The following is a 115,343-nucleotide window of genomic DNA, read 5'->3' on the forward strand; positions in this document are numbered from 1 at the left end:
AAAGATTTCAAAGTTACAAAGTTTTAAAACGAAATTGCACTAATAATTGGCAGTTTGACTAAAACTTTGCGTAATTTGTAATAAAATTTTAAAATGAAAATTAATTTATCCGCAGATTGGCAAGCAGTTTTAAAAGACGAAATTCAAAAACCGTACTTCATTGAATTAATGGAGGCTTTGGATATTGAATACGAAACGCACACTTGCTATCCGCCAGCTGAATTGATTTTTTCTGCTTTTAATAATTGCAGTTTTAAGGATTTAAAAGTTGTGATTATTGGACAAGATCCTTATCATGGAGAAGGAGAAGCCAATGGTTTGAGTTTTTCTGTAAATGATAATGTCAAAATCCCGCCTTCACTTCGTAATATTTTCAGAGAAATAAACACCGATTTTGATTCGATTTTTATGCCAACATCTGGAAATCTTGAAAAATGGGCTAAGCAAGGTGTTTTACTTTTGAATGCGTCATTAACCGTTAGAAAAGACAGTCCAAATAGTCATAAACATTTAAAATGGAATCTTTTTACAGATGCTGTTATTCAAGCTATTTCTGGCCAAAAAGAAAATGTTGTTTTTCTATTGTGGGGAAGCTTTGCTCAGAAAAAAGGTTTGAAAATTGATCGTTCAAAACATCATGTTTTAGAATCTGGACATCCGTCTCCAATGAGTGCTAATCAAGGAAAATGGTTTGGAAACAAACATTTCAGTCAGACAAATGCATTTTTGAAATCGAAGAAAATTAAAGAAATTGATTGGTTGTAAAACACTAATTACACCGATTTACACGAATTTTTCACAATTTTGTCATTTCGACGGAGGAGAAATCTTCGCAAGTAACTCCGTAACTAAAACGCAATCTTTGTCGAGCTTCTCGTGAGGATTTCTCCTCCGTCGAAATGACAAAATGGTTGGTTTTACAGACTATTTATCTGCAGGTTTTTTTATAATTTCTTCTAAAACAGCTTTATTTTCAAAATTAACTACTTTCAAAATTATGTCTTGATTTTTAGCTGTTTTCCCTTCAATGATATATAATTTTCCTTTTTTGAATGGAACATTACTTTGGTCAAAATCAACATCTCCGTAAGTTAAAGTGTTTTTAATATCGGCAGTGTCAACCCATTTTTCGTTTAAAGTCTGAATTGCTTTATCTGAATATTGAAAAGGTTTTGTTCTCAGATTGTTTAAAACTCTGGCATTCGGAAAGTAATTGCATCTTGTGTCTTTTCCACTAAAAACAAGAGCTACAAAAAAGCATCCCATAACCAAACCAATCAAATAATATGCAAAACGGTGTACGAACTTCATGAAATAAAATTTTTGCAAAGGTACATTAAAGTTCCTTTAAAATACAAGTAAATTAATATCGTTGTCTGGCAAATCAAACCAGTCTCCAATTGCTTTATTTGTCAAGATTCCATGATACAAATAAATTCCGTTTTTTAATCCTTTGTTGCATCTAATTGCACTTTCTAAACCACCATCTTCAGCTATCTGATGCAGGTAAGGTGTTAAGATGTTACTTATTGATAATGAGGCAGTTTTAGAATAACGAGAAGGGATATTTGGAACACAATAGTGTAAAACATTGTTTTTAATGAAGGTAGGTTTTTCATGCGTTGTTACTTCTGAGCTTTCAAAACATCCGCCAGTGTCAATGCTGACGTCAACAATAACGGCACCTTTTTTCATGTGTTCCACCATAGTTTCAGTAACAACAATTGGGCAACGTTCTTTACCACGCATCGCACCAATAGCGACATCACAGCGTCTTAAAGCTTTTAAAAGACCTTTTTGCTGAATAGTTGAAGTGAAAATTCTTTGATTTAAATTATTTTGTAAACGACGTAATTTCGTGATTGAATTATCAAAAACTTTTACGTTTGCACCAAGCCCAATGGCTGTTTTTGCTGCAAATTCGCCAACCGTTCCTGCGCCTAAAATCACAACTTCAGTAGGGGGGACACCAGTAATATTTCCAAATAAAAGTCCTTTCCCAAATTCGTCTGTAATCATTAATTCGGCTGCAATTAGGATAGAAGCAGTTCCGGCAATTTCGCTTAGAGATTTTACTGCTGGATACGATCCGTCTTCATCTTTAATATATTCAAAAGCAAGAGCGGTAATTTTCTTTTGTGCCAAAGCTTCAAAATACTCTTTCTTTTTGGTTTTCAATTGAATAGCAGAGATGATAACTGTTTCTGGATTTATCATTTTTATTTCAGCCAAAGTCGGCGGTTCTACTTTTAGTAAAAACGGACAGCCGAAAACTCTTTTAGTATCTTTTGTGATTTCTGCACCAGCATCAGCATATTCTTTATCGGTGTAACTCGAACTTTCGCCCGCGCCAGATTCAATCATAACGCGATGTCCTTCATAAGTTAGTGAATTTACAGCATCTGGAGTAAGACAAATACGGCGTTCTTGATAACTTGTTTCCTTGGGAATTCCTATAAAAAGTTCTCTTTTAAAACGACCAACCTCAAGTTTTTCTTCCTGTGGCAGTAATTGTTGTTTTGTAAATGGAGTTAACGTGATTGACATGGGTTCTGCAAAAAATTAAAGGTACAAATTACGTAAAAAGATTTAAAATTAGTGCAAAAATTCTGCTAATACTGTAATGACAATGTTAAGATATTTTTTTCTCCATTTTTATATCTGCTCTTTCGTAAATGCCCGATTCTAAAGGGATTTCTATGAAACCGAATTTTCTATAGAGATGAATCGCCGGAAGTAAAATAGTATTTGAATATAAAATGAGTGTTTTTATATTATTTTCCTTAGCCACATTAAAGCAATGTTCAAGAAGTTTTGTTCCAATTCCTAAACCTTGAGCATTATCTGAAACCGCCATTTTACTTAGTTCAAATGTCGAATCGTCAACTTTTAATAAAGTAGCAGTTCCTAAGATTTCATTATTATAACGAGCGTAGAAAATCATGCCACCTTTATCTATAATTTCCTCCTGCGGATTTGAGAGCGTGAGTTTGTCTTTTTCTTCGACTTTGAAATATTTTTCGAGCCAGGCAACATTTAAAGTTTTAATGTGGTCTTTTAAATCTGATGAAAAGGGAATTATTTCTACGGTATTTTGAGAATGCATTTGTAACTTTTTAAACTAAATTAAGCTCTCTTTTTCCGTCTGGCAATAACTCAATATTTATTGTAGAATATTCTTCAGGAAGCAAATTAGCGATTTTTTCAGACCATTCAATAAAACACCAATTTCCAGAATACAAATAATCATCAACGCCCATGTCAAGCGCTTCGGTTTCTTTATTTAATCTGTAAAAATCAAAATGATAAACGATTTGATTGTTAGTGGTATAATATTCATTAACTAAAGAAAAGGTTGGGCTGCTGGTTGCGTCCTGAACGCCTAAACTTTTACAAAGTTGTTTGATTAAAGTTGTTTTTCCAACTCCCATTTCTCCGTTAAAAAGAATAATCTTTTTAGGATTCGAGCCTAATATTTGCTGTGCAACTTCTTGAATTTGATCTAATGAAAAAACAATGTTCATTTTTATGTCTGTTTATTTAGTCTCAGTCTCGGTCACAGTTTTCAGTTTTAACTGTGACTTAAAACCGAGAATGAAAACTTTTAATCTATTTCAATTGTCTTCCGCGAAAGCGAAATTATTTTTTATGCCACAGATTAAAAAGGTTTTAAAGGATTTTTTAATCTGTGTTAATCTTTTTAATCTGTGGCAAAATCTATTTTCATTTTAATTTGAAGTTCTCGCTGAAAACTGAAAACTGAAAACTGCGACTGAAAACTTTTTTACTTAGGATTAAAAACCAAAAACGGAATAATCATTTCTTCTAAGGAAATCCCTCCATGCTGATACGTGTTTTTGTAATAACTCACATAATGATTGTAGTTGTTTACATAAGCCAAGAAAAAATCATTTTTGGCAAAAATAAACGAACTGCTCATATTTATTGCCGGCAAACCAATAATTTTCGGCTCTTTCACCACATACACATCCTTTTGCTCGTAGGTTAAACTACGTCCAGTTTTATAGCGCAAATTTAAACTTGTATTTTTATCTCCCACAACTTTCGACGGATTTTTTACATTAATTGTTCCGTGGTCTGTAGTTAAGATTAATTTGAAACCTAATAATTGTGCTTGCTGAATAATCTCTAATAATGGAGAATTTTTAAACCAACTTAAAGTTAGAGAGCGATACGCTTTATCATCAGAAGCTAATTCTTTTACAACTTCCATTTCGGTTTTAGCGTGCGAAAGCATGTCGACAAAGTTGTAAACAACTGTAACTAGGTCATTTTCTTTTAAAGCTCTAAAGTTTTCTGCCAATTTTTTACCACCGGCATAATTGGTGATTTTAAAATAATCTTCTTTCAGATTTAATCCTAATCGTTTTAATTGAGCCGAAAGAAACTCGGCTTCGTAAAGGTTTTTTCCTCCATCTTCAACATCATTTTTCCAGTATTGCGGAAACTGTTTTTCCATATCAATTGGTAATAAACCAGAGAAAATGGCATTTCGGGCATATTGAGTCGCTGTTGGAAGAATTGAGAAATAAGGAACTTCTTTTTCTAATTTGTAATAGTTAGAAACAACCGTTTCAAATGATTTCCATTGGTCGTAACGCAAATTATCAATTACAACAAATAAAACAGGTTTATCTTTCTTTTTAAGTTCTGGAACGACTAATTCTTTGAATAAATTATGAGACTGAATTGGTTTATCAGCTTTTGGAGCAAACCAATCTTCGTAATTTCTTTCAATATATTTCCCGAATTGCGAATTGGCTTCAACTTTTTGAGATTCAAGAATTTCGATCATCGCCGTGTCGTTGATGTCTTCCAATTTTAATTCCCAAAAAAGCAGTTTTTTGTACAGCTCAACCCAGTCTTCATAAGAATTAACCATCGCTAATTCCATTGAAATTTTCCTGAATTCCTTCTGATAATCTAAAGTCGTTTTTTCCGTAATCAATCTTGAGTCATCCAAATTCTTTTTTAAGCTTAATAAAATTTGGTTTGGATTTACTGGTTTTATCAAGTAATCAGCGATTTTAGAGCCAATTGCTTCTTCCATAATATATTCTTCCTCACTTTTGGTGATCATAATCATCGGAATGGCTGATTTTTTCTCTTTCATTTCCGAAAGCGTTTCCAAACCGCTCATTCCAGGCATATTTTCATCCAAAAAAACAATGTCAAAATTGTCTTCTTCGAATAAAGCAATTGCATCAAGACCGTTGTTGCAAGTCGTTACCGAGTAGTTTTTTTTCTCCAGAAATAATATATGTGGTTTCAAAAGATCGATTTCATCATCGACCCAAAGTATTTTTATCTTATCCATAAACAGAATTAATTTTAATGCAATTTAGAGTTATAGAACTTAAAAAGTATTAAAAATAGTATAAATTTCAGAAAAACGAAACCTAATTTTTAGATAAAATCTTTTTGAATATTAAGTATTTGTCTCAAAATCAGTTTAATTTAATGTCAACTTTTAAATGAAAAACTATAGTTATTTACTTATATTTGTTGACCTAAAAATAACCAAATAGTGACTCATATTAATAAGTTAAAAATATTCAATGATCCCATTTACGGGTTTATTACAATCCCGAACGAACTTATTTACGACCTAATTCAGCACCCATATTTTCAGCGTTTACGCCGTATTTCGCAAATGGGACTGTCGTATTTGGTTTATCCAGGAGCTAATCATACACGTTTTCATCACGCCTTGGGGTGCATGCATTTGATGAAAAAGGCAATTGATACTCTTCGTTTTAAAGATGTTGCAATTTCTGATGAGGAAGAAAATGCGTTGTTAATAGCGATTTTACTTCATGATATAGGACACGGACCGTTTTCTCATGCAATGGAAAAAAGTATTGTTGAAGATGTGCATCACGAAGCGATTTCTTTATTATTTATGAATCAGTTGAATGAAGAATTTGATGGAAGGCTGAGTTTGGCAATTAAGGTTTTTAAAGGTGAATATCACAGAAAATTCATGTTGCAATTGATTTCAAGTCAATTAGATATGGATCGAATGGATTATTTGAAACGTGATAGTTTTTATACCGGAGTCGCAGAAGGAAATGTGAATTCTGAACGACTGATTCAGATGATGAATGTAGTCGATGATGTTTTGGTTATTGAAGAAAAAGGGATTTATTCAGTTGAAAAATTTCTGCTTTCTAGACGTTTAATGTATTGGCAAGCGTATTTGCACAAAACAAGTTTAGTAGCCGAATTAATTTTGATGAAAGTCTTAAAAAGAGCAAAAGAGCTTACACTTAAAGGAATTAAACTTCCTTGCAGTGAACCACTTTTGTATTTTATGCAAAACAAAATCGCACTTGAAGATTTTGATGCCGAAAAATTAGACCTTTTTTCTCAATTAGATGATTTTGATATCATAAGTGCCTTAAAAGCATGGCAAAGACAAGATGATTTTATACTTTCAACTTTAAGTAAAATGATCATTAACAGGGATTTACTTAAGATAAAAATGAGTGCAGAGAAAATTCCGTTGGAAGAATCTCAAGCTTTGAAAGAAGAATTTGCAGAAGATCATCATATTTCAGCAGTAGACGCTGGTTATTTTATTTTTAGAGGAAAAATTAAAAACCAAGCCTATAGTAAAGCAGCTGAACCGATACGAATTTTGAAAAAAGATAAAACAATTGAGGATGTTGTTGAAGCCTCTGATCAGCTGAATTTGAAATCGTTATCTAAATTGGTAACAAAATATTACATCTGTTTCCCAAAACAACTTATCTAAAATTAACATTTAAAATCTATTTTTTATATTTTTGTCGCAATGAAATTTACAGCAGAACAAATAGCAGGAATTTTAGAAGGAGAAGTTGTTGGGAATCCCAATGCAGAAGTTTCTCGGCTATCTAAAATTGAAGAAGGCGAAGAAGGATCGCTTACTTTTTTGGCTAACCCTAAGTATGTTAACTACATATATACTACAAAAGCGACAGTAACAATTGTTAACGACAGCTTTATACCAGAGCAAGAAATCAGTACAACTTTAATAAAAGTTGATGATGCATACGCAGCTTTTTCTAAGCTTTTACATTTTTACAATCAGGTAAAACTAAATAAAAACGGAATCGAACCTCAGTCATTTATGTCTGAAGGAACTAAATATGGAGAAAATTTATATTTAGGTAGTTTTAGTTATGTAGGTCAAAATGTTGTTTTAGGAAATAATGTTAAAATTTATCCAAACAGCTTTATTGGAGACAATGTAACTATTGGAGACAACGTTTTTGTTTTTGCTGGTGCAAAAATTTATTCGGAAACCGTAATTGGAAATAATTGTACTATTCATTCTGGCGTTATCATTGGCGCAGATGGTTTTGGTTTTGCTCCAAATGAAGACGGTGAATATAGCAAAGTACCACAAATTGGTAATGTTATTATTGAAGATAATGTAGATATTGGTGCAAATACTACAGTAGATAGAGCAACTCTTGGTTCTACAATTATTAGAAAAGGAGTAAAATTAGACAATCAAATTCAGATCGCTCATAACGTTGAAATTGGTAAAAACACGGTAATAGCTGCGCAGAGCGGTGTTGCTGGTTCTACTAAAATAGGAGAGAACTGCATGATTGGCGGGCAAGTTGGTATCGCAGGCCATTTAATTATAGGAAATAATGTGAGGCTTCAGGCACAGTCTGGAGTTGCAAGAAACATTAAAGATGATGAAGTTTTACAAGGTTCGCCATCACTTGGATATAGTGATTTTAATAAATCATATGTTCATTTTAAAAACTTCCCTAAAATTGTAGCCGAAGTTGAAGAATTAAAAAAACAAATAATAAACCCAAAAAATGGAAATAATGGTTAAACAGAAGACCATCAAAAATGAAATTTCACTAACAGGCGTAGGATTACACACTGGAAAAGAAGTTACAATGACTTTCAAACCAGCTCCTATTAATAATGGTTTCACTTTTGTTAGAGTAGATTTGCAAGGTCAGCCAATTATTGAGGCTGATGCTAATTATGTTGTTAACACGCAAAGAGGTACTAATTTAGAAAAATTAGGTGTAAAAATACAAACTCCAGAACACGTTTTAGCGGCAGTAGTTGGTTGCGATTTGGATAATATTATTATTGAATTAGATGCCTCTGAACTTCCTATTATGGATGGTTCATCAAAATATTTTGTTGAAGCAATTGAAAAAGCTGGAATCGAAGAGCAAGACGCGAGCCGTAATGTTTATGTGGTAAAAGAAGTTATTTCATTTACTGATGAAGCAACAGGAAGTGAAATCCTTGTTATGCCTAGCGACGATTATCAAGTGACAACAATGGTAGATTTTGGTACAAAAGTTTTAGGTACACAAAATGCTACACTTAAAAGTATTGCCGATTTTAAAACTGAAATCGCAAGTTCAAGAACTTTCAGTTTCTTGCATGAATTAGAATCTTTATTAGAGCACGGTTTAATTAAAGGCGGTGACTTAAATAATGCAATTGTTTATGTAGATAAAGAAATCTCTGAATCTACAATGGAGAATTTGAAAAAAGCTTTTGGTAAAGATGAAATTTCTGTAAAACCAAACGGAGTTTTAGACAATCTTACTTTACATTATCCAAACGAAGCTGCAAGACACAAATTGCTTGATGTTATTGGAGATTTATCTCTTATTGGAGTTCGTATTCAAGGAAAAATCATTGCAAATAAACCAGGCCATTTTGTAAATACACAGTTTGCAAAAAAAATGGCAAAAATTATAAAAATAGAGCAGCGTAATCATGTTCCAGTTTATGATTTAAATCAAGAACCTTTGATGGATATTCATAAAATTATGGCAATGTTGCCTCACAGACCTCCATTTTTATTGATTGACAGAATTATCGAAATGTCTGATCGTCATGTCGTTGGTTTAAAAAATGTTACTATGAACGAGAATTTCTTCGTAGGACATTTCCCTGAAGCACCAGTTATGCCGGGGGTTTTAATTGTTGAAGCAATGGCTCAAACAGGAGGAATTTTAGTTTTAAGCACAGTTCCAGATCCTGAAAATTATTTGACCTATTTCATGAAAATAGACAATGTTAAATTCAAACATAAAGTATTGCCTGGTGATACGTTAATTTTCAAGTGTGAACTGATTTCTCCTATTAGAAGAGGAATTTGCCACATGCAGGCAAATGCTTATGCTAACGGAAAGTTAGTTACTGAGGCAGAATTAATGGCACAAATTGCAAGAAAACAATAATTAATCAAATTTATTGTTTAGGTTTGTTGCCCTCAAATTAGACTATTTTAATTTAAAATATAAAACTTACAGATGAATCAACCATTAGCATATGTTCATCCTGGCGCTAAAATCGCTAAAAACGTTGTAATTGAGCCTTTTACAACAATTCACAATAATGTTGTTATTGGTGATGGTACTTGGATTGGTTCAAATGTGACCATCATGGAAGGTGCGCGAATTGGAAAAAATTGTAATATTTTTCCAGGAGCTGTCATTTCTGCGGTGCCACAAGATTTAAAATTTGGCGGAGAAGATTCTCTTGCTATTATTGGTGATAATTGTACTATTAGAGAGTGTGTTACAATCAATAGAGGTACAGTTGCATCTGGACAAACTATTTTAGGAAACAACTGTTTAGTAATGGCTTATGCTCACATTGCGCACGACTGCGAAATTGGAAATAATGCTATTATTGTAAATGGTGTTGCTTTAGCAGGTCACGTAGTTGTTGGAAATCACGCTGTTATAGGTGGTTTAGCTGCTATTCACCAATTTATTCATATTGGAGATCATGCTATGATTTCTGGTGGATCTTTGGTTAGAAAAGATGTTCCTCCTTATACAAAAGCGGCTAAAGAGCCTTTGTCATATGTTGGAATCAATTCAGTTGGTTTAAGAAGAAGAGGTTTCAGTACTGAGAAAATCAGAGAAATTCAAGAAATCTATAGAATTTTATATCAAAAAAATTACAATACAACTCAAGCTTTAAGTATTATTGAAGCCGAAATGGAAGCTACTCCTGAGAGAGATGAAATTCTAGATTTTATTAGAAATTCATCACGAGGAATTATGAAAGGTTATTCAGGGAACTATTAAAAATAAAGTTTAATTGTTTCTTTGTTTAATCGTTCAACCGAATAAACAGTTAAACGATTCGACGATTCAACAATAAAATAAAACAAAAACAAAATGGCATCTACATCAGATATTAGAAACGGATTATGTATTAAATTTAATCACGATATCTATAAAATTATCGAATTTCTTCACGTTAAACCTGGAAAAGGCCCAGCTTTCGTAAGAACAAAGTTGAAAAGTTTGACTTCAGGTAAAGTATTAGATAATACTTTTTCTGCAGGTCATAAAATTGACGTTATTCGTGTTGAGACACATACATTTCAATATTTATATCCAGAAGGAGATGAGTTTCACTTTATGAATGCTGAAACATTTGAGCAGATTTCTTTAAACAAAAACATCTTAGATGCTCCAGATTTGTTAAAAGAAGGAACAAATGTAATGGTTCAGATCAATACTGAGACTGATTTGCCTTTATCTGTAGATATGCCAGCATCTGTAATTCTTGAAGTTACTTACGCAGAGCCAGGAGTAAAAGGAAATACAGCAACAAATGCTACAAAATCTGCTACGGTAGAAACTGGAGCATCTGTAAACGTACCTTTATTCATCAACGAAGGTGATAAAATTAAAATTGATACAGCTTCAGGTTCTTACATGGAGCGTGTAAAAGAGTAATTTTTAATTAGATAATTTGTCAATGAGTCAATTAGAAAATTAATGCATACGCAGAAATTGAATAATTTTATTTTCTAATTGACTCATTTTCTAATTGACACATTTTCTAATTGACAAATTTTCTAATTTAAATATATGAAATTTCCAAAGATTCATTCTTTACAAGAAATTGCGAATTTGCTTAATTGCGAATTTATTGGCGACAAAGACTTTCAGGTTTTGGGCATGAACGAAATTCATGTAGTAGAACCTGGCGATATTGTTTTTGTTGACCATCCTAAATATTATGACAAAGCTTTACAATCTGCAGCTACAATTGTTTTAATCAATAAAAAAGTTGACTGTCCAGAAGGTAAAGCACTTTTAATTTCTGATGATCCTTTCAGAGATTTTAATACTTTAACAAAGCATTTTAAACCTTTTCAATTTGCAAATGTGTCAATTTCACCATCTGCAGAAATTGGTGAAGGTACTTTAATACAGCCAAACAGCTTTATTGGCAACAATGTAAAAATTGGTAAAAACTGTTTGATACACTCAAATGTTTCTATTTACGATTATACTGTAATTGGAGATAATGTTATCATTCATGCCGGAACCATTTTAGGAGCCGATGCATTTTACTATAAAAAACGTCCTGAAGGCTTTGATCAGTTGATTTCTGGTGGAAGAGTTGTTATTGAAGACAACGTTGGAATTGGCGCTCTTTGTACAATAGACAAAGGTGTTACCGGTGACACTACCATTGGTGAAGGAACAAAATTGGACAATCAGGTTCATGTTGGGCATGATACTGTTATCGGAAAAAAATGTTTAATTGCATCACAGACTGGAATTGCTGGCTGTGTGGTTATTGAAGATGAAGTTACAATCTGGGGACAAGTTGGAACCACAAGTGGTATCACAATAGGAGCGAAGGCTGTTATTATGGGACAAACAGGTGTTACTAAGTCGGTTGAGGGCGGAAAATCATATTTTGGAACGCCAATCGAAGAATCAAGAGAAAAGTTAAAACAATTGGCCAATATCAAAAAGATTCCTGAAATTCTAAATAAATTGAAGTAATATGTCTATAAAAGAATTTGTTCAAAAATTTTATAAGTCGGATGCCTTGATTGATAGTGAAATCATGAAAACTTACTTACATCCAGAAGTAAAGTTGGAATGGCACAGCACGAAAGGATTAATCGAAATGGATTATAATTCGATGTTGGATATGGCAAATGAGTTAAGTCGTGCTTATGTGCGTTCTAAAGTTAGAATCAGTCATATTATTGCTGAAGATGACTTAGTTTCAATACGTTATTCTCATTATGTGAAAACGATTGAGAACCCAAGAGAAGAGATGTTGCTAGCACATTTTACAGCGATTTGGCAAATAAAAGACGATAAGCTTTATCGAGGTTATCAAATGAGTCAATTTTCTTGATTTTTTTTGAGAATAAAAAGGTAAAATACGTTACAAAACCTTACTTTTGCATCACAATTTTAAAAACTACATAAAATATATATCATGAGTGTTTTAGTTAATAAAGATTCCAAAATAATTGTTCAAGGATTTACAGGAAGTGAAGGAACTTTCCACGCTTCTCAAATGATTGAGTACGGTACTAATGTTGTTGGTGGTGTTACTCCAGGAAAAGGAGGAACTAGCCATTTAGATCGTCCAGTTTTTAATACAGTAAAAGACGCTGTTGATCAAGCTGGAGCTGATACATCTATTATTTTTGTACCACCAGCTTTTGCTGCTGATGCAATTATGGAAGCTGCTGATGCTGGAATTAAAGTAATTATTGCTATTACAGAAGGAATTCCTGTAGCAGATATGATTAAAGCAAATAATTATGTTAAAGAAAGAAGTTCAAGATTAATTGGACCAAACTGTCCAGGAGTTATCACTCCAGGTGAAGCTAAAGTTGGTATTATGCCAGGTTTCGTTTTCAAAAAAGGTACAGTTGGTATCGTTTCTAAATCAGGAACTTTAACTTATGAAGCTGCTGACCAAGTTGTAAAACAAGGTTTAGGAATCACTACAGCTATTGGAATTGGTGGAGATCCAATCATTGGAACTACAACTAAAGAAGCTGTTGAATTATTAATGAATGATCCAGAAACTGAAGTAATCATTATGATTGGTGAAATTGGTGGTCAATTAGAAGCTGATGCTGCTAAATGGGTAAAAGCTGATGGTAACCGTAAACCAGTTATTGGTTTTATCGCTGGAGAAACTGCTCCTGCTGGTAGAACAATGGGTCACGCTGGTGCTATTGTTGGTGGTTCTGACGATACTGCAGCTGCTAAAAAACAAATCATGAGAGACAACGGAATTCACGTTGTTGATTCACCAGCTGAAATTGGTAAAAAAGTTAAAGAAGTACTTGGATAATCTCCAATCCCGAGGCTTCGGGAGAAAATAATAAATTCCCAAAAAAGTCTCAATATTTTGTTGAGACTTTTTTACATTTTAAAGACTGAGACGTAAAAAGAAAAAATCTTAGAACCTTAGTACCTCAGTATCTTAGAAACTAAAAAAAGAAATATGAGTAAAGAATTAGAGAAGTTTAAAGCAAGCAGCAGTTTTGCTTTTACTATTGAAGATAGTTTAGAAGAAGTTTGCAATGCACCGGAAGGAAGCGCTGGAATTTTTGTAGTATATGCTGTTGAAGGAGCAGAGAAAGAACTTATTATGGTTGGTTCTACTGGAACTGTTCAAAATGACGGAACTTTAAAAAGCAAAAATGGCGGTTTGTATGATAAAATTGTAAACGGACACCAATTTGCTAAAACTGGGAGAAAATATTCTTGGCCAGCACAAATGAAATTGGAAAATATTTCGGCTCTTGAAGTAGTTTGGTACGAAACTTTCAATGCTGATGTAAAAGCTATTCCAACTGCGGTTGAAGGACAGGTTTTACAGAATTTCTTAGATGTAAATGCTAAATTACCAAGATGGAATGTAGCTTTCTAAAAGCCCTTTTCAAATAAATTATTAAAAAAGCCTTACTTTAATTAGTAAGGCTTTTTTTATGAAATTTTAGGTTTTGAATTTTTGATTTTATATATTTAAAAACCAAAAACAATCTAAATTTATGACCAAGAACTACTTGCTATTGCTGGCTTTGTTTATTTTTTCTACAGTAAATTCTCAAACAATTAATATTCCTGATACTAATTTTAAAGCGAAACTATTAAGTATCGATCGTTTTAGCAATAAAGCGAAAAATAAGTTTGGGGATTATACGGCAGTAGATTTAAATGGTAATAATGAAATTGAAGTAAGTGAAGCTGAAAATTTGATTTATTTGGATGTTTCTCCCGGAGGTAGTCTCAATTATATAGTGAATCTGGAAGGAATAGCATATTTTAAAAATCTCGTTACATTAAATTGTAGTTATAATAATATTTCAACTTTAGATGTAAGAGACTTAACGGGTTTAATGAATTTATACTGCTCGAACAATAAACTTACTTCTATTAATTTGTCAGGTTTGCTTCAATTGCAAGATCTTGATGTTGCGTTTAACAATTTTCAAAATTTAGATCTTAGTAATTTAAAGGGGTTAAAAGTGGTAAGTTGTTACAAGAACAAACTGGCTTCAATAAATTTAATGGGTTGCACTGAACTTTTTAAAATAAATGTTGAACTTAATGAGCTTGCTTCTCTAGATTTAAGCACTATACCGAAATTGGACAGGTTAGAGTGTGCCTCGAATAAACTTGCTTCTTTAAATTTTAATAATTCTCCAATTATTACTTATCTAAGTTGTGAAAATAATATGCTTTCAACTTTAAGCTTAGGTGATTTAAAAAAGTTGCAAAGTTTAAAATGCGATAATAATGCTCCATTAAAAACTATTTTTATGAAAAATGGAAATATGGGAGGCAGCCTCACTTTTAATTCTTGTCCAAATTTAGAATACATCTGTGTTGATCAAAAAAACATTTTAAGAATTCAAAATTTATTGAAGCAGTATAATTATACAAAATGCAATGTAAATTCATATTGCTCATTCGTGCCAGGCGAAGTGTTTTATACCGTTCAAGGAAAGAATAAGATTGATGTTTTTAATGATGGTTGTGATGTTTTAGATCCGTTTGTATCAAATTTAAAATATAGTATTTCAAATGGGACTCTGACTGACTATTTGTTTTCTGATAATTCAGGTAATTATAATATAACCGTTCAGGCTGGAACTTATACAATAACACCATTGCTTGAAAATAGTGAGTATTTTACGGTTTCTCCAACATCATTAAAACTAACTATTCCATCAGCTACTAATATTGATTCGATGGATTTTTGTATTAGTATAAAAAATCCAAAACCAGATTTAGAAATCACAATGTTACCGCTAGATGTAGCGAGGCCAGGCTTTTATACCAAATATAAAATTATTTATAAAAACAAAGGGAATATTCCGCAATCGGGCGAGATTAGTTTGAGTTATGATGATGCTATTTTAGATGTAGTTAGCGTTGTTCCTCAGATTTCTAGTGAAAAAACAAATACTTTATCATGGAAATTTGAGAATTTAAAACCATTGGAAGTGAAAGAAATTTTAGTTGACATGAATTTAAATTCACCAACAGAAACGCCTCCGGTTAATAATAATGACATAGTGAAACTTAAAGTAGTAATTAGTTCTGCGCAAATTGACATAACTCCGGATGATAATTATTTTGCTTTAAATCAAACAGTTGTAGGTGCTGTCGATCCCAATGATAAAACTTGTTTAGAAGGGAATATTATAAAACCTGAATTAATTGGAGAATATGTTCATTATTTGATTCGCTTTGAAAATATAGGAACTTATTATGCTGAAAATATAGTAGTGAAAGATATGATTGATTTAGCAAAATTTGATATTTCGACTTTGGTTCCTACAAGTTCAAGTCATTCTTATATAACAAAAATTTCAGAGGGCAATAAAGTAGAATTTATTTTCGAAAAGATAAAACTTCCTTTTGATGATGCTCATAATGATGGGTATATCGCTTTTAAAATCAAAACATTGCCAACTTTAAAAGTTGGGGATACTTTCACAAATGAAGCCAATATTTATTTTGATTATAACTTTCCTATTTTAACCAATAAAGCAACTTCAACATTTAAGGCGCTATTAGGAACGCAGGATTTTGAATTTTCTCAATATTTTTCTGTTTATCCAAATCCAGCTCAAGATATTTTGAATATTGATTCTAAAAATACAATTCAAAAAAAGTCAATGCAAATATTTGATGTTTTAGGACAAACGATTATTTCGGTTTTAAATGCAGAAAATGTTTCAAAAGTTGACGTTTCAAAACTTCAGACAGGAAATTATATTTTAAAAGTCACTTCAGATAAGGGAAGTTCGAGTTTTAAGTTTATCAAAAAATAAGGAAGGGTCGAAAATAGTTGAATCTTATATTTTACTGCAGAAAATTTTCTGAAAGCTTTTTAATTCGCCATTGGTTTGCTGATACTTCTATCTGTAATCGATTGCGTTGAATTTATTATTAAAAAAATATCTCTTTTATGTAAAAAAATTGTTTTTACAAGATCACTTTTATATATTTATCGCACAAAATTTAAGGATATTGTTAAAAAATTATAATCCTTGTATTAAATAATTTCTTGCTTTATAATATAGTGCCCCAAAATACCATGAAGACTCCGGCTTTGCTATTTAATGTTGTTGATGATAATGCGCTTTGGAATAAATTGAAAGATGGTGATGAAAAATCATTTTCAATGTTATTTGAAAGGTATTATGCCGATTTAGTACGATATGGAAATTCACTTTCTCCATTTGAAGAAAAAGTCCAAGATTGCATTCAGGATGTTTTTACCGATGTTTGGATTTATCGAAACACACTACAAAATTCTGTTGTTGTAAAAGCGTATTTATTATCAAGTGTTCGAAAAAGAATTGCGCGTTTACATGAGCGTGATCATATATTTCGAAAAACTGCTAGTACAGATTCGATTGCATTTCTTCTTGAATTTTCAGTTGATCACGAACTTTTAGATGAAGCTGATGATGATGCCAAAGAAAAAATAATTCACTTAAATAAATTGTTAAATGATTTACCTGCAAGGCAAAAAGAAGCTTTGTACCTTCGTTATCATCAAGGCCTTAGTGTAGAGCAGATTGCAGAAATGCTTGACGTGAATTATCAGTCGGCCAGCAATTTGTTGCATCGTGGTTTAATGACGCTTCGCAGAGAATGGAAGGGTAGTTTTTCCTTATTTCTTCTGCTATCCGCAAGCGGTTTTTAATTTTCTTTCAAAAAAAATAAAAAAAATCACAATTTAGTGAGTATATAATAAGAGTGCTGTCCTCTATGTTTTTGTAACCTTATTTTTAGATGCAAAAACGTAACACATATACTCAAATTGAAGACTTCTTGTCTGACGAATCTTTCCAGTCATGGGTTTTGCTAAAAACAGATCAAGACGGCTGGGAAGAATGGACTTTAGAAAGCCGTCATCGTGCAAAACTTGTTCAAGATGCCAGACATTTGCTTTTGGCAATGAAAGTTTCAGAATCAGATTTATCGAAATCTGATGTTCACAAAGCGCTTCAAAATACTTGGCGTAAAATTGAAGAAAAAGAAAATCAAATTCTTTTCAGCAAAAATGCCGATACCAAGTTTTTCAAAAACTATTTTTTAACTGGAGTTGCAGCAAGTTTGTTCTTTTGTCTGCTTTCTTTCTGGTATTATAAAAACTATTATCCCGCTGATAATATTGTTACTTATAAAGAACTGATAGCTGAGAATAGTGAAGGATTGGTCGAACAGACAAATAATTCTAGCAATCCTCAAATTATCACATTGTCTGACGGCAGTTCTGTATTATTACAGCCAAATAGTAAATTGAGTTACCCTAAAATCTTTACCGGCAACGAAAGAAAGGTGTATTTATCCGGCGAAGGTTTCTTTGAAATTAGTAAAAATCCTAAAAAGCCTTTTTTCGTTTACGCTAATGAGATTGTTACAAAGGTAGTTGGAACTAGCTTTAGAGTTAAAGCTTATTCTGATCAGCCTGATGTTGAAGTTCTTGTTCGCACCGGTAAAGTTAAGGTAAAATCTAATGATTTGGTGGCAAAATCAGACCAACAAGAAGTAGTGCTTCTTCCTAATCAGGCACTTCGTTTTTTTAGAAGCGATTTAAAATTCAATAAAATCACAAACATAACTCATGATAAGGCTTTGGTTCAGAGCGTGGGGAATATAGAGCAGTTAAGTTTTGAATTTAGTGATATTCCGGTTTCTCAAATTTTTGAAACTATAGAGCAGGCGTATCAGGTTAAGATCGATTATCCAAAAAATAAATTGAAAGACTGTCATTTGACAACTTCTTTGAGTGATCAGCCTTTGCCTGAAAAATTAAAAATTGTCTGTAAAAGTATTAGTGCCGAAACCAATTTTGAAATGAATGGAAATCAGATTATTATAACTTCTGAAGGCTGTAATTAATCTTCGCTTTGTAACTGTAATTATAAAGCATTTTAATTTCATTCTTAAAAATAAAAACCAAAAAATTAACCAAAAAACAAAACTAATAGTATAAGCCTATGTAAAACAATATGCATAAAAAAAGTGCCGAAATGCTGTAACATTATCGACACTTATTAGATTGAATTTCTCTCTGTAAAGAGCAATTCAGTTCGTTTCTTAAAATACACGCGAATCAGTATTAATCAAAACAAACCAAAATTATGAAAAAACCAGTTGGTAAACAACGATTACTCCATCGAATCATGAAAATAACACTATTTCAGTTTGTCTTAGCACTTATATTTTCAAGTGTTACAATGGCAAACAGTGTAAATGGGCAAAAAAAATTAGATACTAAAGTTACAATTACAGTTGAAAATTTAACTCTAGACAATGCATTATCTAAAATTGAAAAGTCAGCACAAGTAAAATTTTCTTATAATTCAAGATTACCTCAATTAAACCAAAAGGTAAGTATTGAGGCAAATCAAGAAACTTTGGCTAGTATTCTTAATAGAATTCTAGCGCCTTTTAATATCACTTTTTCTGAAGTAAGCAATCAGATTGTTTTGCAAAAAAATGCAGTAGCAGATCCATTTTCTGCGACAGCAAATCATGATGCTTTATCGAATATTTTTACGGCAGGTCCTATTATTAAAGGAAAAGTAACAGACGTAACGGGGAGCCCGCTTCCTGGCGCAACCGTAATGGCAAAAGGAACTAAAATTGCTGTTTTGACTGATTTTGATGGAAATTTTTCTATCGAAATGCCTGCAAACAGTACCACTTTAGTAATTTCTTATGTTGGGATGGAAACTAAAGAAATTGACGCTTCAAATACTTCTCCAACAATTGTTTTGACAGAATTAGGCCAAAACTTAAAAGAAGTTGTGGTAACAACAGGTTATGAAAAAACGTCTAAAAGAACATTTACTGGTGCCATAAGCAAAATTTCTGGTGCCGAATTAAAAGTTGACGGTGTAGTTGACGTAAGCCGAATGATCGAAGGAAAAGCGGCCGGAGTTACAGTGCAGAATGTTACCGGAACTTTTGGTACAGCTCCTAAAATTACAGTTCGTGGTTCGTCTTCAATTTTTGGAGACACAAAACCACTTTGGGTAATTGACGGTGTTGTTCAAGAGGATATTATCAATCTAACATTTGCCGATTTGGCTTCTGGTAATTCTGAAACCTTACTGAGTTCATCTGTTGCAGGTTTAAATGCAAATGATATTCAAAGCATTGAAATTCTTAAAGATGCATCGGCTACGTCAATTTATGGTTCAAGATCGTTAAACGGAGTTGTGGTTGTAAATACAAAACAAGGACGCAGAGATTCTCCTTTAAAAATAAGTTATGCTATAGAACAAACTGCGAGAACGGTGCCAAATTACAGCCAATACGACATTTTGAATTCGCAGGAATCAATGAGTATTTTTAAAGAAATGGAAGCAAAAGGATATCTTGACCTTCCGTCGACTGTAAATGGAAGATATGGTGGAGCATATAATTTGTTAGGTCGCGCAATTAATACTTATATTCCAGAAACTAATAGTTATTTGGTTAACAATGATCCAGTTAGTAGAAATAATTTCTTGAAAAAATACGAATTAGCAAATACAGATTGGTTTGGTACTTTATTTCGACCTTCATTGACTCAAAACCACTCTTTAAGTTTTTCTGGAGGAGGAAAAAACAACACGTTTTATGCCTCTTTAGGATATTATACAGATCCAGGATGGACTATTGCTGATGATGTAAAACAGTTGTCATCAAACATTAAAGGAACATTTTTCATCAATGATAAATTAAATATTACGTTGTCTACACTAGCTTCTATTCGTGATCAGGGCGCTCCTGGAAGTTATGAAAGTGAAAAAGATGTTGTGTTCGGAAAAGTAACTCGTGATTTTGATATCAATCCGTTTAACTACGTTTTAAATACCAGCAGAACTTTAAGACCTTATGATGAAAATGGAAATCTGGAATATTACCGAAATAACTGGGCTCCAATGAATATCATTAACGAGTTGGCGAACAACTTTATGGAAATCAACGTAAAAGATATTCGTTTTCAAATGGATTTAGATTATAAAATAAATCCGCATTGGAATTATAATTTAACGGCTTCTGCGCGTTACGCAAATACGACTCGTGAACATAAAATTTTAGAAGGTTCAAATGTTGTAGGTGCTTACAATGCAATGGAAAATACACTTGTAAGAGATGCAAATATCTTTTTGTACCAAGATCCAAATGATTTGACAGCACCAAAAGTTTCGGTATTGCCAAATGGAGGATTCTTAAGAAAGTTTACAAACGATATGACTTCTTATAATATCAGAAACAGTGTGAGTTACAGAAACACATTTAATGAAAAACATGAACTTGAAGGTTTCTTTGGAACAGAGATGAGAGTTGTTGATAGAAGCAGTGATAATTTTGTTGCGGCAGGAATTCAGTATGACAGAGGACTTACAGCTTTTACAGATCCAAGATTATTGGAAAAAATCATAAACTCTGGTGATTCATACTACGGTTTTAATGAAGAAAAAGAAAGAACAGTTGGTTTCTTCGGAAAGGTTGGATATACTTACGATCGTCGTTATACAGCTTCAGTTACAGGACGTTATGATGGGTCTAATAGACAAGGAGACAGCGGTTCTTCAAGATGGCTTCCAACGTATACTTTTAGTGGAAAATGGAATCTTTCTGAAGAAAATTTCATGAAAAACGTTGAATCTGTAAACAGTTTAAGTTTAAGAGGATCTTACGGTTTAACAGCAACTGCTGGACCTGCAACAAACTCTTTGGCTATTTACAAAAGTTTTATCACAGATCGTTTGAATCTTGACGACAGAGAAACTGGAATCAGAATTGATGAATTGCAAAACGGTGATTTGACTTGGGAAAAACAATACGAAACCAATTTAGGTGTTGATCTTGGAATGTTCCGTAACCGAATTGCTTTAACAACAGATATTTACCGTCGTAAAGCGTTTGACTTGGTTGATTATGTTGTGACTTCAGGTATTGGAGGACAAAGAATTAAACAAGGAAATAATGCCAACATGGAAACAAAAGGTCTTGAAGTAGGTTTCACGACAAGAAATATAGCTGCTGATAATTTCAAATGGTCAACAACGTTAAATTTCTCTGTTTATTCTCAAAAAATCACAAAGTTGGAGAACAAACCAACTGCATTTGATTTGATCGATGGAAATGGTGGAAACACGATTGGACACCCTAGAAATTCATTGTATTCGTACCAATTTACAGGTTTAAATCAACAAGGTCTTCCAACTTTTATTATGGCCGAAGGCGAGGCTGATAATATCACAGGAGCAGATTTCCAAGATAATAAAGATGTTACAAAATACTTGAAATATGAAGGTTCGATTGAGCCAAATAAATCGATTGGTTTGGCTAATACATTTACATACAAAGACTGGTCATTATACATCTTTTTTGTTGGGTCAGGTGGAAATAAAGTTCGTTTGAATCCAGTTTATGACAGTACTTATGATGATTTGACTGTGTTTACTAAAGATTTTACAAATCGTTGGATTAATCCTGGTGACGAAAACTTTACAAATGTTCCGGTAATTGCAGATCAGCGACTTAATGCAAATTACGGAGGTGAGCGTACACTTGCGAGAGCTTACAATACGTATAATTATTCTGATGTTCGAATTGCAAGCGGTGATTTCGTGAGATTGAAGAACATTTCATTAAGCTGGGAGTTTCCTAAAGATTTCAAAAAGAAAATTGGCGTAAGCACATTTAATTTAAAAGGATCTGCAGTGAATCCGTGGCTGGTTTATTCGGATAAAAAACTAAACGGACAAGATCCTGAATTTAGAAATTCTGGTGGTGTTGCCTTGCCAGTTACGTCTCAATACACTTTTACTCTAAACATTTCATTATAATATTTAAATTATGAAAAAGATAAAAATAACTTTATTTCTATTAGTACTTCTAAGTATTACTAGTTGTGATGATTTTCTTTCTGAAAAACCAGATAATAGAACCGAAATAGATACGCCTGAAAAAATCTCTGAATTATTAGTAAATGCTTATCCGCAGGATAGTTATTTTGATTTTGCAGAAACAATGACCGACAATGTTTTTGACAGCGGTTTAGCAAATACATTGAGAAAAAACGAGCAAAACTACAATTGGGAAATTCAGAGCGAGACTGATACTGACAGTCAGGCGGCGTATTGGGATGCTTGTTACAGAGCTATCGCGCACGCTAATAAAGCCTTAGAAGCAATTGAACAATTAGGAAGTCCAAAGAGTTTGAATCCGCAAAAAGGAGAAGCATTGCTTGCAAGAGCATATTCGCATTTTATGTTAGTTTCTTTCTGGTCACAGCGTTATAATCCAGCAACAGCTGAAAAAGATTTGGGAATTCCGTATGTAACAAAACCAGAAACGGCTTTGATTACAAAATACACTCGTAACACTGTAAAAGAGGTTTTTGATTTTATTCAAAAAGATGTTGAAGAAGGTTTGCCTCTTTTAACAAACGATTATTCTGAACCTAAATTCCATTTTAATAAAGAGGCAGGAAAAGCTTTTGCAAGTCGTTTTTATTTGATAAAAGGAAACTGGGACAAAGTAATTGAATTGTCTAATGATTTAGGCTCGTTGCCTGTTGGAAAAATTAGAGATTATGCTTCTTATAAATTAAATGATTTTCAAACGCAAAATATGCGTTATGCAAGCAGTAATGAGCCAACAAACTTATTAGTTGCTTCTCCAGAATCCTATTATGCAAGAGCTTCATATAATGGTTCAAGCGGAAGTCGTTTTTTCCTTTCAGGAACAAGATATAACGAAATTTTTGGTACGCCAACTAATATTTTTGGAAAAGCGTGGCAATATTCTATTTACTCACGCAACAGTTTCATTACAGCTTTTGTTCCAAAATTTTACGAGTATTTCAAATACACGAATGTAACAGCAAATGTTGGAAATGGTTATTTAGCCGAAGTTCTATTGAGCAACGATGAGTTTTTCTTAAACAGAATTGAAGCGCATGTTATGAAAGGCCAAATTGCTGAGGCAAATGCTGAATTAGAATATTTTCTTTCAACAAGAACAGTTGGTTACAACGCCACAACGGATAAACTTACTGAAGCTAAAGTGGTAGCAAAATATCCAGTAATCGATAATGAATACACGCCATTTTATACAATGACACCGGTTCAGACTTCTTACATTAAAGCCATTGCCGAAACCAAAAGAAGAGATTTTATGCACGAAGGGATAAGATATTTTGATGTTAAGCGATTTAATATCGTGGTAAAACATGAAATTTTCAATAAACCAACAAATACGCTTGTGAAGGATGATAAACGTAGAGCAATCCAAATTCCGCTTCACGCTTCAAGCAACGGTATTGAGCCAAATCCTAGATAAAAACTTTAATTCAAAAGATATGAAAGTATTAAAATATAATAGAATAGCAGGTTTGTTTTTATTAATCCTAACACTGGTTTCCTGCGCCAGTGAAGAACAGCCAGGAGAAAGCCAGTTAGATTTTACACAGCCAACAAAAACGGCTTTGGACAATTGGATTACAACAAATTATCTTACTCCGTATAACATTAATGTTCAATATAAATGGAATCAAAACACGGTTGATAACAACCGATATTTATTTCCTCCACTTATTGAAAAAGTGCAACCTGCTCTAGAAATCGTTCAGAAAATCTGGTTGGAAAGTTATAAAACAATCGGAGGAGCTGATTTTGTAAAGAAAGTAGCTCCACGAGAATTTGTTTTAGTTGGAGGTGTGAACTTAAATACTGTTGGAACAAAAACTTTAGGTTTAGCAGAGGGAGGACAGCGTGTTACGCTTTTTGAAACCGATTATGTGGATAAAAAGAATAGAGAGAATATCGCGCAATTTCTTCACACAATTCAGCACGAATATGTTCATATTTTGAATCAGAACAAACCTTTTGATGAAAAATCTTGGGCAGCAATTACACCTTCTGGATACACGGCAAGCTGGCATTTGTACACAGACGAAGAATCAAGAGAAATTGGTTTTATAACAAATTATGCACGAAGCAATATCAATGAAGATTTTGCAGAAATGGCTTCAATGATGTTGATCAACTCTAAAGCAGAATATGCTGCAATTTTGGCTTCAATAGCAAACCCAACCGCTGTTGCTCAGATAAAAGCAAAAGAAGCTTTAGTCGTGAAGTATTATAAAGAGGCTTATAATATGGATTTCTACGCTTTGCGCAACGAGGCTGAAAAAAATACTAACGCTGTAATAAACAACTAATAAATGAAGATTATGAAAGCAAAAAATATATTGAATTATCTGGTTTTGATAATAATTTCATTGCCTTTTTTTGGATGTAGCAGTACTGATGCTGAACAGAAATTTGACCAGACACCAACAGAAAGACTAAACGCTCAGAAAAAAGAATTAAGCGATCTTTTGCTTACTTCAGAATATGGTTGGAAAGCCGTTTATTTTACAGATAATACCATTTTAGGTGGGTATACGCACTTATTTAAATTTGCTGCAGACGGAACAGTTCAAATGGCATCAGATTTTGATAGTGATACAAAAACATATAAAAGTGAATATGCTGTACAGACTGGAAGTACAGTAAGTTTGACGTTTACAACAAAAAACAGAATTCATCTTTTGTCAGATTCAGATAGTTATCCTATTGATTTATTGCGTGGAAAAGGATATTTAGGTGATTTTCAGTTTTTGTACTACGGACAGGAAAATGGCGAAATCATTTTTAAAACAAACAGAACGGTTCAGGAACTTCGTTTTGTAAAAGCAACCGCTGCTGACTGGGCAAATCTTCCAAAACATACAGCAATGGAGCAAAATGTTATTGGTTCTGATGCGCGTCCGTTATTTAGATTGTTAGAAACGAATGACGGAACAACAAAACATCAATTTGATTTTAGTTTTACTGAAGTTACTCGTTTTGCAGAAGCAAATTCTATTGAAGCTGGTTACTCGCAAAGTTATAATATGGGAATTGCATATACGCCAACAGGTATTATCGTAAGTCCTGCAGTTGTTGTAAAAGATCAAAAATTAACTTCATTTGTTTATGATGACACAAACGGAAGTTTTACAGCAACAGGTACAAATGGAGTAAGTGCTGTTATAAAATATACAGACAAACCATTAGTGTTAACTGATGATTATAAATTGCTTCTTCCAGGAAAACCGTATTCAAGATTTGGATATTATCCAGACGATTATACAGCTGATGCGCCAACAAACTCAAAATTGTTTTTGGCTGAAATAGATAAAATTAATGCATCATTGCCAGCAGGTCAAAGTCTTGCTTATGTGCAATTGTATATGAATCATTCAGTTGGAACTTTTATATACTATTATTTTGTTGGCAGACCCGCTTTACAGCACTTTGTTGATGTTGTAGAAGATCCAGTTGGCAAAAAAATCATTTTGAAACATAAATCTTGGAACGGAAATACTACTGTTGCAACACCAGCATTTTTAGCAAGTTTCGATAAAAACTTAATGGATCCGAATGGTCTTTATGTGAAAAAAGAGAGTTTTAAATTATATTATAACAATACCGTTTACACCTTTACAAGTTCGTCAAGCCCTTTTAGAATGACGACTTGGCAACTTAATTAGTTTTTAGTTTTGTTTTAATTTTGGAGGAAAAGCAGCTCAAGCTTTGAGCTGCTTTTTTTTACTAAACAGAAGAATTTGTATCATTTGAAAAAAGAGTTTGACAAAAAACTTGCGTGTAAAATTGTAATTAAAATATTCAGATAATATGATAAGAAAAATTATAACACCCGTAAACACTATATTCTTTTTCTGGGGTTTAGTTTTACTGACATTCTCAGAATCATACCCGCAGTACACCAGATATTATTTATATGCCTCTATACTTGTAATTATTCCAGTAATGGTTGCCGATTTGAGAAAACAGAGAAAAGAAGACAAACAAAACGGAACCATAAAATTTCAATCTGCTATTTTTAGAATGCTTGTTATGGCTGTATTGCTTGGCATCGCTTATTTTATAATGAAACAAAATCACATCTAAATTTTTACTTTTGTTTTTATTTTTTTGAGCAAAAAGCAACTCCTGTTTTGGAGTTGCTTTTTTTGCTTATAAAAGAAGATTATCTGCCATTTTTTGCAATCCAAATTTTATTAAACGCCCAAATAATCTATATTTGTAGTTCAAAAAATAAAAACGAATACCTTAATATGAAATTACTAGAAGGAAAAGTAGCAATCATTACGGGCGCTAGCCGCGGAATTGGAAAAGGAATTGCAGAAGTTTTTGCTAAACATGGTGCAAACGTAGCATTTACATATAGTTCATCTGCTGCATCTGCAGAAGCTCTTGAAGCTGAATTGAATAGTTTAGGAGTTAAAGCAAAAGGATATCAATCTAATGCTGCCGATTTTAATGAAGCACAAGCTTTTGTTGATGCTGTTTTAGCTGATTTTGGAACTGTTGATATTTTAATCAACAACGCTGGAATTACAAAAGATAATTTATTGATGCGTATGTCTGAAGCTGATTTTGACCAAGTTATTGATGTTAACTTGAAATCTGTTTTCAATATGACAAAAGCAATTCAAAAAACATTTTTGAAACAACGCGCTGGTTCTATCATCAATATCAGTTCTGTAGTTGGTGTTTCTGGAAACGCTGGACAAACAAATTATGCTGCTTCTAAAGCGGGTGCAATTGGTTTTACAAAATCTGTAGCGCTTGAATTAGGTTCTCGTAATATTCGTTGCAACGCAATCGCGCCAGGTTTCATCGAAACTGAAATGACTGCAAAATTACCTGAAGATGTAGTAAAAGGATGGAGAGACGGAATTCCGTTGAAACGTGGCGGAACTACTGAGGATGTTGCAAATGCTTGTCTTTTCTTAGCTTCAGATATGAGTGCATACGTTACAGGACAAGTTCTTAACGTTTGCGGAGGAATGCTTACTTAATAGTTTGCAGTGTTCAGTTTTTGAGTATTCAGTAAATTCAATCTGAAAAATAATAAAAAGAACACGTTTGTTATAATTCGATTTTTAAATTCTGATCACTAAAAACTGATTACTGAACACTAAATATATATGACTACAAACTCGATTTTATTATTATTGCTTTCTTTAGTAATAGCTGGTGGTTTGTCGTATTTTCAATATTTTTTTAAAGCCAAAAACAAATCAAATCTGATTTGGTTTTTGGCTTTTTTACGTTTTTTGGCCATTTTTGGTTTATTGGTTTTATTGATAAATCCGGTAATTTCTAAGAGTTCTCTTGAAATCACCAAAACACCATTAGCAATTGCTGTAGATAATTCGAGCTCTATTGAAGCTTTGAAATCAGATAAAAAAGCAGTTGAATTATATCAAAAACTAATTTCAAATCCTGCTCTTAAAGAGAAATTTGAAATTCAGTCCTATCAATTTGATGCTGATTTCAAATCTTCAGATAAATTTGATTTTAAAGGAAAGCAAACCAATCTTGATGAAGTTGCCAAAAATCTAAAAAGCATCAACAAAAACCTGACTTTCCCAACTGTTATCATTACTGACGGAAACCAGACTACAGGAAACGATTATGTTTATCGATTCGATCCTGTCAATAAAGTTTATCCTTTGGTTGTGGGAGATACAACTACTTTTTTTGATTTAAAAATCAATCAACTGAACGTAAACAAATACGCTTTTCATAAAAATAAATTTCCTGTCGAAGTTTTTCTGCAATATTCTGGTGAAAAAGCCACAACTGCCGATTTTACTATTTCGCAAGGAAATTCTATAGTTGCAAAAGAGAAAGTTTCATTTTCTTCGTCTAAAAAAACAGCTTCTATAAATTTGCTTTTGCCAGCAGATAAAGTAGGATTGCAGATTTTTAGAGCTTCAATTTCTTCAAATGTAAAAGAGAAAAACAGCTATAATAATATCAAAAATTTTGCTGTCGAAATAATCGATCAAAAATCTACAATTGCAATTGTTTCGGCTATAAATCACCCTGATATTGCGGCTTTAAAACGTTCAATCGAGGTTAATGCACAACGTAAAGTGATTTTGGTTAAACCAAATGATATCAATCAATTGCAAGAAGTTTCTGTTTTGGTTTTATATCAACCAAATGCATCTTTCAAAGCCGTTTTCGACAACAATAAAAATGCAGGAAGAAATACTTTTATTATAACAGGAAACAACACCGATTTCAATTTTTTAAATCAGCAACAAAACAATCTGATTTTCAAAATGAGCGGACAAACGGAAGATTATTTATCTGAATTCCAATCTCAGTTTAATTTGTTCGCGATTGATGATATTGGTTTTGAAAATTTTCCTCCGTTGCAAAATGCATTCGGAACTATTACAACAAACGGAAATGTTTCTGTTCTGCTTTCTTCAAGAATTAGAAATGTTTCTACAAATGCACCTTTATTGGCTTTCGCCGAAAATCAAGGAAAAAGAACTGCTTTTCTTTTAGGAGAAAACAGTTGGAAATGGCGCTTGCAAAGCCATATTGACAATCAGTCGTTTGAAAAATATGATGTTTTTGTAGATAAGATAATTCAGTTTTTAGCGACTTCTGCTTCAAAAAAATCTTTGGTAGTTACACATGAAAGTTTTTATAATTCAGGAGACGAGCTTGTAATCAATGCGCAGTATTTCAATAAAAATTACGAATTTGACGAAAAGGCAAGATTAACAATTTCAGTTACAAATGCAGAAACGAAGCAAAACAAAAACTACGATTTACTGAAAGGAAACAATTCATATTCCGTAAATCTTGACGGATTAACGGCCGGGAAATATAATTTTACAGTAAAAGAATTAAATTCAAATACTTCGTATTCAAGTCATTTTGAGATTTTAGATTTTGATATTGAAAAACAATTCGTAAATCCAGACGTTTTAAAACTAAAACAATTAGCGTTACAGACAAACGGAAAAGCATTCTTTGAAAATCAAGCAGACGATTTGATTAATATGCTTTTAGAAAACAAAGAATATAAATCAATTGAAAAGAATGTTTCAACTAAAACTCCAATTATTGACTGGGTTTGGTTGTTGATTTTAATTGCTGCTTTATTGACTACGGAATGGTTTGTTAGAAAATATAATGGACTTTTGTAGGTTCGTAATAATTACAATATAAAGTCCCTACGGGACAAAATGAACTTATAAATCTATTCTACCAACATTTAATCTCTACGAGATTCCTTAAAATGTTTTTTATCTCTGAACTCCTTTAGGAGTTTAATATTGGTAGAAAAAAAAGAACAACCAAATAAATTTGTCCCTTTGGGACTGTATATTGGATATATTTGGTTTCAATTAGTAGAAGTTTTAATCATTTTTTGAGAATAAAAACATGGATTTCAGGCTAAAAGTATTTTACACTGTTGCGCTCCGCCTTAATTTTACTAAAGCGGCAACTGAATTATATATCACACAGCCCGCAGTTTCTAAACACATTCAAGAACTCGAAGAAACCTATAAAACCAAACTTTTTGAAAGAAACGGTTCTAAAATAGCTTTAACTCCTGCAGGAAATATTCTGCTGAAACATACTAAAGAAATTTTTGAAATTTATCGCGAAATTGATTTTGAAATGAGTTCTTTTATTAGTGAACGACAAGGTTTATTAAGGTTAGGAGCAAGCACAACTATTTCGCAATATATAATTTCTCCAATTTTGGCCCGTTTTCATCAAAAGCAAAAAGACATAAAAGTCAATTTGCTGAACGGAAATACAGAGCAAATCGAAAATGCTTTAATCAATAAAGAAATAGAAATTGGTATTGTTGAAGGGCAATCAAAAAATCAATCCATAAAATACATTCCATTTTTAAAAGACGAATTGGTTTTAGTCTGCAGCAATAATAATCCATTCGCAAAGCAGAATGAGATTTCTTTAAACGATTTAAAATCAATGAAATTCATAACTCGTGAACGTGGCTCTGGAACACTTGAAGTTATTGAATTTGAATTGAAAAAAGTAGGTTTGAAATTTTCTGATTTGCAGATTGAAATGCAACTTGGAAGTACAGAAAGTATAAAATCCTATTTGCTAAACTCAGATTGTTTTGCTTTTATGTCTATTCATGCAGTAGGAAAAGAGTTGAAAAACAAAGAATTGATTGTTTTAGATGTTGAAAATCTAGCAATTGAAAGATATTTTTATATTATCACGCTATTAGGGAAATCAGATGCTCTATCTGAACTGTTTATTCAAAATATAGCTTCTCATTATAACTTGAAGTTATAGTGTATTGTTATTTGCGATTGGCATTTTCCGTTTAATCAACGGAACTTTGCAAAGTAAATATCAATTGCCTTATTTTGAAAACAAAGCAACATTCCGCATCACAATTATTTGAAATCAATCTTTATGTGCAGCAGGCATTTTTTGTAGCTGTAATATTCTTATGTTTATTTTCGATCATTTCTCCGCCAATAGCTCTATTATTAGGAGTTGTAATGGTAAATGTATTTGGGAATCCGTTTGTTGCGTTTAATGCCAAAGCCATTACGTTTCTATTACAATTTTCTGTTATTGGTTTGGGTTTCGGAATGAACGCAGAAAGCGCATTTTCAGCAGGAAAAGAAGGTTTTGTTTTAACCGTATTTTCAATCTTTAGCACATTGCTTTTCGGATTTCTACTTGGAAAATGGCTAAAAACAGAGAAAAAAACCTCGCATTTAATTTCATGTGGCACCGCAATTTGTGGAGGAAGCGCAATTGCAGCAATTTCGCCTGTAATTAAATCAAATGAAAATCAGACATCTATTGCTTTGGGAGTGATTTTTATTCTGAATTCAGTTGCGTTATTTGTTTTCCCATTTATTGGGCATCAGCTTGATTTGTCTCAAAAAGATTTTGGGTTATGGTGTGCGATTGCGATTCATGATACAAGTTCTGTTGTTGGCGCGGCTAACAAATATGGCGCCGAAGCTTTGCAAATTGCGACAACTGTAAAACTGGCAAGAGCTTTATGGATTATCCCAATTTCACTTTTAACTGCAATGATTTTCAAGAACAAAAACAGCAAAATCAAAATACCATACTTTATTGGATTGTTTATTATAGCGATGCTTTTGAATTCTTATTTTCCAAATGTTTCTGTTTTGGCACCTCATATTGTAAATCTGGCCAAAATTGGTTTAACCATTACTTTGTTTTTAATTGGTGCAACTTTAAATGTAAATACTTTAAAATCAGTAGGAGTGAAGCCTTTGCTTCAAGGTGTTTTTCTTTGGGTTTTTATTGCTAGTTTGAGTTTGGTGGCAATTATTTATTTAAGCTAAATTATTTTACATTGGAGAATTTTACAATTGGTTCACCGATCATTTTGTAGAATTTTCCTTTAAATGAAAAACGTCTTTCAATCTCAAAATCAAATTGTTTTTTAGTTTTTGCCATTCCAGCTATTTCTTTGGGGAAATCAACTTCGAATTCATCTTCAGCTTTCGCGGTTTTGTTAAAAGAACCTTTTGTTTTAATGATAATATCTCTAAAATGCTTTTTAGTAGTATCGTTTACAACAGAATATGAGCTTGACCAATTAGTGCTTGCAACATTTGTAAGCTGGTAATAAGGGACTTCTAATATTGGCTGATATTTCCCTTCAAACCCTGCAACTAAGTAAAGCCAGCCTTCAAAAGGTCCGCCGGCGCCACCGTTAACATGGAGTAAAGTAAAAGCATATTGATCTTCACCAATTTCTACGAGTTTAGGTTTTGGAGCTTGAGAAAAAGCGCCAAACGCAGCAACAGCAGGCTGAAACGATCGCATTTCCCAAATCGCTCCGTTTTTGGCAAATTTGGCGACACCTAAAAGACCTCCAAAAAATCGGCCGGTTTGCAAACCATCTTCATCACCTTCTGAATGGTTGAAGAATAAAAGCTTAAACTTATTTTCTTTTGAATCTGAATAATCAATATTGGCAAGAAGTCTCGTTGCAACACCTTCTTTATAAGGAAATAGTTGATCGCCTTCGACTCCGTTTACATCAATAAAAGGTGCAGGTTTGCAAGTTTTGCAACCCCAGTTTATAAAAGTATTGTGATCTGGCAGATTAAATAATTTACCTGGAAAAAGCATCTGCATTGTTTTGATTCCGTCAAAGGGTTCAGAAATTTTAAGAACTCTTTTGGAATTTAAAATAGTGTCGCTTACGTTTTTTAGCTGTAAATCAGATTGTTGTGCAAAGCAAAAACTAGAAATTAAAAGAAATAAATTCAATAAAACAGTGCGCATATTTGTAAGATTTAGCTTTAGATCAAACATACAAATAAAAAAAGTTTCAACATGAACATATGTCACTTATATGGTGTAAAAACTGTAAAAAATCAAATTAGCATAATCTTAATTAGTAAATTTTTAAATTATCTTTAAATAAGGTAACTTTGCCTTCCAAATACAAAAACAAAATGAAAAACTTCAAAATGAGACCAAAATTAATTGCTCTTTTCGCATTAGTTATTGGTTTTTTCACCCTTTCTTGGGGAATTGTCGGTCACGAACGAATCAACAAAGCAGCCGTAATGGCTTTGCCGAAACAGGTTCAAGTATTTTTTTACAATCACATTGATTTTATTACACAAGAAGCTTCGGTTCCAGACATTCGTAAATATGCTTTAAATTATAAAGATGAAAATCCTAGGCATTATTTTGATATGGAAAACTTTGGTTCTGCTGATAGTATTCCGCAGACTATGGAAGAAGCAAAGAAAAAATATAATGCTAAATTCTTGAATGATAACGGGATTTTGCCTTGGTATATTGAAGATATGATGGCAAAATTAACGAAGGCATTTAAAGACAAAAACAGAGCTGAAATCTTATTCTTAGCAGCTGATTTAGGTCATTATATTGGTGATGCACACATGCCGTTGCATACTTCTGCAAATCATGACGGACAATTAAGCGACCAAAAAGGAATTCATTCGCTTTGGGAAAGCAGATTGCCTGAATTGTTTGCAAAAAACTACAAATTAAATGTTCCTGAAGCGCAGTATTATCCAGATGTGCATAAAGCGACTTGGGATATGATTAATGATACACACAGTCTAGTAAAACCTTTATTAGATATCGATAAAAAATTGCGTACTTCAACTCCAGAAAATAAAGTTTTCCAATTAGATGCTGAAGGAAAAGTGATGAAAAGCAAATACAATACAGCTCTTTTTGCTGATGAATATGCTGCAAAACTTCATACTGATTTGAACGGAATGGTTGAAAAACAAATGAGAAAAGCTATTGCTGCTACAGCAAGTTTTTGGTATACAGCATGGGTAAATGCTGGAAAACCAGATTTAAGTGATTTAGACGCACCTTCAGTTACACAAAGAAATTATCAATCTTTACAAGACGATTTGAAATTATATCAAAAAGGAGATTTATTCGGAATGAGAAATCAGAATGATTAAGTTTTTGTTTCATGTTTCAAGTTTCATGTTTCAATTTTCATGTTGAAGATTAATTTGAAATATAGAAAAGCCTCAAATTCAAATGAATTTGAGGCTTTTTTTTAAACTATTTTCTTGCTTCTTTCGTCTTGTTTCTATTTTCTCTAGCGAAGATTTGCGTATAACTTCTTATTCTTAGCTTTTAAATCTTCAAACTGATATTGTTTTTCCTTTAATAAATACGATGCCGATTGATAAAAAGAAATGGCATCATTTACCAAATCAGTTCTTTGGGTTTTTACTGGGATTTCGTCGTAAAGAATTTGGAATTCCGGAGCAATTCCTGCTGTTGGCTTAACTTTTAAGTCGTATTGTTTTACAACTTGTTTTGGCGATAAAATCGTTAATACGTTATCTTTTATCAAACCTAAATCTTGATAAGTAGCAATAAACGCTCTCGGTTTATAATCGGCTTTAAAAACATCTTGTCCGAAAAATTTGCTTTCGTAATCAAAATGCAATAATCCGAAAAGTGTTGGCATTAAATCAATTTGCGACATTAATTGATTGTATTGAGCTGGCTTTTTATTTGGTGTATAAATAAAAGCAGGGATTCTATATTTGTCTAGCGGAAGCTGTGTTTTTCCTGCGCTAGAAGCACAGTGATCAGCCACAATAACAAAAACTGTGTTTTGAAACCAAGGTTGTTTGCTAGCCATTTCGAAGAATCTTCGAAGCGCAAAATCAGTGTATTTTACACCGCCTTCGCGAGATTTAATGTCTTCTGGAATATCAATTTTATTATTAGGATAAGTAAACGGCCTGTGATTGCTCACCGTCATAATATGATTGAAGAAAGGCTTGTTTTGTTTGGCCTCAGCATTCATCACTTTTATGGCCTTATTATACATGTCTTCATCACAAACACCCCAAACATTCGAAAAGGTGATTTCTTCTGGAGAAAAACTTGATTTGTCAACAATATCACAACCGTTTCCAGAATAAAAATCCTGCATGTTATCAAAGAAAGCGTCGCCACCATACATGAATTTCACATTATAGCCTTTTTGTTTGAAAACAGCACCGGTTGAAAATTTATTTTTATTGTCTTCACGTTTTACAACGCTTTCTCCGGCAGTTGGAGGCAAGCATAAAGTTACTGCTTCAAGACCACGTACAGTACGGTTTCCTGCTGCATATAAGTTGGTAAACTGCAGACTTTTTTGTGCTAAACTATCAAGAAATGGCGTTATATTTTGTTTGTTTCCATATGCTTTCATGAAATCTGCACTGTAGCTTTCAATTGTAATTAAAACTACATTTTTATGATTTTCAAGAGAATCTTCGGTAATAGTTCGGATTGTATTTTCTCCAGAAATAGATGGAAATTGCTCTCTTAAATTTGCAAATGCTTGATGATTTGGAAGTGTTTTATAAAACTTCAAATAATCCAATTTGTTGTTTTGAAATGCCAAATAAAACTTATACAATCCGTTGGATTGCAATTCATTTACAAAAACATTTTTCGAATTTTCTGTTTTTGCCAACATCGGAATTGCAAATATGGAAACAGCAAATAATACAATGTATACTGCTGAAAATTTGATTTTATCATTTAGGTTCGGAATTTCTTTAATGAAATTAGCCGAGCCTTTCAATATAAAATAAGTAACTATTCCGGAAACTAAAAACAAAGCAGAAAATAGGGGTATTACGGGATACGACTGCATTATATTTCCAATTACTTCATTCGTATAAATCAAATAATTAACTGCAATAAAGTTGTATTTTACACCAAATTCATTCCAAAAGAAATATTCGCTTAAACCATTTTGAAGAATCAGTACAACATAAAGAAATACCACAAATGAAAACATCAAGAATCGTATTCTATCTCTCCATTTTGGTAAAAAAAGTAAGAGTGCAAAAAGAGCTGTTTTTATTCCAATGAAAATCAAAACTATTCTAGGTAAAGCGCCTCCGTATTCGTCAAAAATGCTTTTTCCAGACGCTATGTACAGAAATAAAGCAATAAAAGAACTTAGAATTATGTATCCGTAAGGCTTGTCGTATTTTGCATTAGATATAAAAATAAGGTATAACCACAGAAATATGCTCGCCAAAACAAAAACAAAAAAATCAGAGATTAATCCTAAAGAAAAAATCTTCAGACTATCAAGAACTGTAAAACTACTTTGTGTTATTGGGTGAAAAAAAAGGACAATTCGCAAAAGAAAACTAATAGCAAAATAGAAAATTGCGAGATTGTAAAATGGAGAAAGTCTTTTGTAAAAAATCATTGTATTATATTTTATGCAAAATTAATTTGCATTAATGAGTGCCAGATGAAGTTATGCTTTTACCTTGCTTAGTGTTAACTTAATGTTTTCTTAAGATGACGAGAATGTATTTGTTTTACTGATTTTTAAGTAATTATTAAGCAATTTCTATGAGTGAAAATGGGTATCTTTGACAAATCATTAAGGCAGATTAATCTTAATTTAAATCAAAATACATGCATATTTTAATAGTAGAAGATGAATTAGGAATTGTACAGTTTTTACAACAAGGACTGCAAGAAGAAGGTTATTTGGTTACAACAGCAAATGACGGTTCTAAAGGTTTTGAGTTAATTCAAAATCACCAATACGACTTGATTTTATTAGATTGGATGCTTCCTAAAATTAACGGACTGGATTTGTGCAAAGCCATAAGAATTAAAGATCAACATACACCCATAATTTTCTTGACGGCAAAAGATACAGTTCAGGAAACTATTGCTGGTTTAAAAGCCGGGGCAAATGATTATATTAAAAAACCTTTTAGTTTTGAGGAGCTTGTAGAGCGTATTAAAGTTCATTTTAGACATAAAAAAGAAGATAAAGAACTTACGCTTGGAACAATTAGAATTGATCTTTCAAAACATATTGTTCTTAAAAATGAAGAAGAAGTTACGCTCACGCAAAGAGAATTTGAATTGCTGACATATTTAATTCAGCATAAAGGAAAAGTTTGCACCCGAAATCAGATTTTAAAAGATGTTTGGGATATTAATTTTGAGTATGATACCGGTGTTATCGATGTTTTTATGAATGCAATTAGAAAAAAGCTAAATTTGAAAATCGAGGAAGATTATATAAAAACCATTCGCGGAATTGGTTACATTGCTAACGACTTATAAATGATACGGCTTTCATTCAAAAACAGAATTGCCTTAAACTATATAATCACAACTGGTTTGTTGATTTTAGTTGTTTTTTCAGCAACTTATTTTACAGTAAAATTCACTGTTTATAAGCATATTGATGAAAATTTAATGATCGAAATTCAAGATCATTTAAAAGAAATCAGAGCTGAAAACAAGAAAGTGATTTTCATGGATGCGGAGGAATGGGAGGAAAGAGAGCACAATTCTGTCGATGTGAATCCAGTTTTTGTTCAGTTTTTAGATTTGAATAAGAAGATTATTGAGAAATCTCCAAATTTAAAAAAGGAAGTGCTTGTTTATCATGGAAGTAAAGATCATTATGAATTGTTTGATACTAAGTTATTAAATAATAAAATCAGGCAAATTCAGGTTCCGCTTCATCTAAAATCTAAGAAAATAGGTTATTTGATTATTGCAATGTCGCTGGCAGATTCGGCCAAAGTTTTAAAAAACCTTCTTGATACTTTGCTAATTGCGTTTCCAATTATTTTGGTTTTATTGTTTTTAATTGCCCGTTTTTTTGCTGGACGAAGTATAAAACCAATAAATGCAATTATAAATACGTCCAAGATAATTACAAAAGATAATTTAACTACGAGGATTCCGTTGCCGAAAACGCGCGACGAATTGTTTACGCTTTCAAAAACAATCAATAATTTATTGAACAGAATTGAAGATGCAATTGAGCGTGAAAAACAGTTTACTTCTGATGCATCACATGAACTGAGAACGCCGCTAACTGTTATTAAAGGAACACTTGAAGTGCTTATTCGTAAACCTCGAGATAACAAGGAATACGAAGAGAAAATTAATTATTGCATTAATGAAGTTGACCACTTAAATACACTTGTTGATCAATTGCTTTTGATGGCTCGCTTTGAGAATCAGAAACAAAATATTAATGCCGAATCTGTTTATTTGAACGCCTTAATTCTGGATGTTTTGACCTTGAATTCAGAGAAAATAAACACTAAAATGATCGATGTAAAATTTGATGCAGAAACAGATTGTTATATTCAGTCGGATAATTTTTTAGTGATTACTATTTTAAGAAACATTATTTCGAATGCAATTAAATATACAAACAGCGGTGGTCATATTTTAATTTTACTTTTGAAGCAAAACGGTAAAATAATACTAAAAATCAAAGACAACGGAATTGGAATTGCTAAAGCCGATTTAGATTCGATTTTGAACCCGTTTTTCAGATCAAATTCGACAGATCATCCAGAAATTAAAGGAACTGGCTTAGGTTTATCAATTGTAAAAAGAACTACGGAATTATTGAATATCAAGTTTAAAATTGAAAGCGAATTAGAGGTAGGAACAACAGTGATTTTGACTTTTACAGATAAATAAGAAAACGTTGTAGTAAATTGGAAATATGTAGTAAAAAAGGCACTTGAGCTTTTTTTTAACAATAAACTTTAGTTAAGTTAAATTAAAAATTGCTTTTTTATGAAATTAACTAGTATATTTGCAACCGAATCAAAGAATTATAAAACAAACCAAACAATGATTTCAAATCAATTACATCATCATCATTTTCATTATTGCTCTCAAGCGATGTGTTAATGGTATGCATGTAAATCATCATATTTTAAAACCCGTTTGAGTACATCAAACGGGTTTTTTTATACCAATTCTTTGTACTCAAACTATTAATTCAACAAACAACTAAAAAATGAGTACTTTAAAAATTGCAATTCAAAAATCGGGTCGTTTAAACGAAGACAGCATTCAAATTCTTAAAGATTGCGGTATTTCAATCAACAACGGAATCGACCAGTTAAAAGCCGAAGCTTCAAACTTTCCTCTTGAGGTTTTATATCTAAGAAATTCTGATATTCCTCAATATCTTATAGATGGAGTAGTTGATCTAGCTATCGTAGGTGATAATCTTTTGGTAGAAAAGGGAAAAGGAATTGAAGTGGTTCAGAAATTAGGTTTTTCAAAATGTAAAGTTTCTGTAGCGGTTCCTAAAACATTCGAATACAATTCGGTACAAGATTTAGCAGGATTACGTATCGCAACTTCTTATCCAAATACAGTTAATGAATATTTTAGCCAATTCGGCTTATCGGTTGATATTCACCAAATTTCAGGATCTGTTGAAATTGCGCCAAATATTGGCCTTGCCGATGCGATTGTAGATATCGTTTCAAGCGGAAGCACTTTATTCAAAAACAATTTAAAAGAAGTTGAAGTTATTTTGAAAAGTGAAGCAGTTCTAGCAGTTTCTCCAAAAGTTTCTCCAGAAATTCAAAAACACATTGATACTTTAAAATTTAGAATTCAAGCTGTTTTAAGAGCTAGAAATTCAAAATATATTTTGATGAACGTTCCAAATGATAAAATTGATGCAGTTGGAAAAATTCTTCCAGTTTTGAGAAGTTTAACTGTTTTGCCATTGGCTCAGGAAGGCTGGAGTAGTGTTCACTCTGTAATCGATAAAGATACTTTTTGGGACGTAATCGACCAATTAAAAGAAGTAGGAGCAGAAGGGATTTTAGTTTGCCCAATTGAGAAAATGGTTCTTTAGGGCTTCGCCCGCTTTAGGCTTTAAGCAGTAAGCTTTAAGCCAAAATCATAAAGTTAAGAAAGCTTAAAGCTTAAAGCTTATAGCATAAAGCAAAAAAAAACATGAATATAATAGACAATCCAAAACCAGAAAGTTGGTCAGATATATTAAAAAGACCAACTCAAACTATTGATGATATTGAGGTTACGGTAAAAGAAATCTTTAAAGAAATACAAAGAAAAGGAGATGAAGCTGTAGCGAAATACACTTCGATTTTTGACGGAATTTCATTAGATAATTATGAAGTTTCTGAAAAAGAAATTGAAGAAGCAATTAAGTCGATTCCGAATGAATTGAAAGAAGCAATTCAGTTAGCAAAAGACAATATTTACAAATTCCACAGCGCTCAAAAAACAGACAGAATCGAAATTGAAACTGTTGAAGGCGTAAACTGTTGGCAGGAAAAAAGACCGATTCAAAAAATAGGTTTGTACATTCCAGGCGGAACAGCGCCATTGTTTTCTACTGTTTTAATGTTGGCTGTTCCTGCTGAAATTGCTGGCTGTAAAGAAATTGTATTGTGTTCTCCTCCAGATAAAACAGGAAAAATAAATCCAGCAATTTTGTATGCAGCTAATTTATGCGGTGTAACTAAAATTTTAAAAGTTGGAGGAATTCAGGCGATTGCGGGAATGACTTTTGGGACACAATCGATTCCGAAAGTGTATAAAATTTTCGGACCTGGAAATCAGTTTGTAACGGTTGCAAAACAATTGGCAACGCAATTTGGAGTTGCGATTGATATGCCGGCTGGTCCATCAGAATTGTTGATTGTTGCCGATGATACAGCGGTTGCTGAATTTGTAGCGTCAGATTTATTGTCTCAGGCAGAACACGGAACCGATAGTCAAGTGATTTTAGTTTCTACTTCAAGAAAATTAATAAGTGAGGTTGAAGAAGAAATTCAGTCGCAGCTTGAAGTACTTCCAAGAAAAGCAATTGCAAAAAAAGCGATTGAAAATTCGAAATTAATTTATGTCGAAAATGATCAAATCGCACTTGATTTAATCAATGAATACGGACCAGAGCACTTTATTATTTGTTCGGAATATGATGATTTTTACTGCAATGGAATTATAAATGCAGGTTCGGTTTTCATTGGAAATTACACGCCAGAAAGTGCTGGAGATTATGCTTCAGGAACCAATCACACGCTTCCAACGAATGGTTATGCTAAAAATTACAGCGGTGTAAATCTGGATAGTTTTATGAAATCAATGACATTTCAAAAGATATCTAAAATCGGAATTCAAAATATTGGAAAGGCGATTGAAGTTATGGCTGAAGCCGAAGGTTTACAAGCGCATAAAAATGCGGTGACATTGAGATTGAAGAGTTTAGATTAAGAAAGAAGCAAGAAGCAAGAAGCAAGATGAAAGAGCCAAGAATACAGGAAGATGAGAAATCTTTTGTCTTTCATCTTGATTCTTTCTTCTCAAAAAAAAAACAAAAAAATGAAATTCGATATAAATACAATAACACGAGAAAACGTAAAAACTTTAAAGCCGTATTCGTCTGCAAGAGATGAATTTGAGGATTTTGATACGGCTGAAATGATTTTTTTGGATGCCAATGAAAATCCGTATCAAAATGGTGTGAATCGTTATCCAGATCCGCAGCAGAATTCGGTTAAAGCGATTTTGGCTAAAAACAATAACACCAAACAAAGTCAGATTTTGCTAGGAAACGGAAGTGATGAAGTTTTAGATTTGCTTTTTAGAGCTTTTTGTGAGCCAAAAAAAGACAATATTATTTCGTTGCCACCAACTTACGGGATGTATGGTGTTTTGGCAAATATAAATGCGGTAGAAAACAGAGAAATTTTGCTTACAAATGACTTTCAGCCACAAGTTGAAAAGATTTTAGAAGCGGTTGATGAAAACACAAAAATCATTTTTTTATGTTCGCCAAACAATCCAACAGGAAATTCTTTTTCAGATGAAAGTGTGGTGAAATTACTTCAAAATTTTAAAGGATTGGTAGTAATTGATGAAGCCTATATTGATTTTTCAGAGAAGGAAAGTTGGTTAACGGAAATCGATGAATATCCAAATTTGGTCATTACACAAACACTTTCAAAAGCGTATGGTTTGGCTGGAATTCGTTTAGGAATCTGTTATGCTTCTGAAGCTGTAATTTCGGTTTTGAATAAAATAAAACCACCTTATAACGTCAATGAATTGACGCAACAAAGAGCTAAAGAACGTTTAAAGGATTCTGATAAAATAAAACAGGAAATTACTTCTATTATTAAGCAAAGAGAAGAATTACTTAAAGTTTTGCTTGAAGTTGATTTTGTAGAAAAAGTTTACCCGACAGAAGCCAATTTTGTCCTTGTAAAAGTAGATGATGCAAACAAAAGATACGATCAATTAATTCAAAAAGGAATTGTAATTCGTAACAGAACCACACAGCCTTTATGCGAAAATTGTCTTCGTTTTACAATTGGAACAGAAGAAGAAAATGCTGTTGTAATTAAGGAATTAAAGTTGTTGAATTAAAAAATATTTAGCCACAGATTAATTTCTTAATAGTGTAGTCCCTATGGGGCAATTGTAACTTTTGAAATGTTTCCTTCTACCGATATTTAACTCCTAACGGAGTATCTCGTAGAGACTAAATATTGGTAGAAAAAAATAGGATTTACAAAGATTGTCCCGTAGGGACTGCATTAAATAAAAATTATTCAGATTCTAAAATTTATAAAAATTAGCAAATCTGTGGCAGAAAAAATAAATTATGAAAAAAGTACTTTTTATCGATCGTGACGGAACGATCGTTTTGGAACCTGAAAATTTACAATTGGATAGTTTAGATAAGCTAGAATTTTATCCTAAAGCGTTTCAATACTTGGCTAAAATTGCCAATGAATTAGATTACGAATTAGCAATGGTAACTAATCAGGACGGATTAGGAACGGATAGTTTTCCGGAAGAAACGTTTTGGCCAACGCAAAATTTCATTTTAAGAGCTTTTGAAAATGAAGGTGTTTTATTTGATGAAATTTTTGTTGATCGCTCTTTTCCAGAAGAAAATGCACCAACAAGAAAACCGAGAACCGGAATGCTGACAAAATATTTGAATAATCCAGAATATGATTTGGCAAATTCGTTTGTTTTAGGAGATCGTTTAACAGACGTTGAATTAGCAAAAAACCTTGGTGCAAAAGCGATTTTCATGAATAATACTGATGGAGCTGGAAGCAATGAAATTTCATCAAAACGTGAAGAATTAGACGAAACAATTGTTTTGCAATCAATGGATTGGAAGAAAATCTATGAGTTTTTGAAATTAGAAGCGCGTTCGGCTTCAATTACGCGTAAAACCAATGAAACGGATATTTACATTAACTTAAATCTTGACGGAACAGGAAAAAGCAAAATCGACACCGGAATTGCATTTTTCGATCATATGTTAGATCAAATTTCACGTCACGGTCAAATGGACTTAGAGATTCTTGTAAAAGGCGATTTAGAAGTTGATGAACACCACACAATCGAAGATACAGCAATTGCTTTAGGGGAAGTTTTTGCAAAAGCGTTAGGAAACAAATTAGGAATTGAGCGTTACGGTTTCTGTCTTCCAATGGATGATTGCTTAGCTCAAGCAGCAATTGATTTCGGAGGAAGAAACTGGTTGATCTGGGAAACCGAATTTAAACGAGAAATGGTTGGTAAAATGCCAACTGAAATGTTTTATCATTTCTTTAAATCATTTACAGACGGCGCAAAAGCCAACTTAAACATCAAAGCAGAAGGAATCAACGAACATCATAAAATTGAGGCGATTTTTAAAGCTTTCGCGAAAGCAATAAAAGTAGCCGTTAAAAGAGATACCGAAAAAATGATTTTGCCTTCGACGAAGGGAATGCTTTAAAATTTTGTTTCAAGTTTAAAGTTTCAGGTTTCACGTTTTGCTGAGTAACTTGAAACTTGAAACCTGAAACAAAACAAACAAAAAAACAAAATGAAAATAGTAATTATAAATTACGGAGCAGGAAATATTCAGAGCATTATGTTTGCTATTGAAAGATTGGGTTTTAAGGCCGTTTTGAGCAATAATCCAGAAGAAATTAAAGTTGCAGATAAAGTGATTTTTCCTGGCGTGGGTGAGGCGAGCTCGGCGATGGCTAAACTTCGTGAAAGCGGTTTGGATAATTTGATTCCGCAATTAAAACAGCCTGTTTTAGGAATTTGTCTTGGAATGCAGTTGATGTGTAATCAAACTGAAGAAGGAAATACAAAGGGTTTAGGGATTTTTGATGTTGATGTTGTGAAATTTTCAAACACTGTAAAAGTGCCGCAAATGGGGTGGAATCAGATTTACGATTTAAAAACTGATTTGTTCAAAGATATTTCTGAAAATGAATTTATGTATTTGGTTCATAGTTTTTATGCTCCAAATTGCGCAGAATCTATTGCAACGACGAATTATGACGTTGAATATGCATCGGCTTTGCAAAAAGAAAATTTTTACGGAACTCAGTTTCATCCAGAAAAAAGTGGTGATGTTGGAGAGAAAATTCTAGGAAACTTTTTGAAATTAAATTCCAATATTTAAATTCCAAAATTAAAAATCAATAAAAATATTTAATCGGTTTTGGACAATCAAAAATCTAAAATCGTTAATCTAAAATCTAAAATTAAATGCGAATAATACCAGCCATAGATATCATTGACGGAAAATGCGTTCGTTTGTCCAAAGGTGATTATGATACCAAAATAATTTACAATGAGAATCCGCTTGAAGTGGCGAAATCATTTGAAGCACACGGAATTGAATATCTGCATTTAGTGGATTTAGATGGTGCAAAATCAAGCAAGATTGTCAATTATAAAATTTTGGAACAAATTGCCACGCAAACAGGCTTAAAAATTGATTTTGGAGGCGGATTAAAATCGGATGATGATTTGAGAATTGCTTTCGAAAGCGGTGCAAACCAAATTACTGGCGGAAGTATTGCCGTAAAAAACAGAGCAATTTTTGAAAAATGGATTTCAGAATATGGAACGGATAAAATCATTTTGGGCGCAGATGCTAAAGATGAAAAAATAGCCGTTTCTGGCTGGTTGGAAGAATCTAATGAAGATTTAGTTCCGTTTATTCAAGATTATCAATCAAAAGGAATTCAGTACGTTATTTGTACAGATATTGCAAAAGATGGAATGCTTCAAGGGCCAAGTTTTGATTTATATGCCAAAATTTTAGCGGAAGCAAAAGGAATAAAACTAATCGCTTCTGGTGGAATTTCAACTTTCGACGAATTGCCAAAATTAGCCGAATTAGGTTGCGAAGGAACGATTATCGGAAAAGCAATTTACGAAGGAAGAATTAGTTTGAAACAACTGGAGAATTTTATAATTAGAAAATGAGAAAATTTGAGAATTAGATAATTATTTTGCTTACTGTAAATCAATTATCTAATTGACTAATTTTCTAATTAACACATTAGGTAAATGTTAGCAAAAAGAATCATACCTTGTTTAGATATAAAAAACGGAAGGACGGTAAAAGGCGTTAATTTCGTTGACTTGCGCGATGCTGGAGATCCAGTTGAATTGGCTGAAATTTACTCGGCTGAAGGCGCTGATGAATTGGTTTTTCTTGATATTTCGGCGACAGAAGAAAGACGAAAAACGCTTGTAAATATGGTGCGAAGTGTTGCTGAAAAAATCAATATTCCGTTTACTGTTGGTGGAGGAATTTCATCTGTAGAAGATGTTGACATACTTCTAAATAACGGAGCTGATAAAGTTTCGATCAATTCATCGGCAGTAAAAAATCCGCAGTTGATTAATGATTTAGCACAAAAATTCGGAAGCCAATGCGTTGTCGTAGCAATCGATGCCAAACAAATTGACGGACAATGGATTGTACATTTGGTTGGAGGAAAAGTACCTACTGAATTAAACTTATTCGATTGGGCAGTTGAAGTTGCGGAGCGTGGTGCAGGAGAAATTTTATTCACTTCGATGGATAATGACGGAACCAAAAACGGTTTTGCAAATGAAGCTTTGGCAAAACTTTCAGAGTTGGTAAATATTCCAATTATTGCTTCAGGAGGTGCAGGAAATATGCAGCATTTTGTTGATTCGTTTAAAGAAGGAAAAGCAGATGCGGCTTTAGCAGCAAGTGTTTTTCATTTTAAAGAAATCGAGATAAAAGCTTTAAAACAAGAGCTTAGAAGTAACGGTATTGAAGTGAGACTTTAGTCAAAAGAGTCAAGAAGAAAGAAGCAAGATTAATCTAAAATAAAAGGGTTCAGCAAACTAAAATCTTCCCGATAGCTATAGGGACTAAAATCTAAAATAATTATGGAAATCGATATAAAAAGTGCACACGGATTGATTCCGGCAATAATTCAAGATTCAGAAACTAAAAATGTTTTGATGCTGGGTTATATGAATGAAGAATCGCTTCAAAAAACAATTGAAACTCAGAAAGTAACTTTTTTCAGCCGTTCAAAACAAAGACTTTGGACAAAAGGCGAGGAGAGTGGCAACTTTTTGAATTTGGTTAGTATTAAAAACGACTGCGACGGCGATACACTATTAATTCAGGCGAAACCTGTTGGGCCAACTTGTCACACAGGTGCAGATACTTGTTGGCAGGAACCAAATGATGCCAATTACGGTTTTATTTCGCAATTAGAAAACACAATCAAAACTAGAAGAGAAAATGCCGATTCTGAGAAAAGTTATGTAGCTTCTTTATTTGAAAAAGGAATTAACAAAATAGCTCAGAAAGTTGGTGAAGAAGCGGTAGAAGTGGTTATTGAAGCAAAAGATGATAACGACGATTTATTTTTGAGTGAAAGTGCCGATTTGCTTTTTCATTATTTGATTTTATTACAGGCAAAAGGTTTTCAATTGAATGACGTTATTGAGGTTTTAAAGAAACGCCAGAAGTAATCATAAATTGTGAAAAAATATTCACTAAATTATGTTAAAATAAAAATTATTTTTTGATATTTACGTAAATATTTAAGCCATGGATATAGAAACATTCAGAAAACGTTTTGTAGATCATTCCGATGAAGATTTAATTTTAATGCTCACTAAAAACGCCAGTAAATACAATCCTGATGCACTTATTGTTGCAAAGGAAATTTTAATTGCCAGAAATATCGACATCGAAACCATTCTTAAAGAAGAGAATGAAAAGCGTTCTAATTTGGAGGAGGAAGAAAATAAAAGAAGACATATCGAAGATCTTTCTCCTTTAGAGCAAATCGAATATTTATCTGAAAAAAGACTTGAATTTGAAGAAAATATCGAGGATATAATTGAGGATAAAAACAAAGATTTGACTGACGCTGAACTGCTTTTAAGCTTTGAAGGAATTCTGGATAAAATTCTAGAAACAGGAAACTTTGGCGAGCTGACAGACAGCCATTCCAAAGAAAATTACTTCATTGTAAGCAATATTATTGAGCAAAGAAGTGTTGAAATTCCTGTTTCAATTCTGAAAAAAATAGACAGAATAAATGATATTGCCCGAAAAGATTTTTCAAGAAAATTTACTAGAAATATTATAATTGGGATTGTTCTTTTAGCTCTTGGTTTAGTATTTACAATAGGAACTGGAGGCGGACTTGTTTTTTACGGTGCTGTTTTGTCTGGTTTAGGATTAGTAATTAACGGAATTGCCGGTAAAAGAAATTTAAAAAGAGGAGCACAGATTGCACTTGAATCTTACGGATAAATTTAAATTGTAAAATATTTAATTATGAAGATTTTCGTTTATTTATTTCTGCTTTTAATTCCATCTGCCAATTTTGCTTTCAAAAAGAATGAGATGGCTTATAGTATAGTAATTTCAAAAGCAGATTTAATTGTTGATGGAACAATTTCAAAAGTTTTCGAAAACAAATATGAATTTGCAATAACCCAATTCATTAAAGGAAAATCGCCATTGAGAATTAATGTTGTAATTTGGAAAGAATGGATGTGTGACAGTCGAGTTCATGAACTACAAAAAGGACAAAGGTTACTGTTGTTTTTAGAAAATAAGCCAAACAATGAATACTACCCTATAAATGAAAGTACTGGAGAATTATTTATTGAGAAGGATAGTTCAGTTTCTCCATCAATGTATATGATAGAGAAATTCCCAAATGCAAGTGTAATAAAAGAAGGGATTTCTATGTTTCTCAAAACCTACACTTTTCATTCCCGCTTAGATAACAGATATTATTTGGACGCTTATTTTCAATCAAATAAGTCAACATTTGAGATTTATGAAATGAAACAAAAAAATAAGTTTTTTAAGTTTTTAATTGATAGTGAACTTCAATATTACAAAGTGAAGGAAACATCATTTATTAACATAAGACTCGAATAAACAAATTAACAATTCAATAGTTAAACTAATCTACAAATTCAAAAACAGCAAACTCAGCTGGCTGATGAAAACCAAATTTTAAGCTTTTATATGGTTGTAATGCTTGATATTCAACAGTATTTCCATAATCAATTCTGAATAGATTTCCTCTCCATTTTGTTCCGCTTTTTGGTTTTAGGAAATTGCCATTTTTTATTTTTTCCAAACTTGAAAATGGAATTTTAATTTCGGTACAAAAACCTTCAGGCGTAATTTTACTGGCTGTTTCAAGTTCGGAAAGATTAAATGCCATTGACATTTTCCATCCGCCACAATCTGGAGAAATGCATTTTAAAAGCATATCATAGTAGGAAGAATAAGCATTTACGCCAATTTCAATGTAGTTTCTCCCGTCTCCGTCCGCATCAATAAAAATTTCGACTAAATCATCAGTGTCAAAAATCTGAGAATCTTGTTTTTGTGATTTACCAATTATTTTTGAATCAGAGGAACGGTAGGCGATATAAAGGTTTTCGTCATTCCACGAAAGTGAAACAAAAGTATTTTGAGTTGCTTTTTCTCCTGAATTATGAATTACAAAAGGACCTGAAAAAGTGTTTTTCCATTCTGATAAATCTCCGTCAACCGTCATTTTATCATTTGTTTTATGAACAATAATATTTTGAGAATTTGCAGTAATTGAAAACGTCAATAAAAAAAATGAAAAAACAGTAACAAATTTCATATTTAAAGTCTAATAATTTAAAAACACTAAAATAGAGAACAATAATCAATTTGAGTGCAATTATTTTCTATGAGAAATCATAAAATTTTAAAATAATTAATCTGAATGTTTACATTTGTTACAGATTAAACAGGTTCAATGACCTTATTTATTACAAATTTATAAATAATGAGAAAATACTTTGGTGGCGCCTTTATCGCCTTTTTAGTTGGTTTCGGCGCAAATGCTCAAGGACTTTTAAACAAGTCAGAAACTCTTTTTACGCATCAAGACACTTTACGCGGCAGTATAACAAAAGAGAGAGCTTGGTGGGATTTAAAATACTATCATTTAAATGTAAAAGTTAATCCTTCTGAGAAATCAATTTCAGGTTCAAATACAGTTCGTTATACTGTTTTGACAGAAAACAACAGAATGCAAATCGATTTACAGCAACCAATGAATATCACTAAAGTGACTCAGAATGGCTTGCCTTTAAAATTTGAAAGAGACGGAAATGCGTTCTTTATTACTTTAGCAGAAAAACAGAAAGTTGGAGATTCGAAAGAAATCATAATCTCGTTTGAAGGAAAACCTAAAGAAGCAATTAGAGCACCGTGGGACGGAGGATTTTCTTGGAAAAAAGATAAAAACGCAAAAGATTTTATTGCTACATCTTGTCAAGGTTTGGGTGCGAGCGTTTGGTGGCCGAACAAAGATCATATGTACGATGAAGTTGAAAATATGATGATTAGCGTGAATGTTCCTGGAGATTTAACTGAAGTTTCTAACGGAAGACTGAAAAGCGTTAAAAAAGAAAAAGACGGAACTAAAACTTTTAATTGGTATGTTTCAAACCCAATTAATAATTATGGTGTAAACATCAACATTGGTGATTATGTGAATTTTTCTGAGAAATATAAAGGAGAAAAAGGCGATTTAGATTGCAATTATTATGTTTTGAGAGATAATTTGGCTAAAGCCAAAGAACAATTTAAAGATGCTCCAAAAATGCTTAAAGCGTTTGAAAACTGGTTTGGACCTTATCCGTTTTACGAAGACAGTTATAAATTAGTTGAAGTTCCATATTTGGGAATGGAGCACCAAAGTTCTGTAACTTACGGAAACGAATATAAAAACGGTTATTTAGGTCGTGATTTGAGCGGTACTGGCTGGGGATTAAAGTTTGATTTCATTATTATTCACGAGTCTGGACATGAGTGGTTTGCTAACAATATCACTTATAAAGATATTGCTGATATGTGGGTTCACGAAAGTTTTACAAACTATTCTGAAAGCCTTTTTCTTGAATATTATTATGGAAAAGATGCAGCCTCTGAATACATAATCGGTTGCAGAAAGAATATTCATAATGACACGCCAATTATTGGTCATTATGATGTAAACAACGAAGGATCAGGAGATATGTATCCAAAAGGCGCATCAATGCTTCATATGATTCGTCAGGTTATTAATGATGACGCAAAATGGAAATCGATTTTGAGAGGCATGAATAAGACTTTTTATCATCAAACGGTTACAGGCAAACAGATTCAAGATTATATCAATGAACAATCTGGAATTAATTTCAACAGAGTTTTTGCTCAATATTTGACTACGACTCAAATTCCGGTTTTTGAATATATGTTTAAAAATGGAACTTTTGGATATCATTGGACAAACTGTGTTGCTAAATTTGATATGCCAGTTCGAGTAAAATTAAATGGTGTTGAGATGTGGTTAAAACCGACAACCGAGTGGCAATCGGAGAAAACAACTAATGAAGATAGAAAGGTAGAAGTTGATAAAGATTTTTATGTAACGACTTCTAATATTATTGAATAAAGTTTTTAAAATTTCAATATTTAAAATCCCAAATTCCATTTTTTTTTGGAGTTTGGGATTTTTTATTAAGATTTGAATTGTATGCGTTTAGTAAATCCGACAGGTTTTAAAAACCTGTCGGATTTGTATTGAGTATGTTTTAGATAAAGTATGTCATTTCGACGAAGGAGAAATCTCCGCAAGTAGCTCGACAAAGTTTGTCACTTTTAGGAGCGGAGTTACTTGCGAAGATTTCTCCCTTCGATCGAAATGACAAAAAAAGCGTAAAAGATTTAATCTTCTACGCTTTTTTTATTGGAATTTGGAATTTTTAAAATTGAAAATTAACGGCTATTCAACTTCGCTTTTTCCTTAATAATATCAGCAATCTTACGATTTTCAATTTTACTTTCAAGCCAAGAAATAATATCTAAATAAAGGAAAGCTCTTTTTTCGTAAGTGTTCTTTTCAAGTTCTACGAAACGAGCGTGCATTTTTTTGAATTCCTTTTTAATATCAGCAGGATAAAAGTTATTCAAGTTTCTTAGGAATTTAATGATTTCTTTTTGAACTTCATGCAAGTCGTTCATTTTTAGCAAGAACTTATACGTGCTTTTAAGATGATTTTCTAGGTAATAATCTTTTCCAAGTTCATAATGCGCAATTAAAGACAAAAGTCGGGCGAAACACATTAAATCTTCGCGCATACTTAAGTTCTTGTTGTTGATGATTTTATCTAAGTAGAAAATGCATTCGTTGTACTTTTCATTTCCGAAATAAATAGAAGCTATTTTATAGAAAAACAACATTTCGTGATGTTCATCAAGATGTTCACTGTGAATTTTCAGCTTCTCTAAAATCTCCGGAATCAAATATTCACTTTCTTCAAAAGTTCCCTCCAAAATATGAAGATTCAGCTTATTGTTATAAACATATAGAAATGATAGTGATGCAATGTTATCATTTACAGGGAATTTTGGATCTTCGATAGTTTCTTCTAAAAGCGTCAAATATTTTTTGAAGTTCGAAGTATATTTGAGCATGTAAAGCGATTCGAGAAAATAGTGATTCCCTTTTAGGAAAAATACCGGGTTCAGATAAATCATATTTGGGTTATCATAAAAGAGCTGTACCCATTTATATGCAAATTTATAACTTGCCAAGAAATCCTGAACTAAGAAACTGCGCCATAAATTGGCATTATAAAACCAATATTTCTCTCTAAAGCCAAACTTGCTTTCGTCTAGTTTTGCAATATGTCTGTTAAAATAATCGTCAATATATTTATACTCTTCATCACTTTTTACGTAACCCGTTTTCAACATGATTCCGTATAACTGAAGCGATAAATTCGATAATTTGCTTGAAATGGTATTTCGGTAATTCAATTCTTTTGCCTGAATTACTAATTCGTCAGCGCGACCTTGAATACTGCGGGTAATGTATTGCGATTCGATCAGTTTTTCGAATTCTACAATCTCATACGCCATATATTTTTCATCATTTTCTAAAGCTTGCTGTTTTGTCTTGTCAAGAATTTTTAAACTCTGTTTGTACAAACCTTTATTATAAAGAATAACAGCAAAATCAATTTGTTCGCGCAACTGATAACGAATATTCTGACTCGGAATATTTAATCGAATGCTGACTAAAATCTGTTTGTATAAGTATGATTTTAAGTTAGATAACTGAACTTTTTTGATGCTTCCGCTTTTTAAAATAAGCTTTTCATCATACGTTTCAGATTTGTCTAAAATATTAAAAAGTTCGATAAATTTTGTATTCGAACTGGTTTCTAATCGGCTCGCAAAAATTTTAAATTGTCTTTTTTCAGATTTGGAAAGCGATTTAATCAGAACAAATAAGAAATCTTTTTGATGGTTAGCCATTGTAAAAAATAATAATGTAACTTATTGATTATTAAGTTGTTAATCGAGTATAAATTGTGTTATGAACAGTATAATTTCATTAAAATGAATTTCGTACTGCATAAGTACAATATATATTTGTTATCACAATGTGAAATTACATTAAATTAATGAATATGAATAGAGAGAAAGTTCAAATTTTTGACACCACTTTGCGCGATGGTGAACAAGTTCCAGGATGTAAGTTAGATACTAACCAAAAATTAGTTATCGCAGAACGACTAGACAAAATGGGAGTTGATATTATCGAAGCAGGATTTCCTGTGTCAAGTCCGGGCGATTTTTTATCGGTCTCTGAGATTTGTAAAATTGTAGAAAATGCAACCGTCTGCGGATTGACAAGAGCCGTGAAAAACGACATTGATGTTGCTGCAGCTGCCTTAAAGCATGCTAAAAGACCTAGAATCCACACCGGAATCGGAACCTCAGAATCTCATATCCTCCACAAATTACAAACTACGCCTGAAGATATTATTGCCAGAGCAAAATTTGCAGTAGCTCACGCAAAATCATATGTAGAAGATGTTGAATTCTACGCTGAAGATGCTGGAAGAACTGATAATGCATTCTTGGCAAAAGTTTGCGAAGAAGTTATTAAATCTGGTGCAACGGTATTAAATATTCCTGATACAACAGGATATTGCCTTCCAGAAGAATACGGAGCAAAAATAAAATACTTAAAAGAAAACGTAAAAGGAATCGAAAACGTAATCCTTTCATGTCACTGTCATAATGATTTAGGAATGGCAACTGCAAACTCAATTGCAGGCGCTATAAATGGTGCAAGACAAATTGAATGTACTATTAACGGTATTGGAGAAAGAGCTGGAAATACAGCACTTGAAGAAGTGGTAATGATTTTCAAACAGCATCCGTACTTAAATTTAGATACCAATATCAACACTAGAGAATTGAACGAAATGAGCCGTTTAGTTTCTGAAAGTATGGGAATGATCGTGCAGCCTAACAAAGCAATCGTAGGAGCAAATGCTTTTGCACACAGTTCTGGAATTCACCAAGATGGTGTTATCAAAAACAGAGCCACTTACGAAATCATGGACCCACTGGATGTTGGTGTAAACGAATCGTCAATTATTTTGACTGCAAGAAGCGGAAGAGCTGCTTTAGCTTACCGAGCTAAAAAAGTTGGTTACGAGCTTACAAAAGTACAATTAGACATTGTATATATCGAGTTTTTGAAATTCGCTGATATTAAAAAAGAAGTTGTCGATGCTGATATTCATCAAATTATCGAAGCTTCAAAAATTCAGGGAGAATTGATCAGAAGCTAGTTCATTAGAAGAAAGAAAATAGAACAAAGAGGAAAGAAAAAAATAAAGATTTAAATCATAAAGAACGAGACGTTATGAATTTGAAAATAGCAGTTTTACCAGGAGACGGAATTGGACCAGAAGTAATTTTACAAGCCAAAAAAGCATTATATGCAATTGGCGAGGTGTACAATCATGAATTTGTTTTTGAAGAAGCACTTATGGGTGCAGTTGCAATTGATAAAACAGGAAATCCGCTCCCGGAACAAACGCTTAATCTTTGTTTGAATACAGATGCAGTTTTGCTTGGTGCGATTGGTGATCCAAAATATGATAACAACCCGAATGCGAAAGTTCGTCCTGAGCAAGGTTTGTTGAAACTTCGTAAAGAACTTGGTTTGTTTGCGAATGTTCGTCCAATTAAACCTTATAAAGCGTTAATCGAATCATCTCCTTTAAAAAGAGAAATTATTGAAGGTGCTGATTTTACAATTTTTAGAGAATTAACTGGTGGAGCTTATTTTGGAGCAAAAACACTTAACGATGAAGGAACGCACGCTTCAGATTTATGTGAATATTCAGAAGAAGAAATTACTAGAATTACGCATTTGGCTTTTAAATCGGCACAAAAAAGACGCAAAAAGCTAACATTGGTAGATAAAGCAAATGTTTTAGAAACCTCAAGATTATGGAGAAAAGTTGTTCAGAAAGTGGGCGAAAGTTATCCAGATGTTGCTTTAGACTTTTTGTTTGTTGATAATGCAGCCATGCAAATCATCTTAAATCCAAAACAATTTGATGTGATTTTGACAGAGAATTTGTTTGGAGATATTTTATCTGATGAAGCAAGTGTAATAACAGGATCAATTGGTTTGTTGCCATCAATATCTTTAGGAGAAAAAAATGCTTTGTTTGAGCCAATTCACGGATCATATCCGCAGGCAAAAGGAAAAAACATTGCTAATCCGATTGCATCGATTTTGGCAGCAGCACTTTTGTTAGAACATTTTGGATTAACTAAAGAAGCTAATGTAATTTATAAAGCGGTAGAAAAAGCAATAGAATTTAAAGTAGTGACGGTTGATTTAAAACCAGATTCAAAATTCGGTACAAATGAAGTAGGGGAGTTTGTTTCTAATTTTATTTTCAGCAAAGATGATCTGCTTTATTTTAATAATGACAATGTAAGTATTGGACAATCGACAATTGTTTAATATTTTTTGTTAAAACGTAGAAGAAATAACAAGAAGTCTTTAAAATGTTGAGATTTTATTTTTTTAGTCATTAAAGTTTTTATACTTTTGTGTCACTAAAAAATAGAAAAGATGCAAATCTCAATTATTATTATTTCTTCTGTCGTTGTTGTCAATGTGATTAGCACATCTGCGTCAGGAATGGTATAAATATAATTGAAAGACTATATTATAAACCTTCCAAATACTGGAAGGTTTTTTTTTGAACAAAAATTAAAATAAAATAATACATAATGGAATTAAATAAGTACAGCAAGACCATCACTCAAGATCAGACACAGCCTGCGGCGCAAGCTATGTTATACGGTATTGGTTTAACTGAAGAAGATCTGAAAAAAGCACAAGTTGGAATTGTGAGCATGGGTTACGATGGTAACACTTGCAACATGCACTTGAATGATTTAGCAAAAGATGTTAAAAAAGGTGTTTGGGATGCAGATCTTGTCGGACTTATTTTTAATACTATTGGTGTTAGTGACGGAATTTCAAACGGAACTGAAGGAATGCGTTATTCATTAGTTTCTCGTGATGTAATTGCAGATTCTATTGAAACAGTTGCAGGAGCACAATGGTACGATAGTATTATTGCAATTCCTGGCTGTGATAAAAATATGCCTGGAGCGTTAATCGCAATGGGAAGATTAAATCGTCCGTCGATGATGGTTTACGGAGGTTCAATTCATTCTGGAAAATGGAAAGGTGAATCTTTGAATATCGTTTCTGCTTTTGAAGCTTTAGGAAAAAAAGTAAAAGGAGAAATCACTCCGGAAGATTTTAAAGGAGTTATTAAAAATGCTTGTCCAGGTGCTGGAGCTTGTGGTGGTATGTATACTGCAAACACTATGTCTTCTGCAATCGAAGCATTAGGAATGAGTTTGCCATACAGCTCTTCAAATCCTGCTTTGAGTCAGGAAAAAAGAGACGAATGTCTTGCTGCTGGAGCTGCGATTAAAATTTTATTAGAAAAAGATATTAAGCCAAGAGATATCATGACTCGCAAGGCTTTTGAAAATGCTATTACAATTGTAGCAGTTTTAGGAGGTTCTACAAATGCAGTTATGCACTTAATTGCAATGGCTCACTCAGTTGGAATAACAATCACTTTGGATGATTTTCAGGCAATCAATGACAGAACACCTGTTCTTGCTGACATGAAACCAAGTGGTAAATATATGATGGAAGATATTCATGAAGTTGGAGGTATTCCATCAGTAATGAAATATTTATTAAAAGTTGGACTTATTCACGGAGATTGTTTGACTGTAACAGGAAAAACGGTTGCTGAAAACTTAGCTTCTACTCCAGATTTACAAGATGGACAAGAAGTAATTCACGAAATTCAAAAAGCGTTAAAACCAACTGGAAATATTCAGGTTTTATACGGAAATCTTGCTTCTGAAGGAGCTGTAGCAAAAATCAGCGGAAAAGAAGGAGAATATTTTGAAGGTCCAGCAGTAGTATTTGAAGGAGAATTTGAAGTAATTCCAGGTCTTGAAGCCGGAAAAATTAAACCAGGCAATGTAGTCGTCATTAGAGGTTGTGGACCAAAAGGTGGTCCGGGAATGCCTGAAATGCTAAAACCTACATCTGCAATTATTGGAGCCGGATTAGGAAGCACCTGTGCACTAATCACAGACGGTAGATTCTCCGGAGGTTCACACGGTTTCGTGGTAGGTCACGTTACACCAGAAGCATATGACGGAGGTGGTATTGCGCTAGTAAAAGATGGAGATATAATTGCTATCGATGCTAAGAAAAATACAATCGACCTGAAGATATCTGATGAAGAATTCGCTGCTCGTAAAGCGGCTTGGGTTCAGCCTCCTTTAAAAGTTGACAGAGGAGTTTTGTTTAAGTACGCTAGATCGGTGTCAAGCGCTTCTACAGGTTGCGTTACCGATAATTAATTAAAAAACAATAATATCAAGGGTCAATTGAAAATTGAAATTGATTTTTGAAAAACAATATACTATGAAAATATCAGGGGCAGAAGCCGTTATAAGATGTTTGTTAGAAGAAGGTGTAGACTTGGTTTATGGTTATCCAGGAGGAGCGATCATGCCGGTTTACGATGAATTATATAAATTCCAGGATCAGTTGCACCATGTTTTAGTTCGTCACGAACAAGGAGCAACGCATGCAGCTCAAGGTTATGCGAGAGCTACTGGAAAAGTGGGTGTTGCAATTGCAACTTCTGGGCCGGGGGCTACAAATTTAGTTACTGGAATTGCAGATGCACAAATCGATTCAACGCCAATGGTCTGTATTACAGGCCAAGTTGGAAGACATTTATTAGGTTCTGATGCATTTCAGGAAACTGATATTATCGGAATTTCAACTCCGGTTACAAAATGGAACTTTCAGATTACTGAAGCTTCTCAAATTCCAGAAATAATTGCAAAAGCTTTTTATATCGCTCGTTCTGGTCGTCCAGGTCCAGTTTTGATTGATATAACTAAAAATGCGCAATTTGACGAATTTGATTACAGTTATGAAAAATGTACTGGCATCAGAAGTTATGTTCCAGTTCCGAAATTAAAACTAGATAAAGTTGCCGAGGCTGCAGCTTTAATCAATAGCGCTAAAAAACCGTTCATTGTTTTTGGACAAGGAATCATTTTAGGGCAGGCAGAAGCAGAATTTAAAGCTTTAGTAGAAAAATCAGGAATTCCTGCAGCTTGGACAATTTTAGGATTATCGGCTTTGCCAACAGATCATCCTTTAAATGTTGGAATGCTTGGAATGCACGGAAACTATGGTCCAAATTTATTGACCAATGAATGTGATGTTTTAATTGCTTTCGGAATGCGTTTTGATGACCGTGTTACTGGAAAATTAGCTACTTATGCGAAACAAGCAAAAGTAATTCACTTCGAAATTGATCCAGCTGAAATTGACAAAAACGTTAAAACTGAAATTGCGGTTTTAGGTGATGTAAAAGAATCTTTAGCAGCTTTATTGCCTTTAATTGATGCTAAATCTCATGATTTATGGCACAATGAATTTAAGGCATTGCAAGAAGTTGAGTTTAATACAGTCATTAAAGAAGAATTAAACCCAACAAATGGCAAAGGAATTTCAATGGGAGAAACTATTGAAATGATCAATAAACATTCAAAAGGTGACGCAATTATCGTTTCAGATGTTGGTCAGCACCAAATGTTTGCGTGTCGATATGCTAAATTCAATTCTTCAAAAAGTAATATTACTTCTGGCGGATTAGGAACAATGGGATTTGCGCTTCCAGCTGCAATTGGAGCTAAAATGGGTAAACCAGAGCGTGAAGTTGTAGCGATTATTGGTGATGGTGGATTTCAGATGACGATTCAGGAATTAGGGACAATTTTCCAAACTCAGGTTCCAGTAAAGATTGTGATTCTGAATAATGAATTTTTAGGAATGGTACGTCAATGGCAGGAATTGTTTTTTGACAATCGATATGCATCAACAAAAATGATTAATCCAAATTTTGTTGCAATTGCTGAAGGGTATCATATTAAATCTAAAAAAGTAACGCAACGTGAAGATTTAGATGAAGCTGTTGCAGAAATGCTGGCTTCGAAAGAATCGTACTTCCTAGAAGTCATGGTGGAAAAGGAAAACAACGTTTTCCCAATGATTCCAACAGGAGCATGTGTTTCAGAAATTAGATTAAGCTAAGAAAAAGGTTTCAAGTTTCAAGTTTCAGGTTTCACGTTCTCAGCAGAACGTGAAACCTGAAACTTGAAACAAAAAAAAACTAAAAAAAATGGAAGATAAAACATTTACCATATCGGTATACTCAGAAAATAATGTTGGATTGTTGAATAGAATATCGGGAATATTCTTAAAGCGTCACATTAATATATTAAGTCTAAATGTTTCTGAATCAGAAATAGAGAATGTTTCAAGATTTATTATTGTAGTAAATACTACAGAAAAATGGGTTCAGAATATTGTTGGACAAATTGAAAAACAAATTGAGGTTATAAAAGCATTTTATCATACAGATGAAGAGACAATTTATCTTGAAAATGCCTTGTTTAAAATTGCTTCAAATTTATTGTTTGACGAAAAACAAATTCAAAATATCATCAAAGAAAGCCAGTCTACAATTGTAACGGTTTCTCGTGATTTTTTTGTGATTTCAAAATCTGGAAGACGTTCTGAAATTGAAGAATTGTACGCAAAATTCAAACCTTACGGTATTATGCAGTTTGTACGTTCGGGAAGAATTTCAGTTTCTAAAGAAAAAATGGAGATTTCAACGTTGTTAGAGACTTTCAAATAATATCATTCACAGTTATATATTAAATCAATTATTAAATTACACAATTCATTAAATAAAAAAAAATGGCAAATTATTTCAACACATTACCACTTAGATTACAATTAGAGCAACTAGGAGTTTGCGAATTTATGGAGCAATCAGAATTTGCAGATGGAATCGCAGCTTTAGCAGGGAAAAAAGTTGTTATCGTAGGTTGTGGTGCACAAGGTTTGAATCAAGGTTTAAACATGAGAGATTCAGGTTTAGATATTTCTTATGCATTGCGTGCAGATGCAATTGCTGAAAAAAGAGCTTCATATAAAAATGCAACTGAAAATGGATTTAAAGTAGGAACGTATGAAGAATTGATTCCAACTGCTGATTTAGTGTGTAATTTAACTCCAGACAAACAACATACTGCTGTAGTTACTGCAATTATGCCATTAATGAAACAAGGATCGACGCTAGCATATTCTCACGGATTCAACATTGTTGAAGAAGGAATGCAGATTCGCAAAGATATTACAGTAATTATGTGTGCTCCAAAATGTCCTGGTTCTGAGGTTCGTGAGGAATATAAAAGAGGATTTGGTGTACCAACTCTTATCGCTGTTCACCCAGAAAATGATCCAAACGGATTTGGTTTAGATCAAGCAAAAGCTTATGCTGTAGCAACTGGAGGTCACAAAGCAGGGGTTTTAAAATCATCTTTCGTAGCTGAAGTAAAATCAGATTTAATGGGTGAGCAAACAATCCTTTGCGGATTATTGCAAACTGGATCTATTTTATGTTTTGATAAAATGGTTGAAAAAGGAATCGACGCTGCATATGCTTCAAAATTAATTCAGTACGGATGGGAAACTATCACTGAAGCTTTGAAACATGGTGGTATCACAAATATGATGGATCGTTTATCAAATCCTGCAAAAATTGAAGCTTATGAATTAGCTGAAGAATTGAAAGACATTATGCGTCCGTTATTCCAAAAACACCAAGACGATATTATTTCTGGAGAATTCTCAAGAACGATGATGATCGACTGGGCTAATGATGATGTTAATTTATTGAAATGGAGAGCTGCAACAGGAGAAACTAACTTCGAAAAAACAGCTCCGCAAGAAGCTCCAATTTCTGAGCAAGAATATTTTGACAATGGAGTATTGATGATTGCAATGGTAAAAGCTGGTGTTGAATTAGCTTTTGAAACAATGACAGAAGCTGGAATTATTGAAGAATCAGCATATTATGAGTCATTACACGAATTGCCATTAATTGCAAATACTATTGCAAGAAAGAAATTGTTTGAAATGAACCGTGTAATTTCTGATACTGCTGAGTACGGATGTTACTTATTTGATCATGCTTGTAAGCCATTATTGACTGAATTCATGAAAACTGTTGAAACTAACATTATTGGAAAACCATTCTCTACTTCAAACGGAGTTGATAATGCGGTATTAATTGCTGTAAATAAAGAAATTCGTCAACATCCTATTGAGGAAGTAGGGGCTTGGTTGAGAGAGTCTATGACTGCAATGAAAAAGATTGGATAATTAAAAATTGGGAATTCCCGCAAAATCGGATTTTGCGGGATTTGCACTGTATCAATGATTTGTAATATTTTGAATTAGTAAGCACTTATTAAGATAATAGATATAGATGCATATTGCATTCACTTAACTTCTGTGAGAATGAGTTAAGTGATGCTGGTCCCTTATAATGGGGTATATTTTAAAAGATATACTTGTTGAAATTTCTGTTCTAATTAATAAAGATGCTTCTATTTTCAAAATAGAAAAAAGACATTGTAATTCTATTAATTACAAAATTAATTGTTATTGAAATTGTTAAAAATAAAAAGGCGCAGTATTTATTTGCTGCGCCTTTTTTGTAATATGCTTTTTGATGTAAAAAAGTGTTTTTTTGTATTAAACACAATAAAAAGAGATATTTTTTTTAATATGTGTTTTTATTTGCCAAAATTTATGAATTAAATAATTTTAAGAATACACTGAGATTTAATACATTTATAAAAAAAATTCCAAGAAACATATGAGTTATTATAAAATTGAAAATTTAGAACAATATTTTAAACATTACAATAAGTCAATAAGGGAACCTAGAAAATTTTGGGGTAAAATTGCTGAGGAGAATTTTACTTGGTACCAACAATGGGAAAAAGTAGTTGATTTTAATATGGCCGATGCTGAAGTAAAATGGTTTACAGATGCTAAAGTTAATATTACAAAGAACTGTATCGATAGACATTTAAGCAAAAGAGGCGAGAAAACAGCGATTATTTTTGAACCGAATGATCCGTCTGAAGAAGCTTTACATATTACATATAATGAATTATATGAACGCGTTTCAAAAATGGCGAATGTTTTGCGTGAGCAAGGCGTGCGCAAAGGAGACAGAGTTTGTATTTATTTGCCAATGATTCCAGAATTGGCTGTTTCAGTTTTGGCTTGTGCTAGAATTGGAGCAATACATTCAGTTGTTTTTGCTGGATTTTCTGCTTCAGCAGTTTCTGCAAGAATTAACGACTGCGAATGTAAAATGGTGATTACTTCTGATGGAGGTTATAGAGGAAACAAAACAATTGATCTTAAAGGAATTGTTGATGAAGCCTTAGAAACTTGTCCTTCAGTAACAAAAGTTTTGGTTGCTAAAAGAACTAAAACAGAAGTGAAAATGAAAGAAGGCCGTGATATCTGGTTACAGCCATTATTAGACGCTGCTCTTGATAACAGTGTTGCTGAAATTATGGATGCTGAAGATCCTTTGTTTATCTTATATACTTCAGGATCAACAGGTAAGCCAAAAGGTATGGTTCACACTACAGCCGGTTACATGGTTTACAGTGCTTATACCTTTAAAAATGTTTTCAGTCACGAAGAAAATGATATTTTCTGGTGTACCGCTGATATTGGTTGGATTACAGGACATTCATACATTTTATACGGACCGTTATTAAACGGAGGAACAACTGTAATTTTTGAAGGAGTTCCATCTTATCCTGATTTCAGCCGTTTTTGGGATATTATCGAAAAACATAAAATCACTCAATTTTATACTGCACCAACAGCAATTCGTTCATTAGCGAAAGAAAGTTTAGATTATATTCAAAAATATCCTCTAAAATCACTTAAAGTTATTGGATCTGTTGGAGAACCAATCAACGAAGAAGCTTGGCACTGGTTTAATGACCACGTTGGAGATAAGAGATGTCCGGTTGTAGATACTTGGTGGCAAACTGAAACTGGTGGAATCATGATTTCTCCAATTGCTTTTGTTACACCAACAAAACCAACATACGCTACTTTGCCATTACCAGGCATTCAGCCTGTTTTGATGGATGAAAAACGTAATGAAATTGAAGGAAATCAGGTTGTTGGAAGTTTGTGTATTAAATTCCCTTGGCCGGGAATTGCAAGAACAATTTGGGGTAATCACGATCGTTATAAAGAAACTTATTTCTCAGCTTTCCCTGGAAAATATTTTACAGGAGATGGCGCATTAAGAGATGAAGTTGGATATTACAGAATTACAGGTAGAGTAGATGATGTTGTGATTGTTTCTGGTCACAATTTAGGAACTGCTCCTATCGAAGATGCAATCAACGAACACCCTGCAGTTGCTGAATCTGCTATTGTTGGATTCCCACACGATATTAAAGGAAATGCACTATATGGTTATGTAATTCTGAAAGAAACTGGAGAAGTTAGAAATAAAGAAAACTTGTCTAAAGAGATCAATCAATATATTTCTGACCACATTGGGCCAATTGCAAAATTGGATAAAATTCAGTTTGTATCAGGTTTGCCAAAAACTCGTTCTGGAAAAATCATGCGTAGAATATTGCGTAAAATAGCTGAAGGTGATTTCTCTAATTTTGGAGATACATCTACATTATTAAATCCAGAAATTGTGGACGAAATTACACAAGGAAAAATCTAATGATTTTATTCTGATAAAAAAAAAGCCTCTTAAAAATTTAAGAGGCTTTTTTTTTATGTCTTGCAAAAGTATTCATGATATTTGTCAGACTGAGCGGAGTCGAAGTCTCTCATGCTGAATCACTTTGCGGGACTTCGACTCCGCTCAGTCTGACAATTGATAATATCTTGTATTTTACTTAATTCCCAACCTAGATTTTAATTTCAAAAACAAAAGCGCAATTCTATAAGCATCTTCTGCAGATGAATTTCTGTCGCTTTTCGGGATTTTATAAATTTCACATAAATCATCCAGCGAGAATTGCTTGTCATTAATATCCATTAATTTTCGGTACATTACATCAACATCGAGAGCTTCGTTTTTTAATCGGCCACAGTCAAGACGTTCTAATGATGAATTAAGCATTTCAATGTCAAAATTAATATGATGACCAACCAAAATAGCATTTCCCAGAAAATTTATAAAACCTTCTAATGCTTCTGGTTCCTGCATTTTACTCATTTTGCTTTCAATAATGAACTCATTTGAAAGTCCGTTATCCTGCAAAAATTTATATTGCAGTAATACCGATTCAAAATTATCCTTAATTACAATGCTGTCATCAACTACTGAAAAAGCACCCAAAGATAAAATAACATCCTTATTCGGATTCAAACCTGAAGTTTCTGTTGATAAAACAACGAATCTATTAGGTTTTGTTTCGAATTTATTTAGGTAATCTTTCCAAAAATCTGGATATTCTTTATTAATATTTTTTAGCCAGTCTAGCATATTTTACGAGAATTGTGTAAGTTGAAATTTACTCTTAATTAATTCCTCAAGATCTTTCATTGGGGTCAAGGCATTTTTTAACTTTTCTTTGTCTGTTTTAGACATTTCTCTTAAATTAATATATTGTCCAGAATCATCATTTTTTAATCCTTCAACAGTTCTAAATTTTGAGAGCGTTAAAAAAGCTTCGGCACAACTTAAATATATCTCAGCATTTTTAGAATCTGTTATTGCCAGCTGTTTGAATCTTAAATACGTATTCTTGATTCCTTTAATGTTAGCATTTAAAATCAATAAACGTGCAGCATCAATTAATGGCATTAAAGCACGTGTTTTAATATCAAATTTTGTTTTATGCGGTCCTTCTTCTTCAACAATGAATTTTTTGAAAAAACTCAGTGGAGAATTCTTTTTCAAAGCATCATTTCCTAAAAAGTCAAAGAATAGAGTATTATTGACAGCATTTTTAAAAATCACATTTTCGATTACTTCTTCAATTTTTGGTTCACCAAAAACGATTTCATAATCAAAGAAAATACTGCTCAAATCATTACTGTTTTCACCTGGAGTATTCATCCAGCTGTTGTATTGTTTTGTCCAGTCAGTCAATGACTTACACCAAAGCATATTGCTTCCCATATGACCATTTGGACAAAATTCATAGCCTACTTTTTCTAGAATAGTGGTCGCTCTTTTTGCCAGTCTTAAAAAGTAATCTTTTACTTCTCTGTATTTTTCCGGAGCAACATCTTCAAAAATCAAAATACTATCCTGATCGGTTAGCAATAATTGTTCTTTACGCCCTTGACTTCCAATACTTAACCATGCAAAACGAGCAGGAGGTGAGCCTAAATCTAAAATAGACAATTCGACAGAACGTTTGATAATTGCTAAATTTATTTCGCTTGCAATATTACTGACATGCGAAATAGGAATATTTTTTTGAATCGAATTTTGAATCAAGTCAGAAAGGCGATCACGAATTTGTTTTAAGTCTTTTGGCAACTGTGAACGCTTAATTTCTTTAATTAAAACGCCAGGGTTACTAGCTTGAGCCACAATTAAATCGTGCTCAGAAATAATTCCTTTTACTGCAGATTTGCTTGTGCCATCTTTGGTAACACACAAATGAGTTACATTATGTTTAAGCATAAGTAACTGCGCTTCGGCCAATGATACATTTTCAATTACCGTTACTACAGGCGACGACATGATCTTGTCAATAGATTCTGTAATAGGATAGCGGCCAGTAGCAATTTTGGAAGCCAAATCTGTAGCGGTAACAATACCAATTGGGCGGTTTTTTTCGCCACAAACAATAATATTGTCAACCATAGCCTCAGTCATTAAAATCGCCACATCTTTAACAATATGAGTCGCTTCAGTTGTTAAAGGTGAATTGTTATAGTTAAGTGACTGAATATATTGCATTTCTGATTGCTGATCAACATAAAAAGAAGTATCAGAAATCATTTTTCCGTTAGAATTAACGCTGTCTTTTGTGTGTCTTGAATTTGTAGCAAAACTTTCCAGCAAGAAGTTTAGTACATCAGAATTATTAGCCACAAAAGGTCTAAAAACAGCGATAGGAATTGCATATATAATGCTTTCTTCACGTGCTTTTGCCGTCATCATATAATTATTCTTGGCGAAGAAAGGTCTTAATCCAAAAATATCGCCCTCATGACATTTATTGATAATGGTTTCTTCAGCATCAGCAATTGTGGTTAAATTGATAACGCCAGAAGCTACTACATAAAAACTATCATGAAGTGTATCGTTATTTTGAAACAATACTGTATGTTTTTCTAAATTAAGTACACGGATATTGCTTGCAATATCAGATAATTCCTGAAAAGTCAAATTATTAAATGGCGGGTATTCTTTTAAAAAATCTGCAATATGCTCAGCAATTGTATTCATACGTTTGATAATTTTTTTAAAGTATCGAATGTAAAAATAATAAAATAAAGTCTTACAATGAAAGCATCTTGGCTAGAATCTGAATATTTTAAAGAAATGTTAAGATTTAGCAGATTCAAGGCTTTAAAATACTTTTTTAATCTTTTTTATTTCACAATTATTTGGTTTTAAACATTGTAAAAAAAAATATCTGTAAGATTTTACAGAAGTGGAAGTCCAATAATTCCAAATATGATGTTATAGGTGTTTGTAATTTAAGAACGTTCGGTAGAATTCTATAAGCAATCTTGGAGTATAGTACTTTTTAATAATTTCTATTTTACATAATATAAATTATAGTTAAAAAGCATTATCTATGAAAGCACAAGACGTAACATACAATTTGGTATATTTTTCATTTCATCTAAATCTTCTAATTGACATATTGTGTACTGTCATTCTCCTATTTGAAAACTTATTTTGTTTTTTTTAAAATATTCAAATTTTGATTCAATACAGTACATTCATACCAGATTTAATTTTGAACTAAAAATCGCGTATTTGAAAAAATAAAATCTTTTTTGCCAAATATGCGATTTATGAGCGTTTGAAAAATACTAAATAAAAAAGCATCACAATATATATGATGCTTCAAATTTCTTGTATTTGAAAATTTAATTTAATTTTTTCAAATAAACGGATTTTCCGTTAAGTGAGATTTCGATTTGATTCGTTTTATCTGTAAATGTCGTTCTTAAAACATTTCCTTTGAAAAGCTGTACATCGCCAAAAACTTTTCCCGTTTCATCTGAAACGTATTCAAATAATAATTTTTTATTTCCTGGTTCAATACCTAATTTATAACTTGAAAATTTTGTTCCTTTTAAATCAAATTGCTGTTGTGTATCAATAATATTTCCATCAGCATAAAAATTTGTAACCGTTTTGTTTAATGTAATGTCTGGATAATATTCATTTACTTTTTTTAGAAGTTCGTATTGTTCTACATTTGCATCTTCTTGTTTTGATGTAATAGTTTGAGCAAATGAAATTGTTGTAAAAATAAGCGCTAATAATAAAATGATTTTTTTCATAATTTAAATTTTGTGGTTAAAGTTTCAAAACATTTCTGAAAACTTACATAATTTTCATTTTTTATGTAAAAATGTTATTATATCTAACAAGATACTAAATATTAATTGATAATTTGAATTAAAAGCAGTTTTTTAAGAAAATGACAACAAAAAAATACATCAAACTTATCCTGATTTTAGGTTCTTTAACTGCGCTTGGCCCGTTTTCAATCGATATGTATTTACCTGGTTTCTCTGATATTGCCAAAGATTTGAACACAACTGTTGCTAAAGTTTCAATGAGTTTGTCGAGTTATTTTATTGGAATTTCTGCCGGACAATTACTTTATGGACCATTATTAGACCGTTTTGGACGAAAAAAGCCTTTATTTATGGGTTTGATGGTTTATATATTAGCGTCTTTAGGCTGTGCTTATGTGACTGATATTGATTCGTTTATTTTGTTGCGATTTATTCAAGCAATTGGAAGTTGTGCAGCAACCGTAGCTTCTGTAGCTATGGTACGTGATCTTTTTCCTGTAAAAGATATTCCGAAAGTATTTTCTCTTTTAATGCTTGTTCTTGGGCTTTCGCCAATGCTTGCGCCAACGATTGGTGGTTATGTTACACAAGATTACGGCTGGCATACCGTGTTCGTTATCTTAATGTTTATGGGGATTTCTATTTTACTCGCGTCTCAAATTGGCTTGCCAAATAGTTATAAACCAGACGCTTCGATATCGTTAAAACCAAAACCTATTATTTCGAACTTTTTAAAAGTCCTAAAAGAGCCTCAATTTTTCACTTATGCATTTACGGGAGCAATTGCTTTTTCGGGATTATTTACATATGTAGCGGCCTCACCTATCATTTTTATGGATATTTACCATGTTGATGCTAAAACTTACGGTTGGATTTTCGCTTTTATGTCGGTTAGTTTTATAGGTTCCAGTCAGTTAAATTCAGTTTTATTGAAGAAATTTTCAAGTGAGCAAATGATTTTTGGTGCATTAATTTTACAATCAATTGTTAGTATCATTTTTCTTGTACTTTCCTTAAATAATCTACTAGGATTATATGAAACTATAGCAATGCTTTTTGTGTTTTTAGGCTGTTTGGGAATTTCAAATCCAAATACGGCAGGACTTACGATGGCTCCATTTGCTAAAAATGCCGGTAGCGCCTCAGCTTTAATGGGAGCAATTCAATTGGGTTTAGGATCTATTGCATCGTTTGCCGTTGGAATCTTTGTTAAAGATTCTGTAGCGCCTATGGTGCTTATTATGACTATCACAACTTTTGTTGCTTTTATAGTTTTGAATATCGGGAAAAAATTCATCAAAAAGAAAGTAGAAATCAGCTCTGAAGATGATGTGGTAGTTGTTCATTAGTTGCTTCGGAATCAAATTCCAATCCTGGGATCAGTAATAAAAAAAGCAGAATCTAAAAAAATAGATTCTGCTTTTTTTGTTGGAATTTGGAATTTTATTATTCGCTTTGTTGTCTTTTATCAGGTCGAATAATCATTCTAAGAGATTGATCACTTGCAAAATAAGCCACCATCCAGTTCCAGAAAGTTTGCAATCTGTTTCTGTAAGTTATCAAAGAAATTAAGTGAATAAACAGCCAGATTACCCAAGCAAAAAAACCTTTGAAATGCCATTTTGGACTTGGTAAATCAACCACAGCTTTGTTTTTTCCAATGATTGCCATCGAACCTTTATCTTTATAATTAAATGGTTTCAAAGCCTTGTTATGAACCATTGCTTTAAAATTTTGTGCCAAATTTAATCCTTGCTGAATCGCAACTTGCGCCACTTGCGGATGCCCGTCTGGAAAATTTTTATCGCCGGCTAAAATGGCAGTATCACCAATTGCGTATATATTTTCTAATCCGTTGACTTTATTGAATTGATCTGTGGCCATACGTTTACCACGGCCGTAGCTTTCTTTCGGAATTCCGTCAAATATTTTTGCAGAAACTCCAGCTGCCCAGATTAAGTTTTTTGTTTTAATGGTTTCTCCATTTTCAAAAAATACAGTATCATTTACATAATCTGTAACGCGTGTATGCAATTTAACAACAACACCCAATTTTGTAAGCGCTTCTAAAGTATCTTTTTGAGAAGCTTCGCTCATTGGCGAAAGCAGTGCATCTCCTCCATCAACTAAATAAACATTACTTGCTGATGTTTCTAATTCTGGATATTCTTTCAGCAGAATGTTTTTTCGCATTTCGGCAAACATTCCAGAAACTTCTACTCCTGTTGGTCCACCTCCGGCAACAACAATCGTTAAAAGTTTACGACGTTTGCGCATATCTTTGCAAATGGCAGCCTTTTCTAGGTTTTTAAGCAATGCATTACGCATTTCGATGGCGTCATTTAAGGTTTTCATCGGAATGGCGTTTTTCATCACGTTTTCCATACCAAAATAACTGGTTTCAGCTCCAGTAGCAAAAACAAGTTTATCATATGATAACTCGCCATTGCTTAAAATGATTTTGTTTTCAGCTGGAACTACAGAAAGTAATTCGCCCAAACGAAATTGCAGATTCTTCTTTCCTGCAAAAAATTTTCTGAAAGGATAACTTATACTTGAAGGTTCCAAAAAAGCCGTTGCAACCTGATAAATTAGTGGTGGAAAAAAGTTGTAATTATTCTTGTCAACGAGGATTACTTCAATTTGAGGCTGGTTTACAAGCTCTTTAGCAAGGTTGATACCTGCAAAACCGCCTCCTATTATGACTATCTTCATATATGTGTTTATTTAATAGGATTATAAAATAATTCCTTATAAATATACGACTTTAATATGCAATGACAATTGTCAGATTTACTACTTTTTGAATTTTTTAACAGGTTTTTCAACTACATCGATTTTGTTCTGCAGGACATAATTAGCAAGTAATTTTTCGATTAATTCGTCTTTTGTCAAATGATGAAAAACCGTTTTGACATTAGTTTTTAAATCTGCTGAAATATCGTGATTTGGCTTTGTTTTAAAGATTTGTTTTGCCCATAAAAGCGTATTATTTTCTTCAATACTTAAAGCCGAAGGTTTCTCAAATTTGGTAAATTTAATTCCAAGTTCTCTTTCAAAATCAGGAATTTCAATTACTTCTTCTTCCTGCAAAACAGTTAACGAAAGGCCCTTTGCTCCTGCTCTTGCTGTTCTTCCGCTGCGGTGAACATAATTTTCGTAAGTATCTGGCAAATGGTAATTTACAACATAGGAAATCTCTTTTACATCAATTCCTCTTGCAGCAAGATCAGTTGCAATTAAAATATTGATATGTCCTTCACGGAATTGCTCCATAATTCGGTCACGAATTCCCTGTGATAAACTGCCATGAAGTGCTCCTGAAGAAAAACGATTTATAGCCAAGTTTTTAGCTAATTTATTTACAGCAGCTTTAGTTTTACAGAAAATAATACCTCGTTCGCCTTCTCTTGAATTTAAAAAATGCATTAAAACGTCAAGTTTTTCAATAGGATCAACCACAATAAATTGATGATCAATTCCTTGATTTCCAGTTGTTTCCATGCTCGCGCTTATTTGAACTACATTTTTGTTCAAATAATTCTGAATCAGCTGTTTGATTGTTCCTGGCAAAGTTGCAGAGAACAAAAGAGTTCGGTGTTTTTTTGGAAGTTCGGCAACAATTTCGTCTAAACTTTCTTTTAGAATTGAAACCATTTCATCGGCTTCGTCTAAAACTAAAAATTGAGTCTCTTTTAAATCAACTGCTTTTCGCTGAATCAAATCAATCAAACGTCCTGGAGTTGCTACAACAATGTGTGTAGGTTTTGTAAGGCGCTCAATTTGCGGTTTAATTGGAATTCCTCCACAAGTTGCTGCGATTGAAATATTTGGAATGTGCTTCGAAAAATCTTCTAAATTTTTAAAAATCTGATGTCCAAGTTCTCTTGTTGGGACTAAAATTACGGCTTGAACCACAGGTGATTCTGTATCGATTAATTGCAATAAAGGCAATCCAAAAGCGGCAGTTTTTCCTGTTCCCGTTTTGGCTAAACCAACAACATCATGCTTTTCAGCTAAAAGCAGCGGAATTGTTTTTTGCTGAATTTCTGTTGGTTCAACAATGCTTAATTCGCCTAAAGCTTTTAAAATTGGCGCTGAAACTCCTAATGCTGAGAATTGTTTAGACATAGTTTTTTTTTTTTTTGTTTTAAGTTTCATGTTTCAAGTTATACCGAAACTTAATAAATTCGAAAAAGGAGAAATCACATTCGAAATGAATTATTCTGAAATGCGATTTCTCCTTTAAAATTATAAATAATGTTTTAGATTCCAACAACTTGAAACATGAAACCTAAAACTTTAAACTTTTTTAAAATCAATCTGGTTCGTTCATGATTTTTTCACGGTATTTTTTACCGATCAATAAAGTCATGTTCTTTTTATAATCATCAATTAGCCATTCACGGTAATTTTTACTGCATTGGCTTAAACATTTTGCATAACGTTTGATACGGCATTCGATATCATCATCAAGCTCTTTTCCTAATGATTTAGCTTCCTGCAGCGTTTCAGTATTATCTACACACATCGATGCGTGTTGTTCCAATGATTTATCCAAAACAATTTTCGAACGTAAATTTTGCTTGATTGCCAATTTATGTTCTTCATCAACATCAAAAGTAACATCGGCAGTTTTGCTGAATTTTGCTCGCAATTCTGGTGGCATGCTATATTTAAAGAACATTTCGATTTCAGTGTCGTCTCTTAAATTCTCAAGATAAAACTCTGGAGATTTAAAAATGTGCTGCCAGTTTACCGGCTCGCTCCACAACCCAAAACGAGCTGCATTGTTTCCTAAATCGATAACTGTAAACTCATCTTTTCCAGGTAATTTACGAGATCCACGACCAATCATCTGGAAATACAATGTCAACGATTTTGTCGCTCTGTTCAAAATAATAGTTTCAACAGTTGGCTCATCAAATCCTGTTGTCAAAATTCCAACCGAAGTCAAAATAGCATCTGGAGTTTTCTTAAACCATGCCAAAATATCTTTACGTTCTTCAGAACTACTTGTATTATCAAGGTGTCTAATATCATAACCCGCTTCTCTAAACGTATCATATACATATAATGATGTATGAATACCGTTATTGAAAATCAAAGTCTTTTTACCCAAAGAACGTTCTGTATACGCATGAAGCAATTTTTCTTGCATTAAAGTATTGGTATACAAATCATCAGATGATTTTACCGTATAATCACCGTTGATACCCACTTTTAATGAAGTCAAACCTACATCATAGCTATATGTTGTTGCTCTAGCCAAAAATCCTTTGTCAATCAACGAACCAATTGTATCACCAACGATTAATTCATCATAACTTTGATGCATTGGCAATTTGATATTAGAACTCAAAGGCGTTGCTGTTACTCCTAAAATAAAAGCGTTCTTGAATGAGTTTAATAATTTTCTGAATGAATTGTAATGCGCCTCGTCAATAATCACCAAACCAATATTATCAAGATGAAGTTTCTCATCATTAATACGGTTTTTTAAAGTCTCAACCATTGCTACGAAACAAGAATAATCATTTTGATCAGGAAGTTCTTTTACCTTACTGTTGATTATTTTATTGCTTACACCAAAGCCTTTCAGCATTTTTGACGTTTGCTTGCAAAGTTCGATACGGTGTGTTAAAACAACCACTTTTTTGTCATTATTAGATAAATAACGACGCACAATTTCTGAGAATATTACAGTTTTTCCTCCACCAGTAGGCAATTGATACAATAAATGGTGTTTTTGAGGAGCATTGTCTAAGCGGTCAAAAATGGCATCAATATCACCTTTTTGGTACGCATAAAGTTCTTTTTTTTCTTCTCTTTCTATTTCTAAAGTGTTTTGAGACATTGTTTATTTTTGGATTTTTGCAAAAATACACCGAAAAAACAGTTATTCATCGTAATTTAACTTAAAATAAATGTTTTTTTTAAATAAAGATTTTTTATGAGAAGTGCATTTAAAGGTCGATTTTGTCTAAAATAGATTCAAAATCGTACTTATTTTTCCATTTTTGTTCAACAGTCTGCTCATGAATTGCACTAATTCTTGCTTTATATTCATTTAAAATTCCGTGAGAAATTAAAAAATTCACTGCCTGCTCAAATGAATTAAACATGCTTTTGTAAAACAATTCCTGCTTTACAAAATTTTGAGAAGAGTAAGTTTGGGCTATTTCGATGTTATAAAGCATTAAATCAGCAATTACGAACGAATCAACACCGAGCGAAATAAAATGTTTAATGATTTTTTGAGCAACAGAACGGCGCATTTTTGCTTTCGGGCGCCATTTTGCAGTTGGCTTTTTAATTGGAAAATATTCGTGAGAGATTTTAACCTTTGATTCCTGTAAAAGTTTGTCTTCTTTCGGATTAAAAACAAAATCATAATACGTTTTTACAGGAACAAATTTTTCATACAACTCAATAAGCTGTTCTTCTAGCTGTTCTTTACTCAATTCGGCTAAATATTTTTTTAAATCGCGTTTGCTCATTATCAAAGTTTAAGACTGTAAAAATAAATTACTTTTCTGACACATAACTTAAAAACCAATCCTAATACTTAATTTTGCTTCATAAATTCAAAAAATACATATACATGCTCAAGATTTTTAAAGTTACTGCCATTTTAGAAGGGATATCATATTTAGTATTATTTGCAAATATGCTTATTATCAAAACCAATAACCCTGAACTTTATCATACATTACTGCGTCCATTAGGAATGACACACGGTGTTTTGTTTATCGGATACATTATTCTTGCTTTTTTATTAAAAAAATCAATGAATTGGGATTTAAAAACGTTCGGAATCATCTTGATTGCTTCTCTTATTCCGTTTGGAACATTTTACATCGAGAAAAAATATTTAGAAAATAAAGCAAATGCATAAGCTTTTGGATAAAATATTTAATTTTTTATATCCGATTTTTAGAGATTGGGGAATGAGTCGTAATGTCGCGTCTTATACCAGTCTTATTTTCAATATTGCCATTTTGGTGGTATTAGCTTATATTATTTATTATGCCGCTAAATTTGTTTTAGTTACTCTGACGGCAGTTTTCGCGCAACGTACTAAAACCAAGTTTGACGATTATTTAATTCAGAACAAAACTACTCGATATACGGCTTATTTAATTCCGTTTTTCTTTATTTATAAAGCGGTTCCGGTTATTTTGGACAAATACGAATATTGGGAATCGATCTTCGGGAAAATAGTTGGTGTTTATATTGTTTTGCTGGGATTATGGATTGTTCGTACTATTTTTAATTCGCTTCGAGATTATTTAAAGCAAAAGCCTGAATACAGTGACAAACCTATCGATAGTTTCGTTCAGGTTATCATGATTGTGCTTTGGATTTTTGGAGTTGCGCTTATTATTTCAACTTTATTCGGAATAAAAAAAGGCGAATTGCTGACTATTCTAGGAACGCTTTCGGCTATTATTATCTTGATTTTTAGAGATACAATTCTAGGATTTGTTTCAAGTGTTCAAGTGGCTATTAACGATATGGTTCGAATTGGTGATTGGATTACAATGGACAAATTTGGTGCCGACGGAGATGTAATCGAAATCAATTTAACGACGGTAAAAGTTCGAAATTTTGATAATACGATCACGACAATTCCAACTTACGCATTAAGTTCAGATTCGTTCCAAAATTGGCGTGGTATGCAAAAATCAGCCGGACGCCGAATCAAAAGACATGTTTTAATAAAAAGCAGCACGATCAGATTCTTAAATGATGAAGATTTAGCTCAAATGAAAAAAGTCCAGCTGATCTCTTCTTATATAGATTCAAGACAAGCAGAAATTGAAAAATACAATGATCTTAGAGGAGTTGATAAAACACTTGCCCTTAACGGTCGAAATATGACCAATTTAGGTTTGTTCAGAAAGTATATTATGCAATATCTTATAACGCATCCAGGACTGAATAAAGATATGCATATTATGTGCCGTCAGCTGCAGTCAACTGCACACGGAGTTCCTTTAGAAATTTATGCATTTTCAAGTGATAAACGCTGGGCAAATTACGAATATATAATGTCTGATATTTTTGACCATGTTATGGCCTCTGTAGAATATTTTGATCTTGAAATATTTGAATTGCCTTCTAAAATTGGAAGCTTAGAATAAATATTTAACCGCAAAGAGCGCAAAGACAAACGCAAGGTTCGCAAAGTTTTTACATAAAGCTTTACGAACCTTGCGTTTTATTTTAATTGTATAAGAAAACCTTACGCTCCTTGCGGTTAAGTCATTTAACCGTAAAGACGCAAAGATTTACGCAAGGTTCGCAAAGTTTTTTACATAAAGCTTTGCGAACCTTGCGTTTTATTTAATTGCATAAGAAAACCTTGCGTTCTTTGCGGTTAAGTCAACCTGAAAACTGCGACTGCGACTGAAAACTATTTCCCAACCTCTTCAAAAACAAACTTCGGTTGATTATAATTTAATGTTCCTTGAATAAAGCAAGGAAGATTCATATAAGTTCCAACTACACCGTTTCCTAAAACTAATTTCTTGTCCTTTTTCAGCAAAGCTAATGGAACTCTCTTCCAGCTTCCTCCGTTAGAAATAAAATGAAAATCACCTCTTAACGTATCTCCTTTTAGATCTCCCCTTACATCGCCCGAATCTTTTCCAAGTTGATGATAAAGAATTTCGTAGCGTCCATAAAAACGTTTATCATTGATTTTGATGGTCAAAAAAGCAGTGTCTTTTTGATTTACGGCGCGATAAACGATTTCTTGATAATCAGTTTTGTTTTCTTTTGAATTGCAAGAAATAACAGAAATCATGATAAAAAGAAGAAAAAGAAAAGAGTTTTTATTCATAGATAAATTTTTAAAATCATATAAATACTAATAGTACTTTTAAACAATTAAACTTAAATTTTGTTAACTAACTAACTTCTCAATTTAAATTTTGTATTCTAATTTTTTCTAAATTTAAAGAAAAAACATGGCAGACAGAGATAATTTTTTAAGAGAATTTAGAGGTGAAACTTTAGGAACTGTCAGTGCTCAGTCTTCGGCAGACGAATTGTTTCAAAATCAAACCATCAGACCTATTTTAAAACTGCAAAATGATTTATTTATTGCGGTTTTCATAAATTACGTCAATAAAAACAAAGCCGATTTTTATTCCTATTCGGTAGAAAAGAAACTTCAGACAATTGAAAATTCCATTCAAAAAGATATTAAATTCCGAAATTCTTTAAAAGGAATTGTAATTGCGCTTTTTACAATTGACGAATATGAAACGTATATTCAGAATTCATCGAGTTTAAATAAGCGAATGATGAATTTGTTGATTGATCGTTTGAAAAATCAAGTGCAGTTGTTTGAATTAGAAACTAAATAATTAACTCTTTTAAATATAAATTATTTACCGTTTGTCATTTCGACGGAGGAGAAATCTTCGCAAGTAACTCCGTAATAATAATCCATCTTTGTCGAGCTTCTTGTGGAGATTTCTCCTCCGTCGAAATGACAAACTGGGCGAAAAAACTACAGACCTTCTCCAATCTTTGTCGAGCTTCTCGTGGAGATTTCTCGTTCCTCGAAATGACAAGATTGTGTTCAATTCTTGTGTTTTTATTCGATTTAAAGATAGAAAAAATGTTATTTCTTTAAAACGGTAAGTCTTTTGTGATTAATATTTCAACAAATCGAAAAGAACTTCTTCAAAACGATTTTTTGCTAAAAACTGATCTTCTAATGCTTTTGTAAACGGAATTGGCGAATCTAAACTAGCTACTCTTTTTACTGGACCATCAAGAAATTCGAAACATTCTTCCATGATTAAAGCCGAAATATCGCTTGCAATTCCACCAAACATAGTGTCTTCCTGATAAATAATGACTTTTCCGGTCTTTTTAACCGATTCAAAAATAGTTTCTGTATCTAAAGGCTGAAGCGTTCTTAAATCAATTAAATCGGCATCTATTTGTGGATTATTGGCTAATGTCTCTAAAGCCCAGTGAACTGGCGCTCCAAAGGCAATAATAGTTACTGCATTCCCTTCTTTTAAAACTGCAGCTTTTCCTAACGGAATAGTATAATAATCTGTCGGAACATCTTGATAAATGCTGCGATACAATTGTTTATGTTCGAAAAACAAAACCGGATTTGGATCATTAATTGAAGAATTCAACAAACCTTTTGCGTCATAAGGAAACGCTGGGTATACTACTTTTAATCCTGGGGTTTTGGTAAACCAAGCTTCGTTTGTTTGCGAGTGGAAAGGTCCTGCCTGAGTACCGCCACCGCAAGGCATGCGAACTACAACATCAGCTTTTTCGCCCCAACGATAATGTGATTTTGCCAATAAATTCACGATTGGATTAAATCCTGTTGAAACAAAATCAGCAAATTGCATTTCTACGATCGCTTTATAACCGTTAATTGATAATCCCATTCCGGTTGAAACTACGGCGCTTTCACAAATAGGTGTATTACGCACTCGATCCTTACCAAAAGCATCAACAAAGCCTTCTGTAATTTTAAATGCACCGCCATATTCGGCAATGTCTTGCCCCATAATGACTAAGTTTTTATTACGCCACATCGATTGTTCTAAACCATTTCGGATGGCATCGATAAAGCGAATGTTTTTTACTTCTTCGCCATGAGTATATTCCTCATATTCAAAATCTTTATAAACATCATCTAATTCTCCGCTGTAAGTTGGAACAATTTCAGGTTCAGCATTTGCAATAGCCAAATTTTCATCAATTTCCTGTTTGATTTCAGCATGAAGTTGTTCGTCAAATTCAGCGGTTAAAATTCCCTTTTCAGTCAAATAATTACGATAATTTGTCACAGGATCTTTCGCAGCCCATTCGTCCATTAATTCCTGCGGAACATATTTTGTTCCACTCGCCTCTTCATGCCCGCGCATTCTGAATGTTTTAAATTCCAATAAAACAGGATGCGGATCACGCTGCATTTGCTCTTTTAATTCAGCAAGTTTATTGTAAACGTCAAGTATGTTATTTCCGTCAATAATATGACTTTCAATACCGTAGCCTATACCTTTATCGGCAAGGTTTTTACATAAATATTGTTCATTTGTTGGTGTCGAAAGTCCGTAACCATTATTTTCAATAACAAACATTACAGGCAATTTCCAAACTGCTGCAATATTCAACGCTTCGTGAAAATCTCCTTCGCTGGTTGCGCCTTCTCCAGTAAAAACGGCAGTTACTTTTTTGTTATTCTGAAGTTTATCAGCTAATGCGATTCCGTCTGCGATACCTAATTGCGGACCCAGATGCGAAATCATTCCGATTATTTTATATTCTTGAGTTCCAAAGTGAAAACTGCGATCTCGTCCTTTAGTAAAACCATTCGCTTTCCCTTGCCATTGCGAGAATAAGCGGTAAAGTGGAATGTTTCTGGTTGTAAAAACACCAAGATTTCGGTGCATTGGCAATACGTATTCAGATTCGTCCAAAACGGCTGTAACGCCCACCGCAATTGCTTCCTGCCCTATTCCGGAGAACCATTTTGAAACTTTTCCTTGACGAATCAGGATCAGCATTTTTTCTTCGATTAATCGAGGTTTGAGAATTTTTTTATATAAATCTAGTAATTGAGTGTCGGTCAGATTCTGTCTGTAAAAGATCATCGGGTTAGTTTTTTTTAGTGTTTCAAATATAGAAAAATATAACAATTTAATTAGTTTTTGTTATAATATTTCAATTTTAATATAACTTTTAAAATTCAATTCTAAAATATTCTCTACCTTTGTTACTGAAAGGTTTTTCGACACCTTTCATCTTTAAAATAAAAAATGTAAAGTATGCAAAACATTCCTAGTGTAGACTTACGTGATTTCCTTTCGGACGACCCGAAACGTAAACAAAAATTTGTAAATGAAATCGGCAGTGCATTTGAAAACATTGGCTTCGTAGCCTTAAAAGGTCATTTTCTTGACGACCAATTAGTAGACGAGCTTTATAGCGAAATTAGAAAATTTTTCGCTTTGCCAATAGAAACTAAGCATAATTATGAAATTCCTGGTATTGGCGGACAAAGAGGTTATGTCTCTTTTGGAAAAGAACATGCTAAAGGACGCAAAGAGGGAGATTTGAAAGAGTTTTGGCATTTTGGCCAGTATGTTGATGCAGATTCAAAATACGCGTCAGAATATCCAGAAAACGTTGAAGTAAAAGAGTTGCCACGTTTTAATGTAATTGGTAAAGAAGCTTACCAAATGCTTGAAAAAACTGGAGTTTATGTTCTTAGAGCTTTAGCTTTGCATTTAGGTTTAGATGAATTTTATTTTGATAACTACGCAAAAGACGGAAATTCAATTTTAAGACCAATTCACTACCCACCTATTACTACTGAGCCAGAAAACGCTATTAGAGCGGCAGCTCACGGTGATATCAACTTGATTACACTTTTAATGGGTGCTCAAGGAAAAGGATTGCAAGTTCAAAATCATGACGGCGAATGGATTGATGCTATCGCAGCAGATGATGAATTAGTAATCAACGTTGGTGACATGTTGTCAAGACATACTAACAACAAACTAAAATCAACAATTCACCAAGTGGTAAATCCACCGAGAGAATTATGGGGAACTTCACGTTATTCAATTCCATTTTTCATGCACCCAGTAAGCGATATGCGTTTGGATTGTCTTGAAAACTGCATTGACGCTGAAAACCCTAAGAAATTTGAAGATATTACAGCGGGAGATTATTTATACGAACGTTTAGTAGATTTAGGTTTAATCAAAAAATAAAAACTTAAATAAATTTCAATATTAAAATTCCAAATTCCAAGCTTTATTGGAGTTTGGAATTTAATTTTTAAATACTTTTATAGTTGGAATTTATTTTTTAGAATAAAAATTTTATGGACTTTAAAGATCAATTAAAAAACTTATTTCCAGATCACGTTGAATCAAACGAACCTGAGGAAATCCAGGCAGAAGAACATGTATTATACGTACAAAAAGAACCGATAATCTGTAAATTCGAAAAACGAAAAGGAAAAGCCACTACAATTATTGAAGGTTATGAAGGATCTGATGAAGATTTTAAAGTTCTTGCCAAAGAAATTAAAACAAAATTAAGTGTTGGTGGTACTTTTAAAGATGCTTCAATCATTATTCAAGGCGATTATCGTGACAAGATTATGGCAATTTTAAAAGAAAAAGGATTTAAAACGAAACGTGTAGGAGGCTAAAGAAAGTTTCTGGTTTCAAGTTTAACGTTTCAAGTTACTCCAACCTGAAACTTGAAACTTGAAACAAAAAAACTCAGAACCTTAGCATCTTAGAACCTTAGCATCTTAAAAAAAAATGATACAAAACTCAGAATTAATACTTAATCCAGACGGAAGTGTTTACCACTTAAATCTTCGTCCTGAAAATATAGCCCATGATATTATTTTTGTGGGAGACCAAAACAGAGTAGAAAAAATCACTCAGTTTTTTGAAAAAATAGAATTTTCTACTCAAAAAAGAGAATTTAAAACACAAACCGGAATTTACAAAGGAAAACGTATTTCTGTAATTTCTACAGGAATTGGTCCGGACAATATTGATATTGTGCTAAATGAACTTGATGCTTTAGTAAATATTGATTTAGAAACGCGTACGCCTAAAGAAAATTTGACTTCGCTGAATATTATCAGAATTGGAACATCGGGCTCTTTGCAGGAAGATATTCCGGTTGACAGTTTTGTAATGTCAAAATTCGGACTTGGTTTAGATAATATGCTTCGCTCCTATTTAATTGATGAAGTTTCAAATGTAGCAATTGAAGATGCTTTTACGACACATACCAATTGGGACATCAGAAAAGGAAGACCTTATGCGATTGCATGTTCTGAAACTTTGGAAAAAATTATTGAATCAGATAAAATCTTCAAAGGAATTACGGCAACAGCCGGCGGATTTTATGGTCCACAAGGACGTGTATTGCGCTTGAATATTCAAGATGAAGAATTAAACAATAAAATGGATAATTTTGATTTTGATGGCAGCAAAATCACTAATTTAGAGATGGAAACGGCGGCAATTTATGGGCTTTCGGCACTTTTAGGACATAATGCGTTGTCTTTAAATGCTATTATTGCCAATCGTGCTTCAGGAACTTTTAGCGAAGATCCTTATAAAGCAGTTGATGAACTGATTACTTATACATTAAATAAACTGGCTGATAAATAATTAGATAATTTGCCAATTAGAAAATGAGATAATTTATGCAAAATGCTATTCTTAAATTTGAAAAATTATTAAACGAAAATGTCAATTATTTTCCGACTTTTAATGATGAAGTTTTAGAAGCAAAAATTCCAGGAAAGTGGTCGAAGAAAGAAATTTTGGGCCATTTGATAGATTCGGGGATTCATAATTTAGTTCGTTTTACTGAAATTAATTATCTTGAAAAGCCTTATCATCACAGGCCTTACAGTCAAATGGATTTGGTTAATTTGAATCAATATCAAACAACTCCTATTGCTGAATTAACGGAATTGTGGTTTTCGATAAACAGACAAATTGTTAGAATCATGAAATCTGTTGATCAAAAAGCTTTGGATTATAAAATTATATTGGCCGATGAATCTGAAATTGATTTAAAGTTTCTAATGACAGATTACGTTGAACATTTGGAACATCATATCAATCAAATAAAATCGTAAGTTATGTTTTTAAGAGTTGCAAGACATACTAATAATTTAAAAGAAATCGAAGATTTTTATGTAAATATTTTAGGTTTTGAACGATTAGGAGGTTTTCAGAATCATAATAATTATGACGGCGTTTTTATTGGGAAATCAGGCTTAGATTGGCATTTTGAATTTACTCAATCTGAAATAAAAGCCAATCATACTTTTGATGAAGATGATGTAATCGTGCTTTATCCAAAATCAGTTTCAGATTATAACAATTTAATAAATAAGCTAATACGATTAAACATCTCAACTATAACTGCAGTAAACCCATTTTGGAATGAAAACGGAAAAATGATTCAGGATCCGGATGGTTATCGTATTGTTATATCACCTTTAAAAGCTGTAATCAGCGAAATTGAATAAATTAATGAGATAATTAGTTAATTTGAAAATTAGATAATTGAATATTTCTAAACCACAAATGAAATTACTCATGAGGGTATTTTTTGAAATAATTATAAAATAAAGAATGTCAGAAACACATACAAAAATCTTATTTAAATATTACAGCAGTTTTTTAGAAGAAACGGTTTCAGAAACAATGTGGGCGGAAATCATTAATCTTGAAAAAGGATTCTTCAGATTAGATAATATTCCGTTTTTTGGAGCATCAATTGCGACAGGAGATTTGTTTTATGCCGAATATGAAGAAGAAGAAAAAAACTTGTTTATAAAGAAACTATCGAACATTCAGGAAACTCAATTGTTCAGATATTGATTTTAGAAGCTGGTTTTGACAAGGAAATCATTAGAGAAAAGCTTCAGGCAATCAATTGTTTATCAGAAAGTCTGAACGACACATTTTTGGCAGTCGAAATTGCAAGGGATGTTGATTATGCGATTGTAAAAAATGTTTTAATTGAATACGAAGACCAATCAATTGCGGAGTTTGCAGAACCGTATATTTCTGAAAAACACCGCGCTGATTTATTAAAAAACTAAACAAACAAACTTAAAATACGCATACCAAACTTAACTTAAACTTAAACTGTAATGAAAACTGTAAACATTGTAGGTGTTCCCGAACACTTCAATTTGCCATGGCATTTATGCATTGAAAATGGCGAATTTGAGGCAGAAAATATTGATTTGCAATGGAAGGATATTCCCGAAGGTACGGGCAAAATGTGCCAAATGCTGCGCGATGGCGAAGCAGATATTGCAGTAATCCTTACCGAAGGAATTGTCAAAGATATTCTAGCTGGAAATCCTAGCAAAATTGTCCAGATTTATGTTCAATCTCCATTGATTTGGGGAATTCATGTGGCTGCAAAATCAGATTTCCAAACCGTAAAAGATTTAGAAAACAAAAAAGTTGCTATATCTAGAATTGGATCTGGATCACAATTAATGGCTTATGTTAATGCAGCTGAGCAAGGTTGGGAATCAGATGATCTTCAATTTGAAATCATTAATACTATTGATGGTGCTGTTGAAGCCCTGACAAATGGCACAGCAGATTATTTTATGTGGGAGCGTTTTATGACAAAACCGCTTGTTGATAAAGGCATTTTTAGACGCGTTGGCGACTGCCCTACTCCATGGCCTTCATTTGTTATTACGGTTCGTGATGAATTTTTGAAGAAAAATCCAAAAGTTGTAGAGAAGATCCTTGAGATCATCAATAAAACAACACATGATTTTGCCGAAATTCCAGAAATTGATAAAACTTTAGCGGAACTTTTTAACCAAAAAATTGAAGATATTCAAGAGTGGTTGAAATTAACGCAGTGGTCTCAAAAACATTTAAGCGAAAAAGCATTTTTAAAAATTCAAAATCAATTATTTGATCTGGGAATTATTGATAAAAAAAGTACTTTTGTTGAAACGGTAAAAGCGCTGTAATATCTGCTTTGATTTTTTATGATGAATTTCCCTAAAATTGACTTTCCGCAATTAAAATCCAAATTACAGGTGAAATCACCTTGGGATAGGATTATTATTATGGTTTTAAGTCTTTTAATTACAATTCCGATCTTCATCATTCTGCATCAAAATCTCCGCGATTTAAATTGGACTTTCAATTTAGATCGCGTGTTTATTTTTGTATTTGTTTTCGCAGCCGTCTTTTTTCTGCTGATGCTTTTGCGAACCATAATTATTTTATGTGTTGCCGTTTACTTACTGGTATTGTTTTATGGAAGTGTGATAGGAAATTATGGTTTCAGTGAGATTTCTGAAGACTATAATTCGATGATTTATACCATGTCGGATAATCCTTTTCCACAGGATATCATTGTGGCAAAACTGCTTCCTTTTCCAAATAAGACAAAAATTATTAATGCCATAGAATATCAAAATCCGAAGGTTCGAAATTTTGCTATAATGGCCACTACAAAGCATTTTAAAGGTATTAGAGGGTATTCTGATTATCGAAATACGATTCAATGTTTTGCTGTTTTTAAAGAAATAAACAGTCGTTGGAATTACGTAAATGATCCAAAAGAAGGTGATTACATTGCCACCGCGAGCGAATCATTAGAATATTTTTCTGGAGACTGCGACGATCATTCTATTTTAATGGCAGCTGCAATACGAGCAATTGGCGGAACTCCGAGACTTATTCATACTAAAGGACATATTTATCCTGAAATTTTAATAGGTTCCTTAATTGATTTGGAGAAAGTCAATTTTCTTATAAAAAATGTGCTTTTTGTCAAAGAAAGTTATGGCAAAAAAATCCATTACCACATTGACGAACGTGGTCAAGTATGGATGAACCTTGATTATACGGCAACATATCCAGGCGGACCATTTTTATATGAAGAAATTTTAGGAGAATTAACACTTAATTAATTCATCTCAAAATTTAGAATTTCGACTTCGCATAGAGTTCTCTTCCCAGCGCACCAAAAAACGGAAGTGAAACTGTATCATATTCATAAACTCCATCATTAAAAATGCCATCTTTATTGACCAACATTGTTGCAGATAACATAAATTCAACTTTATTTTTGGTATCAATTATATAAGCTGTTTCCGTCATGGTTCCGTAAGCTTGCCCAATTTTATTGTATATTTTTATGTTATCTGGGATTTGACTTTTTGTATCGCCAAACATGAAAAACTTGCAATAGCTGTCATAATATTCCTTTGCGTTGTAACCAGCATTTCTAGGTAAATTCTGCATTGAAAACAATATAAATTCTCGCTCTTTATCACTAATTTTAAAGCGCTCATTTTCATTAAAAGCTTCAGGAAACACAATTCTTTTTAATGTATTATGAAGCGTTTCTAAAGGATAATAATTTTTCTTAGAAAAATCAAAAGGCTCATTTACAAGTTCCTCACCTTTAATAAATCCAGTTCCTTTAATGAGATTGTTAAGAACTAATGGAGCGCTTTTTTCGTTTAGTTTTGACGGAAAAACTTCAGTTGTACCATCATCTTTATATAATGTAACCGATTTTACAAGAGGATTTGAAGGCTCAGAACCAGAAAGTCTGTGCATGATTCTGAAAGGTTCCAATTCTTTCTCTTTCATTTTTTGATTCATGTAATCAAATCCTGTAAACTCAAACAAATTACTGCTGGCAACATTATCGCTTACAGCAAAAACTTTAGTGATTTCATCTGCAAATTTTAGTTTTTCAGCACTTCCTTCAATGGTAAAATTGCTATTTACAGAGGTATTAGCAATAGTATTTAATTTTTCAAGTGCTAAAATTGCTATCGGAAACTTTATGGTACTTGCTGGATAATAGTAATTAGCCGCATTTACATGATATGTGTAATCTTTAAAAGTAATTTTCCCCTTATCTCTAATGATTTGAGTGTAGATAATTTGGAGTTCGTATTGCTCCGGATTTTTCATTACTTCTTTTATATTTTTATCATTAGAAGCTAAAACTTTATCCAAAACATTTTTTTTAGAACTGCAGCTAAAGAACAGTAAAGAGACAAAAAAGAAAACACATTTTTTAAATACAGACATAATTTGAATTGAAAATGAATTCCAAATATAAAAATTGCAGATTAGTTTTTTGGTCTTTAAGATGTTTTTTATTAGTTCACTTATCTTCAATTCATTACAAAATATGCCTGTTTTATCTATTTTTTCTATAATTAAACTTATGCATTGTAAATATTTGATTGTAAATATTTGATTGTAAATGTTTTAACTATTGATTTTTTTTTGTAACTTTTCCTGTCTAATTTTTTAATCACAGAATTATGAAAAAATCTAAATTATTTGTCTTCGGAATTTTATTATCAGCAGTTTTAGTTCTTTCATGCACCATGGCAAAAAGAAATGAATTAGTAAGTTCCTGGAAAGTAACAAGTGTTGAAGCAAACAAAAAACCACTTTCTGATTCATTGAAAAATGCAATTCTTACTAACGGTCAATTAACGTTTACTGAAGATGGTCATGTAACAGGATTTTTACTTAGAGAAATGACAGACGGTACCTATGCCTTGACAAAACAAGGAAAAAGTCTCGTAATTAAAGATGAAACAGGGACTCCTTGGCCTTGTGTAAGCACCATTAAAGACGACGAACTTATTTTAGAGGCTGATGAAATAAAACTGACTCTTAAAAAGATTTAAGTTTGTTTCGCAGTGAATAAACGCATAACCACATTAAAGAATAAAAAAACTCCTAAATACTCACAATTTTAGGAGTTTTTTATTTAAAAGCTGTTTCTATAATTTAAAAATGGAATTAATTATGAAATCAAAAATTAAAAGTTCCTTTCTATTTGGCTTGTTTTGTTTAATAATTATTACTGAAAAAAGTTTTGCCTGTACTCGAGTCGTTTATCAAGGTCCGAATGGCACTGTGTTGACTGCACGATCAATGGACTGGAGAGGTGAAATTCCGGCGAATTTATGGGTTTTTCCGAGAGGAATGGATCGATTTGGAGAAGCTGGAAACAACTCCGTAAAATGGAAATCAAAATACGGCTGTGTTGTTACAAGTTCGTGGGATATTGCTTCTTCTGATGGTATGAACGAAAAAGGATTAGTTGGGAATTTGCTTTGGCTCGCCGAATCGACTTATCCGCAATTTGAAAAAAACAGCAAAACAAAAGGTTTAGCCGTTTCTTTATGGCTGCAGTATGTTTTAGATAATTTTGCAACCGTTTCTGAGGCCGTAAACGCTTTAGAAAAAAGAGAGTTTACAGTAACATCGTCACATATTCCTGGAACTGATATTTTTGCGACAGTACATTTATCAATTTCTGATGCAACAGGAGACAATGCTATTTTTGAGTACATCAATGGAAAACTGGTTATTCATCACGATAGAAATTATATCGCAATGACTAACTCTCCTATTTTTGATGAACAGCTGGCAATAAACACATATTGGAAAGGAATTCCGGGAACCGTTATGCTTCCGGGAACCAACAGAGCAGCAGATCGATTTGTCCGCGCTCATTATTATATTGAAGCAATTCCTAAAACAGATAATATCAGAACTGCGCTTGCGAGTGTTTTTGGCGTTATTAGAAATTGTTCTGTACCACTCGGAATTTCTTCACCAACTGAACCCAATATATCATCAACGAGATGGAGAACGGTTGCAGACCAAAAGAATTTGGTTTATTATTTTGACAACGTTTTAAATCCGAACGTTGTTTGGGTTGAATTTGCCAAACTTGATTTTAGCGAAAAAGCAAAAGTTAGAAAACTCAGTCTCGCAAATAATGAGAATTATTCAGGAGAATCTTCGATGAATTTTCAGGCAATGGCTCCATTTAAATTTGCAGGATTAGATTAAACTAATACTTTAAGTAAGAAACGCAAAACCCTCATTAATAATGAGGGTTTTATGTTTTTATATTTATGATAAACCGCGCGTCAGCCAGCCTTTTTTATTGGCTGTGGCTATTGCATAAGGCGTAATCCAAAACAAACTGAAAGTATAAAAAATACTATAAGAATAAGCCCAAAATGCATCTGTAAAACTATATCTTTTAGCATAAAACAAGACTGAAAATGTTGAGACAATCAAAATGCTTAAAAGTGTAGAACTAAAAAACAACACGGGATGAACTGCTATAAAAAACAGCATAAACAGCAAGAACGGATATGCCATCACAATTTTTAAAGTCTGATTTAAAAACAGCAATCTTGCACCAAATTTCGATTCGTTTCTAAAATCTTTAAAAACATATTGCGCCATCATAATGTTCTCGCGCACGTTGCTTCTGCCCCATCTGATGAACATTTTATACAAACCTTTATATTCTTCTGGGACATTTGTCAGCACATAAGCATTTCTTTGGAACAAAACATGAAATCCTTGTTTTAAAATCATATTTGTCATTGCTCTGTCTTCTCCAATATCAGACGGTTGTCCCATAAAAGTTTGATTTATCCATTCAGGAAGGCATTCAAACACAGCATCTCTTTTATAAGCAGCTGCAGCGCCTGGTGTGCATAAAACTGAACCCAACATACTTTCTGCAGAACGCATGAATTCAAAACTCATTACAAAACTAACATTAAGCATTTTTGGCAACAAAGCTTTTTTATTGTTCAAAACGTGAACATTTCCTGCAACTGCCCCACATTTTTCATCTACAACAAACGGACTAACAAGGTTACGTAATGTATCTTTTTTAACAATCGAATCACTGTCAACTGTTACAAAAATTTCGCCAGTTCCAAGTTCGAATCCGCGGTACAAAGCATGACGTTTTCCTTTATTTTCTGGCTGTTGGTAAATCGATAAACGATCGCCAAGCTTTATTTTCGCCTGCTGCATCCAATACCAAGTATCGTCTTTACTTCCATCATCGATGGCAAGTATTTGAAGTTTTTGTTCAGGAAAATCACTGTCAGCCAGGCTTAATAATGTTTCCCAAACTAACTTTCCTTCGTTGTAAGCAGGAACAATTACGGTACAAGTAGGCAACAAATCATCTGAAACAGATTCAATTGGCTTATAATTGAAGTACAAATACAAATTATACAAAAATGATCCTGTTTGAAAAAAGAATAAGGCTGTAGCCAAAATTAGAAATGGAAATCCCCAGCTTGAATTTATTCGGTCAATCTGAAACTGATCAAAATCGGATTGCAGGTTGTACACTACAAATGCGCCGCCAAACATCAGTAAAAAAGTACCAGCAAGTACTAGATAACCTAATGGTGTCGATGTATTTTGGGATTTGCTTTTAAAGAATTGAATTTTAGAAATAAAATTAGAACTTTTTGCTGTTTGTTCTTTTCGGTTAAGAATTTTATCTGAAGAATAAAATTGTTCTGAAATAATTGATTCGCTTTTCATTGAGGCTATTGCTTTAATTTTAAAATGGCTTTTAGAGAATTCTTTTCTGGATTATACTTTGTTTCGAAAAAACACGAAAAAACTAAAATCAAGAATTGATCACAACCATTTTTACAAGCGCCGTGCCATAATTAATGAAAAATTGATACTGAGGGGTTTAGCGAAATCGAGCTAAAAATAAAATGTATAAAGTTTACACAGTTGTAAAAAGTTTATACTCGAAAAATAGAAAAAAGCTCCAAAATACGGGATGTTCCGGAGCTTATAAAAACGAAAATTATTTAATATTATTGTTTTTGTCTTTGATAATTTTTCCATCTTTAGAAAATTCCAAATCAATCTGATTGGTTAAATCGACATCTACATCTTTGTGTCCATAATCGATATGCGTAATTTTCTCGTTGGGATAATTCTTAGAAATATAATCTCTGATATTTGACGCAATATAATCAGTCGGAATTGGATTTTTCCCTCCGTCGACCTCACGATATGAACCATCTTTCCAGAATTCAACTTCTGTTCCGTCTTTTAATTTGACTTCATATCCTTTTTCACCGTGTTCTGCATCTTTCTTTGCAATATCTACAGTGGTATAACTAAAATATTTTTGAAGAAATTCCTGTGCCGGTTTTGGTAATTCTGATGTTTCGATTCTTTTTTGTGCGTTGGCCGATAGTACAAAACTGAATAATAGAATGGCAATTATATGATGTGTTTTCATGATTTCTAATTTTTAATATTTATCGTATTTAGCTAATTTACAACAACTAACATTGTATTCAAATCAATTTAAGAAAGCTTTTGGTTTTTATAGAATGTGCTTTTTTAGTATATTTAATTTTTTAAAACCAAAAAGCACTATGGAAGATTCAAATAAATCATCACACACAGTTCCAAAAGTAACTGGAGTTGGCGGTATTTTCTTTTTTACTGAAAATCCAAAAGAAACAAGAGAATGGTATGCTAAAAATTTAGGCCTTGAAGTCAACGACTGGGGCTCGACATTTGAATCAAGAAATCTTGATAATCCTGATGTGAAAGAAGCGCTTCAATGGAGTCCTTTCAAAAAAAATGATGATTATTTTTCGCCTTCAAAAAAAGAGTTCATGATCAATTACAGAGTGCAAAACATTGAAGGTTTACTAAAACAGCTTAAAGAAAACGGCGTGACAATTTTAGATGATATTGCTACATACGATTATGGAAAGTTCGTTCATATTATGGATGCTGACGGTAATAAAATTGAGCTTTGGGAGCCGGTTTAATAGATGAAAATATAATTAATAGTAAAACTCCAGAACTAAATAATTCTGGAGTTTTTTTATATACTTGCAATATGAAAAAGGCGTTTATCAATAAGGAATCTTATAATAAAATTGTAATTGAATGGGCTAAAATCCGGAATAATACAGTTGTAAATAAACCTATTATAGATTTTTCAGAAAAGATTCAACCAAACGGAAGCATTCTTGATATAGGTTGCGGCACCGGAAATCCAATTGCTAAATATTTTTCGGAAAATAATAGATCTGTAATCGGGATAGATTTTTCTGAAAAGATGATTGAAGTTGCAAAATCTCAAGAAATTAAAAACGCTGAGTTCATTGTCTCCGATTTCTTTGATTTTAAAACCGATAAAAAATTCGACGGAATAATTGCATGGGATTCTCTTTTTCATTTTCCAAAAGAACGTCAACAAGAGATTTATGCAATAATCTATAATTTATTGCTGCCCGGCGGTTATTTTCTTTTTACGCACGGAAAAGAAAAAGATGACGAACACACAGACAAAATGTTTGGTGAACCGTTTTATTACAGCTGTTTATCAAGAAATAATGTTTTGCAGATAATGACTGATTTAGGTTTTGAATTAGTTTATGAGATCGAAAATTTTGTTGAAGAAAATACGCAGAGAGACTGGGTTGTATTAGTTCAGAAAAAATGATTTAGCGTTTTAACGTCAAATTAGCTTTATAAATATTCCTATAATTCCAGAAATTAAAATGATGTACGGCTCTTGGATTTTTTTAAAATAAATCAAAACTAAAATGCTCAAGACGGCAATTAAAGCAGTAGGTATATCGATAATACTTCGTGAGGAAATAACAAGTACAGATCCGACTAAAGCGCCAATAACAGTAGCTGTAATCCCTTCTACAAACGCCTTAACCGAATTATTATCGGCAATTTTATTGAAATATGGCGCTAATATTATTGTAAACAAATAACATGGCAAAAAAGTAGCTAAAGCCGCTATTGAAGCACCCGAAAATTCGTTAACTAAATAGCCAATAAAGCCAACTGTTATTACAACTGGTCCCGGTGTAATCATTGCTACAGCAACTGAATCCAGAAACTGTTGTTCTGTGAGCCAATGGTTTTCTGCCACGACACCCGAATGTAAAAAAGGAACAATCGCCAATCCACTTCCAAAAACGAACGCTCCAGCTTTAGCGAAAAAAACGGCCAATTTAAAAAGTGTTGATTCTTCTGAATTCAAAAAACCAAATTGAAATAAAACTAAGAAATTTGTTGTTTTAAAACTCCACCACTTTGGAGGAGCCTTGAAAATCATGTACAAAAGCCCAGCAATAATAAATAGCAATACTTGTTCCGTTTCGGTTATAAACGTTACGATTGCTGCTGAGATAAAAAACATCCAAAGCAACCATTTCGATTTTAAAGATTCGAGATTTATTTTACCAATAGATTTCAAAGTCAACTTGTATGAACTAAGTGCAATAATACCTACGACTGAAGCGCCAACACCATAAAACACAGCTTGAATCCATGTTAAGCCACCATATAATTTGTAAATGATTCCAAGTAGCACTACCATTATAAAAGAGGGCAAAATAAACGCAAATCCAGCTAAAGTTGCTCCTAAAAATCTATAATGAACAAATCCCAAATAAATTCCTAATTGCGCAGCGAGCGGTCCCGGCGCTAATTGTGCCAAAGCTAAGCCTTGTTTGTATTCTTCCTCGGTAATCCATTTTCTATCTTCTACCAAATCTTTGTGCATATATCCAACTAAGGCAACAGGGCCACCAAAACCGATACTTCCCAATTTTAGAAAATAAAGAGTTAATTGCAACAAACCATATTTTGATGTTTTTTCCATATTAAAAAGCAATTCCAAATTGAAGACCTATGGTAAAAGTACTCGGATGATCGTTGCCAAAACGAACTGGCAGTGGCACCGCGGCATAATAACTGCAGCTATTGCTTTTAAAAAATGTTTTATTGAAAACCGGTGTGAATCCGTATCTTCCGCTTGTTTCAAATGCTGCTCTTCCGGCAAATGTGTAACCATTTCCTAAAGCAACCAAAACGCCAGGATGAAATAACAAATTGGTTACTTTGCTGGTGCCGTTGTCATCTTTTATATTTGGAACCATTTCAAACGAAAATCCGATTTTTTGATTTTTCCAAATATTAATTCCCGTTGGAAATCCTACTGCATAATAATCTCTAAAATTTACCGTCGTTTCATCACTGCTGAAGGTTACAATTGGATGCATGATGCCAAAATATCCTGTTATTTTAGGATAAGTTGTTTGAGCTGAAATATTTATGCTTGATAGTAATACGGCAAATAGAAAGGTTAATTTTAAGTACATTGTTTTAGTTTTAGTTATACTAACAAAACTAAAAGCTATTAACACTTAAAAATAGAATCTTATTTACCTTTTGTATCTGGATTACTTTTTTTGCTTTTTTTTCGATACGAAGAAGGATTTTTGCCTGTATGCGCTTTAAAAATTCTAGTAAAATGACTTTGGTCTGAAAATCCTGTCATGTAAGCGATTTCGGTTAATGAATGTGAAGAATTCGAGATGAGATTAATTGCTTTTTCGATGCGCAATTTTCGTACATATTCGCCAAAATTCAAATCTTCAAAATGCTTCGAAAATTCGCGAGACAAATAAGACGGATTTAAATCTAGTTCATTAGAAATTTTCTTCAAATCAAATGCAAATTGAGCATCAATCTGATCCTGGATTATTTCTTTTAAATCTTTGACCCAAGTTGGTGTTTTACCTCCAGATTTCTTGTCTTTCAGGAGTTTATTATAAACTTCATGAAGTAAATTTTCAAAAGGGCTATTTTGAAGATGATTTTGTTTGTAAAGATGCGTTGCCCAGCTGTATAATGCATCGTAAAGAATCATTCCCGTTTCCAACAATTTATAATCGTCAGTAATATTATATGAAAGTCCAGCTGAAATCGCCCAAAGCCCCGCCGATTCTTTTGCTATATCGTGTCTGTCTGTATCTGCACCACGCACAATTCCGGCAATAATAGAAATTGCAGGATCGTTGATTTCATATTTTTTTACAATATGATCAAATGTGCTTTGATCATCATAATGAGTAAATTCAACATCCGGAATATCAAATGGAGTTGCATTTAATTCTTTTGCCTTTTCTAAAACTTCATTAAAAGGAACATAAATAAATGCAGCTTCACTGTCAACAAACTTTTTTATTAGCCAAGGACATGCAATTCGGTCTATTTTAGGTCGTTCTCTGGTAATCCACTTCATTTTTAAATCTTTAGGATTTTGATATTCAAATCTAATAAAATCATTTGGTTTCAAAGATTTGTTATAGTTGATTCAAGTACTTGGGTTATTTAAAGCGAAAAATAAAGTAATTTTCAATCAATGCAAATATAATTGTAAAAACAAAAAAGAAGCCTTTTCAATATGAAAAGGCTTCTTTTTTACTGTCGGATTATCTTTAAATAAGCACTGTAAGGATCATCTTTAAGTGAAGTACGCATATAATACATGTCTTCGTCTTTTGTACTTAAGTCAAATTTAATTAAACCGGCGTCGCAATAATAGAATATTGTATCGTCAACAGGAAATTCAATATTTGAAATTGGCATCGTTGTAAGTTTCATTTCAAATGCTATTTCGCCATTGGTTATATCAATTTGAAAAAGTTTCTTTTTACGTGTATAACCCCAAATATTATCACTATCCTCTGTAATGTATTCGATATTATCAGCTACAAAATCTCTTCTCCAAATTTGAGTTCCAGTTTTTGAATCAACGGCATATAAAGTAGAAACTGTTGGGCCTTGCGCAGCAAAATATACTTTTTTGTCTTTGCAGAATATGCGTTGTTTCACATTAAACTGATTTTCATCTAATTTAAATTGCCATAAAACATCTAATTTATCAGGGCTTAAAGCATAAAGAACATCTTTTTCATTGGCTATAAATACATTTTCGCCGTCAGTTACAGGCTTTCCGTAAATAGGTACTTCAAAAGTTTTTTGGTTAAGAACTTTTCTTGTATTCGCATCAAAACTATACAAGCTAGACGCGCTTTGGGCAAAAATTTTGTTGTTAAGATACAGAACCGGAATATCATTATTGGTAGATTCTAACTTATAGCTCCACGCTAAACTGCCATCTTTTGTGTTGAGCGCATATATATTGCCATTTTGAGCAGTTATATAAAGCTTTCCATTATTTACAATCGGAATTTGATTTTTCAACACAATTTGATCTGTAGCATTTCCTAGTCTTGATTTCCAAAATACATCTCCAGTTTGATTATCAACGGCGAAAATTTCACCATTAATAAAAGGAACATAAACAACTCCATCATGTAGTGTTACTAGATTTGCGCACATCTCAGTAAAAGAATCTGTAGCTTTTACAGTCCAGCCAATTTGCTCCGATTCTAAATCATATGAAAAAAGAGATCCATCGTAATCATAAATCAGAATTGATGCTTCGTCAAGCGGTGCTTTTTTAAGTGGTTTTAAGACTTTATTTGTGACTGCATCAGAGATTGCTGCTGTTTGTCCAAAAATATTTATAACTGTAAATAGAAATAAAAGAGTTATTAGTTTTTTTTTCATTTTTAAGATTTGGGTATTAAAAATTGTTTGAACTTTTTCTTATAACGTAAGTTTTTGCTATTTCTTTTAAATGCATTAAACTTATAAAAGTGTCAGACATTAATTAGCGCTAATATAGAAACAATTCTACATACAGATTATCAAATAGAAATTTTATAATGAAAAAATAATTCCACAAACAATCTAATACTAACTATTTGATTGCCTGTATTTTGATAGATTAAATAGTAAAGATGTGTTTATTTGCAATATTTTGCAATGGTATCACGGCATTTTATTCCATCTTCAGTATGAAATTCATCTGCTTTTTCTAAATCAAGACAAGCGCCTTTAAAGTCATTAATTTTTAATTTTGTGATACCTCGAACGTAATAAGAATATCCCATATATTCATGAATTTCAATAGCTTTTGAGCAATCTTTAATAGCACCTTGATAATCTTTTAGGTAATATTTTGCTAATCCTCGTTTAGCATAACCAAGCCATGAAGTTTTTTCAAACTCTACATCTTTAGTAATATCGGCAATTGCTCCTTTATAATCTCCAAGATCAATTTTTGCGAGCCCTCGATAATAATACGCTTCATAAGAATAATAATTTTTCGGGTTGATTTTTATTGCTTCTGAATAATCTAACATTTCGCCCTCATAATCGCCCAAATAATACTTGCACATTCCTCTTCTGCGATAGGCATCAATAAAAGATTTATCCAACTCTATTGCTTTTGAAAAATCTAAAATTGCACCTTCATAATCTTCTGCCTCGCTTTTTTCTATGCCACGACGATAATAATCAGATTCATTCATGCAAGAAACAGTTATAATAAGAACAAATAGTAGTAAGATAGCTTTAATAAACTTCATTTTGCATTGTTTAAATAGTAAATTCCTCTGTATTAAAACATTATAAAACATTGATTCCTTCCGACACAATGTCTATTAAAAAAGTACCATCGTTTAACTATGGCCTGACAAATTTAGAACCTTTTTTTGATAAGAATATTGATAAACCTTCTTCCTTAGAAAAAACTATTAAACCAAAAGAATCGTCTAGATTTTAATGCAATTAATTATTATTAGTTTAAAACAACTTTATTTTTTTCAATAATTTTTCTCAAATTATTTAGCGCATAACGCATTCTTCCTAATGCTGTGTTTATACTAATTTTTTTCTCCTCAGATATTTCTCTAAAACTCATATTATAATATAATCGCATCATCAATATTTCTTTTTGATCCTCTACAAGCTCTTCTAATAGGTTTTTTAAATCCGTTTCAACCTGTTCAATGATAATTCTATTTTCAATATTTAAAGAATTATCAGATATAATAGAAAAAATAGAAAATTGGTCATTATCCCTTTGCATTGGCATTCGTTTTGTCTTTCGAAAGTGATCGACAATCAAATTATGAGAAATTCTTAAAACCCAGGACAGAAATTTGTCTTCTTCCTTATACGAATTATTCTTTAGTGTTTTAATTACCTTAATAAAAGTATCTTGAAAAAGATCATTTGTAATATCTTTATCCTTAATCTTCGAATATATAAAACCATATATTCTAGATTCATGTCGGTTAATTAATTTTGAGAGCGCTGCTTCATTACCTTCAATGTATTTTTTCACTAGTAAAGAATCAGGAATATTTAGATCGGCCATAGCATCAAATTTTTAATTTTTGGAACTGCAAAATTAAAAATGAATTGAACGTCCCTTTTGACTGATAAGGATTTTAAAATATTAAAATGAGACTTTTTAATACTGAAGATTTTCGGAAAAAGAGAAAAACTTCAAAATCAAATGGCTTTGAAGTTTTTTTAGAATTTTATGATTATTACAGATTAATTGCTTTTCTCAATCAATTCAATAATTTTTAAAGCAACACCATTTGAAGATTGAAAATTTTGCCCTGTTACAACTCGGCCATCTTGTTCAACATATGATTCATTTCGCTTTGAGAATTTAAACCCCCCTCCTCTTTCTTCTATTGTTTTTTGAATTAAGAATGGGAAAAATTTAAAATATTCTCCATCTTGGTTTTCAAAAGAATCAGGATAACCACTTATTTTTTTTCCTTCAACTAAGAATTTCCCATTTTTAGTTTTCAAGTTAACAATACCCGCTGTTCCATGACATACAGAGGAAATAATTCCGTTATTGTCTTCATATACTTGCATAGAAATACGTTGAATCTCCAAGTTCTCAGGAACCTCGTACATCGCACTTCCTCCTCCAATATAATGAACGGCTTTGTAATTTTTATAATCAATTTCTTTGGGACTTACGGTATGTTTTATAGCGTACATAAAGTCTTCATTATATAAATATTGCTTTTGTAAGCTATCGGAAGTATTGATATAGGCCAAAGGTATAGCACCACCTTTTGGACTCATGAAATCAACGGTATAACCAGAATTTATAAAAGTATCATAAGCATTTACGATTTCAGCAAAACTATTGCCTGTTGAAATGGTAGAATTTCCGTAATAATGCGCATTGGAAACAATGAATAATATTCTTTTTCCTGATTTATTGCTTGTTTTACTACTCGCCGATTTACTTATTATTTTCCATTCGCCTTCAATTTTTTTCAGCAAAAACATATCCATAAATTCTTGTTTTTTTTCAGGAATCAGAATTTCTGCTTTCGCAATAGCGATATCATTAAAATATTCTATAGAGATAATTCTCCCTATTCGACCATTAAATTCTCCTTTTTTACCTTTTTGAAACCAAGTAATATATTCTGAACTTGGAACAATCCACAAAGGTTTTTCTTTGTGACTTAGAAAAAGATTGGCATCCGAATAAAAAGCCTTACTAATACTGTCGGGTTTATTATAAGATGTGCCTTCAATATAGTTTTGAATACAGTTCTCAATCAGAGCTTGTTCCGATTGTGAAAAAGATAAATTTGATAGTAACGCAAATAGTATTGCGAAAAAGATTTTTCTCATAAACTTTGGATTTTATTGATTTAAAAATGTTTTTCAAAACTATATTGATTAACTTTTAAATCATTCCAAGTTTATAAGAATGGACTCCTAATGTATATTTTAGGAGTAAAAATTATTGCTTTTGATAATTTGAGGGCGTTGTACCAGTCATTTTTTTAAATGAACTATAAAATGTACTACTGGAATTAAATCCAGATTCAAATCCGACAGCATCTATTTTGAACTGAGTATTTTCTTTTAATAGACGTTTTGCTTCATCAATTCGGTATTCATTGATGAATTGAGTAAAGCTTTTATTCAAATTGTCATTAATAAATTGGGACAGCAATTGAGGGCGAATGTTTAATTCTTTTGCTAAAATGGATAAAGTGAGATCAGGATTTGTATAAATTTTTCTTGTTTCAAAGATGAGATCGATTTTTTCCTGAATTTCTTTTACTAACTTTTCGTCTATTTTATGGATGTATTTTTCTTTATTAATCGCCGGAATTAATGTTTTGTTTTTTACGTAATAAAGCAACAGAAAAGAAATGTAAAAACTGAAAGAGAAGGTCAACGCGCCAGAAATATAAGAGGTGTATTTAGCTAAAGAGTACGAAAGCCAAATGGCAAAAACACCACAAATAACTGACAGTATCCAAGTTTCGTGATAGCTAATTTGGTTACGGCTAATTACTAATTTCCTGAAAATATCTCTAGCTTCATAAATGGATAATACAATAAAGACCAACCATTGGAAATTTATAACGTAATAAATTATTCCTCTCCAAATTGCTGGATTTTCCTCGTATGAGAAAAGAAAACCTAAAACACTTATCGCTATAATTAGTGAAATGAGACTGTACTTTGCAAAAGAATAATTAAGATTTTGCAGTATTGATCGAACATAAAAGTATAATAGCGGGCCAATTAAAAAGCAAGCTGATAATCCTATTTGTAAATACGTTTTTGACAAATCATGATTGAAATTATAAAATACTGATTTTCCTATCCTTACACTTAAAGACATTAATAAAAGCCCAAGAAATAAATCGGATTTAGATTTGTTACGCTTGAAGAATAAAAAATAAAAACTCAAAACAACGCTATTAAAAACGCCTAAAGCACTTAAAAAAAATAATATTTGATTGCTGATATTCATTAATTGGAAAATATACTTTCTTTTTGGAATTGTTTGCAGTTAAATTAAATGAGACCAATAAACGGCCGAGTAACTTTCTTACAATACTACACAAAAATATTCAACTTACATTAGAACAAGACAAATAAAAAAAAGCACTGAAAACCAATAATTTTCAGTGCTTTTTCAATTCTTTATAATTTACTTATGCTATTTCAATTGAGTTGAATCTACTCTTGTTGGTGTATCTTTTCCACTAATAATCGAAGAAGAACTTAATGCAATTGATTTTATTATTTGGGTCATATTATCAATATCTAACGTTTCAAATTCATCATCGGCGGTGTGATAGGTTAGCTCATTATCCATTTTTGAAGTAGAAATAGTATGAGCAGGAACTCCAAGCCTTGCTAACGTTGCGTTGTCTGAGCGGTAAAATAATTGTTGATCTGGATAAGGATCTGCATAAAATGTAAAATTAGTTCCTTTTAAATTAGCTTGTAAAATCTCTCCCATATTCGACTTTTCGAAGCCTGTAATGTAAGCAGAGTTTTTACCCCATTTAGATTCTGTTCCTATCATTTCAATATTGAACATCGCAATAACTTGCTCTGGCGCAAGCTGTTTAGAAAAATATTTGGCTCCATAACCACCTAATTCTTCAGCTACAAATGTGGTAAAAATAATAGTACGCTCGTTGTTATTTTGTTTTTTAAAATATTTTGCAAGCATAATTACCGCTGTTGTTCCAGCTGCATCGTCATTAGCACCGTTATAAATAGAATCTGTTGCAGGATGCGGAGCACCTTCTTCAGGAGAGCCTATTCCTAAGTGATCATAATGTCCTGAAAAAATCACATACTCATTTGGTTTAGTTTTCCCAGGTAATATTCCAACAACATTATTTAATGATTTTTTGGAAATTGTATTCGTTAATTCAACAGAAAAAGTGGTTGCCTCTGTAGTGCCAAAAACAAACATAACCGTATTGTTTCCTGGATTAGCAGTTATTCTATCAATATGTTGGATATTAGGTAAAACTTTAGCAAATGAAGGGTCAACTAGTACCAAAAGGTTTTTCGGACTTTTATAATATTCATTAAATTTCTGACCAATGTTATCCCCTTTATTGATTTTTACAATAGAAATATCGCTTTTTTCAGTTAGAGAAACTTGAGGAAGGTAGGAGAATGTTACAACTTGATTATTATCTATTTCTTTGCCATCAATAGTAATTTTTGAAGAAACTGCTTTAGAGGCAGTCATCGAAAATTCTTGTTTATAATTCGTTGCTCCATTGAAAGTTTGCAAACCAATTTGTTTAAACTCTGATTCTATAAAAGCTGATGCTTTGTCAATACCCGGAGTAAAAGTTCTCCTACCCTGCATATCATCAGCCGAAAGTATTTTCTCTATACGAGTTACTTCCTTTTTTGTGATAATTTTATCAATCGCTTGTCCATGTACATTAAAACATTGACTTACAACAAACATACTTACAATAATTTTTCTCATATTTTGGTTTTATAAATAACATTCTAGTTAAACCAAAAGTACATTAATTATCTACAAAATTTAGTGGTAGTAAAAGTTTTTAATTGAAAAAAACGAGGCATTGCATCTTTCACATATACTGCTTTCCAGTTAATCTTTTGCTTTTTTGATTAGGACGAACTAGTCTATTAACCATTTTTAAGGATATAAAGAAAATCTTGAAGTGTGGATAATTAAAATCATTTTTATTTTAAAATAGTTAACAATTTATTAGGAATAATCTTTTCTATATTCGTCCGAAGAAAAAACGAATTATTGCACGAAGTCAACTTAAAAAAGTTGTATTCCAATCATTTTATAGCTATTACAAACCAATTCTAAAACATTTAAAACAAACCAATATGAGAAAATTTATTTCAGCAATTACTTTTTTTACATTATTTCAAACCTATGCCCAAGACGATAAAGCTGTAAGCTGGATTAACGAAAATGCAATTAAAATTGAAGATGCAAATCCAGATACGAATCTTACGATATTTAGTAATAATGTACCTCAAAAGTTTGCTGATGCAAAAGTTTTCGGATTTGGAGAAACTACTCATCAAGGAAAAGAATTTTTCGACATAAAAGCTAAATTCTTTAAATATTTGGTAGAAACCCAAAATATCAAAGTGTTTATTATGGAGGATTCGTACACCTCAGAAGCTGCAATAAATGAATGGATTAGTGGTGGAAAAGGTGACGCAGCAACTATTGCCTACAATTTTAGCATCGGATTTTGGAATTGCAAAGAAGTGATCAATCTTTTGGAATGGATGAGAAATTATAATCTTACTAAAAGTAAGGATGAGCAAATTCACTTTTATGGTATTGACATTCAAAACGTTGGTAAGGTAAATCAGAAAATACGAAATTTAGTAATAAAATATAATGTTCCTGTTAGTGAAGAACTTCTTTTAGTGCTTGATAAATGTGTAGAGAAGAAAGTAGAATATGGAAAATCAAATGATTGGGCAGACCTTCAAACTCCAAAATTGAATGAAATTGAAAGTATTTTACTCGATTTTAGAAAAAAAATTGAACCAGGGAATATCGATGAATTCAATTCAGCAATAAGAGCTTTGAATTATTTATCACAATACACTTACTTCGTCCAAAATCCTATGAGTCAAGTTAGAGATTTAAAAATGTTTGAAAACGCTAAATGGATAATAGAAAATAAATCAAAAAATGGGAAAGCATTTATTTGGGCTCACAATGCACATATTGACTATAAAGGATTTGATAATCCTGGTAGAAAAAACAGTGTTGCTAATTTAGGAAAACATCTAAAAGAATATTATAAGGACGATTATTATAGTGTTGGATTTGATTTTGGCATAGGTACACAAGCGGGTTATTTTTCTGAAAAGGATGAAAAACCCAGATGGAGAAAAGTTGAATTTACTAAGCCATTTGCTAAAACTTATGCTGAAACATTTTTTGAAGCTAAGGACGAAATTTACTTCATTGATATGTATAAAGCTTTGGATGGTAGTTCCTCAAATTTCTTCCAAAAGAAATCGAAAGTAATATTTGGAGGTGCTGGAGGTTTCGACCCAAAAAAAAATCATTTGTATCAAAAAAAGCTTTCAGAAATGTTTGATGGGTTAATCTTTATAAAAAACATTACACTTCCGACTAATAATTTGATTGCGAAATAAATAAAAAGCTCCTTAAGAAGTTAAGGAGCTTTTTATTTATTTGGATTGATAAATTATTTTATTCATAATTTGAAAATTACCATTTATAAAATATTTATTTACAGATTATTATTAATTCGTTTTGTTATTTCTTCAATAGTACCCATTCCGTCAAAAGTTAAAACTTTAATTTTTGACTTCATATATTCGATAGCTGGTCTAGTTGAATTCTCAAAAACTTCAATTCTTTTAAGATGAATATTAGCATCTTTGTCGTCTTTTCGATTAGAAGTTTCGGCTCTTTTTTTCGCCCTTTTTAAAAGTTCAGTTTTTGGAACTTCAATATTGATTACTTTCCCGATTTCGAGATTTTTAGATTTAACGAGTTCTATTAAATCATTTACTTGTGGTTCGGTTCTAGGATAACCATCTAATATTATTCCATTACTAGCCATGTTTTCATCTAATATTTTACTGAAAAGATCTTTCATTATGGAGTCAGGAACTAAATCTCCCTTTTCTTCATATTCAGACATTACTTTTCCTATTTCAGTTTCATTTTGTTTTTCTGCACGGCATTTATCTCCAGTTGAAATATGTTCAAATTTAAGTTCTTCTTTTAAAATTTCACATTGAGTACCTTTTCCAGAATAAGGAGGACCAGTTATTATTAATATTTTCATTTGTTTGTAATTTTAATTTTCTTTTGATCTGTAGGGAATTAAATTATTGGCATCGATTTAAACAAGAGATTACAAATTTACAAGAAAAAGAATTGTTCTTGTAAACAAAAAAAAACTCCAAAATCATAAGACTTTGGAGTTTTTGGAATTTCGTGGGCGATGAGGGGTTCGAACCCCCGACTACTTCCGATGAAAAATCGGAATGCTCTGAACTAACTGAGCTACTCTTTATTACTAATTAACTCTTGGAGTTTAATTCTGCTTTTCCAAGATTTGATCTGTAATTCTCTTTTGTGAGCTAATTCCTTAGTCTCATATTTTTCAGTATAAACGATTCTCCAATCATTTACGTTTCCCGTAAAACCTTTACTTTTTTGATTGTGTCGAATAAGCCTTTCTCCTAAATTAGAAGTAAATCCAATATAGAATTTATTCTTGCTTTCACTAAATAAAATATAAACTATAAAATTCATAAAAGTATATAAAGCAAAAAACTCCAAAATCATAAGACTTTGGAGTTTATCGAATTTGGTGGTCCTTACGAACCTGTTTACGAACCATTTTTTGCATGATTTGAAGAAACTTACTTTAAAATTTTGAATATAATTTTAGCCATTATTTTTGTTTCATTTTATAATTTGAAACAAAAAATAAATATTACCAACAAAATTTTCAAGCTATAATTTATTAATTTTGAAACACTTATAATGTTTTTTTTTTAAACGAGAAAGTAATAATCCCTTTTTACTTATCAGAATCGTTTAAAATTCTTTACAAGCCAATATCTTATCTATTACACTTTAAGAAGTAGAAAGTCAATCTTGTTAAATTCTATTTAATTAATTAGTTTATTTATTCTACTCTTCCCTTATCTGGAAATGCAAATAAAGTTTTTCCTAATTCTTACGACTTATAAATCAAATTATGTTTAATCAAAAAAAAAGTTATGGCAAAATTATCTATCACAAGTCAAATTAATTTTTCTTTTAAAATTTGCATTTTTTTATTTACTGTTAGTACAGTATCAGCTCAGGAACCTCAGAAAATAGAAGGCAAAATGGGTTATAATCAGCCAAATCAGTATATGGTTAAATCTGCAGTAAAACTTGCCGACAACATGGAACCTGTTATGCTTTTTGAGCAACAAAACGAAAATGCAAAAAAAAAGCTAGATGAGCTACAAAAGAAAACAGGAAAAAAACCAAATATAGTAATATTTTTACTCGATGACGTGGGTTATATGGATATGGGATTTAATGGAGGTGGTAATGCTGTAGGAAATGCCACTGCTGATATTGATAGATATGCACATTCAGGTCTAATTTTGACATCAGCCTATTCACAGCCTAGTTGTTCCCCTACCAGAGCCACTATTATGACTGGTCAAAATCAAATTCATCATGGTATTCAGTCTCCACCTATGTACGGGCAACCTGGTGGTTTACAGGGATTGACTACTATAGCACAATTATTATCAGCACAGGGTTATACAACACAGGCTATTGGAAAATGGCATATAGGAGAAAATGAAGGGTCACAACCTCAAAATGCGGGATTTGATGATTTTAGAGGATTTCTTTCTGTTTCTGATATGTATACGGAGTGGCGTGATCCTGCTTATAATCCAGAAGTTGCGTTAAGCCCAGATCGTTTTGATTATATAAATAAATTACCTTTTAATAAATCAGATGTTCATGCCTCAAAAGGAGGAAAAATAGAAAATCTTTATACGATTGATACCGAATCAATTAAAGATCTTGATCAAAAATGGATGCAATATGGAGTTGAGTTTATTAAAAAACAAAAAGGCAGTAAAAAACCTTTTTTTCTATATTATGGAACCAGAGGTTGTCATTTTGATAATTATCCAAATAGTTATTACTTAGGCAGATCACAGGCAAGAACCACCTACAGTGATTGTATTGTTGAAATGAATGATATTTTTAACACATTAATGAAAGCAATTGAAGAAAGTGGTGAAGCTGAAAATACTGTAGTCTTTTTTGGATCTGATAATGGACCTGAGGCTGAAGTGGCGCCACATGGTCGCACTCCATTTCGAGGTGCAAAAGGCTCAACTTGGGAGGGAGGTGTACGAGGTCCTGCTTTTGTTTATTGGAAAGGGATGATTCAACCGCGTGTCTCAGATGGACTATTTGATTTTGCAGATTTATTCAATACAGCATTATCGTTAGCGGGAAAACCGGGTGCTGAACTTGCAAAATTAGTACCTCCAAAAACTTACATTGACGGCATCGATCAGGCATCTTTTTGGATTAATGATGATGGTGTTTCAAATAGGAAAAGTGTTTTTTACTGTTGGAATGATGAAGTGTCTGCCGTACGAATTGATGAATTTAAATTTATGCCGATTGTTCAGATATTAAATTCTGTTGTGCAAGCTGGTCATATAGGAGGATTTAGTGGTACAATGCAACGCTCAAATGCAAGTAATATGTTCAATCTATATACTAATCCTCAAGAAGACGAAACTGTTGGGATAAGACATATTCCTCTTGGTGTTCCACTTCAAGCAGAGTATTTACGCTATAGAGAAGTTTTAAAAAAATACCCACCAAGGACACAGATAAGTCTTAAATAAAGAAATTAAATAATTCTAGTTATAATACAAACTTTTAAAGTATTCCAATTCAGATTAAAGAAAGTTGTTAAAATACATATATTATAATTCATAGCCTTACGGTCTTCGAATCCTTATACTCAATGTTTAAAGGCATTGAAAAAATTAAGATATAATTGTTTGATTACTTCGAACCAAAAAAAACCTCCAAAATCAAATGACTTTGGAGGTTTCTAAATTTTCGTGGGCGATGAGGGGTTCGAACCCCCGACCCCCTCGGTGTAAACGAGGTGCTCTGAACCAGCTGAGCTAATCGCCCTATTTTACTAGGTCGCTATCATTTCGTGATTGCGAGTGCAAATATACAGCTAGATTTTATATTTCCAAGTGTTTTTTAGAAAAAAAATAAAAATAATTTCAAATGTTATTTTATAATTCTATTTATCAGCTAATTAAAAAACTAAAAAAAATCCCCAATTTCTTAAATTTAGTTAAAAATCGAAAACTCAAAAGCTAATTCGTAATATTCTTTTGTATTCACTTGCTATAATCATACCTTTGCGTACCTTAATTGTACAATCAAATGGCTAGATTTCAAGAAAACGATTTACCGAAAGCTAAATTAGACTCTAACTCCCTTCAAAAAGCACTCCGAATTTTTAAATATGCCAAGAACCACAAATGGAAATTTTTCCTTGGCTTGATTTTCCTTTTATTAACTAGCGCCACTGCCCTTGCCTTTCCTAAATTAATGGGAATGCTGGTTAACTGTGTTGCCAATAAAGATCTTGATAAAGCAAATGAAATTGCCATTGCCTTAATGGGTATTTTGACTTTACAGGCGATTTTCTCCTTTTTCAGAATTTCACTTTTTGTAAATTTTACCGAAAATTCATTATCAAATATTCGTTTTGCATTGTATGAAAATCTGGTAAAACTGCCAATGTCGTTCTATTCACAAAAGCGTGTTGGAGAATTAAACAGCAGAATTAGTGCTGATATTTCGCAATTACAAGATACTTTCACCACAACAATCGCCGAATTTCTGCGTCAATTCATTTTAATTATTGGTGGATTTGTTATTTTAGGAAGCATCAGTACAAAGTTGACTTTAATGATGCTGGCTATTGTTCCTGTTGTTGCGGTTGCTGCGGTTATATTTGGAAGATTTATTCGTAAATACGGAAAGAAAACACAAGATAAAGTGGCCGAAAGTCAAGTAATTGTTGAAGAGACATTGCAAGGAATAAGCAATGTTAAGGCTTTCGCTAATGAATGGTACGAAATCCAGCGTTATAAAAATAAAATTAAAGAAATTGTACAAATCGCCATAAAAGGAGGACAATACAGAGGCTACTTTGCTTCGTTTATTATTTTATGTCTTTTTGGCTGCGTGGTCGCAGTAGTTTGGTACGGAATTACTTTAACAATAAAAGGCGAAGTTGAAGATGTTGGAGATTTAATTTCATTTGTTCTTTATACTACTTTTATTGGTGCTTCTTTTGGCGGTATTGCCGAAATGTATGCTCAGATTCAGAAAGCGGTTGGAGCAACTGAACGTGTTTTTGAACTTTTAGAAGAAACTCCAGAAGAAATCAATACAAATTCAAAAGTACATGCGATTGAGAAAATAAAAGGAAATGTCACTTTTAAAAATGTTGCATTTCATTATCCTTCACGAAAAGAAGTTCAAGTTTTGAAAGATGTAAATTTCTCAGCCGAATTTGGACAAAAAATCGCCATTGTGGGGCCTAGTGGTGCCGGAAAATCAACTATTTCTTCCTTATTATTACGTTTTTACGATATTACAGGAGGAGAAATTCTAGTTGACGGAAAAAACATTCATGATTATGATTTAGAAAATCTTCGTGGCAATATGAGTATTGTGCCTCAGGATGTAATTTTATTTGGAGGAACAATCAGAGAAAATATTGCGTACGGAAAACCAGATGCTTCAGACGAAGAAATTATCGCGGCGGCAAAACAGGCAAATGCTTTTAACTTTGTGGAAGGTTTCCCAGAAAAATTTGAAACGTTAGTTGGAGAACGCGGTGTAAAATTATCAGGAGGACAACGTCAGCGTATTGCAATTGCAAGAGCTTTACTTAAAAATCCGAGTATTTTGATATTAGACGAAGCAACATCATCATTAGACAGCGAAAGCGAAAAACTAGTTCAGGAAGCGCTAGAAGTCTTAATGGAAGGAAGAACAAGCATTATCATCGCTCACCGACTTTCAACTATTAGAAACGCGGATAAAATTCTAGTTTTAGACAACGGAAAAATCTCCGAAGAAGGAACACACCAAGAATTAATAAATCTTGAAAACGGAATTTATAAAAACTTAAGCAATTTGCAGTTTAGTAATTCTTAAATTAAATTTCAATTTTAGAAATTCCAAATTCCAATTATAAAGCAAACCCGACAGGTTTTTAAAACCTGTTGGGTTTATAATTTTATATACAAACACTATAAACTGGACTGAAGTCCAGCCCTACAATATATATCGAGCCAAAGGCTCTTTTTAAAGTTCCGAAGGAACGAACTATATTGTAGAGCTAGACTTCAGTCCAGTTTACACAAAGAATATCAAATAAAAAGGCTCCAATAAAAAATTGGAGCCTTATATATAAACTGTAAACTGAGACAGAAAACTGAAAACTATTTCCCCTTTCTACGTTTACGTTCGGCTTTAATCATTGATAATTCACGACTTGTCTGCCCTGCAACTGAAGTATTTTCTTCAGCACGACGAATCAAGTACGGCATAACATCTTTAACTGGTCCAAAAGGCAAATATTTAGCATCATTATAACCATTTTCAGCTAAATTGTAACTGATGTTATCACTCATTCCATACAATTGTCCAAACCAAATTCTATTGTCGTTTTTAGCAATTCCTTTTTGAGCCATCATTTCCATTAATTTATAAGAACTCAACTCATTGTGAGTTCCTGCAAAAATAGCCATAGTATCTAAATGCTCTAACATATAATGAACAGCAGCGTCATAGTTCACATCTGTAGCTTCTTTAGAAACACAAATTGGCGAAACATATCCTTTTTCTTCTGCACGTTTATTTTCTTTTTCCATGTAAGCGCCGCGAACTAATTTCATTCCAATAAAGAAACCTTCATTCTTAGCGACTTCATGCAATTTTTTCAAATAATCTAAACGATCCCAACGATACATTTGTAATGTATTAAATACAATCGCTTTTTCTTTATTGTATTTGCGCATCATGTCGGTTACTAAATCATCAGCAGCATCCTGCATCCAGCTTTCTTCACCATCAATTAATAACGCAACATCTTTTTTATGTGCTTCATTACATATTTTATCAAAACGAGCTACCACTCTATCCCATTCTGCTTGTTCTACAGACGTTAGAGTTTGTTTTTCTCCTAATTTCTCATATAATTCAAAACGTCCTAAACCCGTTGGTTTAAATACAGCAAACGGAATAGCAAGTCGTTCTTTTGCAAATTCTACAGTTCTTAAGGTCATTTCTAGCGCAGCATCAAACTGCTCTTCTTCCTCTTTACCTTCAACTGAATAATCCAATACAGATGAAACACCTTTTGTAAACATTTTATCTACAACAGAAAGGCAGTCATTCTCATTCACACCACCACAAAAGTGATCAAAAACAGTCGCACGAATCAATCCTTCAACTGGAAGATGCGCTTTAAGAGCAAAATTAGTTACAGCAGTTCCAATTCTTACAAGAGGCTCGCTGTCAATCATTTTAAAAAGAAAGTAAGCTCTATCCAGTTCTGTATCACTTTTTAGCGAAAATGCTACTTGAGTGTTATCGAATATTTTTTCCATTAAGTTTAGTTTTTGTGCAAAGATATAGAGTGTTTTGAATATTATTTACGAAATCGTGTGAAATTTTTCTAAATTATCAATACAGCAAATCGAAAGTTTAAATTATGAAGTAAAATTTTACCGCTTATTTATGAATTTATTCAAAATCTGTGATTTACTACTGTCAGATAATTAAAAAGTAATTTAGAATCATTCATTTTAAAACAAATTAGGACTAAACTTTGAATATTATTTAGCCTAAAAAGCCTTATTTTTGCGGTCTCAATTAACCTAAGAAGTATGAAATCTATTCAAGCAAATAATTATTTGGTGCATTTTAACCAAAATGCCTACGAAGCCTTAAATAACCATTTAAAAGAAAATAAGTATTCTAATCTCTTTATTATAGTAGATGACAAAACGAATGAATATTGTCTTTCTAAACTTTTACCACAAATTGAAACCGATTTAAACATCGAAATTATTGAATTTGAATCAGGTGAAGAAAATAAAAATATCGAGACTTGTATTCAAATCTGGAATGTACTTACTGAACTTGGAGCCGACAGAAAATCACTTGTAATCAATTTAGGCGGCGGTGTTGTTACTGATCTTGGCGGATTTGTTGCTTCTACTTTTAAAAGAGGGGTTGATTTCATAAATATTCCAACAACTTTATTATCTATGGTCGATGCTTCAGTTGGAGGAAAAACAGGTGTTGATTTAGGAAATCTTAAAAACCAGATTGGTGTAATCAATGTACCTCAAATGGTTTTAATTGATACCGAATATCTTCAGACTTTATCACAAAGCGAAATGCGTTCTGGTTTAGCTGAAATGCTAAAACATGGCCTAATATATGATGCAGCGTACTGGGAACAGTTTTTAGATATTAAATCTATCGATTATAATGGGCTTGATGAACTTATTTATCGCTCAGTTGAAATTAAAAATGATATTGTAATTCAGGATCCAACAGAAAAAAATATCCGAAAAGCATTAAACTTCGGGCATACGCTAGGGCATGCTATAGAAAGTTACTTTTTAGAAAGCGAAACAAAAACAACATTATTACATGGTGAAGCAATTGCTATTGGAATGATTCTGGAAAGTTATATTTCATTACAAAAAGACTTGATTACCGCTACAGAATATTCTGAAATAAAAACAGCAATAAAAAGCATTTACGACGATGTAAATATTGAAGAAAATGACATTGATCCAATATTAGAATTACTTATTCACGACAAAAAAAATGAATACGGATTAATTCAATTTGCATTGATTGAAGGAATCGGAAAAATAAAAATTAACCAATCGGTTGAAAATAAATTAATTCTAGAAGCGTTTCAAGATTATAAATCTTAAATATTTTTTAATCAAAAGCATTGCTTTAGGTATATATTATTTTTTACATTTGCCTCGATGAAAACAAACAGAAAACAAAGACATTTCAGCTCTTACAGAAACAGACTCAACAGTTCTTTATTAAGAATGCTGGATCGTTTTTATAATAGTAAAAGTCCGTTTTGTTTTGATGTTTTCCTTTGTTCAAAAGCCGAGCATGAAAAACTGCCGATTATTTTTGCCAATATTAGAGTTTGAATTTTAGATTTAGCGCCGTTTTTACTAAATTTAAATACAAATTAAAATATTGAAAATTAAATGAATACAAAATATTCTGATCTAATAAACCAAACATACTATTTTCCACAGGAGGAATTTAAATTAAACAAAGACAATCTTCAGTTTCATAATATCGATTTAATGAAGCTTGTTGAACAGTACGGAACTCCGTTGAAGTTTACTTATTTGCCTCAAATTTCTGAAAACATTAACAAGGCAAAATCTTGGTTCAGAAAAGCAATGGAAAAAAATAAATACGAAGCAAAATATTACTATTGCTATTGTACTAAAAGCTCTCATTTTGAATACATTATGAATGAAGCTTTCAAGAATAACATTCATATTGAAACTTCGTCAGCATTTGACGTTAATATTGTTGAGAATTTGCTTGAAAACGGCAAAATCAATAAAAGCACTTACGTTATTTGCAATGGTTTTAAAAGAGATGAATACATCAGTAATATTGCACGATTAATCAATAACGGACATAAAAATACTATTCCGATTATTGATAATTACGAAGAACTTGATTTGCTTCAGGGCGAAATTAAAGGGAAATTCAAAATTGGAATTCGTATTGCTGCGGAGGAAGAACCTAAATTTGAGTTTTATACTTCAAGATTAGGAATTGGTTATAAAAATATTGTTTCGTTCTATAAAAAACAAATTCAGGAGAATGACAAACTTGAGCTTAAAATGCTTCACTTTTTCATTAACACCGGAATCAACGATACATCATATTACTGGAATGAGCTTGTAAAATGTATTAAAGTTTACATTGCACTTAAAAAAGAATGCCCTACTCTTGATGGCTTGAACATTGGAGGTGGTTTTCCAATTAAGAATTCGCTTGCTTTTGAATATGATTATCAATATATGATTGATGAAATTATCAATCAAATTAAAATTGCTTGTGAAGAAGCTGAAGTTGATGTTCCAAATATCTTTACAGAATTTGGTTCGTTTACAGTAGGTGAAAGTGGTGGCGCAATCTATCAAATTTTGTATCAAAAACAACAAAATGATAGAGAAAAATGGAATATGATCGATTCATCGTTCATTACTACTTTGCCAGATACTTGGGCTATAAATAAACGTTTTATTATGCTGGCAATCAACCGCTGGAATGATACTTACGAACGGGTTCTATTAGGAGGACTGACTTGTGATAGTGACGATTATTACAACTCTGAACAAAATATGAACGCAATTTATCTGCCTAAATACAACAAAGAAAAGCCATTATATATTGGTTTCTTTAATACTGGTGCGTATCAGGAAACTATTGGAGGTTATGGCGGTTTACACCACTGCTTGATTCCGCAGCCAAAACATATTTTGATAGATCGTGACGAAAACGGAATTCTTGCAACAGAAGTTTTCTCAGAACAACAAACTTCTGACGATGTTTTAAAAATATTAGGCTACAAGAAAAAAATATAAAAATAACGCAAATTAAAAAGTTAATTACTTTAAATTTATTAATTTGCAGTAAGATCGTAAAAGGTTAAAAACTTTTTAATTCAAACAAAAACAAAAAAAAGGAAATGAAAGGACCAATCAGTCAGTTTATTGAAAAACATTATTTACACTTTAACTCTGCTTCACTGGTAGATGCAGCTAAAGCGTATGAAGAGCAATTAGCAAGTGGAGCTAAAATGCTTGTAAGTATGGCTGGAGCTATGAGTACAGCTGAAATTGGTAAAATTTTTGCAGAAATAATTAGACAAGATAAAGTACAAATTATTTCGTGTACTGGAGCCAATCTAGAAGAAGACATCATGAATTTAGTAGCTCATTCGCACTACGAAAGAGTTCCTAACTACCGTGATTTGACACCAGAAGATGAATGGGCATTGCTTGAAAGAGGGTTAAACCGTGTAACAGATACTTGTATTCCTGAGCATGAGGCTTTCAGACGTTTGCAAAAACACATCTACAAAATCTGGAAAGATGCAGATGACAAAGGAGAGCGTTATTTTCCACACGAATTCATGTACAAAATGTTATTGTCTGGTGTTCTTGAAGAATATTATGAAATTGACTTAAAAGACAGCTGGATGTATGCAGCAGCTGAAAAAAATCTTCCAATTATCGTTCCAGGTTGGGAAGATAGTACAATGGGAAATATTTTTGCGTCATATGTAATTAAAGGCGAATTAAAAGCGTCAACAATGAAATCTGGAATTGAGTACATGACTTTCTTAGCAGATTGGTACTCAAAAAACAGCAGTAACGGTATCGGATTCTTCCAAATTGGTGGTGGTATCGCAGGTGACTTCCCTATTTGTGTTGTTCCAATGCTTTATCAAGATATGGAAATGCACGATGTTCCTTTCTGGAGTTATTTCTGTCAAATTTCTGATTCAACAACTAGTTACGGATCATATTCAGGAGCTGTTCCAAATGAGAAAATCACTTGGGGTAAATTAGACATCAAAACCCCTAAATTTATTATCGAATCGGATGCTACGATCGTTGCGCCGTTAATTTTTGCATATTTATTAGATTTATAGGATATTTTTTATGAAAAGAGTTATAGTAGACTACGCCAAACTGACAAACGAAATTTTAAACCTTTTGGTTGAAAAATTTCCTGATGGTTATGATGATTCGGATGTTATCCGTTTTAGAAACGCTAAAAACGAATTAGTAGAAGCTGTTGAAGTACGTACTGAAGACACTATTTATTTAGTAAAAATTAGTACTAAACTTGCTGACAGAATTGAAAATTATGACGAAGATGATGATATCGATCTTGATGTTGACACAATCGAGCCAGTAAAAGGGCTTGATCTTGATGATGATGCAGCTGATGATGACGATGATGAAGATGACAATCAGGATAAACCAGATACTGATGGTGGTGACGATGATGATGAAGACAGAGACCCAGACGATATAGCTGATGAAGATGATGACGAAGATGATGAAGACTAATCATTTTAAATTATAAAAACGAAGGAACTCAAAAGAGTTCCTTTTTTTTATCAACCATTATTTGTATTTGTAAGAAATTAATTATATTTAATTTTTTAAAGCAATTATTTAAAGTTATAACCAATATTACATGACTTCGGAACTATTACATGCCAAATTAAAAGAGAACTTTGGATTTGAAAAATTCAGACCTAATCAAGAAACCATTATAACAACGGTTTTATCTGGTCAAGATACGCTCGCCATTATGCCAACAGGGGGCGGAAAATCAATTTGTTTTCAATTGCCAGCACTTATTTTGCCAGGAATTACGATTGTAATTTCTCCTTTGATTGCATTAATGAAAGATCAGGTTGACAGTTTAAAAACAAACGGAATTTCTGCATGTTTTATTAACAGCAGTCAAACATCTGAAGAACAGCAATATTATATTGATAATTTAAGGTCAAATACTTTTAAACTCGTTTACATTGCACCAGAAAGTTTATCTTATTTAGATAATGCTTTTAACGAATTGACAATCAGCTTAATTGCAATTGACGAAGCGCACTGTATTTCATCTTGGGGACATGATTTTCGTCCAGCCTATACAAATTTAGGATATTTAAAAAACCGCTTCCCTTCTACTCCAATCCTTGCATTAACTGCAACGGCAGATAAAGCAACTCGTGTAGATATCACAGAACAGTTGAACTTAAAAAATCCCAAGACTTTTGTAGCCTCATTTGATCGTGCAAATTTAAGTCTTGAAGTTCGTCCTGCGCTAGACCGAGTGAAACAAATTATTGATTTTGTTGAAAACAAACCTAACGAGTCTGGAATTATTTATTGTTTAAGCAGAAAAACAACAGAAGAACTTGCTGAAAAATTATCTAAAAATGGTATTTCTGCGAAAGCGTATCACGCAGGTTTAGATAATACAAAACGAGCAAAGACTCAAGATGAATTCATTAATGACGACTGTCAAGTGGTTTGCGCTACGATTGCTTTCGGGATGGGGATTGACAAATCGAATGTTCGTTGGGTAATTCATTATAATCTTCCAAAAAACATTGAGGGTTATTATCAGGAAATTGGGCGTGCGGGCCGTGATGGTATGCCAGCCGAAACTGTTTTATTTGAAAGTTATGCCGATGTAATTCAGCTTCAAAAATTTGCTTCTGAAGGATTGAACTCTGATGTTCAACTTGCGAAATTAGATCGAATGAAGCAATATGCAGATGCTGTAAGCTGTCGCAGAAAAATATTGCTTTCCTATTTTGGAGAATTAGTAACTGAAAATTGCGGAAACTGCGATATTTGCAAAAATCCTCCAACTTTTTTCGATGGGACTATTCTCGCGCAAAAAGCCCTTTCGGCTATAACGAGATTGCAAGAATCTGAACCATTAGCCGTAATTGTAGATTTTTTACGAGGCTCAAAAAACGCGTATATCTACGAAAAAAATTATCAAACGCTAAAAACGTACGGAATTGGCGCTGATGTTTCTTGGTACGATTGGAATCAATATCTAATTCAGCTAATTAATTTAGGATATTGCGAAATTGCGTTTCATCAACACAATAAAATTTTGCTCACCACTTTTGCTAAAAAAGTTTTGTTCGAAGGAGAAAAAGTAAAGCTAACAACCGTAGTTAAGAAAGTAATTGATAAAAATGAAATAAAACAAGAAAAAGCAAAAGCAACTAAAAATTCATTATTTGAAACGCTTAGAAAATTGCGTTATGAAATTGCACAGGAAGAAGAAGTTCCGGCATACGTGATTTTCAGCGATGCTTCTTTAAGGCAAATGGAAATTTTAAGACCAATGAGTGATGATGAATTTCTTGCTAT

At 32.5% G+C, this 115,343-nt stretch carries 100 protein-coding genes, 2 tRNA genes and 1 pseudogene (1 of these 103 cut by a window edge); 68 read left to right on the top strand and 35 right to left on the bottom strand.

Translation table 11 applies throughout. The features are described from left to right. The first annotated feature begins 93 nt into the window (after positions 1–93). Positions 94–765 (top strand): uracil-DNA glycosylase, encoded by a 672-nt coding sequence (ung, locus tag RB619_RS19390; RefSeq protein ID WP_308100602.1) that lies wholly within the window; start codon positions 94–96, stop codon positions 763–765. Between the two features lie 159 nt (positions 766–924). Here the strand turns inward: ung and RB619_RS19395 are convergent, their stop codons facing one another. The 5 genes from RB619_RS19395 to RB619_RS19415 form a co-directional block, all read right to left on the bottom strand. Further along, positions 925–1,311 (bottom strand): DUF4258 domain-containing protein, encoded by a 387-nt coding sequence (locus RB619_RS19395; RefSeq protein ID WP_308100604.1) that lies wholly within the window; start codon positions 1,309–1,311, stop codon positions 925–927. Between the two features lie 36 nt (positions 1,312–1,347). Further along, a complete protein-coding gene (locus RB619_RS19400; RefSeq protein WP_144336175.1) occupies positions 1,348–2,547 on the bottom strand; it encodes an alanine dehydrogenase in 1,200 nt (399 codons plus the stop codon). Positions 2,548–2,632: 85 nt separating this feature from the next. Beyond that, positions 2,633–3,106, bottom strand: coding sequence for a GNAT family N-acetyltransferase (locus tag RB619_RS19405; RefSeq protein ID WP_308100608.1), 474 nt, complete (start codon positions 3,104–3,106; stop codon positions 2,633–2,635). A 10-nt stretch (positions 3,107–3,116) separates the two neighbouring features. Next, entirely contained in the window at positions 3,117–3,524 is a 408-nt protein-coding gene (tsaE, locus tag RB619_RS19410; protein WP_308100610.1) for a tRNA (adenosine(37)-N6)-threonylcarbamoyltransferase complex ATPase subunit type 1 TsaE, read from the bottom strand. A 260-nt stretch (positions 3,525–3,784) separates the two neighbouring features. Continuing rightward, on the bottom strand, positions 3,785–5,338 hold the full coding sequence (locus RB619_RS19415) for a bifunctional response regulator/alkaline phosphatase family protein (protein WP_308100612.1): 1,554 nt from the start codon (positions 5,336–5,338) through the stop codon (positions 3,785–3,787). 210 nt (positions 5,339–5,548) lie between these two features. Between RB619_RS19415 and RB619_RS19420 the strand changes: the two genes are divergently transcribed. From RB619_RS19420 to RB619_RS19520, 21 genes are all read left to right on the top strand, one after another. Further along, positions 5,549–6,778, top strand: a complete 1,230-nt coding sequence (locus RB619_RS19420; RefSeq protein WP_308100614.1) for an HD domain-containing protein — start codon at positions 5,549–5,551, stop codon at positions 6,776–6,778. Positions 6,779–6,817: 39 nt separating this feature from the next. Further along, positions 6,818–7,861 carry a UDP-3-O-(3-hydroxymyristoyl)glucosamine N-acyltransferase gene (gene lpxD / locus RB619_RS19425; protein ID WP_308100616.1) on the top strand — a complete coding sequence of 348 codons (1,044 nt, stop codon included), beginning with the start codon at positions 6,818–6,820 and terminating at the stop codon, positions 7,859–7,861. Continuing rightward, complete coding sequence (locus RB619_RS19430) at positions 7,854–9,242, top strand: bifunctional UDP-3-O-[3-hydroxymyristoyl] N-acetylglucosamine deacetylase/3-hydroxyacyl-ACP dehydratase (protein ID WP_308100618.1); 1,389 nt, start codon at positions 7,854–7,856, stop codon at positions 9,240–9,242. The genes lpxD and RB619_RS19430 overlap by 8 nt, the downstream gene beginning before the upstream one ends. Positions 9,243–9,314: 72 nt before the next feature. Further along, entirely contained in the window at positions 9,315–10,100 is a 786-nt protein-coding gene (gene lpxA, locus RB619_RS19435; protein ID WP_029270176.1) for an acyl-ACP--UDP-N-acetylglucosamine O-acyltransferase, read from the top strand. A 93-nt stretch (positions 10,101–10,193) separates the two neighbouring features. After that, on the top strand, positions 10,194–10,760 hold the full coding sequence (gene efp, locus RB619_RS19440) for an elongation factor P (RefSeq protein WP_193845614.1): 567 nt from the start codon (positions 10,194–10,196) through the stop codon (positions 10,758–10,760). A 135-nt stretch (positions 10,761–10,895) separates the two neighbouring features. After that, on the top strand, positions 10,896–11,825 hold the full coding sequence (locus RB619_RS19445; protein ID WP_308100630.1) for a UDP-3-O-(3-hydroxymyristoyl)glucosamine N-acyltransferase: 930 nt from the start codon (positions 10,896–10,898) through the stop codon (positions 11,823–11,825). Position 11,826: 1 nt separating this feature from the next. Beyond that, positions 11,827–12,189, top strand: a complete 363-nt coding sequence (locus tag RB619_RS19450; protein ID WP_308100632.1) for a nuclear transport factor 2 family protein — start codon at positions 11,827–11,829, stop codon at positions 12,187–12,189. 84 nt (positions 12,190–12,273) lie between these two features. Then, on the top strand, positions 12,274–13,146 hold the full coding sequence (gene sucD, locus RB619_RS19455) for a succinate--CoA ligase subunit alpha (protein WP_035643878.1): 873 nt from the start codon (positions 12,274–12,276) through the stop codon (positions 13,144–13,146). A gap of 153 nt (positions 13,147–13,299) precedes the next feature. Beyond that, positions 13,300–13,728: a hypothetical protein gene (locus tag RB619_RS19460; protein WP_308100635.1), complete on the top strand. Its 429-nt coding sequence runs from the start codon at positions 13,300–13,302 to the stop codon at positions 13,726–13,728. Positions 13,729–13,849: 121 nt separating this feature from the next. Next, a complete protein-coding gene (locus RB619_RS19465; RefSeq protein WP_308100637.1) occupies positions 13,850–16,141 on the top strand; it encodes a T9SS type A sorting domain-containing protein in 2,292 nt (763 codons plus the stop codon). Between the two features lie 266 nt (positions 16,142–16,407). After that, entirely contained in the window at positions 16,408–17,022 is a 615-nt protein-coding gene (locus RB619_RS19470; RefSeq protein WP_308100643.1) for a sigma-70 family RNA polymerase sigma factor, read from the top strand. An 89-nt stretch (positions 17,023–17,111) separates the two neighbouring features. Continuing rightward, on the top strand, positions 17,112–18,224 hold the full coding sequence (locus RB619_RS19475) for a FecR family protein (protein WP_308100645.1): 1,113 nt from the start codon (positions 17,112–17,114) through the stop codon (positions 18,222–18,224). A 242-nt stretch (positions 18,225–18,466) separates the two neighbouring features. After that, complete coding sequence (locus RB619_RS19480) at positions 18,467–22,174, top strand: SusC/RagA family TonB-linked outer membrane protein (protein ID WP_308100650.1); 3,708 nt, start codon at positions 18,467–18,469, stop codon at positions 22,172–22,174. A 10-nt stretch (positions 22,175–22,184) separates the two neighbouring features. Continuing rightward, positions 22,185–23,672 (top strand): RagB/SusD family nutrient uptake outer membrane protein, encoded by a 1,488-nt coding sequence (locus tag RB619_RS19485; protein ID WP_308100652.1) that lies wholly within the window; start codon positions 22,185–22,187, stop codon positions 23,670–23,672. A gap of 19 nt (positions 23,673–23,691) precedes the next feature. Next, positions 23,692–24,552, top strand: a complete 861-nt coding sequence (locus tag RB619_RS19490; protein WP_308100654.1) for a putative zinc-binding metallopeptidase — start codon at positions 23,692–23,694, stop codon at positions 24,550–24,552. A 12-nt stretch (positions 24,553–24,564) separates the two neighbouring features. Then, positions 24,565–25,908, top strand: coding sequence for a DUF4302 domain-containing protein (locus RB619_RS19495; RefSeq protein ID WP_308100655.1), 1,344 nt, complete (start codon positions 24,565–24,567; stop codon positions 25,906–25,908). A gap of 145 nt (positions 25,909–26,053) precedes the next feature. Next, entirely contained in the window at positions 26,054–26,329 is a 276-nt protein-coding gene (locus RB619_RS19500) for a hypothetical protein (protein WP_308100657.1), read from the top strand. 167 nt (positions 26,330–26,496) lie between these two features. Next, the gene (gene fabG / locus RB619_RS19505; RefSeq protein ID WP_026729795.1) at positions 26,497–27,243 is read left to right on the top strand and encodes a 3-oxoacyl-[acyl-carrier-protein] reductase; all 747 of its coding nucleotides are present in this window, start codon (positions 26,497–26,499) and stop codon (positions 27,241–27,243) included. A gap of 129 nt (positions 27,244–27,372) precedes the next feature. After that, positions 27,373–29,400: a hypothetical protein gene (locus RB619_RS19510; protein WP_308100660.1), complete on the top strand. Its 2,028-nt coding sequence runs from the start codon at positions 27,373–27,375 to the stop codon at positions 29,398–29,400. Positions 29,401–29,638: 238 nt separating this feature from the next. After that, a complete protein-coding gene (locus RB619_RS19515) occupies positions 29,639–30,535 on the top strand; it encodes a LysR family transcriptional regulator (protein ID WP_308100662.1) in 897 nt (298 codons plus the stop codon). A gap of 74 nt (positions 30,536–30,609) precedes the next feature. Further along, positions 30,610–31,575 carry a putative sulfate exporter family transporter gene (locus tag RB619_RS19520; protein WP_308100664.1) on the top strand — a complete coding sequence of 322 codons (966 nt, stop codon included), beginning with the start codon at positions 30,610–30,612 and terminating at the stop codon, positions 31,573–31,575. A gap of 1 nt (position 31,576) precedes the next feature. Here RB619_RS19520 and RB619_RS19525 read toward each other — a convergent pair whose 3' ends face one another. Continuing rightward, positions 31,577–32,527 carry a hypothetical protein gene (locus tag RB619_RS19525; protein ID WP_308100666.1) on the bottom strand — a complete coding sequence of 317 codons (951 nt, stop codon included), beginning with the start codon at positions 32,525–32,527 and terminating at the stop codon, positions 31,577–31,579. 173 nt (positions 32,528–32,700) lie between these two features. Here RB619_RS19525 and RB619_RS19530 point away from each other — a divergent pair, with 173 nt between their 5' ends. Next, positions 32,701–33,699: a zinc dependent phospholipase C family protein gene (locus tag RB619_RS19530; RefSeq protein WP_308100668.1), complete on the top strand. Its 999-nt coding sequence runs from the start codon at positions 32,701–32,703 to the stop codon at positions 33,697–33,699. Between the two features lie 143 nt (positions 33,700–33,842). Here RB619_RS19530 and RB619_RS19535 read toward each other — a convergent pair whose 3' ends face one another. Then, the gene (locus tag RB619_RS19535) at positions 33,843–35,978 is read right to left on the bottom strand and encodes a sulfatase-like hydrolase/transferase (protein ID WP_308100671.1); all 2,136 of its coding nucleotides are present in this window, start codon (positions 35,976–35,978) and stop codon (positions 33,843–33,845) included. A 215-nt stretch (positions 35,979–36,193) separates the two neighbouring features. Here RB619_RS19535 and RB619_RS19540 point away from each other — a divergent pair, with 215 nt between their 5' ends. The 12 genes from RB619_RS19540 (at position 36,194) to RB619_RS19595 (ending at position 47,810) form a co-directional block, all read left to right on the top strand. After that, positions 36,194–36,859, top strand: coding sequence for a response regulator transcription factor (locus tag RB619_RS19540; RefSeq protein WP_308100673.1), 666 nt, complete (start codon positions 36,194–36,196; stop codon positions 36,857–36,859). Then, positions 36,860–38,245: a HAMP domain-containing sensor histidine kinase gene (locus RB619_RS19545; protein WP_308100675.1), complete on the top strand. Its 1,386-nt coding sequence runs from the start codon at positions 36,860–36,862 to the stop codon at positions 38,243–38,245. A 325-nt stretch (positions 38,246–38,570) separates the two neighbouring features. Next, positions 38,571–39,428 carry an ATP phosphoribosyltransferase gene (gene hisG, locus RB619_RS19550; RefSeq protein WP_308100677.1) on the top strand — a complete coding sequence of 286 codons (858 nt, stop codon included), beginning with the start codon at positions 38,571–38,573 and terminating at the stop codon, positions 39,426–39,428. A gap of 101 nt (positions 39,429–39,529) precedes the next feature. Further along, a complete protein-coding gene (hisD, locus tag RB619_RS19555) occupies positions 39,530–40,813 on the top strand; it encodes a histidinol dehydrogenase (RefSeq protein ID WP_308100678.1) in 1,284 nt (427 codons plus the stop codon). Between the two features lie 108 nt (positions 40,814–40,921). Further along, positions 40,922–41,968, top strand: coding sequence for a histidinol-phosphate transaminase (gene hisC, locus RB619_RS19560; protein WP_308100687.1), 1,047 nt, complete (start codon positions 40,922–40,924; stop codon positions 41,966–41,968). Positions 41,969–42,206: 238 nt separating this feature from the next. Beyond that, entirely contained in the window at positions 42,207–43,343 is a 1,137-nt protein-coding gene (hisB, locus tag RB619_RS19565; protein WP_308100692.1) for a bifunctional histidinol-phosphatase/imidazoleglycerol-phosphate dehydratase HisB, read from the top strand. Positions 43,344–43,433: 90 nt separating this feature from the next. Continuing rightward, complete coding sequence (gene hisH / locus RB619_RS19570; protein WP_308100694.1) at positions 43,434–44,027, top strand: imidazole glycerol phosphate synthase subunit HisH; 594 nt, start codon at positions 43,434–43,436, stop codon at positions 44,025–44,027. An 86-nt stretch (positions 44,028–44,113) separates the two neighbouring features. Beyond that, a complete protein-coding gene (hisA, locus tag RB619_RS19575) occupies positions 44,114–44,839 on the top strand; it encodes a 1-(5-phosphoribosyl)-5-[(5-phosphoribosylamino)methylideneamino]imidazole-4-carboxamide isomerase (RefSeq protein ID WP_308100696.1) in 726 nt (241 codons plus the stop codon). Between the two features lie 84 nt (positions 44,840–44,923). Then, entirely contained in the window at positions 44,924–45,679 is a 756-nt protein-coding gene (hisF, locus tag RB619_RS19580; RefSeq protein WP_308100698.1) for an imidazole glycerol phosphate synthase subunit HisF, read from the top strand. Between the two features lie 102 nt (positions 45,680–45,781). Then, positions 45,782–46,378, top strand: a complete 597-nt coding sequence (gene hisIE / locus RB619_RS19585; protein ID WP_229355106.1) for a bifunctional phosphoribosyl-AMP cyclohydrolase/phosphoribosyl-ATP diphosphatase HisIE — start codon at positions 45,782–45,784, stop codon at positions 46,376–46,378. Between the two features lie 79 nt (positions 46,379–46,457). Then, positions 46,458–47,171: a hypothetical protein gene (locus RB619_RS19590; protein ID WP_308100700.1), complete on the top strand. Its 714-nt coding sequence runs from the start codon at positions 46,458–46,460 to the stop codon at positions 47,169–47,171. 24 nt (positions 47,172–47,195) lie between these two features. Beyond that, positions 47,196–47,810: a hypothetical protein gene (locus RB619_RS19595; protein ID WP_308100702.1), complete on the top strand. Its 615-nt coding sequence runs from the start codon at positions 47,196–47,198 to the stop codon at positions 47,808–47,810. A gap of 25 nt (positions 47,811–47,835) precedes the next feature. Here RB619_RS19595 and RB619_RS19600 read toward each other — a convergent pair whose 3' ends face one another. Then, complete coding sequence (locus tag RB619_RS19600; protein WP_308100704.1) at positions 47,836–48,534, bottom strand: carbohydrate-binding family 9-like protein; 699 nt, start codon at positions 48,532–48,534, stop codon at positions 47,836–47,838. A 168-nt stretch (positions 48,535–48,702) separates the two neighbouring features. Here RB619_RS19600 and RB619_RS19605 point away from each other — a divergent pair, with 168 nt between their 5' ends. Next, positions 48,703–50,358, top strand: coding sequence for a M1 family metallopeptidase (locus tag RB619_RS19605; protein WP_308100706.1), 1,656 nt, complete (start codon positions 48,703–48,705; stop codon positions 50,356–50,358). 323 nt (positions 50,359–50,681) lie between these two features. Here the strand turns inward: RB619_RS19605 and RB619_RS19610 are convergent, their stop codons facing one another. Beyond that, positions 50,682–52,226 carry a hypothetical protein gene (locus tag RB619_RS19610; RefSeq protein ID WP_308100708.1) on the bottom strand — a complete coding sequence of 515 codons (1,545 nt, stop codon included), beginning with the start codon at positions 52,224–52,226 and terminating at the stop codon, positions 50,682–50,684. Positions 52,227–52,381: 155 nt separating this feature from the next. Here RB619_RS19610 and RB619_RS19615 point away from each other — a divergent pair, with 155 nt between their 5' ends. From RB619_RS19615 to acs, 7 genes are all read left to right on the top strand, one after another. Then, positions 52,382–53,557 (top strand): 2-isopropylmalate synthase, encoded by a 1,176-nt coding sequence (locus RB619_RS19615; RefSeq protein WP_133523945.1) that lies wholly within the window; start codon positions 52,382–52,384, stop codon positions 53,555–53,557. Positions 53,558–53,631: 74 nt separating this feature from the next. Then, a complete protein-coding gene (leuB, locus tag RB619_RS19620; protein ID WP_308100710.1) occupies positions 53,632–54,750 on the top strand; it encodes a 3-isopropylmalate dehydrogenase in 1,119 nt (372 codons plus the stop codon). 272 nt (positions 54,751–55,022) lie between these two features. Continuing rightward, positions 55,023–56,696 (top strand): dihydroxy-acid dehydratase, encoded by a 1,674-nt coding sequence (gene ilvD, locus RB619_RS19625; protein WP_035643807.1) that lies wholly within the window; start codon positions 55,023–55,025, stop codon positions 56,694–56,696. A 64-nt stretch (positions 56,697–56,760) separates the two neighbouring features. Continuing rightward, positions 56,761–58,449, top strand: coding sequence for a biosynthetic-type acetolactate synthase large subunit (gene ilvB, locus RB619_RS19630; RefSeq protein ID WP_308100712.1), 1,689 nt, complete (start codon positions 56,761–56,763; stop codon positions 58,447–58,449). Positions 58,450–58,537: 88 nt separating this feature from the next. Then, positions 58,538–59,059 (top strand): acetolactate synthase small subunit, encoded by a 522-nt coding sequence (gene ilvN / locus RB619_RS19635; RefSeq protein WP_035643804.1) that lies wholly within the window; start codon positions 58,538–58,540, stop codon positions 59,057–59,059. A 62-nt stretch (positions 59,060–59,121) separates the two neighbouring features. After that, positions 59,122–60,591 carry a ketol-acid reductoisomerase gene (gene ilvC, locus RB619_RS19640; protein ID WP_035643802.1) on the top strand — a complete coding sequence of 490 codons (1,470 nt, stop codon included), beginning with the start codon at positions 59,122–59,124 and terminating at the stop codon, positions 60,589–60,591. Positions 60,592–61,090: 499 nt separating this feature from the next. Continuing rightward, positions 61,091–62,998: an acetate--CoA ligase gene (gene acs / locus RB619_RS19645; protein ID WP_308100714.1), complete on the top strand. Its 1,908-nt coding sequence runs from the start codon at positions 61,091–61,093 to the stop codon at positions 62,996–62,998. 174 nt (positions 62,999–63,172) lie between these two features. Here the strand turns inward: acs and RB619_RS19650 are convergent, their stop codons facing one another. The 3 genes from RB619_RS19650 to RB619_RS19660 form a co-directional block, all read right to left on the bottom strand. Continuing rightward, a complete protein-coding gene (locus RB619_RS19650) occupies positions 63,173–63,769 on the bottom strand; it encodes a 3'-5' exonuclease (RefSeq protein ID WP_308100716.1) in 597 nt (198 codons plus the stop codon). A gap of 3 nt (positions 63,770–63,772) precedes the next feature. Beyond that, positions 63,773–65,692 carry a DUF294 nucleotidyltransferase-like domain-containing protein gene (locus RB619_RS19655; RefSeq protein ID WP_308100718.1) on the bottom strand — a complete coding sequence of 640 codons (1,920 nt, stop codon included), beginning with the start codon at positions 65,690–65,692 and terminating at the stop codon, positions 63,773–63,775. 653 nt (positions 65,693–66,345) lie between these two features. After that, the gene (locus RB619_RS19660; RefSeq protein ID WP_308100719.1) at positions 66,346–66,765 is read right to left on the bottom strand and encodes a hypothetical protein; all 420 of its coding nucleotides are present in this window, start codon (positions 66,763–66,765) and stop codon (positions 66,346–66,348) included. 140 nt (positions 66,766–66,905) lie between these two features. On the opposite strand from RB619_RS19660, the gene RB619_RS19665 reads away from it, so the two are divergent. Beyond that, positions 66,906–68,135: a multidrug effflux MFS transporter gene (locus RB619_RS19665; RefSeq protein ID WP_308100721.1), complete on the top strand. Its 1,230-nt coding sequence runs from the start codon at positions 66,906–66,908 to the stop codon at positions 68,133–68,135. A gap of 97 nt (positions 68,136–68,232) precedes the next feature. On the opposite strand, the gene RB619_RS19670 is transcribed toward RB619_RS19665, so the two are convergent. The 4 genes from RB619_RS19670 to RB619_RS19685 all read right to left on the bottom strand — a co-directional run bounded on the left by RB619_RS19670 (position 68,233) and on the right by RB619_RS19685 (position 73,286). Continuing rightward, positions 68,233–69,501, bottom strand: a complete 1,269-nt coding sequence (locus tag RB619_RS19670) for an NAD(P)/FAD-dependent oxidoreductase (protein ID WP_308100723.1) — start codon at positions 69,499–69,501, stop codon at positions 68,233–68,235. 81 nt (positions 69,502–69,582) lie between these two features. Continuing rightward, a complete protein-coding gene (locus RB619_RS19675; protein ID WP_308100725.1) occupies positions 69,583–70,917 on the bottom strand; it encodes a DEAD/DEAH box helicase in 1,335 nt (444 codons plus the stop codon). A 187-nt stretch (positions 70,918–71,104) separates the two neighbouring features. Continuing rightward, positions 71,105–72,643 (bottom strand): DEAD/DEAH box helicase, encoded by a 1,539-nt coding sequence (locus RB619_RS19680; protein ID WP_133523927.1) that lies wholly within the window; start codon positions 72,641–72,643, stop codon positions 71,105–71,107. A 109-nt stretch (positions 72,644–72,752) separates the two neighbouring features. Beyond that, positions 72,753–73,286: a DUF6155 family protein gene (locus tag RB619_RS19685; protein WP_308100728.1), complete on the bottom strand. Its 534-nt coding sequence runs from the start codon at positions 73,284–73,286 to the stop codon at positions 72,753–72,755. Between the two features lie 104 nt (positions 73,287–73,390). Here RB619_RS19685 and RB619_RS19690 point away from each other — a divergent pair, with 104 nt between their 5' ends. After that, entirely contained in the window at positions 73,391–73,684 is a 294-nt protein-coding gene (locus tag RB619_RS19690) for a DUF3817 domain-containing protein (RefSeq protein WP_133523925.1), read from the top strand. Beyond that, a complete protein-coding gene (locus tag RB619_RS19695) occupies positions 73,677–74,933 on the top strand; it encodes a mechanosensitive ion channel domain-containing protein (protein ID WP_308100731.1) in 1,257 nt (418 codons plus the stop codon). Before RB619_RS19690 ends, RB619_RS19695 begins: the two co-directional genes overlap by 8 nt. 272 nt (positions 74,934–75,205) lie before the next feature. Here the strand turns inward: RB619_RS19695 and RB619_RS19700 are convergent, their stop codons facing one another. Next, positions 75,206–75,634, bottom strand: coding sequence for a hypothetical protein (locus RB619_RS19700; RefSeq protein WP_308100733.1), 429 nt, complete (start codon positions 75,632–75,634; stop codon positions 75,206–75,208). A 127-nt stretch (positions 75,635–75,761) separates the two neighbouring features. On the opposite strand from RB619_RS19700, the gene RB619_RS19705 reads away from it, so the two are divergent. Beyond that, positions 75,762–76,163: a glyoxalase gene (locus tag RB619_RS19705; RefSeq protein ID WP_308100735.1), complete on the top strand. Its 402-nt coding sequence runs from the start codon at positions 75,762–75,764 to the stop codon at positions 76,161–76,163. 291 nt (positions 76,164–76,454) lie between these two features. Here the strand turns inward: RB619_RS19705 and RB619_RS19710 are convergent, their stop codons facing one another. Beyond that, entirely contained in the window at positions 76,455–78,431 is a 1,977-nt protein-coding gene (locus RB619_RS19710; protein WP_308100737.1) for a dehydrogenase E1 component subunit alpha/beta, read from the bottom strand. A 174-nt stretch (positions 78,432–78,605) separates the two neighbouring features. On the opposite strand from RB619_RS19710, the gene RB619_RS19715 reads away from it, so the two are divergent. The 8 genes and pseudogenes from RB619_RS19715 (at position 78,606) to RB619_RS19750 (ending at position 84,292) form a co-directional block, all read left to right on the top strand. Next, on the top strand, positions 78,606–79,556 hold the full coding sequence (locus RB619_RS19715; protein ID WP_308100739.1) for a 2-oxoglutarate and iron-dependent oxygenase domain-containing protein: 951 nt from the start codon (positions 78,606–78,608) through the stop codon (positions 79,554–79,556). A 113-nt stretch (positions 79,557–79,669) separates the two neighbouring features. Further along, positions 79,670–80,002: a translation initiation factor gene (locus tag RB619_RS19720; protein WP_308100741.1), complete on the top strand. Its 333-nt coding sequence runs from the start codon at positions 79,670–79,672 to the stop codon at positions 80,000–80,002. A gap of 115 nt (positions 80,003–80,117) precedes the next feature. Beyond that, positions 80,118–80,987: a nucleoside phosphorylase gene (locus RB619_RS19725; protein ID WP_308100743.1), complete on the top strand. Its 870-nt coding sequence runs from the start codon at positions 80,118–80,120 to the stop codon at positions 80,985–80,987. Between the two features lie 35 nt (positions 80,988–81,022). Continuing rightward, the gene (locus RB619_RS19730) at positions 81,023–81,463 is read left to right on the top strand and encodes a DinB family protein (RefSeq protein ID WP_308100745.1); all 441 of its coding nucleotides are present in this window, start codon (positions 81,023–81,025) and stop codon (positions 81,461–81,463) included. Between the two features lie 3 nt (positions 81,464–81,466). Beyond that, on the top strand, positions 81,467–81,859 hold the full coding sequence (locus RB619_RS19735; RefSeq protein ID WP_308100748.1) for a VOC family protein: 393 nt from the start codon (positions 81,467–81,469) through the stop codon (positions 81,857–81,859). A gap of 178 nt (positions 81,860–82,037) precedes the next feature. After that, positions 82,038–82,438, top strand: a pseudogene (locus RB619_RS19740) (DUF4265 domain-containing protein). A 51-nt stretch (positions 82,439–82,489) separates the two neighbouring features. Further along, complete coding sequence (locus tag RB619_RS19745) at positions 82,490–83,341, top strand: substrate-binding domain-containing protein (protein WP_308100750.1); 852 nt, start codon at positions 82,490–82,492, stop codon at positions 83,339–83,341. Positions 83,342–83,359: 18 nt separating this feature from the next. Next, positions 83,360–84,292: a transglutaminase gene (locus RB619_RS19750; RefSeq protein WP_308100751.1), complete on the top strand. Its 933-nt coding sequence runs from the start codon at positions 83,360–83,362 to the stop codon at positions 84,290–84,292. A gap of 13 nt (positions 84,293–84,305) precedes the next feature. Here the strand turns inward: RB619_RS19750 and RB619_RS19755 are convergent, their stop codons facing one another. Further along, positions 84,306–85,355, bottom strand: coding sequence for a serine hydrolase (locus RB619_RS19755; RefSeq protein WP_308100754.1), 1,050 nt, complete (start codon positions 85,353–85,355; stop codon positions 84,306–84,308). 314 nt (positions 85,356–85,669) lie between these two features. Here RB619_RS19755 and RB619_RS19760 point away from each other — a divergent pair, with 314 nt between their 5' ends. Together RB619_RS19760 and RB619_RS19765 are read left to right on the top strand one after the other, a co-directional pair. Beyond that, on the top strand, positions 85,670–86,044 hold the full coding sequence (locus RB619_RS19760) for a hypothetical protein (protein WP_308100756.1): 375 nt from the start codon (positions 85,670–85,672) through the stop codon (positions 86,042–86,044). 121 nt (positions 86,045–86,165) lie between these two features. After that, entirely contained in the window at positions 86,166–87,221 is a 1,056-nt protein-coding gene (locus RB619_RS19765; RefSeq protein WP_308100757.1) for a linear amide C-N hydrolase, read from the top strand. Positions 87,222–87,284: 63 nt separating this feature from the next. On the opposite strand, the gene RB619_RS19770 is transcribed toward RB619_RS19765, so the two are convergent. Then, positions 87,285–88,736, bottom strand: coding sequence for a glycosyltransferase family 2 protein (locus RB619_RS19770; protein ID WP_308100759.1), 1,452 nt, complete (start codon positions 88,734–88,736; stop codon positions 87,285–87,287). Positions 88,737–89,013: 277 nt separating this feature from the next. Continuing rightward, positions 89,014–89,457 carry a PepSY-like domain-containing protein gene (locus tag RB619_RS19775; protein WP_308100761.1) on the bottom strand — a complete coding sequence of 148 codons (444 nt, stop codon included), beginning with the start codon at positions 89,455–89,457 and terminating at the stop codon, positions 89,014–89,016. 139 nt (positions 89,458–89,596) lie between these two features. Here RB619_RS19775 and RB619_RS19780 point away from each other — a divergent pair, with 139 nt between their 5' ends. Then, entirely contained in the window at positions 89,597–90,001 is a 405-nt protein-coding gene (locus tag RB619_RS19780; RefSeq protein ID WP_308100763.1) for a VOC family protein, read from the top strand. Positions 90,002–90,072: 71 nt separating this feature from the next. Continuing rightward, a complete protein-coding gene (locus RB619_RS19785) occupies positions 90,073–90,681 on the top strand; it encodes a class I SAM-dependent methyltransferase (protein WP_308100765.1) in 609 nt (202 codons plus the stop codon). A gap of 15 nt (positions 90,682–90,696) precedes the next feature. On the opposite strand, the gene RB619_RS19790 is transcribed toward RB619_RS19785, so the two are convergent. The 9 genes from RB619_RS19790 to RB619_RS19830 form a co-directional block, all read right to left on the bottom strand. After that, a complete protein-coding gene (locus RB619_RS19790) occupies positions 90,697–91,860 on the bottom strand; it encodes a chromate transporter (protein ID WP_308100767.1) in 1,164 nt (387 codons plus the stop codon). Position 91,861: 1 nt separating this feature from the next. Next, the gene (locus RB619_RS19795; protein ID WP_308100769.1) at positions 91,862–92,359 is read right to left on the bottom strand and encodes a hypothetical protein; all 498 of its coding nucleotides are present in this window, start codon (positions 92,357–92,359) and stop codon (positions 91,862–91,864) included. Between the two features lie 59 nt (positions 92,360–92,418). Next, on the bottom strand, positions 92,419–93,285 hold the full coding sequence (locus RB619_RS19800) for a chromate resistance protein ChrB domain-containing protein (RefSeq protein WP_308100771.1): 867 nt from the start codon (positions 93,283–93,285) through the stop codon (positions 92,419–92,421). Positions 93,286–93,464: 179 nt separating this feature from the next. Further along, positions 93,465–94,619, bottom strand: coding sequence for a PQQ-binding-like beta-propeller repeat protein (locus tag RB619_RS19805; protein WP_308100773.1), 1,155 nt, complete (start codon positions 94,617–94,619; stop codon positions 93,465–93,467). A gap of 239 nt (positions 94,620–94,858) precedes the next feature. Further along, positions 94,859–95,482 (bottom strand): hypothetical protein, encoded by a 624-nt coding sequence (locus RB619_RS19810; RefSeq protein ID WP_308100775.1) that lies wholly within the window; start codon positions 95,480–95,482, stop codon positions 94,859–94,861. A gap of 212 nt (positions 95,483–95,694) precedes the next feature. Then, positions 95,695–96,276: a sigma-70 family RNA polymerase sigma factor gene (locus RB619_RS19815; protein WP_308100777.1), complete on the bottom strand. Its 582-nt coding sequence runs from the start codon at positions 96,274–96,276 to the stop codon at positions 95,695–95,697. A gap of 182 nt (positions 96,277–96,458) precedes the next feature. Continuing rightward, positions 96,459–97,574, bottom strand: a complete 1,116-nt coding sequence (locus tag RB619_RS19820; protein ID WP_308100779.1) for a nuclear transport factor 2 family protein — start codon at positions 97,572–97,574, stop codon at positions 96,459–96,461. A gap of 112 nt (positions 97,575–97,686) precedes the next feature. Next, complete coding sequence (locus RB619_RS19825) at positions 97,687–98,652, bottom strand: helix-turn-helix domain-containing protein (protein WP_308100781.1); 966 nt, start codon at positions 98,650–98,652, stop codon at positions 97,687–97,689. Positions 98,653–98,904: 252 nt separating this feature from the next. Then, complete coding sequence (locus tag RB619_RS19830) at positions 98,905–100,209, bottom strand: M20/M25/M40 family metallo-hydrolase (protein WP_308100783.1); 1,305 nt, start codon at positions 100,207–100,209, stop codon at positions 98,905–98,907. Positions 100,210–100,589: 380 nt separating this feature from the next. On the opposite strand from RB619_RS19830, the gene RB619_RS19835 reads away from it, so the two are divergent. Beyond that, on the top strand, positions 100,590–101,891 hold the full coding sequence (locus RB619_RS19835) for an erythromycin esterase family protein (RefSeq protein WP_308100785.1): 1,302 nt from the start codon (positions 100,590–100,592) through the stop codon (positions 101,889–101,891). A gap of 98 nt (positions 101,892–101,989) precedes the next feature. Here RB619_RS19835 and RB619_RS19840 read toward each other — a convergent pair whose 3' ends face one another. From RB619_RS19840 to RB619_RS19850, 3 genes are all read right to left on the bottom strand, one after another. Next, positions 101,990–102,553 (bottom strand): nucleoside monophosphate kinase, encoded by a 564-nt coding sequence (locus tag RB619_RS19840; protein ID WP_308100787.1) that lies wholly within the window; start codon positions 102,551–102,553, stop codon positions 101,990–101,992. A gap of 153 nt (positions 102,554–102,706) precedes the next feature. Continuing rightward, a tRNA-Lys gene (locus RB619_RS19845) sits at positions 102,707–102,780 on the bottom strand. After that, on the bottom strand, positions 102,775–103,059 hold the full coding sequence (locus RB619_RS19850) for a GIY-YIG nuclease family protein (protein ID WP_308100789.1): 285 nt from the start codon (positions 103,057–103,059) through the stop codon (positions 102,775–102,777). Before RB619_RS19850 ends, RB619_RS19845 begins: the two co-directional genes overlap by 6 nt. Before the next feature lie 440 nt (positions 103,060–103,499). Here RB619_RS19850 and RB619_RS19855 point away from each other — a divergent pair, with 440 nt between their 5' ends. After that, entirely contained in the window at positions 103,500–105,155 is a 1,656-nt protein-coding gene (locus RB619_RS19855) for a sulfatase-like hydrolase/transferase (protein WP_308100791.1), read from the top strand. 223 nt (positions 105,156–105,378) lie between these two features. On the opposite strand, the gene RB619_RS19860 is transcribed toward RB619_RS19855, so the two are convergent. Continuing rightward, a tRNA-Val gene (locus tag RB619_RS19860) sits at positions 105,379–105,453 on the bottom strand. 264 nt (positions 105,454–105,717) lie between these two features. Between RB619_RS19860 and RB619_RS19865 the strand changes: the two genes are divergently transcribed. Further along, complete coding sequence (locus RB619_RS19865) at positions 105,718–107,508, top strand: ABC transporter transmembrane domain-containing protein (protein ID WP_308100792.1); 1,791 nt, start codon at positions 105,718–105,720, stop codon at positions 107,506–107,508. Positions 107,509–107,795: 287 nt separating this feature from the next. Here the strand turns inward: RB619_RS19865 and RB619_RS19870 are convergent, their stop codons facing one another. Beyond that, complete coding sequence (locus RB619_RS19870) at positions 107,796–108,965, bottom strand: proline dehydrogenase family protein (RefSeq protein ID WP_308100794.1); 1,170 nt, start codon at positions 108,963–108,965, stop codon at positions 107,796–107,798. 279 nt (positions 108,966–109,244) lie between these two features. Here RB619_RS19870 and aroB point away from each other — a divergent pair, with 279 nt between their 5' ends. The 6 genes from aroB to recQ all read left to right on the top strand — a co-directional run. Continuing rightward, positions 109,245–110,312 carry a 3-dehydroquinate synthase gene (aroB, locus tag RB619_RS19875; RefSeq protein ID WP_308100796.1) on the top strand — a complete coding sequence of 356 codons (1,068 nt, stop codon included), beginning with the start codon at positions 109,245–109,247 and terminating at the stop codon, positions 110,310–110,312. 57 nt (positions 110,313–110,369) lie between these two features. Further along, positions 110,370–110,549 carry a hypothetical protein gene (locus RB619_RS19880; protein WP_144336256.1) on the top strand — a complete coding sequence of 60 codons (180 nt, stop codon included), beginning with the start codon at positions 110,370–110,372 and terminating at the stop codon, positions 110,547–110,549. A gap of 60 nt (positions 110,550–110,609) precedes the next feature. Further along, positions 110,610–112,013 (top strand): arginine decarboxylase, encoded by a 1,404-nt coding sequence (locus RB619_RS19885; protein ID WP_144336257.1) that lies wholly within the window; start codon positions 110,610–110,612, stop codon positions 112,011–112,013. 104 nt (positions 112,014–112,117) lie between these two features. Then, positions 112,118–113,086: a deoxyhypusine synthase family protein gene (locus RB619_RS19890; RefSeq protein WP_308100800.1), complete on the top strand. Its 969-nt coding sequence runs from the start codon at positions 112,118–112,120 to the stop codon at positions 113,084–113,086. 10 nt (positions 113,087–113,096) lie between these two features. After that, positions 113,097–113,510, top strand: coding sequence for a DNA primase (locus RB619_RS19895; protein ID WP_308100802.1), 414 nt, complete (start codon positions 113,097–113,099; stop codon positions 113,508–113,510). 130 nt (positions 113,511–113,640) lie between these two features. Then, positions 113,641–115,343 carry the 5' portion of a DNA helicase RecQ gene (recQ, locus tag RB619_RS19900; protein WP_308100806.1) on the top strand. It continues 415 nt past the right edge of the window, so the window shows 1,703 of its 2,118 coding nt (coding positions 1–1,703); it begins with the start codon at positions 113,641–113,643; the stop codon falls past the right edge of the window.

This window comes from Flavobacterium sp. LHD-80 (assembly GCF_030929605.1).
Lineage (GTDB): Bacteria > Bacteroidota > Bacteroidia > Flavobacteriales > Flavobacteriaceae > Flavobacterium.

Bases quoted from the DNA above. Each gene is read 5' to 3' on its own strand.
- ung (WP_308100602.1), top strand. From the start codon at position 94: ATGAAAATTAATTTATCCGCAGATTGGCAAGCAGTTTTAAAAGACGAA.
- RB619_RS19395 (WP_308100604.1), bottom strand. From the start codon at position 1,311: ATGAAGTTCGTACACCGTTTTGCATATTATTTGATTGGTTTGGTTATG.
- RB619_RS19400 (WP_144336175.1), bottom strand. From the start codon at position 2,547: ATGTCAATCACGTTAACTCCATTTACAAAACAACAATTACTGCCACAG.
- RB619_RS19405 (WP_308100608.1), bottom strand. From the start codon at position 3,106: ATGCATTCTCAAAATACCGTAGAAATAATTCCCTTTTCATCAGATTTA.
- tsaE (WP_308100610.1), bottom strand. From the start codon at position 3,524: ATGAACATTGTTTTTTCATTAGATCAAATTCAAGAAGTTGCACAGCAA.
- RB619_RS19415 (WP_308100612.1), bottom strand. From the start codon at position 5,338: ATGGATAAGATAAAAATACTTTGGGTCGATGATGAAATCGATCTTTTG.
- lpxD (WP_308100616.1), top strand. From the start codon at position 6,818: ATGAAATTTACAGCAGAACAAATAGCAGGAATTTTAGAAGGAGAAGTT.
- RB619_RS19430 (WP_308100618.1), top strand. From the start codon at position 7,854: ATGGTTAAACAGAAGACCATCAAAAATGAAATTTCACTAACAGGCGTA.
- lpxA (WP_029270176.1), top strand. From the start codon at position 9,315: ATGAATCAACCATTAGCATATGTTCATCCTGGCGCTAAAATCGCTAAA.
- efp (WP_193845614.1), top strand. From the start codon at position 10,194: ATGGCATCTACATCAGATATTAGAAACGGATTATGTATTAAATTTAAT.
- RB619_RS19445 (WP_308100630.1), top strand. From the start codon at position 10,896: ATGAAATTTCCAAAGATTCATTCTTTACAAGAAATTGCGAATTTGCTT.
- RB619_RS19450 (WP_308100632.1), top strand. From the start codon at position 11,827: ATGTCTATAAAAGAATTTGTTCAAAAATTTTATAAGTCGGATGCCTTG.
- sucD (WP_035643878.1), top strand. From the start codon at position 12,274: ATGAGTGTTTTAGTTAATAAAGATTCCAAAATAATTGTTCAAGGATTT.
- RB619_RS19460 (WP_308100635.1), top strand. From the start codon at position 13,300: ATGAGTAAAGAATTAGAGAAGTTTAAAGCAAGCAGCAGTTTTGCTTTT.
- RB619_RS19465 (WP_308100637.1), top strand. From the start codon at position 13,850: ATGACCAAGAACTACTTGCTATTGCTGGCTTTGTTTATTTTTTCTACA.
- RB619_RS19470 (WP_308100643.1), top strand. From the start codon at position 16,408: ATGAAGACTCCGGCTTTGCTATTTAATGTTGTTGATGATAATGCGCTT.
- RB619_RS19475 (WP_308100645.1), top strand. From the start codon at position 17,112: ATGCAAAAACGTAACACATATACTCAAATTGAAGACTTCTTGTCTGAC.
- RB619_RS19480 (WP_308100650.1), top strand. From the start codon at position 18,467: ATGAAAAAACCAGTTGGTAAACAACGATTACTCCATCGAATCATGAAA.
- RB619_RS19485 (WP_308100652.1), top strand. From the start codon at position 22,185: ATGAAAAAGATAAAAATAACTTTATTTCTATTAGTACTTCTAAGTATT.
- RB619_RS19490 (WP_308100654.1), top strand. From the start codon at position 23,692: ATGAAAGTATTAAAATATAATAGAATAGCAGGTTTGTTTTTATTAATC.
- RB619_RS19495 (WP_308100655.1), top strand. From the start codon at position 24,565: ATGAAAGCAAAAAATATATTGAATTATCTGGTTTTGATAATAATTTCA.
- RB619_RS19500 (WP_308100657.1), top strand. From the start codon at position 26,054: ATGATAAGAAAAATTATAACACCCGTAAACACTATATTCTTTTTCTGG.
- fabG (WP_026729795.1), top strand. From the start codon at position 26,497: ATGAAATTACTAGAAGGAAAAGTAGCAATCATTACGGGCGCTAGCCGC.
- RB619_RS19510 (WP_308100660.1), top strand. From the start codon at position 27,373: ATGACTACAAACTCGATTTTATTATTATTGCTTTCTTTAGTAATAGCT.
- RB619_RS19515 (WP_308100662.1), top strand. From the start codon at position 29,639: ATGGATTTCAGGCTAAAAGTATTTTACACTGTTGCGCTCCGCCTTAAT.
- RB619_RS19525 (WP_308100666.1), bottom strand. From the start codon at position 32,527: ATGCGCACTGTTTTATTGAATTTATTTCTTTTAATTTCTAGTTTTTGC.
- RB619_RS19530 (WP_308100668.1), top strand. From the start codon at position 32,701: ATGAAAAACTTCAAAATGAGACCAAAATTAATTGCTCTTTTCGCATTA.
- RB619_RS19535 (WP_308100671.1), bottom strand. From the start codon at position 35,978: ATGATTTTTTACAAAAGACTTTCTCCATTTTACAATCTCGCAATTTTC.
- RB619_RS19540 (WP_308100673.1), top strand. From the start codon at position 36,194: ATGCATATTTTAATAGTAGAAGATGAATTAGGAATTGTACAGTTTTTA.
- RB619_RS19545 (WP_308100675.1), top strand. From the start codon at position 36,860: ATGATACGGCTTTCATTCAAAAACAGAATTGCCTTAAACTATATAATC.
- hisG (WP_308100677.1), top strand. From the start codon at position 38,571: ATGAGTACTTTAAAAATTGCAATTCAAAAATCGGGTCGTTTAAACGAA.
- hisD (WP_308100678.1), top strand. From the start codon at position 39,530: ATGAATATAATAGACAATCCAAAACCAGAAAGTTGGTCAGATATATTA.
- hisC (WP_308100687.1), top strand. From the start codon at position 40,922: ATGAAATTCGATATAAATACAATAACACGAGAAAACGTAAAAACTTTA.
- hisB (WP_308100692.1), top strand. From the start codon at position 42,207: ATGAAAAAAGTACTTTTTATCGATCGTGACGGAACGATCGTTTTGGAA.
- hisH (WP_308100694.1), top strand. From the start codon at position 43,434: ATGAAAATAGTAATTATAAATTACGGAGCAGGAAATATTCAGAGCATT.
- hisA (WP_308100696.1), top strand. From the start codon at position 44,114: ATGCGAATAATACCAGCCATAGATATCATTGACGGAAAATGCGTTCGT.
- hisF (WP_308100698.1), top strand. From the start codon at position 44,924: ATGTTAGCAAAAAGAATCATACCTTGTTTAGATATAAAAAACGGAAGG.
- hisIE (WP_229355106.1), top strand. From the start codon at position 45,782: ATGGAAATCGATATAAAAAGTGCACACGGATTGATTCCGGCAATAATT.
- RB619_RS19590 (WP_308100700.1), top strand. From the start codon at position 46,458: ATGGATATAGAAACATTCAGAAAACGTTTTGTAGATCATTCCGATGAA.
- RB619_RS19595 (WP_308100702.1), top strand. From the start codon at position 47,196: ATGAAGATTTTCGTTTATTTATTTCTGCTTTTAATTCCATCTGCCAAT.
- RB619_RS19600 (WP_308100704.1), bottom strand. From the start codon at position 48,534: ATGAAATTTGTTACTGTTTTTTCATTTTTTTTATTGACGTTTTCAATT.
- RB619_RS19605 (WP_308100706.1), top strand. From the start codon at position 48,703: ATGAGAAAATACTTTGGTGGCGCCTTTATCGCCTTTTTAGTTGGTTTC.
- RB619_RS19610 (WP_308100708.1), bottom strand. From the start codon at position 52,226: ATGGCTAACCATCAAAAAGATTTCTTATTTGTTCTGATTAAATCGCTT.
- RB619_RS19615 (WP_133523945.1), top strand. From the start codon at position 52,382: ATGAATAGAGAGAAAGTTCAAATTTTTGACACCACTTTGCGCGATGGT.
- leuB (WP_308100710.1), top strand. From the start codon at position 53,632: ATGAATTTGAAAATAGCAGTTTTACCAGGAGACGGAATTGGACCAGAA.
- ilvD (WP_035643807.1), top strand. From the start codon at position 55,023: ATGGAATTAAATAAGTACAGCAAGACCATCACTCAAGATCAGACACAG.
- ilvB (WP_308100712.1), top strand. From the start codon at position 56,761: ATGAAAATATCAGGGGCAGAAGCCGTTATAAGATGTTTGTTAGAAGAA.
- ilvN (WP_035643804.1), top strand. From the start codon at position 58,538: ATGGAAGATAAAACATTTACCATATCGGTATACTCAGAAAATAATGTT.
- ilvC (WP_035643802.1), top strand. From the start codon at position 59,122: ATGGCAAATTATTTCAACACATTACCACTTAGATTACAATTAGAGCAA.
- acs (WP_308100714.1), top strand. From the start codon at position 61,091: ATGAGTTATTATAAAATTGAAAATTTAGAACAATATTTTAAACATTAC.
- RB619_RS19650 (WP_308100716.1), bottom strand. From the start codon at position 63,769: ATGCTAGACTGGCTAAAAAATATTAATAAAGAATATCCAGATTTTTGG.
- RB619_RS19655 (WP_308100718.1), bottom strand. From the start codon at position 65,692: ATGAATACAATTGCTGAGCATATTGCAGATTTTTTAAAAGAATACCCG.
- RB619_RS19660 (WP_308100719.1), bottom strand. From the start codon at position 66,765: ATGAAAAAAATCATTTTATTATTAGCGCTTATTTTTACAACAATTTCA.
- RB619_RS19665 (WP_308100721.1), top strand. From the start codon at position 66,906: ATGACAACAAAAAAATACATCAAACTTATCCTGATTTTAGGTTCTTTA.
- RB619_RS19670 (WP_308100723.1), bottom strand. From the start codon at position 69,501: ATGAAGATAGTCATAATAGGAGGCGGTTTTGCAGGTATCAACCTTGCT.
- RB619_RS19675 (WP_308100725.1), bottom strand. From the start codon at position 70,917: ATGTCTAAACAATTCTCAGCATTAGGAGTTTCAGCGCCAATTTTAAAA.
- RB619_RS19680 (WP_133523927.1), bottom strand. From the start codon at position 72,643: ATGTCTCAAAACACTTTAGAAATAGAAAGAGAAGAAAAAAAAGAACTT.
- RB619_RS19685 (WP_308100728.1), bottom strand. From the start codon at position 73,286: ATGAGCAAACGCGATTTAAAAAAATATTTAGCCGAATTGAGTAAAGAA.
- RB619_RS19690 (WP_133523925.1), top strand. From the start codon at position 73,391: ATGCTCAAGATTTTTAAAGTTACTGCCATTTTAGAAGGGATATCATAT.
- RB619_RS19695 (WP_308100731.1), top strand. From the start codon at position 73,677: ATGCATAAGCTTTTGGATAAAATATTTAATTTTTTATATCCGATTTTT.
- RB619_RS19700 (WP_308100733.1), bottom strand. From the start codon at position 75,634: ATGAATAAAAACTCTTTTCTTTTTCTTCTTTTTATCATGATTTCTGTT.
- RB619_RS19705 (WP_308100735.1), top strand. From the start codon at position 75,762: ATGGCAGACAGAGATAATTTTTTAAGAGAATTTAGAGGTGAAACTTTA.
- RB619_RS19710 (WP_308100737.1), bottom strand. From the start codon at position 78,431: ATGATCTTTTACAGACAGAATCTGACCGACACTCAATTACTAGATTTA.
- RB619_RS19715 (WP_308100739.1), top strand. From the start codon at position 78,606: ATGCAAAACATTCCTAGTGTAGACTTACGTGATTTCCTTTCGGACGAC.
- RB619_RS19720 (WP_308100741.1), top strand. From the start codon at position 79,670: ATGGACTTTAAAGATCAATTAAAAAACTTATTTCCAGATCACGTTGAA.
- RB619_RS19725 (WP_308100743.1), top strand. From the start codon at position 80,118: ATGATACAAAACTCAGAATTAATACTTAATCCAGACGGAAGTGTTTAC.
- RB619_RS19730 (WP_308100745.1), top strand. From the start codon at position 81,023: ATGCAAAATGCTATTCTTAAATTTGAAAAATTATTAAACGAAAATGTC.
- RB619_RS19735 (WP_308100748.1), top strand. From the start codon at position 81,467: ATGTTTTTAAGAGTTGCAAGACATACTAATAATTTAAAAGAAATCGAA.
- RB619_RS19745 (WP_308100750.1), top strand. From the start codon at position 82,490: ATGAAAACTGTAAACATTGTAGGTGTTCCCGAACACTTCAATTTGCCA.
- RB619_RS19750 (WP_308100751.1), top strand. From the start codon at position 83,360: ATGATGAATTTCCCTAAAATTGACTTTCCGCAATTAAAATCCAAATTA.
- RB619_RS19760 (WP_308100756.1), top strand. From the start codon at position 85,670: ATGAAAAAATCTAAATTATTTGTCTTCGGAATTTTATTATCAGCAGTT.
- RB619_RS19765 (WP_308100757.1), top strand. From the start codon at position 86,166: ATGAAATCAAAAATTAAAAGTTCCTTTCTATTTGGCTTGTTTTGTTTA.
- RB619_RS19770 (WP_308100759.1), bottom strand. From the start codon at position 88,736: ATGAAAAGCGAATCAATTATTTCAGAACAATTTTATTCTTCAGATAAA.
- RB619_RS19775 (WP_308100761.1), bottom strand. From the start codon at position 89,457: ATGAAAACACATCATATAATTGCCATTCTATTATTCAGTTTTGTACTA.
- RB619_RS19780 (WP_308100763.1), top strand. From the start codon at position 89,597: ATGGAAGATTCAAATAAATCATCACACACAGTTCCAAAAGTAACTGGA.
- RB619_RS19785 (WP_308100765.1), top strand. From the start codon at position 90,073: ATGAAAAAGGCGTTTATCAATAAGGAATCTTATAATAAAATTGTAATT.
- RB619_RS19790 (WP_308100767.1), bottom strand. From the start codon at position 91,860: ATGGAAAAAACATCAAAATATGGTTTGTTGCAATTAACTCTTTATTTT.
- RB619_RS19795 (WP_308100769.1), bottom strand. From the start codon at position 92,359: ATGTACTTAAAATTAACCTTTCTATTTGCCGTATTACTATCAAGCATA.
- RB619_RS19800 (WP_308100771.1), bottom strand. From the start codon at position 93,285: ATGAAGTGGATTACCAGAGAACGACCTAAAATAGACCGAATTGCATGT.
- RB619_RS19805 (WP_308100773.1), bottom strand. From the start codon at position 94,619: ATGAAAAAAAAACTAATAACTCTTTTATTTCTATTTACAGTTATAAAT.
- RB619_RS19810 (WP_308100775.1), bottom strand. From the start codon at position 95,482: ATGAAGTTTATTAAAGCTATCTTACTACTATTTGTTCTTATTATAACT.
- RB619_RS19815 (WP_308100777.1), bottom strand. From the start codon at position 96,276: ATGGCCGATCTAAATATTCCTGATTCTTTACTAGTGAAAAAATACATT.
- RB619_RS19820 (WP_308100779.1), bottom strand. From the start codon at position 97,574: ATGAGAAAAATCTTTTTCGCAATACTATTTGCGTTACTATCAAATTTA.
- RB619_RS19830 (WP_308100783.1), bottom strand. From the start codon at position 100,209: ATGAGAAAAATTATTGTAAGTATGTTTGTTGTAAGTCAATGTTTTAAT.
- RB619_RS19835 (WP_308100785.1), top strand. From the start codon at position 100,590: ATGAGAAAATTTATTTCAGCAATTACTTTTTTTACATTATTTCAAACC.
- RB619_RS19840 (WP_308100787.1), bottom strand. From the start codon at position 102,553: ATGAAAATATTAATAATAACTGGTCCTCCTTATTCTGGAAAAGGTACT.
- RB619_RS19850 (WP_308100789.1), bottom strand. From the start codon at position 103,059: ATGATTTTGGAGTTTTTTGCTTTATATACTTTTATGAATTTTATAGTT.
- RB619_RS19855 (WP_308100791.1), top strand. From the start codon at position 103,500: ATGGCAAAATTATCTATCACAAGTCAAATTAATTTTTCTTTTAAAATT.
- RB619_RS19865 (WP_308100792.1), top strand. From the start codon at position 105,718: ATGGCTAGATTTCAAGAAAACGATTTACCGAAAGCTAAATTAGACTCT.
- RB619_RS19870 (WP_308100794.1), bottom strand. From the start codon at position 108,965: ATGGAAAAAATATTCGATAACACTCAAGTAGCATTTTCGCTAAAAAGT.
- aroB (WP_308100796.1), top strand. From the start codon at position 109,245: ATGAAATCTATTCAAGCAAATAATTATTTGGTGCATTTTAACCAAAAT.
- RB619_RS19880 (WP_144336256.1), top strand. From the start codon at position 110,370: ATGAAAACAAACAGAAAACAAAGACATTTCAGCTCTTACAGAAACAGA.
- RB619_RS19885 (WP_144336257.1), top strand. From the start codon at position 110,610: ATGAATACAAAATATTCTGATCTAATAAACCAAACATACTATTTTCCA.
- RB619_RS19890 (WP_308100800.1), top strand. From the start codon at position 112,118: ATGAAAGGACCAATCAGTCAGTTTATTGAAAAACATTATTTACACTTT.
- RB619_RS19895 (WP_308100802.1), top strand. From the start codon at position 113,097: ATGAAAAGAGTTATAGTAGACTACGCCAAACTGACAAACGAAATTTTA.